This is a genomic window from Halostella limicola (assembly GCF_003675875.1).
GTDB classification, from domain to species: Archaea; Halobacteriota; Halobacteria; order Halobacteriales; family Natronoarchaeaceae; genus Halostella; species Halostella limicola.
In genome coordinates this window covers 839,340-948,316 of sequence record NZ_RCDI01000002.1, presented here as the reverse complement: position 1 = coordinate 948,316, position 108,977 = coordinate 839,340, and the positions used below count along the sequence as shown (strand labels likewise).

120 protein-coding genes and 1 tRNA gene (2 of these 121 cut by a window edge) are annotated in these 108,977 nt (G+C 69.5%); 57 read left to right on the top strand and 64 right to left on the bottom strand.

Going from position 1 to position 108,977, the window contains the following annotated elements:
* The 3 genes from D8670_RS12640 to D8670_RS12630 all read left to right on the top strand — a co-directional run.
* Positions 1-182, top strand: partial view of a NusA-like transcription termination signal-binding factor gene (locus D8670_RS12640; protein WP_121818447.1) — the final stretch only. It extends 241 nt beyond the left edge of the window; 182 of the gene's 423 nt are visible here — the last part of the coding sequence; the start codon falls outside the window, past its left edge; it ends in the stop codon at positions 180-182.
* A 195-nt stretch (positions 183-377) separates the two neighbouring features.
* Complete coding sequence (locus D8670_RS12635; protein WP_121818446.1) at positions 378-806, top strand: 30S ribosomal protein S12; 429 nt, start codon at positions 378-380, stop codon at positions 804-806.
* Between the two features lie 2 nt (positions 807-808).
* Positions 809-1,426: a 30S ribosomal protein S7 gene (locus D8670_RS12630; RefSeq protein WP_121818445.1), complete on the top strand. Its 618-nt coding sequence runs from the start codon at positions 809-811 to the stop codon at positions 1,424-1,426.
* A gap of 43 nt (positions 1,427-1,469) precedes the next feature.
* On the opposite strand, the gene D8670_RS12625 is transcribed toward D8670_RS12630, so the two are convergent.
* Positions 1,470-2,654 (bottom strand): serine hydrolase domain-containing protein, encoded by a 1,185-nt coding sequence (locus D8670_RS12625; RefSeq protein ID WP_162994290.1) that lies wholly within the window; start codon positions 2,652-2,654, stop codon positions 1,470-1,472.
* Positions 2,655-2,919: 265 nt separating this feature from the next.
* Here D8670_RS12625 and D8670_RS12620 point away from each other — a divergent pair, with 265 nt between their 5' ends.
* Positions 2,920-4,152: an MFS transporter gene (locus D8670_RS12620; protein WP_121818443.1), complete on the top strand. Its 1,233-nt coding sequence runs from the start codon at positions 2,920-2,922 to the stop codon at positions 4,150-4,152.
* Positions 4,153-4,226: 74 nt separating this feature from the next.
* On the top strand, positions 4,227-5,561 hold the full coding sequence (locus D8670_RS12615; RefSeq protein WP_121818442.1) for a PQQ-dependent sugar dehydrogenase: 1,335 nt from the start codon (positions 4,227-4,229) through the stop codon (positions 5,559-5,561).
* 50 nt (positions 5,562-5,611) lie between these two features.
* On the opposite strand, the gene D8670_RS12610 is transcribed toward D8670_RS12615, so the two are convergent.
* From D8670_RS12610 to D8670_RS12600, 3 genes are all read right to left on the bottom strand, one after another.
* Positions 5,612-7,144: a TrkH family potassium uptake protein gene (locus D8670_RS12610; protein WP_121818441.1), complete on the bottom strand. Its 1,533-nt coding sequence runs from the start codon at positions 7,142-7,144 to the stop codon at positions 5,612-5,614.
* 63 nt (positions 7,145-7,207) lie between these two features.
* A complete protein-coding gene (locus D8670_RS12605) occupies positions 7,208-7,963 on the bottom strand; it encodes a DUF5781 family protein (protein WP_121818440.1) in 756 nt (251 codons plus the stop codon).
* A gap of 43 nt (positions 7,964-8,006) precedes the next feature.
* The gene (locus D8670_RS12600; RefSeq protein ID WP_121818439.1) at positions 8,007-9,095 is read right to left on the bottom strand and encodes a saccharopine dehydrogenase family protein; all 1,089 of its coding nucleotides are present in this window, start codon (positions 9,093-9,095) and stop codon (positions 8,007-8,009) included.
* A gap of 188 nt (positions 9,096-9,283) precedes the next feature.
* On the opposite strand from D8670_RS12600, the gene D8670_RS12595 reads away from it, so the two are divergent.
* The 9 genes from D8670_RS12595 (at position 9,284) to D8670_RS12555 (ending at position 17,966) form a co-directional block, all read left to right on the top strand.
* Positions 9,284-11,473 (top strand): elongation factor EF-2, encoded by a 2,190-nt coding sequence (locus D8670_RS12595; protein WP_121818438.1) that lies wholly within the window; start codon positions 9,284-9,286, stop codon positions 11,471-11,473.
* A gap of 199 nt (positions 11,474-11,672) precedes the next feature.
* Positions 11,673-12,926, top strand: coding sequence for a CBS domain-containing protein (locus D8670_RS12590; protein WP_121818437.1), 1,254 nt, complete (start codon positions 11,673-11,675; stop codon positions 12,924-12,926).
* Positions 12,927-13,125: 199 nt separating this feature from the next.
* Positions 13,126-13,704 carry an amino acid-binding protein gene (locus tag D8670_RS12585; protein WP_121818614.1) on the top strand — a complete coding sequence of 193 codons (579 nt, stop codon included), beginning with the start codon at positions 13,126-13,128 and terminating at the stop codon, positions 13,702-13,704.
* Positions 13,701-14,648, top strand: coding sequence for a homoserine dehydrogenase (locus tag D8670_RS12580; protein WP_121818436.1), 948 nt, complete (start codon positions 13,701-13,703; stop codon positions 14,646-14,648). Before D8670_RS12585 ends, D8670_RS12580 begins: the two co-directional genes overlap by 4 nt.
* A gap of 183 nt (positions 14,649-14,831) precedes the next feature.
* Positions 14,832-16,100 (top strand): translation elongation factor EF-1 subunit alpha, encoded by a 1,269-nt coding sequence (tuf, locus tag D8670_RS12575; protein ID WP_121818435.1) that lies wholly within the window; start codon positions 14,832-14,834, stop codon positions 16,098-16,100.
* Position 16,101: 1 nt separating this feature from the next.
* Positions 16,102-16,410 (top strand): 30S ribosomal protein S10, encoded by a 309-nt coding sequence (gene rpsJ, locus D8670_RS12570; protein ID WP_121818434.1) that lies wholly within the window; start codon positions 16,102-16,104, stop codon positions 16,408-16,410.
* A 129-nt stretch (positions 16,411-16,539) separates the two neighbouring features.
* The gene (locus D8670_RS12565; RefSeq protein ID WP_121818433.1) at positions 16,540-17,163 is read left to right on the top strand and encodes a rhomboid family intramembrane serine protease; all 624 of its coding nucleotides are present in this window, start codon (positions 16,540-16,542) and stop codon (positions 17,161-17,163) included.
* 24 nt (positions 17,164-17,187) lie between these two features.
* Positions 17,188-17,259 (top strand) — tRNA-Ala (locus D8670_RS12560).
* A gap of 158 nt (positions 17,260-17,417) precedes the next feature.
* The gene (locus tag D8670_RS12555; protein ID WP_121818432.1) at positions 17,418-17,966 is read left to right on the top strand and encodes a DUF8173 domain-containing protein; all 549 of its coding nucleotides are present in this window, start codon (positions 17,418-17,420) and stop codon (positions 17,964-17,966) included.
* 162 nt (positions 17,967-18,128) lie between these two features.
* On the opposite strand, the gene D8670_RS12550 is transcribed toward D8670_RS12555, so the two are convergent.
* From D8670_RS12550 to D8670_RS12530, 5 genes are all read right to left on the bottom strand, one after another.
* Positions 18,129-19,682 carry a sulfatase family protein gene (locus D8670_RS12550; RefSeq protein WP_121818431.1) on the bottom strand — a complete coding sequence of 518 codons (1,554 nt, stop codon included), beginning with the start codon at positions 19,680-19,682 and terminating at the stop codon, positions 18,129-18,131.
* Positions 19,679-19,867: a DUF1450 domain-containing protein gene (locus tag D8670_RS12545; protein ID WP_162994289.1), complete on the bottom strand. Its 189-nt coding sequence runs from the start codon at positions 19,865-19,867 to the stop codon at positions 19,679-19,681. The genes D8670_RS12550 and D8670_RS12545 overlap by 4 nt, the downstream gene beginning before the upstream one ends.
* A gap of 79 nt (positions 19,868-19,946) precedes the next feature.
* Complete coding sequence (locus D8670_RS12540; protein ID WP_121818429.1) at positions 19,947-21,404, bottom strand: sulfatase; 1,458 nt, start codon at positions 21,402-21,404, stop codon at positions 19,947-19,949.
* A gap of 356 nt (positions 21,405-21,760) precedes the next feature.
* Positions 21,761-23,041 carry an RNB domain-containing ribonuclease gene (locus tag D8670_RS12535; RefSeq protein ID WP_121818428.1) on the bottom strand — a complete coding sequence of 427 codons (1,281 nt, stop codon included), beginning with the start codon at positions 23,039-23,041 and terminating at the stop codon, positions 21,761-21,763.
* Between the two features lie 120 nt (positions 23,042-23,161).
* Positions 23,162-23,458, bottom strand: a complete 297-nt coding sequence (locus tag D8670_RS12530) for a DUF7562 family protein (protein WP_121818427.1) — start codon at positions 23,456-23,458, stop codon at positions 23,162-23,164.
* A gap of 108 nt (positions 23,459-23,566) precedes the next feature.
* On the opposite strand from D8670_RS12530, the gene D8670_RS12525 reads away from it, so the two are divergent.
* Complete coding sequence (locus D8670_RS12525; RefSeq protein ID WP_121818426.1) at positions 23,567-24,046, top strand: RNA-binding protein; 480 nt, start codon at positions 23,567-23,569, stop codon at positions 24,044-24,046.
* 167 nt (positions 24,047-24,213) lie between these two features.
* Here D8670_RS12525 and D8670_RS12520 read toward each other — a convergent pair whose 3' ends face one another.
* The 3 genes from D8670_RS12520 to D8670_RS12510 form a co-directional block, all read right to left on the bottom strand.
* The gene (locus tag D8670_RS12520) at positions 24,214-24,939 is read right to left on the bottom strand and encodes a DUF7537 family lipoprotein (RefSeq protein WP_121818425.1); all 726 of its coding nucleotides are present in this window, start codon (positions 24,937-24,939) and stop codon (positions 24,214-24,216) included.
* 43 nt (positions 24,940-24,982) lie between these two features.
* Positions 24,983-25,693: a DUF1028 domain-containing protein gene (locus D8670_RS12515; RefSeq protein ID WP_121818424.1), complete on the bottom strand. Its 711-nt coding sequence runs from the start codon at positions 25,691-25,693 to the stop codon at positions 24,983-24,985.
* Between the two features lie 67 nt (positions 25,694-25,760).
* Complete coding sequence (locus D8670_RS12510; protein ID WP_233752238.1) at positions 25,761-27,368, bottom strand: S8 family peptidase; 1,608 nt, start codon at positions 27,366-27,368, stop codon at positions 25,761-25,763.
* 342 nt (positions 27,369-27,710) lie between these two features.
* Between D8670_RS12510 and D8670_RS12505 the strand changes: the two genes are divergently transcribed.
* A complete protein-coding gene (locus D8670_RS12505) occupies positions 27,711-28,070 on the top strand; it encodes a cell division protein SepF (RefSeq protein ID WP_121818422.1) in 360 nt (119 codons plus the stop codon).
* Positions 28,071-28,115: 45 nt separating this feature from the next.
* Here D8670_RS12505 and D8670_RS12500 read toward each other — a convergent pair whose 3' ends face one another.
* Both D8670_RS12500 and D8670_RS12495 read right to left on the bottom strand, forming a co-directional pair.
* Positions 28,116-28,508, bottom strand: coding sequence for a DUF5611 family protein (locus D8670_RS12500; protein ID WP_121818421.1), 393 nt, complete (start codon positions 28,506-28,508; stop codon positions 28,116-28,118).
* A 40-nt stretch (positions 28,509-28,548) separates the two neighbouring features.
* The gene (locus D8670_RS12495) at positions 28,549-29,481 is read right to left on the bottom strand and encodes a DUF7093 family protein (RefSeq protein WP_121818420.1); all 933 of its coding nucleotides are present in this window, start codon (positions 29,479-29,481) and stop codon (positions 28,549-28,551) included.
* Between the two features lie 90 nt (positions 29,482-29,571).
* On the opposite strand from D8670_RS12495, the gene D8670_RS12490 reads away from it, so the two are divergent.
* Both D8670_RS12490 and ygfZ read left to right on the top strand, forming a co-directional pair.
* Positions 29,572-29,871, top strand: coding sequence for a DUF6432 family protein (locus D8670_RS12490; protein ID WP_121818419.1), 300 nt, complete (start codon positions 29,572-29,574; stop codon positions 29,869-29,871).
* A gap of 71 nt (positions 29,872-29,942) precedes the next feature.
* Positions 29,943-31,028: a CAF17-like 4Fe-4S cluster assembly/insertion protein YgfZ gene (gene ygfZ, locus D8670_RS12485; protein WP_121818418.1), complete on the top strand. Its 1,086-nt coding sequence runs from the start codon at positions 29,943-29,945 to the stop codon at positions 31,026-31,028.
* 133 nt (positions 31,029-31,161) lie between these two features.
* Here the strand turns inward: ygfZ and D8670_RS12480 are convergent, their stop codons facing one another.
* From D8670_RS12480 to uvrA, 3 genes are all read right to left on the bottom strand, one after another.
* Positions 31,162-32,241, bottom strand: coding sequence for a geranylgeranyl reductase family protein (locus D8670_RS12480; protein WP_121818417.1), 1,080 nt, complete (start codon positions 32,239-32,241; stop codon positions 31,162-31,164).
* Between the two features lie 59 nt (positions 32,242-32,300).
* Complete coding sequence (locus tag D8670_RS12475; protein WP_121818416.1) at positions 32,301-33,308, bottom strand: WD40/YVTN/BNR-like repeat-containing protein; 1,008 nt, start codon at positions 33,306-33,308, stop codon at positions 32,301-32,303.
* A gap of 115 nt (positions 33,309-33,423) precedes the next feature.
* Positions 33,424-36,375, bottom strand: coding sequence for an excinuclease ABC subunit UvrA (gene uvrA, locus D8670_RS12470; RefSeq protein WP_121818415.1), 2,952 nt, complete (start codon positions 36,373-36,375; stop codon positions 33,424-33,426).
* 126 nt (positions 36,376-36,501) lie between these two features.
* Between uvrA and D8670_RS12465 the strand changes: the two genes are divergently transcribed.
* Entirely contained in the window at positions 36,502-37,083 is a 582-nt protein-coding gene (locus tag D8670_RS12465) for an LURP-one-related/scramblase family protein (RefSeq protein WP_121818414.1), read from the top strand.
* Between the two features lie 62 nt (positions 37,084-37,145).
* Here D8670_RS12465 and D8670_RS12460 read toward each other — a convergent pair whose 3' ends face one another.
* The gene (locus D8670_RS12460) at positions 37,146-37,886 is read right to left on the bottom strand and encodes an SDR family NAD(P)-dependent oxidoreductase (protein WP_121818413.1); all 741 of its coding nucleotides are present in this window, start codon (positions 37,884-37,886) and stop codon (positions 37,146-37,148) included.
* A 181-nt stretch (positions 37,887-38,067) separates the two neighbouring features.
* On the opposite strand from D8670_RS12460, the gene D8670_RS12455 reads away from it, so the two are divergent.
* Positions 38,068-38,523 carry a universal stress protein gene (locus D8670_RS12455; protein WP_121818412.1) on the top strand — a complete coding sequence of 152 codons (456 nt, stop codon included), beginning with the start codon at positions 38,068-38,070 and terminating at the stop codon, positions 38,521-38,523.
* On the opposite strand, the gene D8670_RS12450 is transcribed toward D8670_RS12455, so the two are convergent.
* Positions 38,520-38,918, bottom strand: coding sequence for a hypothetical protein (locus D8670_RS12450; protein WP_121818411.1), 399 nt, complete (start codon positions 38,916-38,918; stop codon positions 38,520-38,522). The two genes, D8670_RS12455 and D8670_RS12450, sit on opposite strands and share 4 nt — an antisense overlap.
* A gap of 141 nt (positions 38,919-39,059) precedes the next feature.
* Here D8670_RS12450 and D8670_RS12445 point away from each other — a divergent pair, with 141 nt between their 5' ends.
* From D8670_RS12445 to D8670_RS12425, 5 genes are all read left to right on the top strand, one after another.
* Complete coding sequence (locus D8670_RS12445; RefSeq protein WP_121818410.1) at positions 39,060-39,752, top strand: TIGR00266 family protein; 693 nt, start codon at positions 39,060-39,062, stop codon at positions 39,750-39,752.
* Between the two features lie 84 nt (positions 39,753-39,836).
* Positions 39,837-40,814 (top strand): ROK family protein, encoded by a 978-nt coding sequence (locus D8670_RS12440; RefSeq protein WP_121818409.1) that lies wholly within the window; start codon positions 39,837-39,839, stop codon positions 40,812-40,814.
* A 120-nt stretch (positions 40,815-40,934) separates the two neighbouring features.
* A complete protein-coding gene (locus tag D8670_RS12435) occupies positions 40,935-42,395 on the top strand; it encodes an LVIVD repeat-containing protein (RefSeq protein ID WP_121818408.1) in 1,461 nt (486 codons plus the stop codon).
* 67 nt (positions 42,396-42,462) lie between these two features.
* Positions 42,463-43,926 carry an LVIVD repeat-containing protein gene (locus D8670_RS12430; RefSeq protein WP_121818407.1) on the top strand — a complete coding sequence of 488 codons (1,464 nt, stop codon included), beginning with the start codon at positions 42,463-42,465 and terminating at the stop codon, positions 43,924-43,926.
* A 58-nt stretch (positions 43,927-43,984) separates the two neighbouring features.
* Positions 43,985-44,362 carry a NifU family protein gene (locus tag D8670_RS12425; protein ID WP_121818406.1) on the top strand — a complete coding sequence of 126 codons (378 nt, stop codon included), beginning with the start codon at positions 43,985-43,987 and terminating at the stop codon, positions 44,360-44,362.
* An 18-nt stretch (positions 44,363-44,380) separates the two neighbouring features.
* Here the strand turns inward: D8670_RS12425 and D8670_RS12420 are convergent, their stop codons facing one another.
* The 3 genes from D8670_RS12420 to D8670_RS20985 all read right to left on the bottom strand — a co-directional run bounded on the left by D8670_RS12420 (position 44,381) and on the right by D8670_RS20985 (position 46,408).
* Positions 44,381-45,799: a ribonuclease FAU-1 family protein gene (locus tag D8670_RS12420; protein WP_121818405.1), complete on the bottom strand. Its 1,419-nt coding sequence runs from the start codon at positions 45,797-45,799 to the stop codon at positions 44,381-44,383.
* Positions 45,796-46,173 carry a DUF7532 family protein gene (locus D8670_RS12415; protein ID WP_121818404.1) on the bottom strand — a complete coding sequence of 126 codons (378 nt, stop codon included), beginning with the start codon at positions 46,171-46,173 and terminating at the stop codon, positions 45,796-45,798. The genes D8670_RS12420 and D8670_RS12415 overlap by 4 nt, the downstream gene beginning before the upstream one ends.
* Positions 46,174-46,264: 91 nt before the next feature.
* On the bottom strand, positions 46,265-46,408 hold the full coding sequence (locus D8670_RS20985) for a hypothetical protein (protein WP_162994288.1): 144 nt from the start codon (positions 46,406-46,408) through the stop codon (positions 46,265-46,267).
* Between the two features lie 158 nt (positions 46,409-46,566).
* Here D8670_RS20985 and D8670_RS12410 point away from each other — a divergent pair, with 158 nt between their 5' ends.
* On the top strand, positions 46,567-47,556 hold the full coding sequence (locus D8670_RS12410; protein WP_121818403.1) for a PrsW family intramembrane metalloprotease: 990 nt from the start codon (positions 46,567-46,569) through the stop codon (positions 47,554-47,556).
* 21 nt (positions 47,557-47,577) lie between these two features.
* Here the strand turns inward: D8670_RS12410 and D8670_RS12405 are convergent, their stop codons facing one another.
* The gene (locus D8670_RS12405; protein ID WP_121818402.1) at positions 47,578-48,174 is read right to left on the bottom strand and encodes a riboflavin synthase; all 597 of its coding nucleotides are present in this window, start codon (positions 48,172-48,174) and stop codon (positions 47,578-47,580) included.
* Between the two features lie 83 nt (positions 48,175-48,257).
* Between D8670_RS12405 and D8670_RS12400 the strand changes: the two genes are divergently transcribed.
* From D8670_RS12400 to D8670_RS12390, 3 genes are all read left to right on the top strand, one after another.
* A complete protein-coding gene (locus D8670_RS12400) occupies positions 48,258-48,497 on the top strand; it encodes a DUF7533 family protein (RefSeq protein ID WP_121818401.1) in 240 nt (79 codons plus the stop codon).
* A 69-nt stretch (positions 48,498-48,566) separates the two neighbouring features.
* The gene (locus tag D8670_RS12395; RefSeq protein WP_121818400.1) at positions 48,567-49,049 is read left to right on the top strand and encodes a peroxiredoxin family protein; all 483 of its coding nucleotides are present in this window, start codon (positions 48,567-48,569) and stop codon (positions 49,047-49,049) included.
* Positions 49,050-49,148: 99 nt separating this feature from the next.
* Positions 49,149-49,487 (top strand): DsrE family protein, encoded by a 339-nt coding sequence (locus tag D8670_RS12390; RefSeq protein WP_121818399.1) that lies wholly within the window; start codon positions 49,149-49,151, stop codon positions 49,485-49,487.
* A 111-nt stretch (positions 49,488-49,598) separates the two neighbouring features.
* Here D8670_RS12390 and D8670_RS12385 read toward each other — a convergent pair whose 3' ends face one another.
* The 5 genes from D8670_RS12385 to D8670_RS12370 form a co-directional block, all read right to left on the bottom strand.
* Positions 49,599-50,981 carry a dihydrolipoyl dehydrogenase family protein gene (locus D8670_RS12385; protein WP_121818398.1) on the bottom strand — a complete coding sequence of 461 codons (1,383 nt, stop codon included), beginning with the start codon at positions 50,979-50,981 and terminating at the stop codon, positions 49,599-49,601.
* Between the two features lie 82 nt (positions 50,982-51,063).
* Positions 51,064-52,140 carry a M24 family metallopeptidase gene (locus tag D8670_RS12380; RefSeq protein WP_121818397.1) on the bottom strand — a complete coding sequence of 359 codons (1,077 nt, stop codon included), beginning with the start codon at positions 52,138-52,140 and terminating at the stop codon, positions 51,064-51,066.
* 7 nt (positions 52,141-52,147) lie between these two features.
* Positions 52,148-53,986 (bottom strand): UvrD-helicase domain-containing protein, encoded by a 1,839-nt coding sequence (locus tag D8670_RS12375; RefSeq protein ID WP_121818396.1) that lies wholly within the window; start codon positions 53,984-53,986, stop codon positions 52,148-52,150.
* 87 nt (positions 53,987-54,073) lie between these two features.
* Positions 54,074-54,232 (bottom strand): DUF7563 family protein, encoded by a 159-nt coding sequence (locus tag D8670_RS20980; RefSeq protein ID WP_449272253.1) that lies wholly within the window; start codon positions 54,230-54,232, stop codon positions 54,074-54,076.
* Positions 54,233-54,656: 424 nt separating this feature from the next.
* Complete coding sequence (locus D8670_RS12370; protein WP_121818395.1) at positions 54,657-54,842, bottom strand: HVO_0416 family zinc finger protein; 186 nt, start codon at positions 54,840-54,842, stop codon at positions 54,657-54,659.
* 189 nt (positions 54,843-55,031) lie between these two features.
* Here D8670_RS12370 and D8670_RS12365 point away from each other — a divergent pair, with 189 nt between their 5' ends.
* Positions 55,032-55,685, top strand: a complete 654-nt coding sequence (locus D8670_RS12365; RefSeq protein WP_121818394.1) for an alpha/beta hydrolase — start codon at positions 55,032-55,034, stop codon at positions 55,683-55,685.
* 18 nt (positions 55,686-55,703) lie between these two features.
* On the opposite strand, the gene D8670_RS12360 is transcribed toward D8670_RS12365, so the two are convergent.
* Both D8670_RS12360 and D8670_RS12355 read right to left on the bottom strand, forming a co-directional pair.
* Complete coding sequence (locus tag D8670_RS12360; protein ID WP_121818393.1) at positions 55,704-55,952, bottom strand: hypothetical protein; 249 nt, start codon at positions 55,950-55,952, stop codon at positions 55,704-55,706.
* Positions 55,949-56,269, bottom strand: coding sequence for a rhodanese-like domain-containing protein (locus D8670_RS12355; RefSeq protein ID WP_121818392.1), 321 nt, complete (start codon positions 56,267-56,269; stop codon positions 55,949-55,951). The genes D8670_RS12360 and D8670_RS12355 overlap by 4 nt, the downstream gene beginning before the upstream one ends.
* A gap of 152 nt (positions 56,270-56,421) precedes the next feature.
* Here D8670_RS12355 and ubaA point away from each other — a divergent pair, with 152 nt between their 5' ends.
* Together ubaA and D8670_RS12345 are read left to right on the top strand one after the other, a co-directional pair.
* Positions 56,422-57,246 (top strand): SAMP-activating enzyme E1, encoded by an 825-nt coding sequence (gene ubaA, locus D8670_RS12350; RefSeq protein WP_121818391.1) that lies wholly within the window; start codon positions 56,422-56,424, stop codon positions 57,244-57,246.
* 335 nt (positions 57,247-57,581) lie between these two features.
* Positions 57,582-58,334: a mechanosensitive ion channel family protein gene (locus D8670_RS12345; RefSeq protein ID WP_121818390.1), complete on the top strand. Its 753-nt coding sequence runs from the start codon at positions 57,582-57,584 to the stop codon at positions 58,332-58,334.
* 113 nt (positions 58,335-58,447) lie between these two features.
* On the opposite strand, the gene D8670_RS12340 is transcribed toward D8670_RS12345, so the two are convergent.
* The 7 genes from D8670_RS12340 to D8670_RS20975 all read right to left on the bottom strand — a co-directional run bounded on the left by D8670_RS12340 (position 58,448) and on the right by D8670_RS20975 (position 65,861).
* Positions 58,448-59,782 carry a hemolysin family protein gene (locus tag D8670_RS12340; RefSeq protein WP_121818389.1) on the bottom strand — a complete coding sequence of 445 codons (1,335 nt, stop codon included), beginning with the start codon at positions 59,780-59,782 and terminating at the stop codon, positions 58,448-58,450.
* 95 nt (positions 59,783-59,877) lie between these two features.
* Complete coding sequence (locus tag D8670_RS12335; protein WP_121818388.1) at positions 59,878-60,348, bottom strand: desampylase; 471 nt, start codon at positions 60,346-60,348, stop codon at positions 59,878-59,880.
* Positions 60,345-61,268, bottom strand: a complete 924-nt coding sequence (locus D8670_RS12330) for a cobalamin-binding protein (protein WP_121818387.1) — start codon at positions 61,266-61,268, stop codon at positions 60,345-60,347. Before D8670_RS12330 ends, D8670_RS12335 begins: the two co-directional genes overlap by 4 nt.
* Before the next feature lie 93 nt (positions 61,269-61,361).
* Positions 61,362-61,643: a hypothetical protein gene (locus D8670_RS12325; protein WP_121818386.1), complete on the bottom strand. Its 282-nt coding sequence runs from the start codon at positions 61,641-61,643 to the stop codon at positions 61,362-61,364.
* A 204-nt stretch (positions 61,644-61,847) separates the two neighbouring features.
* Positions 61,848-63,365 carry a carboxypeptidase M32 gene (locus D8670_RS12320; protein ID WP_121818385.1) on the bottom strand — a complete coding sequence of 506 codons (1,518 nt, stop codon included), beginning with the start codon at positions 63,363-63,365 and terminating at the stop codon, positions 61,848-61,850.
* A gap of 90 nt (positions 63,366-63,455) precedes the next feature.
* Positions 63,456-64,541 carry a M20 family metallopeptidase gene (locus tag D8670_RS12315; RefSeq protein ID WP_121818384.1) on the bottom strand — a complete coding sequence of 362 codons (1,086 nt, stop codon included), beginning with the start codon at positions 64,539-64,541 and terminating at the stop codon, positions 63,456-63,458.
* A 42-nt stretch (positions 64,542-64,583) separates the two neighbouring features.
* Complete coding sequence (locus D8670_RS20975; RefSeq protein ID WP_162994287.1) at positions 64,584-65,861, bottom strand: M48 family metallopeptidase; 1,278 nt, start codon at positions 65,859-65,861, stop codon at positions 64,584-64,586.
* A gap of 184 nt (positions 65,862-66,045) precedes the next feature.
* Between D8670_RS20975 and D8670_RS12305 the strand changes: the two genes are divergently transcribed.
* Positions 66,046-67,908 (top strand): PINc/VapC family ATPase, encoded by a 1,863-nt coding sequence (locus D8670_RS12305; RefSeq protein ID WP_121818383.1) that lies wholly within the window; start codon positions 66,046-66,048, stop codon positions 67,906-67,908.
* 120 nt (positions 67,909-68,028) lie between these two features.
* On the opposite strand, the gene D8670_RS12300 is transcribed toward D8670_RS12305, so the two are convergent.
* Entirely contained in the window at positions 68,029-68,346 is a 318-nt protein-coding gene (locus D8670_RS12300; RefSeq protein WP_121818382.1) for a MarR family transcriptional regulator, read from the bottom strand.
* 122 nt (positions 68,347-68,468) lie between these two features.
* On the opposite strand from D8670_RS12300, the gene D8670_RS12295 reads away from it, so the two are divergent.
* Positions 68,469-68,798 (top strand): EMC6-like membrane protein, encoded by a 330-nt coding sequence (locus tag D8670_RS12295; RefSeq protein WP_121818381.1) that lies wholly within the window; start codon positions 68,469-68,471, stop codon positions 68,796-68,798.
* Between the two features lies 1 nt (position 68,799).
* Entirely contained in the window at positions 68,800-70,614 is a 1,815-nt protein-coding gene (locus tag D8670_RS12290; protein ID WP_121818380.1) for a ribosome biogenesis/translation initiation ATPase RLI, read from the top strand.
* On the opposite strand, the gene D8670_RS12285 is transcribed toward D8670_RS12290, so the two are convergent.
* Together D8670_RS12285 and D8670_RS12280 are read right to left on the bottom strand one after the other, a co-directional pair.
* Positions 70,602-70,865: a UPF0058 family protein gene (locus tag D8670_RS12285; protein ID WP_121818379.1), complete on the bottom strand. Its 264-nt coding sequence runs from the start codon at positions 70,863-70,865 to the stop codon at positions 70,602-70,604. The genes D8670_RS12290 and D8670_RS12285 overlap by 13 nt on opposite strands.
* A 75-nt stretch (positions 70,866-70,940) precedes the next feature.
* Positions 70,941-71,462 carry an archaemetzincin family Zn-dependent metalloprotease gene (locus D8670_RS12280; RefSeq protein WP_121818378.1) on the bottom strand — a complete coding sequence of 174 codons (522 nt, stop codon included), beginning with the start codon at positions 71,460-71,462 and terminating at the stop codon, positions 70,941-70,943.
* A 39-nt stretch (positions 71,463-71,501) separates the two neighbouring features.
* Here D8670_RS12280 and D8670_RS12275 point away from each other — a divergent pair, with 39 nt between their 5' ends.
* Positions 71,502-71,921, top strand: a complete 420-nt coding sequence (locus D8670_RS12275) for a UPF0146 family protein (RefSeq protein WP_121818377.1) — start codon at positions 71,502-71,504, stop codon at positions 71,919-71,921.
* Between the two features lie 65 nt (positions 71,922-71,986).
* Entirely contained in the window at positions 71,987-72,853 is an 867-nt protein-coding gene (locus D8670_RS12270) for a TIGR01548 family HAD-type hydrolase (protein ID WP_121818376.1), read from the top strand.
* On the opposite strand, the gene D8670_RS12265 is transcribed toward D8670_RS12270, so the two are convergent.
* The gene (locus D8670_RS12265) at positions 72,825-73,247 is read right to left on the bottom strand and encodes a hypothetical protein (RefSeq protein WP_121818375.1); all 423 of its coding nucleotides are present in this window, start codon (positions 73,245-73,247) and stop codon (positions 72,825-72,827) included. The genes D8670_RS12270 and D8670_RS12265 overlap by 29 nt on opposite strands.
* 72 nt (positions 73,248-73,319) lie before the next feature.
* Here D8670_RS12265 and D8670_RS12260 point away from each other — a divergent pair, with 72 nt between their 5' ends.
* From D8670_RS12260 to npdG, 3 genes are all read left to right on the top strand, one after another.
* Positions 73,320-73,622: a hypothetical protein gene (locus tag D8670_RS12260; RefSeq protein ID WP_193569354.1), complete on the top strand. Its 303-nt coding sequence runs from the start codon at positions 73,320-73,322 to the stop codon at positions 73,620-73,622.
* 88 nt (positions 73,623-73,710) lie between these two features.
* On the top strand, positions 73,711-74,091 hold the full coding sequence (locus tag D8670_RS12255; protein WP_121818374.1) for a hypothetical protein: 381 nt from the start codon (positions 73,711-73,713) through the stop codon (positions 74,089-74,091).
* Between the two features lie 184 nt (positions 74,092-74,275).
* Positions 74,276-74,944 carry an NADPH-dependent F420 reductase gene (npdG, locus tag D8670_RS12250; protein ID WP_121818373.1) on the top strand — a complete coding sequence of 223 codons (669 nt, stop codon included), beginning with the start codon at positions 74,276-74,278 and terminating at the stop codon, positions 74,942-74,944.
* Positions 74,945-75,397: 453 nt separating this feature from the next.
* On the opposite strand, the gene D8670_RS12245 is transcribed toward npdG, so the two are convergent.
* On the bottom strand, positions 75,398-75,667 hold the full coding sequence (locus D8670_RS12245) for a thioredoxin family protein (protein WP_121818372.1): 270 nt from the start codon (positions 75,665-75,667) through the stop codon (positions 75,398-75,400).
* Positions 75,668-75,784: 117 nt separating this feature from the next.
* Between D8670_RS12245 and D8670_RS12240 the strand changes: the two genes are divergently transcribed.
* From D8670_RS12240 to hisE, 4 genes are read left to right on the top strand one after another with little or no spacing between them, the layout of a single operon-like run.
* A complete protein-coding gene (locus D8670_RS12240) occupies positions 75,785-75,946 on the top strand; it encodes a preprotein translocase subunit Sec61beta (RefSeq protein WP_121818371.1) in 162 nt (53 codons plus the stop codon).
* 40 nt (positions 75,947-75,986) lie between these two features.
* Positions 75,987-76,583, top strand: coding sequence for a pyridoxal 5'-phosphate synthase glutaminase subunit PdxT (gene pdxT / locus D8670_RS12235; RefSeq protein WP_121818370.1), 597 nt, complete (start codon positions 75,987-75,989; stop codon positions 76,581-76,583).
* A gap of 35 nt (positions 76,584-76,618) precedes the next feature.
* Positions 76,619-77,068, top strand: coding sequence for a bifunctional nuclease family protein (locus tag D8670_RS12230; RefSeq protein WP_121818369.1), 450 nt, complete (start codon positions 76,619-76,621; stop codon positions 77,066-77,068).
* Positions 77,065-77,397 (top strand): phosphoribosyl-ATP diphosphatase, encoded by a 333-nt coding sequence (gene hisE / locus D8670_RS12225; protein WP_121818368.1) that lies wholly within the window; start codon positions 77,065-77,067, stop codon positions 77,395-77,397. Before D8670_RS12230 ends, hisE begins: the two co-directional genes overlap by 4 nt.
* A 22-nt stretch (positions 77,398-77,419) precedes the next feature.
* On the opposite strand, the gene D8670_RS12220 is transcribed toward hisE, so the two are convergent.
* Positions 77,420-77,809 (bottom strand): DUF5518 domain-containing protein, encoded by a 390-nt coding sequence (locus D8670_RS12220; protein WP_121818367.1) that lies wholly within the window; start codon positions 77,807-77,809, stop codon positions 77,420-77,422.
* Between the two features lie 130 nt (positions 77,810-77,939).
* On the opposite strand from D8670_RS12220, the gene D8670_RS12215 reads away from it, so the two are divergent.
* Positions 77,940-78,899 (top strand): NOG1 family protein, encoded by a 960-nt coding sequence (locus D8670_RS12215; protein ID WP_121818366.1) that lies wholly within the window; start codon positions 77,940-77,942, stop codon positions 78,897-78,899.
* Between the two features lie 36 nt (positions 78,900-78,935).
* On the opposite strand, the gene D8670_RS12210 is transcribed toward D8670_RS12215, so the two are convergent.
* The 3 genes from D8670_RS12210 to D8670_RS12200 all read right to left on the bottom strand — a co-directional run bounded on the left by D8670_RS12210 (position 78,936) and on the right by D8670_RS12200 (position 82,604).
* Complete coding sequence (locus tag D8670_RS12210; RefSeq protein WP_121818365.1) at positions 78,936-79,700, bottom strand: SIMPL domain-containing protein; 765 nt, start codon at positions 79,698-79,700, stop codon at positions 78,936-78,938.
* A gap of 61 nt (positions 79,701-79,761) precedes the next feature.
* Positions 79,762-81,135, bottom strand: a complete 1,374-nt coding sequence (locus tag D8670_RS12205) for a DUF389 domain-containing protein (RefSeq protein ID WP_121818364.1) — start codon at positions 81,133-81,135, stop codon at positions 79,762-79,764.
* A 98-nt stretch (positions 81,136-81,233) separates the two neighbouring features.
* Positions 81,234-82,604 carry a TIGR00341 family protein gene (locus D8670_RS12200; RefSeq protein WP_121818363.1) on the bottom strand — a complete coding sequence of 457 codons (1,371 nt, stop codon included), beginning with the start codon at positions 82,602-82,604 and terminating at the stop codon, positions 81,234-81,236.
* Between the two features lie 95 nt (positions 82,605-82,699).
* Between D8670_RS12200 and engB the strand changes: the two genes are divergently transcribed.
* Together engB and D8670_RS12190 are read left to right on the top strand one after the other, a co-directional pair.
* Positions 82,700-83,317, top strand: coding sequence for a GTP-binding protein EngB (gene engB / locus D8670_RS12195; RefSeq protein WP_121818362.1), 618 nt, complete (start codon positions 82,700-82,702; stop codon positions 83,315-83,317).
* 146 nt (positions 83,318-83,463) lie between these two features.
* Positions 83,464-84,378, top strand: coding sequence for a nucleoside hydrolase (locus tag D8670_RS12190; RefSeq protein ID WP_121818361.1), 915 nt, complete (start codon positions 83,464-83,466; stop codon positions 84,376-84,378).
* Between the two features lie 4 nt (positions 84,379-84,382).
* Here the strand turns inward: D8670_RS12190 and ddh are convergent, their stop codons facing one another.
* The 7 genes from ddh to D8670_RS12155 all read right to left on the bottom strand — a co-directional run bounded on the left by ddh (position 84,383) and on the right by D8670_RS12155 (position 92,755).
* Positions 84,383-85,315: a D-2-hydroxyacid dehydrogenase gene (gene ddh, locus D8670_RS12185; RefSeq protein ID WP_121818360.1), complete on the bottom strand. Its 933-nt coding sequence runs from the start codon at positions 85,313-85,315 to the stop codon at positions 84,383-84,385.
* Positions 85,316-85,538: 223 nt separating this feature from the next.
* On the bottom strand, positions 85,539-86,606 hold the full coding sequence (locus D8670_RS12180; RefSeq protein ID WP_121818613.1) for a phosphate signaling complex PhoU family protein: 1,068 nt from the start codon (positions 86,604-86,606) through the stop codon (positions 85,539-85,541).
* 16 nt (positions 86,607-86,622) lie between these two features.
* Positions 86,623-87,528, bottom strand: coding sequence for a phosphate ABC transporter ATP-binding protein PstB (gene pstB / locus D8670_RS12175; RefSeq protein ID WP_121818359.1), 906 nt, complete (start codon positions 87,526-87,528; stop codon positions 86,623-86,625).
* The gene (pstA, locus tag D8670_RS12170) at positions 87,521-89,122 is read right to left on the bottom strand and encodes a phosphate ABC transporter permease PstA (protein WP_121818358.1); all 1,602 of its coding nucleotides are present in this window, start codon (positions 89,120-89,122) and stop codon (positions 87,521-87,523) included. Before pstA ends, pstB begins: the two co-directional genes overlap by 8 nt.
* Positions 89,122-90,201, bottom strand: coding sequence for a phosphate ABC transporter permease subunit PstC (gene pstC / locus D8670_RS12165; protein WP_121818357.1), 1,080 nt, complete (start codon positions 90,199-90,201; stop codon positions 89,122-89,124). The genes pstA and pstC overlap by 1 nt, the downstream gene beginning before the upstream one ends.
* A gap of 30 nt (positions 90,202-90,231) precedes the next feature.
* A complete protein-coding gene (locus D8670_RS12160) occupies positions 90,232-91,311 on the bottom strand; it encodes a PstS family phosphate ABC transporter substrate-binding protein (RefSeq protein ID WP_121818356.1) in 1,080 nt (359 codons plus the stop codon).
* Between the two features lie 142 nt (positions 91,312-91,453).
* Positions 91,454-92,755: an eIF2B alpha/beta/delta subunit family protein gene (locus tag D8670_RS12155; protein WP_121818355.1), complete on the bottom strand. Its 1,302-nt coding sequence runs from the start codon at positions 92,753-92,755 to the stop codon at positions 91,454-91,456.
* Between the two features lie 59 nt (positions 92,756-92,814).
* Here D8670_RS12155 and D8670_RS12150 point away from each other — a divergent pair, with 59 nt between their 5' ends.
* The 3 genes from D8670_RS12150 to D8670_RS12140 all read left to right on the top strand — a co-directional run bounded on the left by D8670_RS12150 (position 92,815) and on the right by D8670_RS12140 (position 95,171).
* Positions 92,815-93,330: a metallophosphoesterase family protein gene (locus D8670_RS12150; protein WP_121818354.1), complete on the top strand. Its 516-nt coding sequence runs from the start codon at positions 92,815-92,817 to the stop codon at positions 93,328-93,330.
* A gap of 82 nt (positions 93,331-93,412) precedes the next feature.
* Positions 93,413-94,171: a coenzyme F420-0:L-glutamate ligase gene (locus D8670_RS12145; RefSeq protein ID WP_121818353.1), complete on the top strand. Its 759-nt coding sequence runs from the start codon at positions 93,413-93,415 to the stop codon at positions 94,169-94,171.
* Positions 94,172-94,190: 19 nt separating this feature from the next.
* A complete protein-coding gene (locus D8670_RS12140; protein WP_121818352.1) occupies positions 94,191-95,171 on the top strand; it encodes a 5,10-methylenetetrahydromethanopterin reductase in 981 nt (326 codons plus the stop codon).
* Here D8670_RS12140 and D8670_RS12135 read toward each other — a convergent pair.
* Positions 95,128-95,334, bottom strand: a complete 207-nt coding sequence (locus D8670_RS12135; protein WP_121818351.1) for a DUF8024 family protein — start codon at positions 95,332-95,334, stop codon at positions 95,128-95,130. The genes D8670_RS12140 and D8670_RS12135 overlap by 44 nt on opposite strands.
* Before the next feature lie 89 nt (positions 95,335-95,423).
* Here D8670_RS12135 and D8670_RS12130 point away from each other — a divergent pair, with 89 nt between their 5' ends.
* The 5 genes from D8670_RS12130 to yciH all read left to right on the top strand — a co-directional run bounded on the left by D8670_RS12130 (position 95,424) and on the right by yciH (position 100,474).
* Positions 95,424-95,705: a DUF7573 domain-containing protein gene (locus tag D8670_RS12130; RefSeq protein WP_121818350.1), complete on the top strand. Its 282-nt coding sequence runs from the start codon at positions 95,424-95,426 to the stop codon at positions 95,703-95,705.
* A gap of 137 nt (positions 95,706-95,842) precedes the next feature.
* Positions 95,843-96,823 carry an AAA family ATPase gene (locus tag D8670_RS12125; protein WP_121818349.1) on the top strand — a complete coding sequence of 327 codons (981 nt, stop codon included), beginning with the start codon at positions 95,843-95,845 and terminating at the stop codon, positions 96,821-96,823.
* Positions 96,823-97,839: a DUF58 domain-containing protein gene (locus D8670_RS12120; protein WP_162994286.1), complete on the top strand. Its 1,017-nt coding sequence runs from the start codon at positions 96,823-96,825 to the stop codon at positions 97,837-97,839. The genes D8670_RS12125 and D8670_RS12120 overlap by 1 nt, the downstream gene beginning before the upstream one ends.
* On the top strand, positions 97,836-100,112 hold the full coding sequence (locus D8670_RS12115) for a transglutaminase TgpA family protein (protein WP_121818347.1): 2,277 nt from the start codon (positions 97,836-97,838) through the stop codon (positions 100,110-100,112). The genes D8670_RS12120 and D8670_RS12115 overlap by 4 nt, the downstream gene beginning before the upstream one ends.
* Positions 100,113-100,180: 68 nt before the next feature.
* Positions 100,181-100,474, top strand: coding sequence for a stress response translation initiation inhibitor YciH (gene yciH / locus D8670_RS12110; protein WP_121818346.1), 294 nt, complete (start codon positions 100,181-100,183; stop codon positions 100,472-100,474).
* Between the two features lie 49 nt (positions 100,475-100,523).
* Here the strand turns inward: yciH and D8670_RS12105 are convergent, their stop codons facing one another.
* Positions 100,524-100,868: a rhodanese-like domain-containing protein gene (locus D8670_RS12105; RefSeq protein ID WP_121818345.1), complete on the bottom strand. Its 345-nt coding sequence runs from the start codon at positions 100,866-100,868 to the stop codon at positions 100,524-100,526.
* A gap of 149 nt (positions 100,869-101,017) precedes the next feature.
* Between D8670_RS12105 and D8670_RS21650 the strand changes: the two genes are divergently transcribed.
* Positions 101,018-101,140, top strand: a complete 123-nt coding sequence (locus tag D8670_RS21650) for a hypothetical protein (RefSeq protein WP_255459006.1) — start codon at positions 101,018-101,020, stop codon at positions 101,138-101,140.
* On the opposite strand, the gene D8670_RS12100 is transcribed toward D8670_RS21650, so the two are convergent.
* The 6 genes from D8670_RS12100 to D8670_RS12075 form a co-directional block, all read right to left on the bottom strand.
* On the bottom strand, positions 101,132-101,713 hold the full coding sequence (locus D8670_RS12100) for an NUDIX hydrolase (protein WP_121818344.1): 582 nt from the start codon (positions 101,711-101,713) through the stop codon (positions 101,132-101,134). The two genes, D8670_RS21650 and D8670_RS12100, sit on opposite strands and share 9 nt — an antisense overlap.
* Before the next feature lie 35 nt (positions 101,714-101,748).
* Positions 101,749-102,162: a DUF5809 family protein gene (locus D8670_RS12095; RefSeq protein ID WP_121818343.1), complete on the bottom strand. Its 414-nt coding sequence runs from the start codon at positions 102,160-102,162 to the stop codon at positions 101,749-101,751.
* Positions 102,163-102,187: 25 nt separating this feature from the next.
* Positions 102,188-102,628 (bottom strand): DUF5810 domain-containing protein, encoded by a 441-nt coding sequence (locus D8670_RS12090; RefSeq protein ID WP_121818342.1) that lies wholly within the window; start codon positions 102,626-102,628, stop codon positions 102,188-102,190.
* 115 nt (positions 102,629-102,743) lie between these two features.
* A complete protein-coding gene (locus D8670_RS12085; RefSeq protein ID WP_121818341.1) occupies positions 102,744-103,247 on the bottom strand; it encodes a GNAT family N-acetyltransferase in 504 nt (167 codons plus the stop codon).
* Between the two features lie 102 nt (positions 103,248-103,349).
* Positions 103,350-104,087 carry a CPBP family intramembrane glutamic endopeptidase gene (locus D8670_RS12080; protein ID WP_121818340.1) on the bottom strand — a complete coding sequence of 246 codons (738 nt, stop codon included), beginning with the start codon at positions 104,085-104,087 and terminating at the stop codon, positions 103,350-103,352.
* 229 nt (positions 104,088-104,316) lie between these two features.
* Positions 104,317-106,290: an aconitate hydratase gene (locus tag D8670_RS12075; protein ID WP_121818339.1), complete on the bottom strand. Its 1,974-nt coding sequence runs from the start codon at positions 106,288-106,290 to the stop codon at positions 104,317-104,319.
* Positions 106,291-106,472: 182 nt separating this feature from the next.
* On the opposite strand from D8670_RS12075, the gene D8670_RS12070 reads away from it, so the two are divergent.
* Entirely contained in the window at positions 106,473-106,934 is a 462-nt protein-coding gene (locus D8670_RS12070) for a deoxyuridine 5'-triphosphate nucleotidohydrolase (protein WP_121818338.1), read from the top strand.
* An 89-nt stretch (positions 106,935-107,023) separates the two neighbouring features.
* Here D8670_RS12070 and D8670_RS12065 read toward each other — a convergent pair whose 3' ends face one another.
* The 3 genes from D8670_RS12065 to D8670_RS12055 form a co-directional block, all read right to left on the bottom strand.
* On the bottom strand, positions 107,024-107,296 hold the full coding sequence (locus D8670_RS12065; protein ID WP_121818337.1) for a hypothetical protein: 273 nt from the start codon (positions 107,294-107,296) through the stop codon (positions 107,024-107,026).
* 100 nt (positions 107,297-107,396) lie between these two features.
* Entirely contained in the window at positions 107,397-108,359 is a 963-nt protein-coding gene (locus D8670_RS12060; protein ID WP_121818336.1) for a sugar ABC transporter permease, read from the bottom strand.
* Positions 108,356-108,977, bottom strand: the 3' portion of a protein-coding gene (locus tag D8670_RS12055; RefSeq protein WP_121818335.1) for a carbohydrate ABC transporter permease. Its footprint extends 470 nt past the window's final position; 622 of the gene's 1,092 nt are visible here — the last part of the coding sequence; its start codon lies beyond the right edge, outside the window; it ends in the stop codon at positions 108,356-108,358. Before D8670_RS12055 ends, D8670_RS12060 begins: the two co-directional genes overlap by 4 nt.

The window sequence follows — 108,977 nt, the reverse complement described above, 5'->3', positions numbered from 1 at the left end:
ACGCGCTGTCGCCGGCCGCGGTCTACAACGTGACGATAAGCGAGGACGACGAGACCATCGCCTACGCCGAGGTCGCCGAGGAGGACACCGGCGCGGCCATCGGCAAGGGCGGCGAGAACATCGAGGCGGCCCGAACGCTCGTCGCGCGCCACTACGACGTCGACGACATCCAGCTGACGTAACCCCCCGCCGTTTTTCGCTTCGTTTCGATCCTCTCAGCCGATCTGCTGACCGCATCCGTCCCGAACGTCGCGCAGAGCTAGTCTGGCGAAACGCGTTCAGATCCCGCTATCGCCCCCGCTCGCGCGCGCTCAGGCCGTAACGCGCCGTCGCAAAAGGGGATGCTTAAGTGGCTCCGTTAGCTACAGGCAGGTACTATGGCAAACGGCAAATACGCCGCGCGCAAACTCAAGCAGGACCGCCAGAAGCGACGGTGGTCCGACACGGAGTACGCCCGCCGTGAGCGGGGTCTCGGTGAGCAGTCCGACCCGCTTGAGGGCGCGCCCCAGGGCCGCGGTATCGTCCTCGAAAAGGTAGGTATCGAAGCGAAACAGCCCAACTCCGCGATCCGGAAGTGCGTCCGGGTTCAGCTCATCAAGAACGGGAAGCAGGTCACGGCGTTCTGCCCCGGCGACGGCGCCATCTCGTTCATCGACGAGCACGACGAGGTCACCATCGCCGGCATCGGCGGCGCGAAGGGCCGCGCGATGGGCGACCTCTCCGGCGTGAACTACAAGGTCGAGAAGGTCAACGGCGTGAGCCTGATCGAACTCGTCCGCGGGAACGCGGAGAAGCCGGTCCGATAACCATGTCCGCAGAAGACCAACCCGAACCGGAGAAGCCCGCGGGCACGGACGAGGAGGACGGACTCGGCGCGAAGCTGTTCGGCGAGTACGAGGTCACCGGCATCGAGTACGCCGACCCCTCGACCGAGCGCTACATCACCGTCACGCCCGTCGCGCACACGATGGGCCGTCACGCGCAGAAGCAGTTCCAGAAGTCCGAGATCTCCATCGTCGAGCGGCTGATCAACCGCCTGATGCAGACCGAGGAGAACACGGGCAAGAAGCAGCAGGCGCTGCACATCGTCCGCGACGCGTTCGAGACCATCGAGAACCGCACCGACGAGAACCCTGTGCAGGTGCTCGTCACCGCCGTCGAGAACGCCGCGCCCCGCGAGGAGACCGTCCGCCTGAAGTACGGTGGCATCTCCGTCCCGAAGGCCGTCGACGTCGCGCCCCAGCGCCGCGTCGACCAGGCGCTGAAGTTCATCGCGGAGGGCGTCTACCAGGACTCCTTCAAGAGCGCGACCGACGTCGAGGACGCGCTCGCCGACCAGCTGCTCGGCGCCGCCAACTACGACGTCCAGACGTACGCGATCAACCAGAAGGAAGAGAAAGAGCGCGTCGCCGCCGCCGCGCGGTAACTTTCCCTTCTCTCGTCTTCTCGCCGCCCAGCGGTGCCGCCGGTCACGGCCACTCGTCGACCGCGTCTATCGCCGCGTCGACGTCCTCTTCGAGCGACGCGAACGACGTGGGCATCGCGCCGCGGCGGTTCAGGAGGACGGCGACGTCGACGCCGTCCGACCGTTGTTTGAGCATCGTGAAGGTGCCGTAGATCGAGCCGAAGTAGACGTACGGCCCGCCGTCGCCGGCGCGGGGCTCGCCGGTGATCCAGTAGTCGCCGGCGAACCCGAGCAGGGTGCGTGTGGAGCTGACGAGCGACCCGGCGGCGCCGGTTCCCTGCAGGTGGAAGCCGCCGTCGGCACAGGGGACCATGTCGTCGCGGTCGAGCGCCATCACGTTCGAACACCGGCCGTTGCTGCGGTAGTGGACCTCGCGGTCCGGGCGGTTCTCAGGCAGCGACGCGCCCCGGTAGAGGCGGTCGGCGTCGACGCCGCCGAGGACCGACTCGCGGACGTGTTCGGGGAACGACGCGCCCGCGACGCGCTCGACGAGCAGACCGAGCAGGAGGTAGCCGAAGTTGGAGTACACCTGTCGCTTGCCGGGGTCGAACTGGAGCGGACGGCCGAGCATGAAGCGGGCGGTCTCGCGCGGGCCGGGCGGTTCCGAGAGGTCCATCCGGTCGGCGATGGCGAAGTCGTGGAACACGGGATCGAACGTCGCCCGCTGGTCCCACCCGCCGGCGTGGTTGAGGAGGTGCTGGACGGTTATCTCGTCGAGGCGGTCGTCCGGCTCGTCGCCTGGGAGCGGGTCGAGGTCGAGCATCGGGAAGACGCGCGTGTCCGGCGAGAGCGCCCCGTCGTCGAACAGGCCGTGCACGGCCGCGTTCGTCAGCGCCTTCGTGACGCTCGCCAGGCGAAAGGGGGTGTCCGGCGGCACGGGGTCGGTCCGGTCGGCGTCGCGCCAGCCGTACCCCCGCTCGTGGACGACCTCGCCGTCCCTCGCGACGGCCGCGGCGGCAGCCGGCACGCCGTTCTCGGACGCGAACCCGAGGACGGCGTCGTCCACGGGCGCGAGTTCGGGGACCGCCTCGCCCGTGACCGGGCGATCCTGGCCGTCGTTCGAAGCGGCGGTCCCGGTCGTCGTTCCCGTCTCAGTGGTCGTTCCGGTCGTGGTCGATTCCCCGCCGCTCGACAGTTCAGAGCAGCCGGCGAGGCCGACTCCGGACGCCAGTGCGACGGATCGAAGCACTCGGCGTCGGGTGCGGTCGGAGGGCATGTGCCCGTTCTTTTCAATGCCATCACGTGTGAGTATTTCGGTGTCGGGGTGAGTGGGCGCCGGCGTCGGGGAGAAACATACGTGATGATACAAAAATGCCGTTCAGCGAACGCTTTTCTCGGTCCCGCGAGTGGTCCCGGCCGAATGACGGAGATCGCGCGCGCCGCAGTCAGGTCCCGCGCCACAGCGTTCGCGGGGACCGGCCGGCCGGTCCGATCGACGACCGGGGGCGGCCAGAATGTGGCGTGACGAGTCACCGCCGGTGAGGCGGTACTTCCTGTATCAGGCCACCGCCTCAGTGGGCTTCATCACGCCGATCTTCACGCTGTTCATGCTCGCCCGCGGCCTCTCCTACAGCGAGATCGCGACGCTGTCGGCGGTCGTCGCCGTGCTGGTGACCGCGGGGGAGATCCCGACGGGATACGTCGGCGACCGCGTCGGCCGGCGAAACAGCCTCGTCATCAGCGCGGCGCTGCTCGTGTCGTCGCTCGTCGGCTTCGTGTGGGCGCGGTCGTTCGCCGCGTTCGTCGCCCTGTACGCGCTCTGGGCGCTCGGCCTGACGTTCCGGTCGGGAAGCGACAGCGCGTGGCTGTACGACACGCTCCGGGCCCGCGGGGACGAGGACCGGTTCACGCGCGTCCGCGGGCGCGGCGAATCGCTCAAGCGGGGGGCGAGCGTCGTCACGATGGTCGCCGGCGGGCTGCTGTACGTCGTCGAGCCGACGGTGCCGTTCGTCGCCGCGGCCGCCGTCAACGTCGCGGGGATCCCCGTCCTCCTCTCGATGCCGCGAAACGAGGGCTACGCGGGCGACGCCGACGACCACCTCACCGCGCGGGAGGCCGCCGGCGTGGTCCGGACGGCGCTCGCGAGGCCGGACCTCCGGACGTTCGTGCTCTACGTCGGCCTCTTCTTCGGCACGGTGTCCGCGTCGAACACGTACGTCCAGCCGATCACCGTCGTGGTGCTTGAGCGCGACGCCGCGTGGCTCGGCGTTCCGGAGGCGTCGACGCTGGGCGTGCTCTACGCGGGCTTCACCGGGGTCGCCGCGGTGGCGAGCTACCACGCCGGAACCGTCGAGTCGGCGCTGGGGCTCCGGACCGCGGTGCTGCTCGTCCCTGTCGGCATCGGCCTGGCGCTCGTCTCACCCTGGGCCGCGCCGGCGCTCGCCGTCCCGGTGTTTCTCGCGATGCGGGCGGGCGACGCCCTCCTCCGGCCCGTCGCCGGGCGGTACCTCAACGACCGGATCGACGCCGCTGGGCGGGCGACAGTGCTGTCGGCGGCGTCGATGGCGTACGCGCTCCTCCGCGTCCCGCTGATCCTCGCCGGCGGCGTCGTCGCCGACGCCGCGGGGCCGCTCGTCGCCGTCGCCGGGTTCGGCGGCGTCTTCCTCGCCGCGGCCGTCGTCCTGGTGCTGTTCGCGACGCCCGTTGCGCCCGACACTGCCCCCGCGGGCGTCGCCGACCGGTCCTGATGCCGAGTATTGTCCGAAACTTACCTCTCCATAAGATGGAAAGTATTTAGGCTGACCTAAACTACGGGGCGGATATGAGTGAACGCTGGTCCCGGCGTCGCTTCCTTGCCCTCGCGGGCGCGACCGGCCTCGCCGGTTGCGTCTCGGCGGGGTCGCCGGGAAGCGACCGAACGACTGCCGAACAACCGAACTACGACCTCTCCGCCCCCCACGACCTGGCGTCGTGGGACCGCTACGACCCCGACTGGAGTTCGCCGACCGCCTCGCCCGTCGAGGCGGCCGTGGAGACCGAGGTGCTCGTCGAGAACCTGGAGATCCCGTGGGACCTCTCGTTCGCCCCGAGCGGCGAGCTGTTCATCACGGAGCGGATCGGCCGCATCAAGGTGTTCGACGGCGACGACGTCAGGGAGGTGACTCGGCCCGCAGACGCCATCGACGCCGGGTCGCTCGACCCCGGTTCCGACGAGAGCAGCTGGTGGGTGGAGGGCGGCGAGGGCGGTACCCTCGGCGTCGCGGTTCACCCCGCGTACCCCGACCCGCCGGTGGTGTACGTCTACTACACGTACGAGGACGGCGACGAGCGGTACAACAGGGTCGCGTACGTCGACGTGAGCGCGGACGACCCAGAGGCGACGGAGACGACGATCGTCGACGGGATCCCGGCGGACAGCTATCACAACGGCGGTCGCCTCACGTTCGGCCCGGAGAACTACCTCTGGATCACGACGGGCGACGCCGGCGAGGAGCCGCTCGCTGCGGACCCGGAGTCGGTCGCGGGAGCGGTGCTTCGCGTGACGCCGGACGGTAACCCCGCGCCGGGGAACCCCGGCGTCGGCGATCCGCGCGTGTACACGTATGGCCACCGGAACCCGCAGGGCGTCACGTTCCTCCCCGACGGGACGCCGGTCGTCGACGAGCACGGGCCCGGCGGCAACGACGAGGTGAATGTGCTCGTCCCCGGGCACGACTACGGGTGGCCCGACGCCCGTGAGGTCGACGAGTACCCCGCCGACGGGGTACACCCGCCGGTCGCCAACACCGGCAACGCCACCTGGGCGCCGTCCGGCTCCGTGTTCTACACCGGTGATGCCCTCCCGCAGTGGCGAAACCGGCTGGTGATCGGCGCGCTCGGCGGCCAGCACGTGAACGTCGTCACGCTCTCGCAGCCGGACCGCGACCTGCCCCCCGCGGACGGGGGTCGGCGGTTCGACGACGAGTTCTACGACGACCGCTACACAGCGACTTCACACACGACGTTCGAGGACGAACTCGGCCGCGTCCGGCACGTGGAACAGGGGCCGGACGACGCGCTGTACGGCGTCACCTGCAACCGCGACGGCCGGGCCGGCGACGGCTTCCCGACGGAGCGCGACGACGTGCTCGTGCGGTTCACGCCCGGGGAGGAGTAGGCGACGGCACGGCCGTCGGCCTGCCCGTCGTGCCAGCGGTCGCGAGGTCATCAGCTCTGCCAGTACGACGGCGTCAGTACCACCAGCACCGAGAGGATCTCCAGGCGGCCGATCCACATCAGGACGACCATGTACAGCTTCGCTGCGTTCGAGAACGGCAGGAAGCTGTCCATCGGCCCGACGATTCCGAACCCCGGTCCGATGTTGCCGAGCGTCGCGATCGCGACGCTCACGGCCTCGATCGCGGAGAGGTCGAGACCGGTGCGGTGGGCGTCCACGAAGATCAGGACGGTCGAGACCGCGAATATCGAGACGAAGACCAGTATGAACACCGCGACGCCGCGCAGCGTCTCCTCGTCGATGATGCCGTCGGACATGCGGATCGGGCGGATCGCCTCGGGGTGAATAGTCGTGAACAGCTCCCGGCGGCTCGCCTTCGCGATCGTCAGCCAGCGGACGATCTTGATGGACCCGGCCGCGGACCCGGCCGACCCGCCGAGAAACATCGCGAACAGCAACACGACCTGTGCGGAGGCGCTCCACGTGTTGAAGTCCATGCTGGCGTACCCCGTCGTCGTCACGATGGCGAGCGCCTGGAACAGGGCCTGCCGGAGCGCCGGTTCGACGCTCCCCGGTATCGTCGCGACGTTCTCCGGCACCTCCGCCAGACCGTGGCCGGTGTACAGCAGCGCCGTCACGAGACCGCCCACGACGCCAATCGCGAGCAGGTACGTGCGGAACTCGGTGTTCCGCGTCAACCGTTCCGGATTGCCGCGCGCGACGTGCCAGAACAGCGCGAAGTTGGTCCCGGCGACGACCATGAACAGCATGACAGCCCACTGGACGGCCGGACTGAACGCCTCGACGCTCCGGGCCTCGGGCGAGAACCCGCCCGTGGGAAGCGTCGTGAGCGCGTGCGCGACGGCGTTGTAGAGGTCCATGTTCGGCGCGAGACCCGCCAGATGCAACCCGTAGTAGAGGGCGGCCGCGGCGACGGTGAACGCGAAGTAGATCAGCCACAGCGCGCGGGCGGTCTCCTGGATCCGAGGCGTCAGCTTCTCCAGATTGAGGCCCGGGGCCTCCTCGCTGATGATCTGTGCGCCGCCGACCGACAGTTCTGAGAGGATCGCCACCATGAGCACGACGATCCCCATTCCGCCGAGCCACTGGGTCAGCTGTCGCCACAGCAGGACCGACCGGGAGTGGCGCTCGAAGGAGATCTCACCGAGCACGGTCGATCCGGTCGTCGTGAAGCCGCTCATGCTCTCGAACATCGCGTTGACCGGGTGAGCGATCGTCCCGTTCCCCGCGACGAGGTACGGGACCGTCCCCACGAGCGGCACGACCAGCCACGTGAGCGACACCATGAGGAACGCGGACCGGTGTCTGAGCTCCGGGTCCGGGTCGAGCCGTTCGAGCGAGAACCCGAGGGCGGCGGCGACGCCGATACCGACGAGAAACGGCAGTGGCGACTCGCCGTAGTAGAGCGCGACGAGGAGCGGAAACCCCATCGGAACCGCGATGTACTTGCAGACGGTCCCGACCAGACTACAACTAGTGCGCCAGTCGACGCGTACCTGCATGCTACCGATCCGAAGAACGGGAGTTTCCTTAAGCGGGCGCGTTTCGGGTATCGCGCTCGTCCGTCAGTCCGCCGCCCGCTCGCCCCCAGCGGCATACTCGCGGGTGGCGTCGACCAGCGCCTTCCGGTACTCGCTCTCGTCGGGGTCCCGGGAGAGCGAGCGGAACTGCCGGCGGAATCGGTCGACACTGACGTTCGGCGCGTCGTTGGCCGCGGCGTCGGCGAGGTCGTAGATCCGGTGGTCCCGGTCGACGAGGTCGTGGCGCTCGACCAGCGCCAGCGCGAACGCCGCGTTGACCGCGGTGATCTCCGGGTCGGCCGCGGGGTTCTGCGGGTGCGAGACGTTCCGCGGCGGCCGCCCGGGCGCGTCGACGAGCGCGCTCGCGAGGCTCGATTCGAGGAAGTCGACGAGCTTGTCGGGCGAGCCGACTTCGAGCGTGATGTCGTCGGCGTAGATGTCTTTCATGTGATTCGCGATCTGGTAGCAGTGCGTGAGCCGCCGCCGCTCGACGCTCTTGCCGGCGAGCGCGAGGTACAGCGCCTCCTCCGTCGACTGGGTGTGTGAGGGGTGGCCGCTCTCGTGGCGGCGCATGTGGGCGTACTCGTGAAGCGCCAGATCCCGCGCCATCGCGCTGGTCGCGGCCTGTCGCGAGATGTTGAGAACGTGCTTCTCCGCGTCGTGACCGGTCCAGGTCCGCTCGTCGGGGTCCTCGCGGACGCGGACGTGGACCGGCAGGTCGAGGTCGTACTCGGTCTCGAAGCGGTCCTGTGCGCTGAGAAACGGCGCGGTCGGCCCCGGCCCCTGCACGCGAACGTCCATGCGTACCTCTAACAGGAGTCGGAGCGGTATGACTCTTACCCCGTCACCGACCCGTCCCTGCGGCGGGGGCCCGCTTCGCATCGACGACGGTCCGACCGACGCCGGCGATATCGAGGGCGAAGTCCGCCCCGAACGCCGAGGCGGGCGTCTGGAAGCCGGCCGGCGCGTCGTCTTCGAGCACGCGCGTGGCGGCGTCGACGGCGCTGGCCGTCGCGAAGTCGTAGGTGTCCGGCGTCTCCAGCCGCGCCGCCACGCTGTTCCCCTCGTCGTCGGTGACTTCGCCCCACACGCGGGTCGAGCTCCGGGACCGTTTCTCCGCGCTCGGCCCCGACACCGTCGCGTCTATCAGCGCCTTCAGGGCGGTCTTCACCGGGCCGCTGCCGAGCAGCGGCATCAGACTCCGGGATCGCCGCATCGGCCCGATGGCGTACTCCGGGACGGTGGCGTACACCTCGATGTTCGGGATGCCCGTGGTGTAGTACGCCGAGGAGACGTCGCCCCACGGGACGGTGACGGCCGTCTTCGACCCGCGCCCGAAGTCGAACTCCCGGGTCTTCCACGCCGCCGGCCTGGTCCGGACGGCCCCGTTCTCCCGGACTGCCCCGGCCTTCGGCAGGTCGTCGACGATGGACTTCAGCGTCCCCGGCGAGAACGTCCCGAGGCCGTCGAGCGCCAGCGTCAGGTCGGTCGCCGACCGCAGTTGCGACTCCAGGAACCCGGCCAGGCAGTCGGTCGCCGCCACGTCGAAGCCGACGCCCGGGACGAGCGACACGTCCGCCTTCTCCGCCTCGCGGTCCCGCGCCGCGACCCACTCCAGGACGTCGATCTCGCCGGCGAGGTCGAGGTAGTCCGTCCCGACCGCCATGCAGGCCGACGCCAGGCGGCCGGTCGTCGACGAGAACGGGCCGGCGCAGTTGAGCACCGCGTCCGCCTCGGCGACGCGGTTCTCGACGACGCGCTGGTGTTTCAGGCTGAACGCGCGGTGGTCGACGCCGAGGTCGGTCGCCTGCCGTTCCACCAGCTCCGGGTCCCGGCCGGCGATCGTCGGGTCCAGCCCGCTGTCGACGGCGCGCCGCGCGATCAGGCGTCCCGCGTAGCCGTACGATCCGTAGATCAGAAGGTCCCCCACCATGCGTCGGGGTACGACGCGCTCCCTCAAAACTGTGGGTCGGACCGCCCGCCGTTTCGGGTCGTTCCTGCCCCGTCGCGTCGGGATGTTCGTACCCCGTCATTTCGCCGGGTTCGGACCGTGCTTCACCCTCTCACACCCCGACAACGAAACACTACCCTTTTCACCCCGCTGGCGATTATGGGGTACTAATGGGCCGACGTAAGAAGATCGTCGAACAGTGCGAACGGCTGATGGACGAACCGGAGCAGATCCGGAACATCGCCATCGCCGCGCACGTCGACCACGGCAAGACGACGCTGACGGACAACCTGCTCGCCGGTGCGGGCATGATCTCCGACGAGACCGCGGGCGAACAGCTCGCCATGGACACGGAGGAGGACGAGCAGGAACGCGGCATCACGATCGACGCCGCGAACGTCTCCATGACGCACGAGTACGAGGACACCGACTACCTCATCAACCTCATCGACACGCCGGGCCACGTCGACTTCGGCGGCGACGTGACCCGCGCGATGCGCGCCGTCGACGGCGCGCTCGTCGTGGTCGACGCCGTCGAGGGCGCGATGCCCCAGACGGAGACGGTGCTGCGCCAGGCGCTCCGCGAGGGCGTCAAGCCGACCCTGTTCATCAACAAGGTCGACCGCCTCATCTCCGAGCTCCAGGAGGGGCCCGAGGAGATGCAGAACCGCCTCCTCTCGGTCATCCGCGAGGTCAACGACCTCATCCGCGGCATGACCGAGGAGATGGACGACATCGACGAGGACTGGACCGTCTCCGTCGAGGGCGGCACGGTCGGCTTCGGCTCCGCGCTCTACAAGTGGGGGGTCTCCTTCCCGTCGATGCAGCGCACCGGGATGGACTTCGCCGACATCATGGAGCTCGAGCGCAACGACAAGCGCCAGGAGCTCCACGAGCGGACGCCGCTGTCCGACGTCGTGCTCGACATGGTCTGTGAGCACTTCCCGAACCCCGTCGACGCGCAGCCCCGCCGTATCCCGCGGATCTGGCGCGGCGACGCCGACTCCGAGCTCGCGGACACGATGCGGCTAGTCGACGAGGACGGCGAGGTCGTCCTGATGGTCACCGACATCGGCGTCGACCCCCACGCGGGGGAGATCGCCGCGGGCCGCGTCTTCTCCGGCACGCTGGAGAAGGGCCAGGAGCTGTACGTCTCCGGGACCGCCGGCAAGAACCGCATCCAGAGCGTCGGGATCTACATGGGCGGCGAGCGCGAGGAGGTCGACCGCGTCCCCGCCGGCAACATCGCCGCCGTCACGGGCCTCAAGGACGCCATCGCCGGTTCCACCGTCTCCAGCGTTGAGATGACGCCGTTCGAGTCCATCGAGCACATCTCGGAGCCGGTCATCACGAAGTCCGTCGAGGCGAAGAACATGGACGACCTGCCGAAGCTCATCGAGACGCTCCGGCAAGTCTCCAAGGAGGACCCGACGATCCAGATCGAGATCAACGAGGAGACCGGTGAGCACCTCATCTCCGGACAGGGCGAGCTCCACCTGGAGGTCATCACTCAGCGCATCGAGCGCAATCAGGGCATCCCGGTCAACACCGGTGAGCCGATCGTCGTCTTCCGCGAGGCCCCCCAGCAGCCGACCCAGGAGGTCGAGGGCATCTCGCCGAACCGCCACAACCGTTTCTACATCTCGCTCCAGCCGCTCGACGAGGAGATCGTCGACAAGATCCAGCTCGGCGACGTCTCCATGAACATGCCCGAGCAGGAGCGCCGCGAGGCGCTTCAGGAAGCGGGCATGGACAAGGACACGTCCCAGAACGTCGAGCACATCCACGGGACGAACATCCTCATCGACGACACGAAGGGTATCCAGCACCTCAACGAGACGATGGAGCTCGTCATCGAGGGCCTCGAAGAGGCACTCAACGACGGTCCGCTGGCCGCCGAGCCCGTCCAGGGCTCGCTGCTGCGCCTGCACGACGCGAAGCTCCACGAGGACACCATCCACCGCGGTCCCGCGCAGGTCATCCCGGCCGTCCGCGACGCCGTCCACCGCGCGCTCATCCGCGGCGAGGTTCGCCTGCTCGAACCGATCCAGGACGTCCGCATCGACGTCCCCAACGAGTACATGGGCTCGGCCTCCGGCGAGATCCAGGGTCGCCGCGGCCGCGTCGACGACATGTACCAGGAAGGCGACCTGATGGTCGTCGAGGGCGTCGCGCCCGTCGAGGAGATGATCGGCTTCTCCAGCGACATCCGCTCCGCGACCGAGGGCCGCGCCTCCTGGAACACGGAGAACGCCGGCTTCCAGGTCATGGCCGACAACCTCCAGCGCGACCAGATCATGGAGATCCGCGAGCGCAAGGGGATGAAGCTCGAACTCCCCGAGTCGATCGACTACATCTAACGGCTCCTCTCCTTCCCGTTCTTTCCGGCCGCGTAGCGACGCTTACCGGGCCGGTGGGCCGCGCTTATCGCCGGCAAACGTGGCCTTAACCCCCGTTTCGAACCGTGTAAGCCGTAACTGTCGTCGGGGTTTATTCGCCGCAGTGTCGTGGCCCCGCGTGTCGCCGTGACACTCGGACGCGGAAACAGCGGTGATATTCATGAGAGACCGTAACACATCCGACCGACGACGGACCGACGAACAGCACCGGCAAGGACAGCAGGGCGGTCGCTCTCAGGGGCGCGGCGGCTCGCAGTCTCCCCCGGGGTCCGGCGGTTCCCAGCAGGGACAGCAGGGACAGCGCGGACAACAGGGACCGCACGAGGGACGGCAGGGCGGTCAACCGCCGCAGCGCGGCACGGGGTACACCCCGCCGGGCCAGCAGTCGCACCACCAGTCCGGCGGCCAGTCGCAGCGACGCCAGGGGTCCGGCGGCCGCCGCGGGCAGCCGTCGCCCCAGCAGCAACACCAGCAGAGCGGTGCCCGGTCCGGCGGTTCCCAGCACGCCGGCGGAACCCACCCCTCGGGTGGTTCCCAGTTCGGCGGGGAGAGCGGCGGGCAGATGCGCCAGCAGGGCCACTCAGGTGCAGGGCAGCAGTCCGGGCAGATGGGCCATCAGTCCGGGCAGATGGGTCACCGCGGGACGGGACAGCAGTCGCACCAGACCGGGCAGGGTTCGGGCCAGCCCTCCCGAGCCGAGACGACGGGAACGAGCCACCAGCCCGGTAACGCTCAGGTAGGTCGACAGTCCGAGCCGAGCCACGGTGGACAGCAGGCCGGCACGAGTCACGCGGGTCAGCACGCAGGCACGAGCCATCAAGGCGGAACCGGTCAGACCGGGCAGCAGGCCGGACAGATGGGCGCTCAGGCGGGTCAGTCCGGGACGACGCAGCAGGGCGGCCAGATGCAGAGCGGGCAGGCACAGGGCGGCCAGATGCGGGGCGGTCAGATGCAGCAGTACCGCCAGCGGGCGCAGTCGATCCCCGTAGAGCCGGTCGGGATGGACCGGCTCGCCCGCGACGAGGTCGTCACCGCCGACCGCGACACGCCCATCGCCACCATCGTCGCGATGATGTCCGAGCAGGACGTCGGGACGGTCGTGATCACCGAGGACGACCGCCCCGTCGGCATCATCACCGACCGGAAGATCACGCTCGCGATGGAGGAGACGCCCGACCTCACCGACAGCGCGGTCGAGGATCTCATGACCGAGGACCCGGTGACCGTCGACGAGGACGAGGAGATGTTCGACGTCCTCCAGACGCTCGCGGAAAACGACATCCGCCGGGTGCCGGTCGTCGACGACGAGGGCGAACTGACGGGTATCCTCTCTATCGACGACGTGCTGGTCATCCTCGCGGGCGAACTGAGCGCCGTGTCCGACGTCGTTCAGGCCCAGTCGCCGCGGTTCTGAGACGGGCCGCGAGTCCGACGCCGGCCGCCGTCGCTTCGACATCGCTTTCTTTCGACCCTGCGGCTCCCGCGGCGGGGCCGCGACCGGGGATCGCGCTATTTCACCGACGTCGGAGAGATTTGCGAATGGGTGAACTCTTTAGCGGGCGGGGGAGAGAGGAAAGACATGAACATGACGCGCGCTGTGCGAGGTGGTCCCGTTGCCGGGTGACGCCGAGGCCGGCGGGGACGAGGCCGGCGACGAGGTCGCAGACGGCAGCGGGGTACGGTCCTACACCGTCCGCCTGGAACTCGTCGACGAGCCCGGCGAGTTGCTCCGCGCCCTCGAACCGATCGCCGAGAGCGGCGGCAACCTCCTCTCGATCTTCCACGAGCGGGGGAACCTCACGCCGCGAGGACACATCCCCGTCGAGGTCGACATCGAGTGCCCGCCGGACCGGTTCGACGACATCGTCGCCGCGCTCCGCGACGCCGGCGTCAACGTCATCCAGGCCGGCGCGGAGCGCTACAGCGAGGAGGTGACGGTCCTGCTCGCGGGCCACATCATCGACACCGACCTCTCGGACTCGCTGAACCGGATCGAGGAGTGCTCGGGCGCGTCGGTCGTCGACCTCTCGCTTTCGTCGCCGGAGGGCACCGACGACGTCTCCTCCGCGCGGATCCGCCTCGCCGTCGAGTCGGGGCGGACCGACGAGGCGCTGTCGACGGTTCGGACGCTCGCGGACGAGAAGGACCTCCGCGTCGTCGAGCCGCTCACGAACGGCGGTGAGACGGCGTGAAAATCGCCGTCCTCGGCGCGGGCGCCGTCGGGCGCTCCGTCGCCGAACTCGCCGGCGAGTACGGACACGAGGTCACCGCCGTCGCCGACTCCCGCGGGGCCGTCGCCGACGCCGACGGCGTCGACGTCGCGGCCGCGTTCGACCGGAAGGACGAAGCCGGCAGCGTCGGCGACGCCGACCCCGACGACGCGCTCGCCGCGGAGTACGACGTCCTCGTCGAGGCGACGCCGACCACCCTCGGCGACGCCGAACCCGGGTTCGGGCACGCCCGCGCGGCGCTCGAACGCGATCGCCACGTCGTGCTGGCGAACAAGGGACCGGTCGCCGAGCGCTACGGCGACCTGCGCGCGCTGGAGCGCGACAGCGCCGGCGACGTCCTCTTCGAGGCGACGGTCGGCGGGGCCATCCCGGTGCTGTCGACCATCGCCGACTTCGGGCCGTCGAAGGTGACCGCGGCGCGGGGCGTCCTCAACGGCACCGCGAACTTCATCCTCTCGCGGATGGCCGCGGAGGGGATCGATTACGAGCACGTCCTCGCCGAGGCGCAGGACCTCGGCGTCGCCGAGGCCGACCCCGCGTTCGACGTGGACGGGACGGACGCGGCGCTGAAGTGCGTCATCCTCGCGAACGTGCTCAGCGACGGCGACGCGGAGTTCTCGCTCGACGACGCCGAGGTCGACGGCATCCGGGACGTCCCCGGCAGCGCCCTCGAACTCGCGGCCGAGGACGGCCGCACCGTCCGGCTCATCGGCGAGGCGTCCCCGGACGGCGTCCGCGTCGGCCCCCGGCTCGTCCCGGCGAACGGCACGCTCGCCGTCACGGGCACGCGAAACATCGTCCAGCTGGAGACCCGCCACGCCGGTCGCCTGAACGTCAGCGGGCGCGGCGCCGGCGGCCCGGAGACGGCGACGGCCGTGCTCGCGGACGTCGGCCGGCTGGAGTGACTCGCTCTCGGTACCGTTGCGCCGCCGAGGGGTGCTCTCCCGCCCGGAACCGCTCCCGCTGATCCGTGCCACGGGTCACCAAACCGCCCGACGGAGGCGGGATGGGTGACGTACCGTATCGAAATGGTTTTAACTGCTTCCGCCGAAAGACTCCGATATAGCGCCTCTGCGCGTGAGATACCAATGAGCGAAGACAAACCCCACCAGAACCTGGCCATCATCGGCCACGTCGACCACGGCAAGAGCACGCTCGTGGGCCGACTCCTCTACGAGACGGGGAGCGTTCCCGAGCACGTCATCGAACAGCACAAGGAAGAAGCGGAGCAGAAGGGCAAGGGCGGCTTCGAGTTCGCCTACGTGATGGACAACCTCGCCGAGGAGCGCGAGCGCGGCGTCACCATCGACATCGCCCACCAGGAGTTCGACACCGACGATTACTACTTCACCATCGTCGACTGTCCGGGCCACCGCGACTTCGTCAAGAACATGATCACGGGCGCGTCCCAGGCCGACAACGCCGTCCTCGTCGTCGCCGCTGACGACGGCGTCGCGCCCCAGACCCAGGAGCACGTCTTCCTGGCCCGCACGCTCGGCATCAACGAACTGATCGTCGGCGTGAACAAGATGGACCTCGTCGACTACAACGAGTCCGACTACAACCAGGTCGTCGAGGAAGTCAAGGACCTGTTCAAGCAGGTTCAGTTCAACACCGAGGACGCCAGCTTCATCCCGATCTCCGCCTTCGAGGGCGACAACATCGCCGAAGAGAGCGACAACACGCCCTGGTACGACGGCGAGATCCTGCTCGACGCCCTGAACGGCCTCGAGGAGCCGGAGCCGCCGACGGACGCGCCGCTCCGCCTCCCGATCCAGGACGTCTACACGATCGACGGCATCGGTACGGTGCCCGTCGGCCGCGTCGAGACCGGTATGCTCAACGTCGGCGACAACGTCTCCTTCCAGCCCAGCGACGAGGGCGGCGAGGTCAAGACGATCGAGATGCACCACGAAGAGGTGCCCGAGGCCGGCCCCGGCGACAACGTCGGATTCAACGTCCGCGGCATCGGCAAGGACGACATCCGCCGCGGTGACGTCTGCGGCCCCGCCGACGACCCGCCGTCGGTCGCCGAGACGTTCCAGGCCCAGTTGATCGTCATGCAGCACCCGAGCGTGATCACGGCCGGTTACACCCCGGTCTTCCACGCCCACACCGCACAGGTCGCCTGTACGATCGAGTCCATCGACAAGAAGATGGACCCGTCCAGCGGTGAGGTCGCCGAGGAGAACCCCGACTTCATCCAGAGCGGCGACGCCGCCGTCGTCACGGTGCGCCCGCAGAAGCCGCTCAGCATCGAGTCTTCCCAAGAGATCCCGGAACTCGGCTCCTTCGCCGTCCGCGACATGGGTCAGACCATCGCCGCCGGCAAGGTGCTGAGCGTCAACGAGAGCTAAGATGCAACAGGCACGCGTCCGCCTCGCCGGGACCAACCCCGAGGATCTGGACGACATCACCGACGACGTCCGGGAGATCGCGAACAAGACCGGCGTCTCGATGTCCGGTCCGATCCCGCTCCCGACGAAGACGCTCGAGGTTCCCACCCGCAAGTCCCCCGACGGCGAGGGGACGGCGACCTGGGAGCACTGGGAGATGCGCGTCCACAAGCGTCTCATCGACCTCGACGCGGACGAGCGCGCGCTCCGCCAGCTCATGCGCATCCAGGTCCCGAACGACGTCAGCATCGAGATCGTCCTCGAAGACTAACCGTCGACGATCTCGCGTCGAGCGGACCCACCACTGACGCCGCGGACCGTTCTCGTCCCCGGCGCTCTCGCGCAGACGAGCCAGTGGCATCGCTCACCATTTTATATCGTCCCGTCGTCAGATAGACGTATGCGGAAGTTCCTGGCGAAGAGCCCGACCGTCGACACCCTGCTCGTCTTCGTCGCCGTGTTTCTCGCCCAGCAGTTGCTCGAACTCCTCGTCCCGACCGCCGTCGGCCTGTTCGCGCTGGCCCCGCCGCTGTCGGTCCGGCCGTGGACGATGGTGACCAGCGTCTACGCCCACAGCGACCTCTCACATCTGCTCGCCAACAGCGTGGCGCTGGTCATCATCGGCTTCCCGGTCGAGCGAACCACCACCCCGTTTCGCTTCCACGTCTTCTTCATCGCCACCGGCGCCACCGCCGGCGTCGTCCAGATCGTGATGAAGGGGCTGATACAGGACCCCGTCCCCGTGCTCGGAGCCAGCGGCGCGGTCTTCGCGCTCCTGGGGTACGCCCTCACCGGCAACCGCCTCGCCAGCGGCCTCCTCTCGCGGCTCGACCTCGGGCCCGGCGCGCAGCTGGTCGGGTTCACCGTCATCGCGGCGGTCGTCACCGTCGCCACCGGCTCTCCCGGCGTCGCGCTCATCGCTCACTTCACCGGCTTCCTCGTCGGACTCATCGCGGGCCGGCTCTCCATTCTCGACTCCGGTCCCCGGCGCGACCGGCGACCGGAAAACACAACCTACAAATAACCGCGGCGGGTTACGTTTGGGTGCGGGCTCGTAGATCAGTGGCAGATCGACACCTTCGCAAGGTGTAGGCCCCGGGTTCAAATCCCGGCGAGTCCATTCCTTCCTTCACGTTGTTGCGCTCGTTCAGTCAGTCGTTCTCTTACCGACCCTCGCGAACGCTCTGTGTTCGCTCGGTCCCGGCCAGACTACACTTCTCGCGACGCCGCTACGCGCTCGGTTGCCGGGCCTTTCTCATAGCGGTGACGCCCGAACGGATGCTTTTTCTCCTCTCCTTTCGACGCGGAAGTGTCACACCTATCGCGGCACTCTCCGGCGCGCTCCTCCAGTCCCCACCGATCGCCGATCCGTCCGGTCTCGACGTCTCGATCACCCTGGGCGGCGGCGCGACGGGGACGTTCCTGACGACGTTGCTCGTGGGCGCGGTCATGGTCGCGCTCGTGCCGGACTACACCGAGCGGATGATGGCCGAGGTTCTGGACGACCCCGTCGGTACGTTCGGCTACGGCATCGTCTCGCTGCTGGTCGTTGCGCTTCTCGCCGTCCTGCTGGTCGTCAGCGTCGTCGGCCTTCTCGTCGTCATACCGTTCGTGGTGCTCGCGTACGTCGTCTGGGCGTTCGGCGCAGCCGTTGCCTTTCTCGCCATCGCCGACCGCCTCGTGGGCCACGAAGACGGATGGCTCGTCCCGCTGATCGTCGCCGCGGCGATCAACGGCGGTCTGACGCTGACCGGGGTCGGCGGGCTGGTCGCGCTCTGCGTCGGCGCGGCGGGGTTCGGTGCGGTTCTGCGCGACTGGCTCGGGTGAGTTTCGCAGCCTTCGGAGCCAGCGCTCACGCCCGCGTCGTCCGGAGGATCGCGACGCCGCCGGCGAGCCACAGCGCGCTCACGAGTACCCAGTGTGGGCCCAAGCGGCCGGTGCCGTGGACGACGCGGTGAGCGAGATCACGGAGTGGTCGACGACCGCCCGTCAGTCGAGGCCGAGGCGCTCGTACTGCTTCTCGGGCGCATCGAGGGCGTCGAGCGCCTCGACGAGCAGGTCGCGCATGCGGTCGGCCTCGGCGCTCGCGTCCCCCTCGTCGCCCGCGAGGTTCGCCCGCTGCTCGGGGTCGTCCGCTGTGTCGAACAGCAGCGGCTCCTCGTTCTGCTGCGTCGACGGTGCGGAGAAGCGCCACACCGGCGAGTCGGTGTACGGGAGGAAGTCGCCGGCCTCTGCGTCCGTCTTCGGCCGGTTCGGCACGGAGAACTGCCGGGCGTTCATCATCGTCGTCGAGTAACAGTCCGTCTCCACGTCGGGGTCGCACGGGCGGAGGTAGGTGTACCGCCCGTCGGTGACGTTGACCGACGAGCCCCAGTAGCCGTACAGCGCCCAGTCGCGGTGGTCGGCGGCGTCGCCATCCAGCAGCGGGAGGAGGCTCCGACTGTGGACGGTCTCTGGCACCTCGGCGTCGAGCGCCTCCAGTATCGTGGCGTAGAGGTCGACAGCGGAAGTGAGCGCGTCCACGCGCTCGCCGTTGCGCACGCCGTCTGGGTGCCAGACGAGCAGCGGCGTCTTCGCGAGCACGTCGTAGCAGGGCGACTCGTTCTTGCCGACCCAGCCGTGCTCCCCGAGGAGGAAGCCGTGGTCGCTCGTGACGACGACCATCGTCTCGTCCCAGAGGTCGTGTTCGTCCAGGGCGTCCAGCACGCGGCCGAACCAGCGGTCGACCATCGTCACCTTGCCCGCGAACTGCGAGCGGACGAAGTCGAGTTCGCGCTCGGAGAGCGCGCTCTGGCCCTCGTCGACCCGGCCGTAGTAGGGCCAGAACGGGAGGTCCGGGTCCGTCGGGTCCTCGTCGGTGTACATCGACGCGTACGGCTCCGGGCAGTGGAACGGCTCGTGGACGTCGAAGCTGTCGACGTAGCAGAACCACTGGTCCCAGTCTGTGTGGTCGCCGAGCCACTCCGCCGTCCGGGAGAGGACGCGGGGGCCGAAGAAGTTCTCCTCGTCGGCGTCGGGGTCGTCGATCCCGAGCGCCTCGGCGTTGCGCGCGTACACCGAGCGGTTGACGTAGCCCAGATCGTGGGGGTGGTCCGTCTCGTAGTCCGCGGACTGCTCGAAGATCCGCTCGTCGGGGTCCCGCGGCGCGGTGCGCCACTTGTCGTACTCGTGGCCCCGCAGGAAGTCGAAGCCGTGGTAGTTCTCGTAGTAGCCGTGGCTGCCGTGCTCGAAGTAGTGGAAGTGGTCGGTGATCAGGTGCGTCAGCACCTCGGCCCGACGGGCCTGCTCCGGCAGGGGGTCGTCGTACGCCTCCATCGGCCCCCACGGCCGCCAGAGGAACTCCTGCACCCCGCCCATCCACTCCCGGCGCGCGGGCATGCAGGGGAGGCTCCCCGCGTAGTGGCTGTCGAACGTCGCCGCCTTCTCCGCGAAACGGTCGAGGTTGTCCGTCTCCACCTCGTAGTCGAGCGGGATCGGCCGGTCGCGGTACGCCGAGAGGAAGTCCCGCCGCAGGCTGTCGAGCGAAAGCAGGAGAACGTTCATTCGTCGAGGTCGTCCAGAACGGCCGCGTGGCTCGGTCCCGACCGGACGGTTCCGTCGACGACGAGGAACGCCTCACGGTGACAGCGCCCGCACTGTTCGAGGCAGGCCGCTTCCCGACTGTCCTCGCGCGCGGCGAGCCGACGCCGCGTCTCCGCGTCGACGTTGCTCAGGCAGTACTCGATCACGGCAGAGTCGTCGGCCGCCGCCCGCAAAAGGGTACCTACCAACTCGCTACGGCGGGCGTCGCGGGCCGCGGACGAGGGGTCACTGCAGGTAGCCCAGCTGTTCGAGCTGCGCTTTCCGGTCCCCCTCGATAGCGACCTCGCCCGCCGCGTCCGCGGCGTCGAACGAGTCGAGCCAGTCGTCGAGGACCGTGGACAGGTCCCTGACGGTCCCCGGCCGTCGGTCGGCGAGGTCCGTCGCCTCGTCGGGGTCCTCGGCGACGTGGTACAGCTCCCGGGAGCCGTCGGAGCCGCGGACGAGCTTGTACTCCGTCGAGCGCACCGCCCGGAGCGAGCGGTCGTACTCGTAGACGTGCTCCGGCACCGTCTCGACGTGCTCCTCCAGTGCGCGCATCGACGGCTGGGGCTCGGCGTACTCCGCGAAGACGTAGTCGTGCGGGTCGGCGTCGGCTTCGGGGTGGAACGACCGCCCCTGGAACTCCGCTCGCGCCGACGGTGCAGACACCCCAGCGGCGTCCAGCAGCGACGGCGCGACGTCGACGAGGCTGACCAGCCGGTCGTCCTCCCCGCGGCCCTCGAACGCGCCGCCGTGGACGACCATCGGCACGTGGAGGAGCGTGTCGTAGAGGCAGTACTGGTGGTCCATCAGGCCGTGGTCTCCGATGTTCTCCCCGTGGTCGCCGACGAGGACGAAGACGGTGTCCTCCCACTCGCCGGCCGCTTCGAGCGCGTCGCGGAGCCTCGCCACGTGCTCGTCGAGGTAGGCGATCTCCGCGCGGTAGAGCGCCCGCAGTACCTCGAAGTCGCGGTCGGTCATCTCCAGATTCCCGGCGAGGTACTCCCACGGCTCCTGCGGGACCTCCATCGCCTCCGCGTAGGAGACGCCGTCGGGCAGGAACCGCTCCGCGAGGCGCTCGGGCGGCCGGTAGTCCAGGTGCGGTTCGAGGTAGTTGGCGAACAGGAAGAAGGGGTCGTCGCTCTCCCGGTCGTCCAGCCAGCCTTCGATCCAGTTCGTCGCCCGCTCGGCCCCGTCGTCGCCGCGCTCGCGGACGACGGTCCGGTAGAGCGCGTTCGCGGCGTTCGCGAGCGGGTTCCCCTCGAAGATCTTCCGGCCGACCGCTCGGATCCGGCTCTCCTCGGTCACCTCCACCAGTTCGCCCATCGCCGTGTCGGACTGGACGTACTGCCACGTCTGGTGGAAGTCGTCGAAGCCGCGGGCGAAGCCGCCCTCCTTGCTGATCCAGGTGTTGCCCGAGACGGCCGCGGTGTCGTAGCCCGCGTCGTCGAACAGCTCCGTGAGCGTCACCTCCCGGTCGTTGAGGCGCTCGTGCCCGGCGTGAGCGCCGTGTTTCGACGGATAGGTCCCGGTGAAAAGCGAGCCGTGGGACGGCAGCGTCCACGGCGCGGGGGCGAACGCCCGCGAGAACGTCGTCCCCGCCGCCCCCAGTTCCGAGATGGTCGGTGCTACCTCCGGCCTCAGTGCGTCGTCGTACCTCGTCGTGTCCGCGACGATTAGCACTACGTTCGTCCCCTCACCCATGTCGTCTCTCCGTACGACGATCTCACGGTTAATATTTTTGCCACGTGCCAGATATCGGTAACGACGGGTGTGATTTTCGCATAGTAATAATTCTGATATGGGTGCCGTGAGGTGGTTTTCGACCCGTTGAACTCTCCGCGTCGACCGCTGAAACATTTCGGCCAGGTGGTACTACCCGGATCGAGATGATTAACGGGTCGAAATCCGCCGTCTCCTCGCGGTTTCGTGTCACGTCATCGGACCGGTCACCACGGATAGTGTCAGGTTAACTAACAGTTCGGCGAAAAGATCTCGTAACGGTCGGTTGCCCGCAGGTGCGACGAGGGACCGGTTCGTCTCGACGGCGAGGCGGTGAACTACTCGTCCTCTTCGACCACTTCTATCCCCCGACTGTTGACGGCGTCGGGGTCGAGGCCGACCTCCTGGAGGAAGTTCTTGTACTCGCGCTCGCAGGACTCGGCCTCCTTCTGCCGGTCGGACGCGCGGTCACAGAGCGCGACGAGGTCCTCGGGCACGTCGTTCGTGTAGACGATCCAGTGGTTGATCAGATCGGAGAGCCGGCGAATGGGGCTGGTGAAGTGGCCGTAGATCTCGAAGTTCAGCGCGTGGTGGCCGCCGAACGGGTCGTTCATGTACTTCGCCCGGGGCATCACCTTCATCACGGCCCACTGGATCTTGTCGAGCTGGCGGTCCGGTGCTTCCTCCAGCGTGGCGTTGACGGCGACGCGCGGGTCGTCCCACGCCTCGCCCGGGATCGAGACGCCGTCTAAGTCCTGGATCTCCCGCAGCGCCTCGTCCCACTCGTCGGGGCTCGGCTGGGGGTGGACGCGGTACATCGCCTCGACGCCGCGGTCCCACATGAGCTCGTGCGTGACGGCCTTGTTCGCCTTCAGCATGCACTCCTCGATGATGGTATGGGCGCGGTCCCGACGCGGATTCAGGACGAGGCTGCCGTCCTCCTTGCGCTGCTCGTGCATGCGGTCCGCCAGTTCGAACACGAGCGAGATCTCGTCGTGCAGGTGCGAGCCGGGGTCGTCGAGGCGCTGCTCGGCCTCCGTGTACGTGAGCCGCTCGTCGCTCCGAATGACGGACTTGTAGATGTCGATGGTCTCGTAGGAGAGGGTCTCCTTGTCGAGGTGCATCTCGACCGTGTGGGCGAGGCGGTCCTCGTTCGGCACGAGCGAGCAGACCGTCTCCGCGAGCACCGGCGGGAGCATGTGGACCGTGTACCCCGGCAGGTAGACGGTGTTGCCCCGCTCGACGGCCTCGTCCCACATCGCCGTCTCCGGGTTGACGTAGTGGGTCACGTCCGCGATGTGGACCCAGACGACGTACTCGTCGTCGCGCTCCTCGACGCTGATCGCGTCGTCGAAGTCCTGCGCGTCGATGGGGTCGATCGTCCACGCGGCCATGTCGCGCAGGTCCTCGCGCTCGTCGACCTCGTCCTCGATCTGCTGTTCGATCCCCTCGGTGCGTTCCTCTGCTTCCTCTAGCACTTCCGGCGGGAACTCGTCGCGGATCTCGAACTTCTCGAAGAGCTCCTCCCGCTTGTTCTCCAGGTGGCGGGCCATCTCCTCGTCGATCTCCAGGGGTCCCTGCGCCTCGGCGGTCCCCGCCTCGGCTTGCGAGTCGCTCATGCCCTTGGCTACGGGGGTCGCACAGTTAACGTGTCGGGTCCTCGTCCGGCCGGCGGATCGGCGGCCGTCGAGGGCGTCGACGGCGAAAAAAGCCCGTCGCGAGTCGAGTCTCAGTCGCGCTTACTGTTCCTCTTCGAGCGTCCCGTACCGGTCCTCGATCGTCGCGCTGTACCACTGCAGGAACTCGTCCCGGTCGCGCTCCCCCGCCTCTACCTCGACCAGGAGCCCCTCGAGTTCGTCTCGCGGCTGGTGACAGAGTTCCCGGTAACAGGGCTTGCAGAGGTACTCGAACTCCTTTCCCTCTCTGTCCCAGCGGTCGCCGTACTTGTCGTATTCCCGCGCGTCTGACCGGCGGATCGAGTCCCCACAGGCGATGCAGGTCTCCATCTCGTCCCGGTCTCTCCGGGAGGACCACATACTCCAACCGTAGGCCGGGGTTTACTTAGCCCTTTTCGAGCGTGTCAGACCGCAGAGACGCCGATGCGGAACGGGCGATTTATGCGCGCCGCGGTACTTGCCCCGTCCATGCAGGTCAAGTCCCGGCACCACCTCCGGAGCGACGAGATCGCCGAGATCGAGGACCACGTCGCCGCGCAACTCGACGTGGCGATCGACGGCGACCAGTACGAACTCGTCGAGTTCGAGGACAACGACTACGAGCTCGTCCTCGTCGACGGGGAACCGGCAGTCGTGTACATCGACGACGAGCCCTTCCTCACCGTCCGCGGCGCGAACGAGTACCCGCCCGAGAACCGCGTCGTCACCGTCGACGCGGGCGCGGTCTCGTTCGTCAGCGACGGCGCCGACGTGATGCGGCCGGGCATCGTCGAGGCGGACGACGACATCGAACCGGACGATCTCGTCACCATCGCGGAGGAGTCCCACGGCAAGGTGCTGGCGGTCGGCCGCGCGAAGACCGACGGCGGCGACATGGTCGGCGACAGCGGCAAGGTCGTCGAGTCGATCCACCACGTCGGGGACGACCTGTACGAGTTCTCCGTCTGAGCGACGACTCTCTTCTCGTCCCCTGTCCTCGCCGCCGGCCAGTCGACGATCGGAGCAGGCGTCGGGCGACGCTCGGCGCGGCACTGGACGGTCGGTAGCGACGGCACCGCGAGACGTTCGAGCCCCGGTACGCGGTCGTCGGACCGATCACGCGCTCTCGTCTCTCGTCACCGCTCTTCCATCCAGTCCGGGGCCTCGACGGTCGTCTCGCCGTACGACTCCACCTCGTACGTGCCGGCGTACGTCCGGCTCTCGCCGTCCTCGTCGATCGTTATCCGATACTCGAACCGGTGAACGGCGCCCGCCTCGTCGACGACGAGTTCCCCGGACACCGACTCGACGTCGTCGGCAACGTCGACGACTCTCCTGTCGACTTCCGTCACCTCGTAGCGGACGGCGGGCGTCCCGTCGACGACCGTGGTCCCCGCCGCCGAGAAGTTGAGCGCGTCGACGGTGCGCAGCGGGCCGACCTGCGCGCGGTCGTTCGCCTCTTCGTACGTGACGTCGCTGGTGCGAACGTGGTCGTCGTAGTGGCGGTACAGCGTTCCGTCCCGGTAGAACGCCTCCCGCTGGATCTCGTCGTCCCGATGCTGGCGACTGTAGATCCGTTCCCGCTCGGCGTCGATGCGGAGGGTGCTCGCGGTGCCCCCGTCCTCGCCGAACGACCGCGTGGCGTTGACGACGCCGCCGGTCGCGGCGAGCCGTTCCCGGTGCGTTTCGAGCGCTGCCGTCGCGTTCGGGATCCCCTCTTCCTGGTACCCGTCGGGGTACTCGAACTCCGCGAGCGAGGGCGCACCGGCGTTCAGCCCCTCGCCGCCGTCGAGGGGCGCGCCGCTACAGCCGGCGATCAGGAGCAGGAGCGCGGTCGCGAGGACACGTCGGTGGAGGGACATTCCTCCCCCACGATAGGGAGACGGACGGTTTGTAACTTTCCCGTCACTCCGACTCGTCCAGGCTGTCCTCGTCGTAGGCGTCCTCATAGCGCTCCATCGCCATTTCGTACCCCTCGACGGCGTGCTCGTACGTCTCGCGGAGGTCCGCGATCGGGGTCTCCGTCGCGTCGACCCGGAGGTCGTTGAAGTACGGGTCGACCACCGGGTCGGCGGTCGACTCGACGAGCAGCGCCGCACTCTGGACGTGTAACTCCTCGCGCTTGTCGCCGCCCTCCGCGTGGCCCGCGGCCAGCGCGTCGATCAGGCGTTCGGCGAGCGGTCGGTCCTCGCCGCGGCTCGCCTCGTACGCGGCCGCGGTCGCGTCGACGACCTCCTCTCCGGTGAGCAGGTTGCCCGCGACGGTGTAGTTCTCGCCCTCGACGTGGCCGAACCAGCCCTTGCACTCCTCGCCGGAGAACGCGAAGGTGCCGTCCGCGTCCACACCGTGTAACTGGCGCTGGGGCGCGCCGTCGTCGGCGTTGAGCAGCGCTTCGAGCGCGTCCTCGACGGACAACCCGTCGTCGAGGTACTCGACGCCCCTCTTGCCCAGCTCGACGTTGACGAGGCTCTGGGTCGCCACCGCGCCGTTCTCGCTGGCGAACGGACAGAGCGTCCCGACGCCCGGCAGTCGCGTCGTGACCGCGACGCCGAAGCGCGTCTGCTCCTCGCCTTCGTCGTCCTCGAACGACTCCCGAACGCAGATGCTGAAAGTCATGTGCGGTCCGAGGCGCGGACCGGTCAAAAAACTCCGTTCCGGCGAGGGTCTTACCGCTACGCGGCGCTCACTCGGAGACGGTCCGCGTCGCCGACGCGCGCAGGTCGGTCGCGTCCGTCACGGTCAGCGTCACGTCGAACGTCCCGCCGCGGGCGTGCTTGACGGAGAACTGATCCGTGCCGCTCGCGCTCCCGCCGCTCACGTCCGTCGAGGCGGCGTCGACGCGCGACCCGCCCGCGTCGAACACCTCGACGACGACGGTGGCGAGGTCGCCGTCGGCGTCCGACACGGTCCAGTCGGCCGTGATCTCCGCGTGCGGGTTGGGCGACCCGGCCTCCGTGACCCGGTAGCTGTCGACGACCGGTGCGGTACCGCTCCCGCCGCTCCCGTCGCTGGTCGTGAACGTCAGCGCGCTCCCCGCGTCCGCGTCGCCGTCGCTCGCCTCGGCGACGGCGCGGTACTCGTACTCCGTGCCGCTGTCGAGACCAGTCGCGTCGGCGCTGAACGAGCCCGTCGCCGACAGCGTCTGCGCGCTCGTCGCGTTCGAGAGGCTGCCGCCGGTCGGGCCGTACTCGAAGTAGACGTCCGCCGACTCCGCGCCGCCGAGGTCGGTCAGGTCGCCGGAGAGCGTCGCCGACGTCTCGCCGACGTTTGTCGCGTCGCCCGTCGAGACGGCGACGGAGGTGTCGCCGCCACTGCCGTCGTCGGAGCTCCCCACCGCGGCCTCGACGTCGAGCAGGCCGCTCCCCTGGTCGTCGCTGGAGAGGCCGACGTCCTGGGCGGTGTCGCGGAGCCGCTGCCGCGCCTCGGTGTTCGAGTAGCCGTTCGCCATCAACTGGCCCGCGGCCCCGCTGACGTGCGGGCAGGCCATCGACGTGCCGGAGAACGTGGCGTAGCCGTCGACGACCGTCGAGTAGATGCTCCCGCCGGGCGCCGCGAGTTCGACCTCCGGCCCGGTCGATGAGAAGGAGGACAGCGAATCGTCGCTGTCCGTCGAACTGACCGCGACGACCTCCGGGTACGCGGCCGGGTAGGCGACGCAGTCCGAGCAGGGGCCGCTGTTGCCCGCCGCCGCGACGAGCAGGACGCCCTTCTCCGCGGCGTACTGACACGCGTCCGCCAGCGTCTGCGACCCGGAACTCGCGCCGATGCTCAGGCTACCGACGTCGTACCCCTGGTCGGCGACCCATCGGATGCCGTCGGCGACGCCGGAGAACGTCCCGGACCCGTCGCCGTCGAGTACCTTCACCGCGTGCAGCGTCGCCTCGGTGCTGACGCCGACGACGCCCTCGCTGTCGTCGACCGCGCCGGCGATACCCGCACAGTGGGTGCCGTGGTCGTTGTCGTCGTCCCACGCGTAGTTGCAGTCGCCGCTCGAACAGGTCTCGACCGCGTACCCATCGCCGAGGTTCGCCTGCAGGTCCGGGTGATCGCTGTCGATACCGGTGTCGATGACGGCGACGTCCGCGCCGTTCCCCGTCTCGCCGGCGTCGTGGGCCGCGTCGGCGTCCACGCGGTCGACGCCCCACGGCAGCGTCTGCGCGAGCGCCCGCACCGCGCCGTCTCGCTCGACGTACCGCACGTCCGGCCGGCTCCGCAGCGCCTCGACCGCGGGCTCGGGGAACCGCCCCGCGACCGCTCGACCGATGCGGCCGAAGTCGAGTTCCCGGGTCACCTCGTCGGCGCGGCGTCTCGCCGCGTCCGCTCCCCGCCCCGATCTCGTTCCAATTACGTACCTGTCATTTCCGGCCCCCGAGGCCGTTCCCACTAACGCCGTTCCCCCTACGCCGGCACCGACGTTCCGAAGAACGCCGCGCCGGGTTATCTCTTTGTCTGTCATTCGACGTGTCTCTTTCTGTGATAGGATGCATAAATGCCTTTCCCGTGTTATTACTGCCCCAACAATTCGCACGCGCTGACGTGTTCCGGCGACGACGGCGGCGCGGCCGGCGGGAACCGCCGCACGCGGTCCCGTCTGACGTAAGAACTATACTCGCTCCGCTGGAGGGATTCCCCTATGGGACTCATGAGTAAGATCCTCGGCGACCGCGGCGCTCGCTCGACCGGGGACTACGTCGAACTCGATCCTGACGATTTCGACGCCGCCTCCGGCGACGCGGCGATGGAGGTCCACGTCGCCGAGATATCGGGCAAGGAGAACGTGATCGACATCAAGGACGCGGTGTACGACGGCGACCTCGTCATCGCCGACATCACCCGCCTCCGCACGGAGGACCCGACGGTCGAACACATCACCGACGAGCTCCGGCAGGTCGCCGAGGAGGTCGGCGGCGACATCGTCCAGAAGGGCGACGACCAGATCATCGTCACGCCGACCGGCGTCCGCATCAGCCGCGAGAAGCTCGGCGGGCGGTAGCGCCGCCGCTCGTCGCCGGCGAGAGAAAGCGGATAAGCGATCGGCTCAGGCGTCGACGTCGTGATCGGGGTCGTCCTCGACCTCGCGCTTCATCGACTCGCGGCGGGCCTTGGCGTCCCGGCCCGTGGCTTCGAGCAGGAACTCGTTTTTGGCGTCCACCGCGTCAGCGGCCGCGTCGGCGTTCCCTTCGGCGATGACGTCCTCGGCGTCGCGCTCCTCGAAGTGGACCGCGAGCTTGTCCTTTTTGCTGCCGTACGCCGCCGTGCCGGCGACGATCCGGTCGAAGACGGGGTTGTCGGGGTCCTCGACGACGTAGAGGTCGTTGCCCTTGTACTCCTCGGTGTCGGTGACCTCGCCGAAGTACTCCTCGACGGTGGCTTCCATGTCCGGGATCCGTTCTTCGAGGTATTCGCCGCGACGCATCTTGTACTCCTTCATGCGTGATGAGATGAACAGGGGGAGGTTTACCCTTTTCGCGTTACCGCTCCCGTTCGGTTATGTATCCGTGCTGGCACTCGGGGCAGATGTCGCCGGCGCGCAGCGAGGACCGGTCCGCCGCCGCCGCGTAGCCGCACTCGGGGCAGAAAAACTCCGTGGCGACGCTCTCCGTGTCCGCCGGCGCGTCCGGCGAAGGCGCCGCGCTCGCGCTGGTGATGCCGGTGTCTTCGACGGGCTCCCCGCCGACCGTCTCGTCGCCCTCGACGTCGACGTCTGCGGGCTCCGGGGTCAACCCGCCCCCGAACTCCACGTCGGCCTCCTCGTCGTCCAGCCGCGCGTCGTACCCCTCGTCCTCGCCCTCCTGCTCGGGCCAGGCCGACGGCTCCGGGGCGGCGTCGTCTCGGCCGCCGGTGTCCTCGGCGTCCGGCCACTCGCCGTGCTGGCGGTCCCGGTCGGGCTCCGCGTCCTCGTCGTCGAGGATGACCGCGTCGTCCTCCACGGGGTCCGGCTCGCCCTCGGCGTCGGTGACGACGTCCTCGGCGGTGTCCGTCCGGGCCTCCTCGGCGGCGGGGGACTCCACGTCCGCGGTCTCGTCGATGATCTCCGCGTCGGTCGCGTCGGGGTCGATCTCCTCGGCGTCGTCGATCGCCGCACCGGCGTCCTCCGACGCCGCACCGGCGTCGTCCGCGCCAGCGTTCGCGGGATCGGGGCTCGCCGGGTCGGCGCTCTCACCGGCGTCGGCAGACGGGCCGCCGGACCCGAACGCCTCGTCGACCGACGGGCCGTCGCGGTCGTCGACCGCGCCGAGCGTCGTGACGTTCTTGTTCTCGCTGATGAGCTTCGTCTTCCCGCAGCGGCCGCACGTCTCCACCTCGCGGACCGTCTCGACCACCTCGTTTCCGTCCTCCTCGCGCTCGCGCTCGACCTCGGGGTCGCCGAAGTCGTGCCCGAGCAACGAACACCTGATAGCCATTGTGACTCCCTATCCAACCGGGACTCAAAAGGCTACTGCTTACCCGAACCAGGGGTTAATGGTAAATCCCACCCACGCGAACTATGGCCCATGAGAGCAAAGCGGGAGTACCGTGACCGGGACTCGGTGGAGGTCTCGGTACTCGACGCCCTCGTCGACCGGAGCGACGAGGGGATGACGGTCTTCGAGATCAGGTCCCACGTCGAGGCGGACATCGACGACCTGGAGGGGGCGCTGGCGACGCTGAAAGACGACGGGCTCATCACCGTCGAGGAGAACGGCGACCGGACGGTGATCAAGCCCGACGACAGCGTCGTCCCCGACCCCGGCGAACCGCAGGACCCGGACGAGAGCATCCTCGACCGGGTCCGCGACCGCCTGCCGTTCTGACCGAGGCCCGACTCGCCGTTCGCGCCCCCGGGATAGGGAGGTTTTTCCGCCGCTGACGCCATCACACGAGTATGACGGTCATCGAGTCGGTCCACGAGGACCACGGCGCGACGTTCGACGAGCGCGGCGGGCGGCGGGTCGCTCTGGAGTACGGCCGCCCCGACCGGGCCCACCGGGCCGTCCGGAAGGTCGTGGGCCTCACCGAGATGCACTACGGCGTCGTCGTCGTCACCGGGGACGACCGCGTCGACTACGTCGACAACGCCGTCTCGAACCGCGTCCCCGACGAGGACGGCGAGGGCGTCTACGCGCTCCTGCTCGACCCGCAGGGCGGCATCGAGACGGACATGTACGTCTACAACGCGAACGACCGCCTCCTGCTTTTCACGCCGCCCGGCCGGGCCGGTCCGCTGGCGGAGGAGTGGTCGGAGAAGATCTTCATCGAGGACGTCGAGGTGAGCGTCGCCACCGACGAGTTCGCCGTCTTCGGCGTCCACGGCCCCAAGGCGACCGAGAAGATAGCGAGCGTGCTCAACGGCGCGGCGTCGCCGGACGGGCGGCTCACGTTCGTCCGCGGGTCCATGGGCGACGAGGGCGTCACGGTCGTCCGCACGGACGCGCTCGCGGGCGAGGAGGGGTACGAGGTCATCTGTGCCGCAGACGACGCGGCGGACGTCTTCGACACGCTGGAGAACCACGGCCTGAACGCCGCGCCCTTCGGCCTCCAGACGTGGGAGGCGCTCACGCTCGAAGCCGGCACGCCGCTGTTCGAGACGGAACTGGAAGGGAACATCCCGAACGTCGTCGGCCTCCGGAACGCGCTCGACTTCGACAAGGGCTGTTACGTCGGGCAGGAGGTCGTCTCCCGCGTCGAGAACCGCGGCCGGCCGAGCAAGCGCGTCGTCGGCCTCCGCCCCGAGCGCCTGCCCGACGGCGGCGCCGCCGTCTTCGCTGGCGACGAGGCGGTCGGCGAGGTGACCCGCGCCGCCGAGAGCCCGATGCTCGACGCTCCGATCGCGCTGGCCGTCGCCGACTTCGACGCGCCAGAAGGGGGCCTCACCGTCCGCGTCGGCGGGGAGGAAGTCCCGGCGCAGCGCACGGCGCTGCCGTTCGTGGACGGGAGCGACGACTCCGCGCGACTGCCGACGTACCAATAAGGATCCGTTTCGTCCGCACCTTTTTCACCGAGTCCGCGGCCATCGCCGCCGTGACCTGACCACGACCGCAGGGCGGCCCGCGGGTGCGCGACGCCCCGCCCTGCGCCGCGTTCGCCCCCGCGTCGCCTGTTCGCTACGAGAAGACCTTCCGCAGGTGCTCTCGCGAGAACATCGACGTCGGCCGGTCCATGTGGACCCCGATCTCGCCGGAGAGCGCCCGCAGTCCCGCGCGCTGGACGGGTTCCGGCAGGGAGTACGCTCGGCGGAGCCAGTGGCCGAGTCGGATCTCCTGCGAGAGGTCGCCGCGCCACGCGCGCTCGTACCCCTGCAGGCTCCCCGGGCTGTCGGGGTCGATCGCCTCGACCGCGTGGTCCGCGCTGGTCATCCCGTAGAGGATCCCCCCGCCGGTGAACGGCTTCGTCTGCGCCGCGGCGTCGCCCAGCAGGAACCCGCGCGTGCTGGTGACGCGCTCCGGCGGGCCGATCGGGATCGCGCCCGAGCAGCGGCGGTGACAGTCGACGCCGTACGCGTCGACCAGATCCTCGAAGCGCCGCCCGACGTCGTCGCCCGGCGGCGCGGCGAGGCCGTACTCCACGCCCGCGTCGCCCCGCGGGATGCGCCACGCGAAAAACCGCGGCGCGGTCAGGTGGACGTCGACGAAGTTCTCCGCGTCGGCGTCCGCGTCGAACCCGAGCACGCCGTGGAGGAGTTCGCCCGGCTCGGGCAAACCGAGTTCGTCCCGCACGCGCGACCGCGGACCGTCGCAGCCCGCGACCATCCGTGCTTCGAACGTCTCGGTGCCGTCGGGTCCCCGTGCCGTCACCTCGACGCGGTCGTGGTACTCGTCGACAGCGGTGACGGTGTGGTGCTCGCGCAGGTCCGCGCCAGCGTCGCGGGCGAGGTCGGCGAGGTGTCGGTCGAGCCCGACGCGGTCGATGACGTTCGACACGACCTCGCGTTTGTAGAAGGGATAGGCGCCGCTCCCCGGCCCGCCGACGTGGAAGCGCGCGCCGAGGATCTCGTTCTGGAGGAGGTCGGCCCGGGCGTCCGGGCCCGCGTACTCCCAGACGTCCGTGCTGACGTGACCGGAGCAGGCGAGCGGGTCACCCACCTCGCCCTGTTCGAGCGCGAGCACGTCGTACCCCTCCTCGGCGGCGCGGCGGGCGAACCGCGAGCCGGCGGGGCCGGCACCGACGACGGCGAAGTCGTACATCGGCCGTGGGTACAGTGTCGGCGGTCAAATATCTCGCGGTCGGGACCGGCGCTCCCGGCCTACACGACCGCCAGCCCCTGGCACGTGTGCTCCTCGAACCGTTCCCACGGAACCGGGACGCGCTCCCAGTGGTCGCCGGCGTCCGCGGTGCGGAACAGCCCTCGATTCGTCGCCGCGTAGCACTCACCGGCCTCGTTACCGACCGCGAGCACCGCACGAACGACGCCCTCGTCGGCGGGGAAGTTCGTCAACCGGAACCACTCGCTTTCGCTCTCGCTCTCCCCGCCACGCTTACGGTAGAGGTACGACTCCGCGCGGTCCGCGTCGTGCGCCGAGTACGCCCCGCTCGCGGCGGACATGAGCACGGTGTCCGGGTCCGCGGGATCCACGGCGAGGCTCCAGCAGTAGCGGTGATCGAGACCGTCCTCCGGACGCTCCCACGTCTCGCCGCCGTCGCGCGTCTCGGCGTAGCCGTCACCCGCCGCGCTCCACGCGCGGTCCGGCGCGTCGGGGTGGGTGGTCAGCGTGTGGTTGTCCCGGCGCGATCCCGGCGGGCGCTCGCGCCACGTGTCGCCGCCGTCCTCGGTCAGTAGCAGCGCGCCGGCCTCGATGCCGACGTACAGCCGATCGGGGTCGTGCGGGTCCGGTTCGATCCACCGGACGTGGTGCGTGTCCGGCCGCGGCGGGAACGACCACTCGTCCGCCGACGGCAGGTCGGTCAGCCCGCCGACCTGCGTCCACGTGTCGCCGCTGTCCGTCGATCGGTACAGCCGCGACGGTTCCGTGCCGGCGTACACCACGTCGGGGTCGTGCGGCGAGACGGCGACCGACAGCACGGCGTCCTGCTCGATGGACGCCGCGCCGATGCGCTCGAACGTCTCGCCCCCGTCGGTCGTCCGCTGGAGGCCGGATTCGAACGTTCCGACGAACGCCCGTTCCGACCGGTCGGACGAGGCCGCGACGCACTCCAGGGAGCGGCCGTCGAGGCGGTGGTCGTAGGACCAGTCCGCGCCCTCGCGGTCGGCGACCACGAGCGCGTCTCGCATCGCCGCATAGGCAGTCGTCATACCCGATCCTACGGGCGACTCGGGGAAAGGTGTATCCTGAACTGGGATACGGTAAGAAAAGCGACGTTTGGATCCGGAACGTCTCAGTCGTCGCTCTGTCCGAGCGAGACTGCGGTCAGTCGTCGCTGGCGGCTTTGACGGGCTGTTTCCGCTCTCCGCGCGGCCCTTCGAGGTCGACGTCGGGCAGCAGGTCCCGGAGGTAGCGCCCGGTGTGGGAGTCGTCGTTCCGGGCCACTTCCTCGGGCGTCCCGGTGGCGACGACGTCGCCGCCGTTCTCGCCGCCCTCGGGACCGAGGTCGACGATGTTGTCGGCGTTCTTCACGAGGTCGAGCTCGTGTTCGACCACGACGACCGTGTTGCCGTTGTCGACGAGGCGCTGGAGCACGTCGATGAGCTTCCGCTCGTCGGCGGAGTGCAGGCCAGTGGTCGGCTCGTCGAGCAGGTACAGCGTGTCGCCGGTCTGTTTCTTGCCGAGTTCCTCGGCGAGCTTGATGCGCTGGGCCTCGCCGCCGGACAGCGTCGTCGAGGGCTGACCGAGTTTCATGTAGTCGAGCCCGACGTCCTTCAGGAGCTGGAGCCGCCGCGAGAGGCGGGTGTCGGCCTCGAAGAAGTCGTACGCCTCCTCGACGCTCATCTCCAGTACGTCCGCGATGGTCTTGCCCTTGTACGTCACGTCGAGGGTCTCGTCGTTGTAGCGCGCGCCGTCGCACTCCTCGCAGGGGACGTACACGTCCGAGAGGAAGTTCATCTCGATCTTGACGGTGCCCTGCCCGCCGCACTCCTCGCAGCGGCCGCCTTTCACGTTGAACGAGAAGCGACCCTTCTCGTAACCGCGCTGCTTGGCGAGTTTCGTCTCCGCGAACAGCTCGCGGATGTAGTCGAAGACGTTCGTGTACGTCGCCGGGTTCGACCGCGGCGTGCGGCCGATCGGGCTCTGGTCGATGAGCCGCACCGTCTCTATCTCGTCGATCCCCTCGATGGCGTCGTAGTCGCCGGGGTCGACGCTGGTGTTGTCGTTCATCTCCCGAGCGAGGCCCTTGTAGAGGATCTCGTGCATCAGCGTCGACTTGCCGGAGCCGGAGACGCCGGTGATGGCGGTGAAACAGCCGACCGGAATGTCGACGTCGAGGTCCCGGAGGTTGTGCTGGCGCGCACCGCGGATGGTGAGCGTCCCCTGGGACTCGCGTCGGTTCTCGGGCACGGGGATCTGCTTGCGACCGGCGAGGTAGTCGCCGGTGATGGAGCCATCGCACTCCATGATCTCGTCGGTGGTGCCCTGCGCGACGACCTCGCCGCCGCGCTTGCCGGGGCCGGGGCCCATGTCGACGACGTTGTCGGCGCGACGCATCGTCTCCTCGTCGTGCTCGACGACGAGCAGGGTGTTACCGAGGTCGCGAAGCTCCTCCAGGGTGTTCAGCAGGCGGTCGTTGTCGCGCTGGTGCAGGCCGATCGAGGGCTCGTCGAGCACGTAGAGGACGCCGACGAGCCCCGACCCGATCTGGGTCGCGAGGCGGATGCGCTGGCTCTCGCCGCCGGACAGCGTGGCGGCCTCGCGGTTCAGCGTCAGGTACTCCAGCCCGACCTCGGTCATGAAGCCGAGCCGGGCGCGGATCTCCTTGAGGATCTCCTCGGCGATGGTCAGGTCGCGGTCGGACATGCCCTCCTCCATCCCCTCGAAGTGGTCGAGGGCGTCGCCGATGCTCATCTGGTTGACCTCCGTGATCGAGGTCCCGTCGACGAGGACGGCCCGGGAGGCGGGCTTGAGGCGGGTGCCCTCGCAGGCAGGGCACTCCGTGACGGTCATGTAGTCCTCGATGTGGTCGCGCGTGCTGTCGCTGTCCGTCTCGACGTGGCGGCGTTCGAGGTTCGGGATGACGCCCTCGAAGCGCTTGGTCTTGCGCCGCGTACCGTTGCTCGTCTGGCGCTTGAACAGCACCTCGTCGCTGGTGCCGTAGAGGAACGCCTGTTGCACGTCCTCGTCTAGCTCCTCGAACGGCGTGGTCACGCTGACGCCGAAGTGGTCCGCGACGGCGTCGATCCGGGTGCGGTAGTACGAGCGGTTGTAGCTCCAGGCCTCGAACACGTCCTTCAGCGGCTTTGAGGTGTCCTGGACGACGAGGTCCTCGGAGACCTCCTTCGTCTCGCCGATCCCCTCGCACTCGGGGCAGGCCCCGTGCGGGCTGTTGAACGAGAACGAGCGCGTCTCGATCTCGGGGAGGTCGATGCCGCAGTGCGTGCAGGCCAGGTCCTCGGAGAACTCGACGACGAGGCGGTCGTCCTCGTCGCCGGCGAGGTCGCCCGTCGACCGGGCTTTGGTCCCGCCGAGTTCGGTGTCTTCGGGCGGGTCGGGCAGGATGACCTTCAGGACTCCGTCGGCCTCCTCTAGCGCGGTCTCGACGCTGTCCGCGATGCGGGAGCGCGCCTCGGGGGAGACCTTCACGCGGTCGACGACGACGTCGATCGTGTGGTCGTAGTTCTCGTCCAGGTCAGGGCGGTCCATCGTCAGGTCGTAGGACTCGCCGTCGACCTCGACGCGGCTGTACCCCTCGCTCACGAGTTCGTCGAACCGGTCCTCGAACGCGCCCTTCTGGTCGCGGACGACCGGCGCGGCGAGCTTCGCGCGCGTCCCCTCTGGGAGTTCGAGCAGGCGGGTCACCATCTGCTGGGCGCTCTGCTCGCCGACCTCGCGGCCGCACTCGGGACAGTGCGGCGTGCCGACGCGGGCGTACAGCAGGCGGAGGTAGTCGTGGAGTTCGGTGACCGTGCCGACGGTCGATCGGGGGTTGTTCGCGGCGTTCTTCTGGTCGATGGAGATGGCGGGCGAGAGCCCCTCGACCGTCTCCACCTGCGGCTTGTCCATCTGCCCGAGGAAGTTCCGGGCGTAGGCGGACAGCGACTCGATGTAGCGGCGCTGTCCCTCGGCGTAGATCGTCTCGAAGGCCAGGGAGGACTTCCCCGACCCAGACAGGCCGGTGACGACGTTGAACTTCTCGCGGGGGATTTCGATGTCGAGGTCCTTGAGGTTGTTCTCCTCGGCCCCTCGCACCTCGATGTAATCCTTACTCATCTATCCGCGTTCAGGGACGGGGAGGGTGAAACCCTGTCGGTTCGGGCCCGTTTACGGCGTTTATCAGAACAATAGAAGGGACACAATATAGAAAGTTTCATGCGTCGACGACCTGAGGGATACCCCATGAGCGACGCTCGCGATTACGACATCTCCGGCATCGATCTCTCCGACGACAGGTACGTCGTCGAGCAGTCGCTGGTCCGGAACAAGTACAAGGCGCTCGACGCGGCGGGCAACACCGTCCTCAAGGGGAAACAGAAGATGCTGAAGATGAAAGAGGAGTTCCCCTTCACCGGCGCGAACGGCGACGAGGTGTTCACCGTGAAGGCCGGCGGGATCATCGACGTCGCGGGCAACTACGTCCTCTCCGACGCCCGGACCGGCGAGGACCTGGTCATCCTCGACAACGACTACTCCCTGTTCCAGGACACCTGGAAGATCCGGGACGCCAGAACCGAGGCGAAGATCGCGGAGATCAACTCCCGCGGCGCGCTCGTGACGCTGGCCCGCCACTACGTCCCGTTCGGCGGCTGGATCCCTCACAAGTACGAGATCACGGACCTCGACGGCAACCACGTCGGCAACATCTCGGGGCAGTTCTCGCTGCGCGACCGGTACGAGATCACCATCGACGACGCCAGCACGGTCCCGAAGGAACCCGTGATCGCGGCCGCGATGGTCATCGACGCGATCCAGGGCAACTAACCGACCGTTTTCGCGTCGGGTCGCGCGTGGCCCGACCGTACCCAGGCCGGCGAAACAGCGATCTACACCGTCTCCGGCAGCCACCCGCCGTCGACCTCCACGTTCTCGCCGCTGACATAGCCGCTGTCCTCGTCGAGGAAGAAGAGGGCGGCCTGCGCGACGTCCTCGAACGCGGCGGGGCGGCCGCGGGGGAGGTCGTCGGGGAACTCGTCGGAGTTCTCCACGACGTACGGCGAGACGGCGTTGACGGTGATCCCGTCGTCCTGCGTGTCGTTGGCGAGCATCCGCGTGAACATCAGCACGCCCGCCTTCGCGATGAAGTACGGCGCGTTCTTCGGCGAGACGAGGCCCTTCTCGCTGCTGGCGTAGCCGACGTTGACGATGCGGCCCCACCCCTGATCGCGCATCGCGGGGAGCGCGCGCTTCGAGCAGAGGTACGTGCCGTTGAGGTTCGTCTCCAGCACGGTGTTCCACGTCTCGAAGTCCATCTCCTCCCAGTGGACGGGGGCGAACGCGCCCACGTTGTTGACCAGCGCGTCGACCGTCCCGAGGTCGGACTCCACGGCGTCGAAGATCCGGTCCACGCCGTCGGGATCGGTCACGTCGCCCTGTGCGGTCGTGACCGCCGGCGCGCCGCGGTCCAGGGCCGTCGCGGCGACCTCCTCGGCCGCGTCCTCGCTGGTGCGGTAGTGGACGGCGACGCTCGCGCCCCGCTCGGCGGCCGCGTAGAGCAGTTCCCTGCCGACGCCTTTCGCGCTGCCGGTCACGAGGACGACGCGGTCGGAGAGGTCCGGGTCGAGCATACCGGCCGTACGCGAACCACGCTCAAAGAGACCCCGGTCGGCGACCGCCGGCCACTACCCGCTAACCGTTCGTCCCTACGGGACGGCGTCGAGGGATTCCTTCGACATGACCGAGAGGAAATTAACTGTCGTCCGAGTCAACCGGCAGTACGTTTTTGTCGACGGCTTGAGTAGCGAGTGTATGGCCATCGAGACGATTCTCCTCGCAGTAGGAGCGAAAGACGAAGACAGAGCGGAGCGGCTGGCGAACGCGGTCATCGACGTCGCCGGCCCGACCGGCGCGAAGGTCGTCCTGGCGCACGTGTTCACCCAGGACGAGTACGACACGGTGCTCGACCAACTGGACTTCGACCGGACGGCGAGCGAGGTGACGGTCGACGAGGTCACCAACCGCCACGCGACGATCCGGGAGATCGGGAAACTGCTGGACGGCGCGGCCGTTCAGTACGAGACGCGCGGCGCTGTCGGCGAGCACGGCGAGACGATCGTGAACCTGGCGAAGGAGGTCAACGCCGACCGCGTCGTCGTCGGCGGTCGCCGCCGCTCGCCGACCGGCAAGGCCGTCTTCGGGAGCGTCGCGCAGGAAGTGATGCTCTCCTCGCCGTGTCCGGTCACGTTCGTCCGCGACGAGGCCTAGCGACGGGCGCGGTCCTTCCACTCGGATTCCTGACGACGCTCCTTGACGTGGCGGACGCCGTCGGCTATCTCCTCGCGGACCTCGGCCTCGAACGCCTCGTACGGCGAGAGGAAGTCGTCCTCGTACTCCTCCAGCAGGTCGTACGTCCAGCGGTCCTCGAACACGCCGCGGGGCAGGTGTTCGTCGCGGATCTCGTCGGCGAACTCCTCGTAGCCCTGCTCCCGGAGCGCCGACTCCGCGTCGTCGAGGTGGTCCAGCGCGTGACCCGTCGTGTGGTGCAACTCGACGAACTTGCCGTGCGCCCGGCGGAGCCACTCCAGCGCGAGCTCGACCTCGTGGAGCGCCGCCGCTTCAGCCTCGCTGACGTCGTCGGAGTCGGGGGCGTCGTCTCCCATAGGCGGTAGTACGACCGCGGGACAGTTAGCCGCCGGGGCCCGGTGAGCGTTCGCGATCCGCGCCGTCGTCCGGTGACCGGTCCGCGGTCAGCGCGCCAATCCGCCGTCCACAGTTAAGCTCGCCGGTGACGTCGGTGCATCATGGACCACGATATCCGCCACAGGCCGTCGTTCGCGCTCCTCGACGTCTCGCTCGACCGGGACGAGTCAGTCGTCGCCGAAGCGGGGGCGATGGTGTCGCACGGCGCGGGCGTCGAGGTGACTACGGACCGGGGCAGCGGAAGTCTCCTCCAGTCCGTCAAGCGCTCCGTGCTCGGCGGCGAGTCCTTCTTCCGGAACACGTTCACCGCGTCCGAGCGGACCTCGGTGACGCTTGCCCCGCCGCTGCCCGGCGATATCGTCCACCGGGAACTCCGCGACGAGACGCTGTACGTCCAGTCGGGCTCGTACCTCGCGGCGGACCCGGCGATGGACCTGGACGCGAAGTTCGGGGGGTCGCGGGCCTTCTTCGGCGGCGAGGGCCTGTTCCTGCTGTCGCTCTCGGGCTCCGGCGACGCCTTCCTGTCGAGCTACGGGGCCGTCGAGCCGGTGTCGCTGTCGATCGGCGAGGAGTACGTCGTCGACACCGGCCACGTCGTCGCCTTCGAGGAGAACGTCTCGTTCGGCGTTCGGCGGGTCGGCGGCCTGAAGTCGACGCTGTTCAGCGGCGAGGGACTAGTCTGCGAGTTCGAGGGGCCCGGCACCGTCTGGGTGCAGTCGCGCAGTCAGGACGCGTTCGTCCGGTGGCTCGTCCCGCAACTGCCGCACGACAGCGAGGATATCGACGGAGTGTAGTTTTCGCGGTTCGGTGATGGAACTTAACTCGCCCGCGAGTGAATCTGTGCAATTAAGTGGCGGCGCGTTCGTTCCTTCACCAGAATGGCCAACTACGCGGGCGTCGACCTGGGCGCGACGAACATCCGAGCGGCCGTCGCCGACGACGAGGGAACGATCCTCGGAACGCACCGACGGAGCACGCCACGCGGGCCGACGGGGATCGCGGTCACGGAGGCCGTCCTCTCGTCGCTCCGCGAGGCGTGTGCGACGGCCGGCGTCGATCCCACGAGCATCCGCGCTGCGGGGATCGGTTCGATCGGGCCGCTCGACCTCGCCGAAGGGGCGATCGACGGGCCGGCGAACCTCCCGGACAGCGTCGAGCGCATCCCGCTCACCGGGCCGGTGGGCAACCTGATCGACGGCGACGAGGTGTTCCTCCACAACGACACCATCGCCGGCGTCATCGGCGAGCGGTTCCACAGCGACCGCAACCCCGACGACATGGCGTACGTCACCATCTCCAGCGGCATCGGCGCGGGCGTCGCCGTCGACGGCAACGTCCTCTCGGGCTGGGACGGCAACGCCGGCGAGGTCGGCCACATGATCGTCGACCCGCGGGGCCGGCGCACCTGCGGGTGCGGCCACGACGGCCACTGGGAGGCGTACTGCTCGGGGAACAACATCCCGGAGTACGCCGAGATGCTGTACGAGGACGCGGGCGACGTCGACACCGCGCTCGACTTCGAGGATCCGGAGTTCTCCGCCGTCGACGTGTTCGAGCACGCCGGCGCGGACGAGTTCGCCGACCACGTCGTCGACCAGCTCGCCCACTGGAACACGGTCGGCGTCACGAACCTCGTCCAGGCGTACGCCCCCATCGTCATCTACATCGGCGGGGCCGTCGCGCTGAACAACGAGGAGCTCGTCGTCGACCCGATCCGCGAGCGCATCCAGGACACCGTCTTCAACAACGTCCCCGACGTCCAGCTGACGAACCTGGGCGACGACGTCGTGCTTCAGGGGGCGGTCGCGAGCGCGTTGACCGGCGGGACGGGCGATCGGTCGCGAATGCGTCGGTGAGCGGCTGCGCCTGTCGCGTCGCAGGCGGGACGGGCGATCGGTCGCGAATGCGTCGGTGAGGTGCCACCGCTCTCGTCACCGACCAAACGGTTTATTTTCAACAAGTCCATCGGGAGAAACATGGACGCTCCCCGCAGTTCGGCCCTCCGTCGAGACGTGCTCAAAGCGAGCGGCGCGGCGCTGGCCCTCCCCACCGTCGGCCGCGTCACGGCGGCGCAGGAGGACGGGTACGCGCCGCTCGGGTCCGCGGAACTCCCGGGCGCGAAGGAACTCGTCGTAAGCGACGACGGGCGGACGGCCTACGTCGCGCTGACCGACGGGTACGCGACCGTCGACCTCTCGACGCCCTCGTCGCCGGAGCCGATGGCGGTCGAGCGGAACCTCGTCCCGGAGGGGGAGACGGACCCGCTCCGGCAGATCTACGACGTGAAGCAGGACGGCGACCGCCTGATCGTTGCCGGGCCAGCGAACGGCACCGGCCGGGGAACGAGCGGCTTCTTCGCCGTCGACGTGAGCGATCCGAGCGACCCCGCCGTCGACGGGTTCTACCCGACCGACTTCGCCATCCACAACTGCTTTCTCCGCGATGGCTACGCCTACCTGACCGGCAACGACGGCCGGGGGAACCCGGTGGTCGTCGTCGACGTCGAGTCGCGGTCGGAGGTCGCCCGCTGGTCGCCGCTCTCGCGCGACGAGGCGTGGGGCAAGGTCCCGGCCGGCCGACGGACGCTCCACGACCTCTACGTGCAGGACGACCGGGCGTACCTGGTCTACTGGGACGCCGGAACGTGGATCCTCGACGTCTCCGACCCGGCGGACCCGGGCTACGTCACGCGCTTCGGCGACTACTCGTTGGAGGACCTGCTCGAATCCTCGCCGCGGGCCGCCGGCATGGAGCCGCCGGGCAACGCCCACTACGTCCAGCCGTCCGACGACGGGAGCGTGGTCGCCGTCGGCGGGGAGTCCTGGGACGTCGGCGACAGCGGCTCCGGCGGCCCCAGCGGCATCCACCTCTGGGACCTGTCTGACCCCGCCTCGCCCGAGCGGGTCTCCACCATCGACCCGGAGCCGGCGGCGACGAACTCCTACGGCGGCGACACGTGGACGACCTCGCACAACTTCGACTTCGCCGGCGACCGGCTCTACGCCTCCTGGTACAACGCCGGCGTGAAGCTGTACGACGTGAGCGATCCCGCGAACCCCGAGGAGCTCGCCTGGTGGCTGCGGCCCGACGAGACGAGCTTCTGGACCGCCTGTCGGGGCGTCGCAGGCGAATTCTTCGTCGCCAGCAGCCTCGGCCCTTCCCTGCGCGAGACGGACCAGGCGGGCGTGTTCACGTTCCCCGACGAATCGGGCGAGCAGGCGGACCGTCCGTCGCTGACCGAGGCGTCGTCGAGCGGGACGACCGCCGCGACCGAGACCGACGCGACGACCGCCGCCCCCGAGGACGGTAACGGGAGCGACGGGGGCGGCGGCAGCGACGGGGACGGCGACAGCGACGGCGGCGGGATGCCCGGGTTCGGCGTCGGCGCTGCGCTCGCGGGCCTCGGCCTCGGCCTGCGTCGATACGGGCGGGACTGACGCCGCCTCGTTTATTGTCACGTCGAAACCCCGTGGATTTATGAGACCGATCTCCGTCGGGTAACACATGCGTCGAAGAGACGTGCTGCGCGCCGGGGCCGGCGCTGTCGCGCTGTCGGCCGTCGGCGACGCTGCCGCCCTGAACGGTCCAGTTTCCCGTAGCCTCCAACCATACGCGAGTATCGACGTCGAACGCTCGATGGAAGCGGTCGTGAACGACGACGGGTCGGCCGCGTTCGTCGCCGCGGACTCCGGGTTCGCCACGGTCGACGTCTCCTCCCCGGAGGACCCGCAGGTGCTCGCGGAGGAGCGAGAACTCCTCCCCGACCGCGAGAACGGGCCACTCCCGAACATCCAGGACGTGAAGGTCTCCGGCGACACGCTCGCCGTCGCGGGGCCGGCCTACCCGGTCACCTCGGAAAACGCCGATCGGGAGCTGTCGGGCGTCCTGATCTACGACGTGAGCGACCCGGCCAGCCCCGAGCAGCGGGGCTTCTTCGAGACGGAGACCGGCGTTCACAACTGCTGCCTCGACGGCGACACGCTCTACGCGACCGGGACCGACTTCCAGGAGGAAGCGCTCGTCGTCGCGGACGTGAGCGGCGACAACCCCGAGGAGATCGGCCGGTGGTCGCTCCCGCAGCACGACGAGCAGTGGGGGCAGGTCAACGGCTTCCTCCGCAGCCACCACGACCTGTGGGTGCAGGACGACACCGCGTACCTCGCCCAGTGGGACGCCGGGACGGTGATACTCGACGTCTCGGACCCCGCGTCGCCGGAGTTCGTCGCCCGCGTCGGCGGCCGCGACCCGGCGGAGCTCGCCGAGTTCGAGGGGCAGGCGGAGGTGTACGGCGAGGGGTACCAGCCGCCGGGCAACGCCCACTACGTCCGGCCGTCGGAGGACGGATCGACCCTGTTCGTCGGCGCCGAGGCGTGGAACTTCTCGGGCTACGACGTGGAGGGCGGCCCCGGCGGGATCGACATCTGGGACGTCTCCGACCCGACGGCGGCCGAGCAGGTGGGCCGGATCGACCCGCCAGAGGCCGAGAACCCGAACGTGAGCGGCGGGACGTGGACGACCTCCCACAACTTCGACCTGTCCGGCGACGTTCTCTACACGTCCTGGTACGACGGCGGAGTCCGGGTCCACGACGTGAGCGATCCCGCGAACCCCGAGGAGCTCGCCGCCTGGGAGGACCGCGAGACGGCGAGCTTCTGGACGGCCCAGGTCGGCGTCGCCGGCGAGTTCTTCGTGGGGACGACCTACCCCCGCGCCGAGGGCTTCGAGTCCGGCCTGTACACCTTCCCCGACGAGTGGGGCGGCGGGGCGGACGGCGACGAGGGCGGTTCCGACGGCGGCAGCGACGAGACCACGCAGCAGAGCGACGGGAACGGTAGCGACGGGAACGACAGCGACGGGAACGACGACGGGAGCGGCGGCGTCGAGATGCCGGGCTTCGGTATCGGCGCGGCGCTCGCCGGTGCCGGCCTCGGCGCGCTCCGCTACCTGCGGAACGATAACGAACGATAACGCGGGTCTCCCGGCCGAACCCGAACACTTCCGTAGCTGGAGTCCCTAGCCCTCCCCAATGACCATCGGTTCACCCCAGGACCCCGACTCCGAGGAGCCGCTCGCCGAGCGCGTCGAGACGTGGCTGGTGAAGCAGATGCCGATCATCCAGATGCACGGCGGCACGAGTTCGGTGCGGAAGGCCGACCCCGAGGACGGCGAGGTCGTCGTCGAGCTCGGCGGCGGCTGCTCGGGCTGCGACGTGAGCGAGGTCACCGCCGGCAACATCGAGGCGGACCTGCTCAAGTGGCCGGAGATCGAGGAGGTCACGGTCCGCGTCCCAGAGGGCGGCGAGAACCTCGGCGTCGACCAGGCCGAGAGCATCATGGGGATCGACCGCACCGAGGGCGGCCGCGGCGACTGGGGCTCGTCGAACCCCGGCAAGGACCATCTGTAGGGTCCGGACCGCGCCCCGCTATAGCGCCTTCTCGACCGCTTTCGCGACGCTTCTCGCCTTTTCAGCGAGTGCCTCGGAGACGTTGCCGGCCTCGACGGCCGCGTCGAGTTCGTCCAGGTCCACCACCTCGACGCTCCCGTCCGGGCGCTTGATGACGTCGACGTGCAGGTCGACGTACCGGACGCCGTCCGGGAATATCTCGACCGGCGTGCAGACGTTGACGTAGGTCCCCTTGCGCTCGCCGTCTTCGCCGCGGTAGACCGTGGGGTACCACCACCGACCCTCGGTCAGTTTGGTGATGGCGGCGTCGCCGCGCTCGCGTTCCGTTCCGAGCGCGTCGTACGTGCCGCTGCCCCGCATCGTCCGCCGGACCGTGATCTTCCCGTCGGGGTCGTAGTCGGTCACGTCGCCAGTGCCGAGCGCGTAGCACCGCCCGTCCGGTTTCCCGTGGACGATCGCCACCTCGTCGCCCTCCAGCGGTCCGTACTGTTCGGTCACGGCCTCGAAGGGGAACTCGCGCCCGTCGAGGTCGCCGTCCTCCACGACTGCCTCCACGAAGTCGACGGCGGAACTGGCCGAGCGGTGGGCCGCCTTCGCGCGGTGGTGGCCCGGCATCGTCGTCTCGACGGCGCGGCGGGCCTCGTCCAGCGCGAACCGGCACTCGCGGCCGAACCAGCACCACGTCGTGGCGTAGGGCGCGGCGATGCGGGTCGGCGCGTCGTCGCCGGGATCGGGCGCGTCGCCCAGATCGTCTTCCAGGGCGGTCGCGCGGTCGGCCGCGGCGTCCAGCGCGTCGCCGAGCGCCCCCATCTCGGCGTCGACGGCCGCGCGCTGCCAGCGGACGCCCCAGTCCTCGGGCGCGTCGGCGGGCAGTATCTCCGTCGATCGGACGAGTTCGGTCGCGCGCTCGTCCGGCGCGTCGGCGGAGACACCGTCGCGGTCCCGCGAGAGGTCGACGAGGCCGCCCGGCACCGCCAGACCCGCGCCGAGCAGGGGCCGGTCGTCGCTCCACGGCGGTTTCGGCTCGCGCACCTGCACGCGGACGCGGTTGCCGTCGTCGACGTAGCCGTCGACGGCGCGGAAGGGGAGAAAGCCCTCGCGCTCGCCGTTCAGGTCGACGACCGCGCCGCTGCCGAGCGTCTCCGTCACGCGGCCGTTGAACACCGCGCCGAGCGCCGCGTCGTCGTCCCAGACGAACGCGTCGCGTCCGACGTCCGCGAGGTCCCCAGCCACGCGCTCGACGGCGTCGGGGTCGCCCGAGACGGCGACGCCCTGCCGGTCGTCGGTGGTGTCGACGCGGACGTCCGCCGGCGCGGCGTCGAACTCGGCGTCGAATCGCCGGCGGATGGGCGGCGACGCCTGCACCACGTCGAACGCCTCGCGCAGTCGCTCGGTGAGCGCGGTCGTGTAGATGCCGCGGACGCGAACGCTCGTCATTCCAGTCGCTCGCGGGCGTCGGCGAACAGCACCCGGTCGTGGATCGTCGGGCCGAGCGTCAGTTCGACGAGGTCGTCGTCCAGCACGCGCCCGTCCTCGACGTACGCGCCCCACGTGTCGAAGCGGAGCCACCCGCGCATCTCGTCGGCGTGGGTCGTCAGGTCGAGGTAGTCGACGGAGTGCTCGGGGTAGTCGCTGGCCGAGTGGGCCATGTCCATGTCGGAGTAGACGGCGTCGCGCTCCTCGAAGAAGTCGACGAGGTCGGCGGCGGTCTCCTCGGTGGCCTCGACGACGGCCTCCGAGGCGGCCTGCAGGTCGTCCGCGTCCAAGCCGACCTCCCGGAGTGCCGACTGCGTTCGCTGGTCGAAGTGCATGTGGGCCGCTTCGCGGGCCAGGGATTTGAACGGAGCGAAAGAGCGGTCGCTACCGGGGCGTCGGAAACTCGGCTATCGCCGGATAGAAAACTCAGTCGTCCGCGGCGAGCTCGCCCGCCCAGTTGGCGTCGGCCTCGGTGACGGTCGTCTCGGCGACGTCCGGTTCCGCGGGTTCCTCCGCGTTCGTTTCTTTCTCTTCGGCGTTTTCCTCCGCTGTGGGCGGGGACGAGTACATGATCCCTCGACTGTTACTGAACATCGTTACCCGAACTGGCGGATCGTCCCTGATAAGCGCCACCCTATAACACGTTATGGTATATAATGACATACAAAGATACGGCGCCACAAAAGCTAGGCCCAAACATTACCCCCCGAGATACTGTATACGCGGGTATGTCATCGGGTCGCGATCCCGTGGACCGCGCGGCGGACGGTTCGCGGGACCTCTACGACGTTAGCGACTGGGAGCCTCGCTCGGCCGTCGACCGCCTCGCCGTCGCGGTCCACGGCAGCATCCGGCCGATCCTGCGGTGGATCCTCATCCTGCTCGGCGTGGTCATCCTCGTCGCGCTGTTCGCGCTCGGGAGCCTCGGCGCGGTGCTCGACCCGTACGTCGGCGCGTTCGTGCTGCTGTCGGCCGTTCCGGCGCTGCTGCTCGCCCTGTACGTCTGGAAGGCCGACGTGACGAGCGGCGAGCCGCTCGACCTGCTCGTCGCGACGTTCGTCCTGGCCGTGCTGTTCGCCGGGTTCGCGGGCGTCCTGAACGACTTCGGGAGCGTGCTCCAGATGATCGACTTCGGGGTCGTCGGCCTCGGCTCGATACTGTTTTTCTACCTCGTCGTCGGGCCCGTCGAGGAGATCGTCAAGATGCTGGCGGTTCGGTTGTGGGCCTACCGGAGCCCCCGATTCGACTCCGTGCTCGACGGCGCGGTGTACGGCGCGGTCGCCGGCCTCGGTTTCGCGACCATCGAGAACGCGCTGTACATCACCCGGTTCATGGAGGACGGCGGCGTGTTCAGCATCGCCTTCGTCCGTGCGCTGGCGGGGCCGGGCCACGTCGTCTACTCCGGCATCGCCGGCTACTACCTCGGCCTCGCGAAGTTCAATCAGGAGAACGCCGGCCCCATCGCCGTCAAGGGGATCCTCGTCGCTGCGTTCGTCCACGCCACCTACAACGTCACCGTCGGCATCGTGCCGCCGCTCGTCGCCGACGCCACGGCACTCGGCCAGGGCGCGGCATTCGTCGGGTACATCGTCCTCTACGTCACGCTCGCCGGGCTCTACCTCTTCCGGAAGATCTCCCGGTACAAGTCCGTGTACAACTCCGTCAACGCCGAGCGCGACCACCAGCCCGCGCCGGAGCGTACGGAGTTCGAGAGCTAACGCCCGTCGACTGGTCGAGGGCTAGTACCCCTCGACGAGCTGCTCGGCGTACTTTGCGATCACGTCCACCTCCACGTGGACGGGGTCGCCCGGCTCCTTCTCCGAGAGCGTCGTCAGGTCGTGCGTCGTCGGGATGACGGCGACGGTGAACGTCTCCTCGCCGCGGTCGGCGACCGTCAGGCTGATCCCGTCCAGCGCCACCGAGCCCTTGTCGACGACGTAGCGGGCGTGGTCTTCGGGGAGCGCGAACTCGAACTCCCAGTCGTCGCCGACCCGCCGAACGTCGACGACCTCCGTCGTCGCGTCGACGTGGCCCTGCACGAAGTGGCCGTCGAGGCGGTCGTCCGCCCGGAGCGCGCGTTCGAGGTTGACCCGGTCGCCCTCGCCGACGTTCCCGAGGTACGTCTTCGCTCGCGTCTCCTCCGCGAGGAACACCTCGAACCACTGGCCGTCCGCGCCGTCGCCGAACGCCTCGACCGTGAGGCAGGCTCCGCTGACGCTGATGCTCTGACCGTGGGCCAGTCCGTCGTACCCGCTCGCGATGCGCAGGCGCAGGACGCCCTCCGCCTCGTCCGCGGAGAGCACCTCGCCGGTCTCCTCGACAATGCCGGTGAACATGTACCACGCTCGGACCCGCCGGGGCAAAACCCTCCCGACTCGGACGGACGGACTTTTCTACCCCGCCGGCCTACCCCGCGGCAATGAGTCGCGGCATCATCGGCACGATCCAACTGGGGGCGACGCTCGTCTTCGCCATCCCCGTCGCGTACGTCGGCGTTGACTTCCTCGTCTCCGGCCGGACGCTCGTCGGCGCGGGCTTTCTCGTCGTCGCGGCCCTGATGGTGGCCGCCGAGGAGTACCTGACGACGCCGGGCGACCTGCCCGGCGAGGCCGCGGAGAAGGTCGTCGGGGCGGTGGCGAAAGACGAAGAGGAGAACTGAGCCGTCTCGCGTTCTCGACACCGCCTCCGGTGCGCCAAGGCTTTTCCGCGGGTTCGGCCTAACGCGCCCATGTCGCTCGAAGGCGAATCCGCGCCCGAGTTCACGCTCGAAAGCACCGCCGGCGAATCGGTCGCGCTCTCGGACACGCTGGACGAGGGCGCCACCGTAGTCCTGATCAACCGCGGGCACTGGTGCAGCTTCTGCGCCGAGCAGCTCCAGACGTTCAGCGAGGTCTCCTACGACCTCTGGTTCAACGAGGACGTGGACGTGCTCCCCGTCGTGACAGACACGCTGCCGAAACTGCGGGAGATGCGCGACCGGTTCGACTTCGACTTCCAGTTGCTCGCCGACCCCGAGGGCGAAGTGGCCGAACAGTACAGCGGTACCGAGCAGACGAGCCACGGACTCACGGGCGTCGCGGCGACGTACGTGATCGACGAGGAGGGGACGGTCCGCTACGAGCAGGTCGCCGACCACCCGGCCGACCGCACCTACGGGAACTGGGTCCGCTACTTCGTCCGGAATGGCTACGAGGCCCCGTTCGGCGAGTAACCCGGCCGCGAGGACCGCCCCGAAGGCTTCCATTTTCCGGCGGACACGTCGTCTCCCCTCCACAATCACTATTGATAACTGGTCCGTGGAAACTGTGGCATGCAAACTGTGTTCCACCTCATCACGGGTGACGCGGAGGAACAGGAGACGGCGCTGACCATCGCGGAGAACCTCACGAAGGACGACTCCGTCGACGTGACCGACGTCGCGGTCGTCGCGCAGTCAGAGGGCATCGAACCGCTCCGGGCCGACGGCGAGGGGAGCGACATAGTGCGGGACCTCCTCGAACAGGGGATCGAGTTCCGGGCCTGCAGCAACACGCTCGACATGCTCGACATCGCGGAGGCGGACCTCGTCGACGGCGTCGAGACCGTCCCGTCGGGCGCGGGGGAACTGACGCGCTTACAGGATCAGGGGTACAGCTACATCCGCCCGTAGCGACGCGACCGCCACCGCGCCGACCCGGTTCATAGGGACTGTTGTAACTCATTTCGGTATTTCGCCGACGCGGGGTCGGCGAATACCGGTAAACAGTTACATCACTCCCTATCACAACCCGTTCGGCGCGACGTCCCTGACGTCGCGGAACGCGCCCTGCACGACCTCCGAGAGCGCCGGGTGGACGTGGATCGTCTCGGCGATCCGCTCGGCGTCCGCGCCCGCCGCGACCGCGGTGGCGACCTCGTGGACCAGTATTGACGCGTGCGGGCCGACGACGTGGAAGCCGAGGATCTCGCCGTCCGGCGCGACGACCGCCTTCGCGAAGTCGCCGTCCTCGGCCACCACCGTTCCGAGCGCCGTCTCGCCGTACGCGAACGTGCCGACCTCGCACTCGCCGTCGACCGCCGACTCCGCTTTCCCGAGGCTGCCGACCTCCGGCGAGCCGAAGATGGCGTGGGCCATGCCGGGGTACTCGACCGCCTCGCGCTCGCCGTCGACGGCGTTCGCGACGACGCACTCGGCCTCCTTGTCGCCGGAGTGCTTGAACATGTAGTTGCCCGCGATGTCGCCGATCGCCCACACGCCGTCGACGGAGGTCTCGAGATGCTCGTCCGTCTCGACGAACCCCTTCTCGTCGGTGTCGATCCCCGCGGCGTCGACGTTCCAGCTATCGGAGTTCGGTCGCCGCCCCGCGGCGAGCAGGACCTCGTCGCCCCTGACCCGTATCTCCTCGCCGTCGTCGTCCTCGGCCGTCACGACCGTCGCCTCGCCGTCCTCGGTGAACGCGCTCGCCTCGTACCCCAGTCGGAGGTCGAAGCGCTCGCGGTAGGCCGCCGTCAGGCGATCTGCGACGTCGCGGTCCTCGCGACCGGCGAGCACGTCGCTGCGCCCGACGATAGTCACGTCGGCCCCCATCGCGCCGAAGAAGTGGGCCATCTCGACGGCGACGTACCCGCCGCCGACGATCACGAGGTGGTCGGGCAGCGCCTCCAGACGGAGGGCGTCGGCGCTGGTCAGGAAGTCGACCTCGTCCGTCCCGTCGATGCTCTCGGGGACCATCGGCCGCGACCCGCCCGCGAGGACGACGTCGTCGCCCGTTATCCGCTCGCCGCCGTCGACGGCGACCTCGACCGCGCGCTCGTCGACGAACTCCCCTTCGGCCTGGTACAGCGTGATCCGGTCGTTCGCCCGCGCTCGCTCGGCCTTCGCCTCGGCTTCCTCGGTCACCGCCGCCGTGACCTCGGCGACGACGTCCTCGTACGCGATCCCGTCGAGCGACGCGTCGACGCCGTAGCCCTCGGCGCCGCGGACGGTCTCGACGACGTTGGCGCGGTGGATCAGCTGTTTCGACGGGTTGCACCCGCGGTTGAGGCAGGTCCCGCCGAGGCGGTCGCGCTCGACGAGCGCGACGCCCTTCCCGCGGTCCGCCGCCGCGGCCGCTACCAGGTTCCCGGTACCGCCCCCGAGCACGACGAGGTCGTAGTCGGACATGGCCGTACTACGCCGAGAGCGGCAAAGAAAGCGGGGTTGCCCCGGCGCCGCGCGACGACCGTGGGCCCGACAGCGCGGCGGGCTACGGCCGCAGCGACCGGTCGGTCGTCCCCAGCGACTCGTAGCCGTCCTCGGTGACCGCGACGAGGTCCGTCAGGGCCACCGCGCCGCCGTCCGGGTCGGTGACGGCCGGGGTTATCGCCAGCACCGTCCCGGCCGGCAGGGGGTCGTCGCTCCGCAGGTCCGGCCGTTCGCGGACGGCGAGACCGACGCCGTGCCCCGCCGTCTCCGGGAGCGCGTCGTCGGCGAAGCCGTACGCGCCGCACTCGACGAGGACCTCCTCGCGGATCGTCGAGGCGGCGACCCCCGCTTCGAGCTCGCGGTAGACGGAGTCCATCGCCCGCTCGACGGCGAGCTGGGCGCGGCGCTCCCAGCCGCCCTCGCCCTCGACGACGAACGTCCGGGCGAGCGCGCCGCGGTAGCCGCCGGGCTCGCGCGGCGCGACCCGGACGACGACCGTCTCGCCGGCCGCGATCGGCGCGTCGGGAGCCCGCTCGCCGGAACCGACGGTCACGCCGGTGTCGTTCGCGGGGCTCGCGCCGTTCGACCGCACGGCGGCGTCGACGGCCTCGCGGAGCGCCCGCGCCGTCAGCGGGTCGCCGTCGCGGCGGAGTTCGCCGTCGGCGACGCTCGCCGCGCGCAGCGCCTCGCGGGCCCGCTCGACGCCGGCGACCGCGGCACCCTGCGCGTCGGCGATCCGCTCGCGCTCGGCGGCGGACTTGACCGCCCGCGCCCGCTCGACGGCGGCGGTCGAGGCCAGTTCGAACCCCGCGTTCTCGGCGTAGAGGGCGGCGTCATGCGGGACGTTCCGGGGGGTCAGCACCGTCCCGTCGACGCCCAGTTCGTCGAGGACGGCGACGGCCGCCTTGCCGACGGGCGCGTCGATCGCGCGGGCGTTCGCGCCGGCCGCGGCTTCCAATTCGGTCGGGACGCAGAGTGTCGCGCGGCCGTCGGCGTAGACGACCGCCGCCTCCCCGTCCGGGAGCGGGCCGGCGCAGTACCGCAGCGTCGGCTCGTCGGTGCGGCCGGCGTGGAGGAAAGCGGCGGCGTCGCGCTCGGCGAGGGCGGCGTCTATCGCGTCGGACGGGAACGCTGGCATCCCGCGGTCACTTGGCCTCGAGGGGCTCTTTCGCCTCGTCGATGAGCTCCTCGATGTCCGTCTCCGTCGGCTCGTTGTGGAGGAGCACGTCGATAGGCAGGGTCGGCGCGCCGTCGACGAGGTTCTCCAGCAGGACGAGCCGCTCCCGGGCGCGGCTCATGCCGACGTAGAAGACGCGGCGCTCGTTGTCGGTCAGCGTCGGCACGGGGCTGGTCGTCTTGGTGAACTCCTCGCAGCCGGGCACGTCAGTCGGGTCCTCGACGGTGGCGGCCATCTGCTCGACGACCTTCTCAGTCAGGTCGGTCGCGACGAACACGTGGTCGGCCTCGCGGCCCTTCGCGCTGTGGATGGTGCCGACGCGGAAGCGGTCGCGGTCCATGTCGTCGTACTCGCCGGACGCGAAGTACGCCCGCATGCTCTTCTTCTGGAAGCTGGTGACCTTCCGTACCATGTCGGCCGCGGAGGCCGGACCGGGCATGAACGGGGCGTGGTCGTTGACGACCTCGGAGTCGATCCAGATCTCGGTGAGGTCGTCCGTGTCGGCCTCCTCCTCGCGCTCGTCGATGTAGTCGAACAGCTCGTCGCGCTCGTTGGTGCCGAACGCGGAGTCCTGCAGCATGTCCGCGAGGCGGCGGGCCTGCAGCCCCGTCACGTCCTTCCCCTCGTCGACTCGCTCGACGGCGGTGACGTACTGGTCGAGGCGGTCGGTCCACATCCGTTGGTCGGTGAGACACTGGAACGGGATGCCCTCGGTGATGAACTCGTCGATGAACCGGAACATCTGGTAGCGCGCCCGGAACAGGATCATGATCGAGCCGTCGTCGGTGTCGACGGTTCGCCGGACGTTCCGGACCAGATCGAGCATCGACGGGCTCTCGACGGCCTCGACGACGCCGCCCTCCGTCCGGGGCGAGAGGTTCTTCTCCTGGCGCTCGTCGATGTGGCCGATCTCCTGTTGCACCGTGTGGAGGATGCGCGAGGGCAGGCGGTAGGAGGTGTCGAGGATGACGTCCTCGCCGCCCTCCTCCAGGAGGAGCTGCGGGTCGGCCCCCTGCCAGGCGTACACGACCTGGTCGTCGTCGCCGGCGATGAGCGCCTTCTTCAGGTGGGGCTTCCACTCCTCGTACACCTCGTACTGGAGCTGGGTGATGTCCTGGAACTCGTCGATGATCAGGTAGTCGACGTTCGGCTGGAGCGAGCGCTGCTTGACGCGCTTGAGCATGTCGGCGAAGCCGACGAGGTCGTGCTCGCCCTTGTAGTTGCGCCAGCCGCGGATCGCCTCGGGAACGTCGATGCGGTCGTCGTCGCTCGACCAGGTGGGGGTGTACTTGTTCCCCTCCTGGGCGCGGTCGTCGATCTCCGGCGGCAGGCGGACCGTCTCCTCGTCCCACTGGAAGGGGACGTCGTACCAGTCGGCGACCTCCCGGTTCGTCCGCTGGAGCCACTGGCTCGTGGCGATGATCTTGTTGCCGATCGTCGTCGACCGGGCGGTGCGGCGGCCGGCGCCGCCGTGTTCGTCCTCGAACTCGATCCCGTACTCCTCGCAGAACTCCTCCTTGTCGCCCTCGCCTACGACGTCGTTACGGGAGAGATCGAGCAGTTCGTACGCCTTCGCGTGCATCGTGCAGACGTTGCCCTTCAGCGATCGCGGGTTGGCGTCGAGGCGCTCGGCGAGGCGCTCGCGGACCTCCGCGGCGGCGGCGCGCGTGTAGGAGACGACGAGCACGTCGCGCATCTCGACGTCGTCGTCGTCCAGGATACCCTCGACACGGTCGAGGAGGGCAGTCGTCTTCCCGCTCCCCGGACCGCCGAACAGCCGGGTCACGGCCGTGTCGGACTGATTCATTGTCACACTCCAAGCCCCCGACGATAATAAGCCTCGTGGGATCGGTCCGACGCTGTCGGACGGTTGAGAACTTCCGGAAGACGCCGTTCAGTTGTTCCGCGGGGAGCGGGCCTTGCGGACGTCGCTCCCGTCGCGGATCTTGTCCTTGCAGTCCGGGCAGACGCGCGGGTCGTCGACGCCACGCGGCGTGAATACTCGTGCGTACGCATCCGTGACGAACGACCCGCAGTTCTGGCACTCCGGCATTTGTATCTCCATCGCTACCTGAGGAAATAATATGTTATAATTTTATCGCTGACAGACATGCTTCCAGAGATACGTGTCACCACACCACGTGGATCGGGCCGAGCGGGGCGACGTCTCACCGTCAGATCGGAGTGATAGATAGTGCGAGAAGGCCGATACGTTCTCCCGGAAATCCGGGACGATATCGCGAAGGGGGTAGAGTCCGGGATCTGACTCGGCACCGCCTCCGATGCCCGATTCGCCGTCGCGGCGGTCGGTTCGGTCCGGTCCGTTCGCGAGCAAAAGCGAGTCCGAGGGGTTCGTCGGTCGCTCCTCCGGCGCTCGCGGAAGCCGTCGACGCCGCGCTCGTGGCGTTTGACGCCGGGCTGTTGCGGCGCGACGTCACCGGACGAAATACTGAGTCAGAATAACTGAGGGGCGTCTCTCACTCGGCCGGACCCCAACCGCAGACCGAACACTCCGTCGCCGAGGTGTCGTGAATCCCGCCGCACTCCGGACACTGCTTCTTGTTATACGTCGTCTCCCAGTCTACTCGCTCCGTTTCGTGACCGTGCTGCGAGAGGAACTGGTCGAAAACGTCGTCGCCGGAGTCGTCGGGTGCTGATGCCATACATGGTAGGGTATGACACACCACTACATAAATCGTGAGGGTGTGACAGCACCTGCCGTTTCACCGAACTCCGACAGAACAGTCGTCGTTTGACTGATATCCGACAACCCCCGGCCATCGCGCCGACGGCGGGCGTGCGCGGAGCCGCACGACCGACAGTATAACTCGCTGGAGTCGGAACGAACGGGCATGTCCGAGGAGTCGTTACCCCTCACCCACGTCAGTCAGCCGCCGGAGGCGGGCGACGGTCCGGCCCCCGCGGTCGTCGTCCTGCACGGCCGCGGGACGAACGAGCGGGACCTGCTGCCCATCGCCGACGAACTTCCGGGCGAACTCCACGTCCTGAGCGTTCGCGCGCCGGACCGGCTTCAGGGCGGGTACACCTGGTACGACCTCGACCTCTCGGAGGGCGGCCTCCACGCCAGCCAGCCCGACCCCGAGGGGTTCGAGCGGAGCCTCAGACTGGTCCACGAGTTCGTCGACGCGGCCGTCGACGAGTACGGCCTCGACGCCGACCGGGTCGGCCTGCTCGGGTTCAGTCAGGGGGCGATCACCGGCCTCTCGGCGCTCGTCGAGCGGCCCGGCGCCTACGACTGGGCGGTCGCGCTCAACGGCTATCTCGCGGCGGCACACGAGGACGACGCGGACGCGGCCGCCGGGAAACCCGTCTTCGTCGGCGCGGGGCAGATGGACCAGGTCATCCCCGTCGAGCGGGCAGAGCGGGCGGCGGAGCTGCTTGATGAGGCTGGTGCTGACGTCACCTTTCAGAAGTACCCCGTCGGCCACGGGACGACGCCGCAGGAGGTCCGCGACGTGGCCGCCTGGGTGGACGAGCGGCTGTAGCCGGGTCGCCGGCAGCCGTTACTCTTTCACGTCGCCGACGGCGTAGTCGCCCGGCCCGTCCTCGACGCGGACCAGCGCGTCTGGGGCGTCGAAGTCCCCGCGCGTCGGCGCACAGCCCATGTGGCCGACGGTGCCCCACCCGCAGGTCTCGCAGACCGCTTCGTCGCGCCGGAGCGTCCCGCCGTCCGCGGGGACGTAGCCGCCCTCGATCGTCTCGCCGCACTCGGCACAGGAGAGGGAGTCGGCGAGGCCCTCGAACTCGCTCATGCCTCCTCCAGGTCCCCGTCCCACTCGTCGTAGCCGCCGGCGAGCGAGGCGACCGTCGTCTCCGGCCCCACGTTCTCGTGCGATTCGAGCAGGCGTCCCGCCTGCACGGAGCTCTGTCCGATCGGACAGGCGACCACGACGTCGTCGCCCCAGTCGCGCTCCTCGACCGCCGACGTGAACTCGGGGAACGGGACGTTCTCCGCGCCGGGGATGTGCCCCTCCTCGAAGGCCGCCGCGGGGCGGATGTCGACGACCTGCACGTCGTCGCCGTCGGCCAGTCGCTCCTGCAGTTCCGCTGGCGTGATCTCCTCGACCATCTCGCTCGCCACTTCGTCGTCGCCGCGCTAAACCCCTTCGCACGCGGACGGCGGTAGCAGGCCAGTCACGCGCCCGCCCGCTCGACCGTCGAGTCCCGGCGTCGTCGGCCGACGGCGGACGGTTTAAGCCCGTTCCCCCGCAATCCGGAGGTATGAGCGACCTGAACCTCGACGGGACGCAACTCGACCGCTACTCCCGGCACATCATCATGGACGAGGTCGGCCCGGAGGGGCAACAGCGCCTCCTCGACGCCTCGGTCCTCGTCGTCGGCGCCGGCGGCCTCGGGTCGCCCGTCATCCAGTACCTCGCGGCGGCGGGCGTGGGCCGTCTGGGCATCGCGGACGACGACGTCGTCGAGCGCAGCAACCTCCAGCGCCAGATCGTCCACGGCGACGGCGACGTGGGCCGTCCGAAGGCGGAAAGCGCGGTCGACTACGTCGAGCAACTGAACCCGGACGTCGACGCCGTCCCGCACGAGACGCGGGTGACCAGCGACACCGTCGCCGACCTCGTCGACGGCTACGACTTCGTGGTCGACGCCAGCGACAACTTCCAGACGCGCTACCTCGTCAACGACTACTGCACGCTCGAAGGCGTACCCTTCTCCCACGGCGCCATCTTCCGGTTCGAGGGGCAGGTGACGACGTTCCCCGGCGACGACGACTCGCCCTGTTACCGCTGCCTGTTCCCCGAGGCCCCGCCGGAGGGAACCGTGCCCGACTGCGCGACGACCGGGGTGCTCGGGGTCCTCCCCGGCACGGTCGGCTGCATCCAGGCGACCGAACTCGTGAAGCTCGTCATCGGGAAGGGCGAGACGCTCGACGGCCGCGTGCTGATGTACGACGCGATGGACATGACCTTCGACGAGGTGCCGCTCAGGAAGAACCCGGACTGCCCGGTCTGCGGCGACGACCCCGCCATCGAGTCCGTCAGCGACGTGGAGTACGCCGAGACCTGCTCTATCGCCGCGGACTGACGGGATCCGGCGAGGCGGTCGACACCCGGGACGAGACACACCCTCCTCGGCGGTGATAGAACTCGGCGCTTACCACGACGAGCGAACGGCACCCACGCCTAATCGCACGTCTGCACGGTAGCGGGGCGTCGTTGCCGCGCGCCCGGCGGCGCCGTTCAGAGCAGGTTTCTCTGGTCGGTAGGGTGATCTCCCCGTGCTATCAGTTCGACTGGATGAATGAACTGTGGATTTACCCGCGCATCGGCCAACAAATATAATCAAAATATCTAACGAAAATTTATTTCTTAGATATTCTCCGTTTAACAAAACCCGTCAAGCCCCTCCGTCCGAACGCAATGTACAGTCAACTGCTCGTCCAAGAAACGGCCGTCCTGCAGCTGCGGTCCATCCCCGGATTCCTGCAGGACGTGATCGCACAGATACTGGCGTTCCTCCCGCGACTCGTCGCCGCGGTCGTCATCCTCCTGATCGGGTGGATCGTCGGCCGCCTGCTCGGGGGAGTGGTGCGGCGCGCAACGGACGCCGCCGGCGTCGACGAACAGGCGCGCGGAACGCCGCTCGGCCGCATCGCCGGCGACTCGACCGACCCGGTGTCGTCGTTCCTCGGAACGATCACTGCCTGGTTCGTGTACGCTCTGGCACTGCTCGCCGCGGCGGACGCGCTGGCCATCCCGCTGCTGTCGCGGTGGCTCACGACCGCGGTGTCGTACCTGCCCGCGCTGGTGGGCGGTCTCCTCGTCATCGTGCTCGGCTTCATCATCGCCGACTTCATCGGCGACGCGATAGAGCGCACCCGCGCGGCGACGCACACGGCGTACACGAAGTGGTTCGCCACGGGAACGCGGCTGTTCCTCTACTTCACCGCCGTCGTCATCGGCCTCAGCACGATGGGGATCGACGTCTCCATCCTGTTCATCTTCGCCAGAGCGCTGGCGTACGGTCTCGCGGCGGCACTCGCCATCGGCGGCGGCGTCGCCCTCGGCTGGGGCGGTAAGGACTTCGTCGCGCAGAACATCGACCGCTGGGCCGGCCAGGCGAAGCGGCAGACGCCCGAACCGGGGCCCGAGAGCAGTCCGAGCGACGACTGACTGCCCGTTGGGGCCCGTAAACCGGCTCTACACGCCGTTTACCCGTTTTTTCTCCGACGCGCGTTGCGCCCGACGAGCGCCGCGGCCCGCTCCATCCCGGCTGAGCAACGGCGTCACTGCTCCCCCTCTTCCTCCGCGCTCGGCGTTCCGTCCGTTCCCGCCGATTCCGGCTTCGTCACCCGCAGGGTCCGGACCCGCGCGTTGTCCATCCGCTCGACCTCGATGCGGACCCCCTCGTGCTCGACCGCGTCGCCCTCGTCGGGCACCCGGCCGAGGCGACCGTAGACGAACCCCGCGATAGTCTCGAACTCCTCGCCCTCGGGTATCGACACGTCGAGTTCCTCGTTGATCTCGTGGACGTTCACGTCGCCCCGGACGCGCGCGGTCCGGTCGTCGATCATCTCGATCGCCGGGCGTTCAGCCTCCTCCAGCATCTCGCCGACGATCTCCTCGACGATGTCCGCTAGCGTGACGATCCCCTGGGTCGTGCCGAACTCGTCTATCACGATCGCCACGCGCCGGCGGTCCTCGCGCATCTCCACCAGCAGTTCGTCCACGTCCTTCGTCTCGGGGACGTGCAGCGCCGGTTCGGCGATCTCACCCGCTGTCGCCGCCGTCCCGTCTCGGTGCGCGCGGATCAGGTCCGGAAGCTCGACGACGCCGACGACGCTGTCGAGCGTGCCCTCGTACACCGGGAGCCTGTCGTGGCCCTCGTCGACGCAGACGTCGATGGCCTCGGCGACGCTCGCCTCGGCCTCGACGGCGGTCACGTCCAGCCGGGAGCGCATCACCTCCTTGGCGATGCGGTTCCGGAACTGGAAGATCCCGAGCAGGAGCTCCCGCTCCTGCTCCTCGATGACGCCCTCGCGCTCGCCCGTCTCGATCAGCCGCTGTAGCTCGGTGCGGGTGACGTACGGCGTCTCGATCGCGGCCGTGGAGCCGGTCAGCCGGTTGACGACCCGCGTGAGGCGGTCGAAGAGAACGATCAGCGGGTACATCGCGTACTCCGCGAGCTTCAGCGGCCGCGCGACCCGCCGCGACCACGTGTCCGTGTGCTCGACGGCGTAGGACTTCGGGGCGCTCTCGCCGAACAGCAGGACGAGCGCGGTGATCCCGAACGTGGAGATCAGCACGGACTCCGCCGGCGGGAAGTGCAGCGCGAGGACCGTCGTCGAGATGGAGGCCATCGCGATGTTGACGACGTTGTTGCCGACGAGGATCGTCACGAGCAGGCGGTGCGGGTCGGCCTTCAGGTCGCGGACGAGGGCGGCGTTGGGGAGCCCCTCGGCCACCATCGCCTCGACCTTGTGGTCCGCGAGCGAGAACATGGCGATCTCCGTGGAGGAGAAGAAGCCGGAGAGGGCGATGAGGACCGCCACGGCCGCGCTCCCGCCGATCGTTATCGTTCGCGTCGTGACCTCGACTCCGAACTGCAGCGGGACGGTCATGCCGGGTGCTACGTGGGTCAGCCCCGTAAGCGGTGGTAGTTACGACCGAGACCGGTGACCGCCGAGATCGGTCGTCGCCGGCGAGAATCGGCGCGTCAGTCGCGCTCCACGCGAACCGCCTCCTCCCTGAACGCCTCGCCGGTCCAGCGCCACGCCCCGACGCGCTCGTCGCGCAGGTCGACGATGACGTACGACGCGCCCGGCCACGTCGCCTGCGCGCGGTCGGTCGCGGACGGTCCCGCCGGCCCCGTCGGGTGCGAGTGGTAGAAGCCGACTACCTCGCCGCCCCCGTCCTCTATCGCCTCGATCCGCTCCAGTTGCTCGGCCGGGTCGAGTTCGTACCGCGTCCGCGGTCTGTCGGCGACGTTCTCGACCGGGAGCGCGGTCTCGACGCGGCGCTCGCCGGCGTCGCTTTCGCCTCCCGAACCGCCCGTCGTTCCGCCCAGCACGCCACAGATCTCCAGAGGCGCGCCGTCGCGGGCGTGGTCGAGCACCCGGTCGTACGCGCCGCCCGAGAAAACGAGGTCGTCGGTCGCGTCGCCGGACGCCGCCCAGTCGTCGGTCATCGCCGGGTCGCTGTCGCCGAGGGGAACGCCGTCGCGACGCTCTCCGGCGGCGCGTCGAACAGGTCCGGATGGACCAGTCCGGCGAGGTGTTCAAGCGAGTCGACCAGCCGCGGCCCCGGCCGGTTCATGTAGTGGTGGCCGTCCATCGCGTACGCCCGGCCGTCCCGCACCGCCGTCAGGTCGTCCCACCCGTCTCTGTCGGTGAGTTCGCCGGCGTTCGCTATCGTCCGGTCCAGTCCGAACCCGCAGGGGGCGGCCACCAGCACCTCGGGGTCGTACTCGCGGACCTCGGCGAACTCGCGGGGGCGCGACCGGTCACCGGGGTCGGCCATGCCGTACTCCCCGCCGGCGATCTCGACCAGTTCGGGGACCCAGTGGCCCGCCACCATCACGGGATCGGTCCAGTCGAGCACCGCGACCCGTGGGGTCGATTCGGCCTCGCTCGCGCGCTCCTCGACGGCGCGGACGCGCGCCTGCAGGTCGGTCACGAGTTCCGCGGCGCGCTCCTCGCGCCCGGTCGCCGCGCCGATCCGGCGGACGTCGTCGTAGAGGTCGGCTAAACTGTGCGGGTCGCTGGTGAGTATCTCCGGGTCGGCGTCGATCCGGTCGACCGCGCGCTCCACGAGCACCTCGTCGACGGCGCAGACGTCGCAGATCCCCTGCGTGACGACGAGGTCGGGGTCGGCGGCGTCGAGCGCCTCGACGTCGATCTCGTAGACGCCGCCGTGGTCGCGCTCCGCCTCGACCACCTGCTCGTTGATCGCCTCGCTGCTGGCCTCGGGGTCGACCCGCGAGCGGTTCATCGCCGGCTTCTCGGCCGCGTCGGGCGGGTAGTCGCACTCGTGGGAGACGCCGACCGGCTCGATCCCGAGCGCGTACGCGATCTCGGTCGCCGAGGGGAGGAGCGTGACGACGTTCATGCGGGACCGTTGGGAGCGAACCCGGTTAAACGCCGCGTCCGCCGGCGGCGCGGGCGGCGTTCGTTCCCCGCTGACCCGTCGTACAGACCGGCGTCACCGCTTGACGCCATCGCGGGGCCGTTCGAGCCACACCAGATACAGCACCGCCGTCCCGAGGAAGGCGAGTCCCACCTCCGGGAGGAGCAGGTACTCCACGCCCCCGCCGCCGCCCGGAACCAGCGCGGCGGCGCTCGACGCGGCCTGGGCCTTTCGCACCGCGCTCACGATCCCGATCCCGACGACGCCGACCCCCAGGAGCGTCGCGAGAAACAGCGCGGTCACTTTCGTCCTGGTCGACCAGACGCGGATGACTGTGCGGACTTCGTTGGTGCCCATACTCGCCGTGACACCGTTTCCCGGGTTTGTTATGCGCCGTTTTCCGGACCGCTCTCGCCGGCACCGATCGCGTGAGATCTCGTCGCCGTAAGTCGTTTCTAGAAACACTCTGACGGAATAAAAACGCGACCGGACTCGCGCCCGGTCGCACGCGGTTGCGACCGCCCCGCGACGACGAAAGTCCGGTCGACAGCCGGGGCCGGCCTACAGCTCGTACAGCTCGTCGTACTTCTCGGTGACGTAGTCGAGGAAGTAGTCGGCGGTGAACGCCTCGCCGGTGGCCTCCTCGATGAGGTCCGGCGTCGTGTACTTCGCGCCGTGGCGGTGGACGTTCTCGGTCAGCCACTCGTGCAGCGGCTCGAACTCGCCGTCGCGGATCTTCCCCTCCAGGTCGTCGATGTCCTCCTCGGCGTGGGCGTACAGCTGCGCGGCGAGGACGCTGCCCAGCGAGTACGTCGGGAAGTAGCCGAAGCTCCCGTGGCTCCAGTGGATGTCCTGCAGACAGCCCTCGGCGTCGGTCCCCGGGCGGATGCCGAGGTACTCCTCGTACTTGTCATTCCACCGCTCGGGCACGTCCTCGACGTCGAGGTCGCCCTCGATGAGCTCGCGCTCGATCTCGAAGCGGACGACGATGTGCATGTGGTAGGTGAGCTCGTCCGCCTCGACGCGGATCAGGTTGTCCTCGTACACCTGGTTGGCGGCCTCGTAGGCCTCTGCCGGCGTCACGTCGTCGATCTGCGGGAAGCGCTCCTTCATCGCGGGGAGGAACCGCTCCCAGAACGCCTCGGATCGGCCGACGTGGTTCTCCCAGAGCCGGGACTGCGACTCGTGGACGGAGAGGTCGCGGGACTCGCCCAGCGGCGTGCCGTAGTGGTCGTCCGGCAGGCCGAGGGTGTAGGTGGCGTGCCCGAACTCGTGGATCGTGGAGGTAAGCGCCCCGAGCGGGTCCGCCTCGTCGAAGCGCGTCGTGACGCGCGCGTCGAACTGCGTCCCGGTCGAGAACGGGTGCGGCGCGGTGTCGAGGCGGCCGCGGTCCCAGTCGTAGCCGAGCTCGTCGAGCACGTCGCGGGCCAGCTCCTCCTGCGTGTCGACGTCGAACTCGCCGGAGAAGGCGTCGAGCGCGAGGTCCGCGTCGGACTCGCGGATGTCGTCGATCAGCGGGACGAGCTCCTCGCGGAGCCGGGTCAGCGTCTCCTCCGCGGTTTCGAGGTCGAGGTACGGCTCGTACTCGGCGAAGAGGACGGCGTACGGGTCGGCGTCGGGGTCGATGTGCTCGGCGTACTCCCGCTTCAGCTCGACCAGATCTTCGAGCACCGGTGCGAAGACCGAGAAGTCGTCCTCCTCCTTCGCCTGCTCCCACTTCGGCAGGGCCTCGGAGGTAGTGCGGGAGATCTCCTCGACCAGTTCGGTCGGCACCTTCGTCGCGCGGTCGTACTTCCGGCGGACCTCGCGGACGACGGCGGCCTGCTCCTCGTCCAGGTCGGCGTCCTCCAGTTCGTCCAGGTACTCGCCCATCTCGTCGTCGGTGAGCAGCTCGTGGCTCACGGCGGAGAGCGCGGAGAGCTGCTGCGACCGGGCCGGCGTGCCGTCCTCGGGCATCATCACTTCCTGGTCCCAGTTGAGGACGCCCTGGGCGTTGCCGATGTTCGTGATCCGCTGTACCTCCGCGAGGAACTGCTCGTACGTGTCGGAGACGTCGTCGGCGGCTGCTTCGGTAGCCATCGTTACGAATCGAAGGGGATCGTGGATTATCAATCCCGTGTTTTACCGCCCCTCGGAGCGGCTGTTTCCCCTCAGTCGGCTACCCCGCGGTCACCGCGGCCCGCGCTCCGCGCTCCCTCGGTAGATCCGGTAACACCGCTCCAGCACGTCGACTCCGACGCTCTCGTCGGCGGTGTGCGCCTCGCCGGGTTCCGCCGGGCCGCAGACGACGCACTCGACGCCCGCCTCGGAGAGCCAGCCCGCGTCGGTCGCGTGGGGCTTGACGACGCGTTCCGGGTCGCCGTCCTGCGCCTCGCGCGCGGCCGCGACGACCGCCGCGGCGAACGCCTCGTCGCCGCAGCGCATCGGCGGGAGGTCCTGGTCGACGGTCCACTCGACGCCCGCGACCGACTCGACGCGTTCGAGGGGCGCGCGCTCGCCCGGCACGGTCCGCTCGTCGACGGTCGCCTCGCAGGACTCAGGCACCACGTTCCACGCCGACCCGCCGTCGATCTCGGTGACGACCACGCTCCCCTCGACGCGTTCGCCGGCGATCTCGACCGCCGGTGCGTCCGTTTCCCGGACTACCTCGACGGCGTCGCAGGCGCGGTAGACGGCGTTTACTCCCGCCTCCGCCTCGCTGGCGTGGGCCGCCTCGCCCCGGGCAGCGATCGTGGATCCCCGGCGGCCCTTGTGCGCGACGGCCACGTCGGTCACGCCCGGCGCGGAGTAGCCCGTCGACCCCTCGCCGACGACGGCGTAGTCCGGGGCGAACCCCGCGTCGATAGCGTGCCGAGCGCCCTCGCCGCCGACCTCCTCGCCGACGAAGCTGGCGAAGACGAGTTCGAGACCGTCTGCCGGGGTCGCGTCCCGGAAGGCGCACATCGCGGCGGCGACCGCCCCCTTCATGTCCGCTGCACCGCGGCCGTAGATCCGGCCGTCGCGCTCCTCGACGACGTACGACTCGTCCGACGCCACCTGCACCTCGTCCGGCGGCACGACGTCGTGGTGGCCGACGAGCGCCAGCGACGCGTCGCCGCTCCCCTTTCGGGCGGTCACGTTACCGGCGTCGTCGCGGCGCACGTCGGCGTCCGTCTCGGCACGGAGCCAGTCCTCGACGGCGTCGCCCGCGGCCGCCTCGCTTTCGTGAGACGGGATCGAAACGAGCTCGCGCGTGAGGTCGGTGACCTCGTCCATGGCCGTGTACTCGTTCGGTCGCGGAATGAGGGCTTCGCTCCCCTACGCCGCTTGCTCCCTCGCCAGCGCGCGCAGGCGTTCGACCCGCTCGTCCGTCTCCGGATGCGCGACCGCGCCGACGGGGATCGCGCGAAGCAGCCGCTCCAGTCGCGGCAGTTCCTCGGCGACGTACGCGCGGATCGGTCCGACCTCGGCCTCGTCGCCGATCCCGCCCGGGAGCAGGCATAGCTCCCCGACCGCGCCCGCGCGGCGGTAGTCCTCGTCCGGCCGGTCGTCGGGCGAGAGGGTCGCGAGCGCGCTCGCGAGCGCCGCGGGGTCGCCGGTGATCCGCGCCGCAGCGCGGTCCGCCGCGAACTCCCGGTACCGCGCGAGGAGTCGCGGGACCGGCCCAAGAGCGACGTAGTAAACGGCGACCGCCGCGAGCGGCGGAACGGCGAAGACCGCGAACAGGAGGAGGACGGCGCCGACGTTGACGATGCCGTCGAACGTAGTAGCGGCGACGGTCCTCGCTCCCGCGACGACGGGGTCCGCGACCGCCGCCGGCAGGACGGGACCGGGACCGACCACCGGGAGGACGCCGACGACGGCGTCGTAGACAGTTGTGGCCGCTCGATAGATCAGGAGTCCCAGGGTACCGATCGTCACGAGGACCGTACCGAACATCCCCACGGCGTAGCAGGTCGCGCCCGTCCAGTAGACCGTCCGGTCGAGGGAAGTTCCGGCGGCCCGCGCGAGGCGCACCGGGGCGACGGCCATCGTCATCACCGTCGCGTCCCGGTTGGTCACGTGGGCGAGTTCGTGCGCCAGCACCGCGTCGAGTTCGTCGTCGTCGAGCGCGTCGAGCAGCGGGCGTGTGACGACGACGGTCGCGTTCCCCTTCCGGCCGACAGCGTAGCTGTTCGGCCGGGGCTTGTCCGCGACGAGTACCTCCGGGGCCGGCGTCCCGACCTGCTTGACGAGGCGCGTGAGCCGCGTCTGCGAGTCGCGGTCGTCCGCCGCCGCCCGGGTGGCCGCCGGCGTTCCGAGCGGTCGACGGCTGACGTACTCGTACTGCGCGAGCATGAATGCCGCCGTCAGCGGGACGACCGCGGGCGACCGCCAGAACGCCGTCTCGCGCAGGAACGCCGCGAACCCGATGACGTCGTTACCGACGCTCGTCCAGTCGGGAACGACGAGCAGTTCGACGACCACCATCTCCAGGAAGAACGCGACGAGTTCGAGCGCGAGCATCACGAACGCGAGGTTCGCGACGCAGACGAGGACGGCGGCGACGGCCGTCCGCGCCCGCAGACCGTGAGTCCCCCGAAACGGTCGTCGCATACGTCATCAGTTCGAGGGGAACGGGATAAAAACTCCCCCGGAAGCTGTGCGAGACGAACGTCTCCCGTTCCTCGGCGATGGTCGCCGCCGTGCCCTCGGCCGAACGCGGCCCCGCGGAGCGGCCCGGGACGCCGGGCGGGGCGGGTCCGTGCCCTTATGAACGACGGCGACCGTATTTGTTCCCATGAACGTTGTTCCGGACACGAGCGTGGTCATCGACGGCCGCGTGTCCGAGCGAGTGGAAGACGGCGACTTCGCGGGGGCGACGATCCAGGTCCCCGAAGCGGTCGTCGCGGAGCTGGAAGCGCAGGCAAACGACGGCATCGACAGCGGGTGGGACGGCCTCTCCGAGCTCCAGCGTCTGGCCGAACTGGCCGACGACGGCGAGATCGACCTGGAGTACATCGGCACCCGCCCCGACGCCGTCGAGCGCGGCCACGCCTCCGAGGGGGAGATCGACGCGCTCATCCGCGAGCTCGCGGCCGAGCACGACGCCACGTTCGTCACCAGCGACGTCGTCCAGAGCGAGGTGGCGGGGGCGAAGGGGCTGGACGTGGAGTACATCACGCCCCGGACCCGCGACGTCGGTACCCTCTCCATCGAGGAGATGGTCGACGACCAGACGATGAGCCTCCACCTCCGCTCCGGCGCGGTCCCGATGGCGAAACGCGGCGAGATCGGCGAGATGCGGTTCGAGGAGATCGGCGACGAGCCGACCTCCGAGGAGCAGATGAAGGAGTACTCCCAGGAGATAATCGAGAGCGCGAAGCAGTCCAACGAGGGGTTCGTCGAGCTCTCGGACGAGGGCATGACGATCGTCCAGTTCCGCGACTACCGGATCGCGGTCGCGCAGCCGCCGTTCGCCGACGGCTACGAGATCACCGCCGTCCGGCCCATCGTCAAGACCGACATCGAGGACTACGAGTTCGCGGACGAGCTCAAGGAGCGCCTGCTGGAGTCGAAACGCGGCGTCCTCATCTCCGGCGCGCCCGGCGCGGGGAAATCGACGTTCGCGCAGGCGGTCGCCGAGTACATCGCCGACCACGACTTCGCGGTGAAGACGATGGAGAAGCCCCGCGACCTGCAGGTCGGCCCAGAGATCACCCAGTACACGGAACTGGGCGGGGAGATGGAGAACACTGCCGACTCGCTGCTGATGGTCCGTCCGGACTACACCATCTACGACGAGGTGCGCAAGACCGACGACTTCGAGGTGTTCGCCGACATGCGCCTCGCCGGCGTCGGCATGATCGGCGTCGTCCACGCCACCCGCGCCATCGACGCGCTCCAGCGACTGGTCGGCCGCGTCGAACTCGGCATGATCCCGCAGGTCGTCGACACCGTCGTCTACATCGAGGCCGGCGAGGTCGCGAAGGTGTACGACGTCACCACCGAGGTGAAGGTGCCCGAGGGCCTCACCGAGGAGGACCTCACCCGCCCGGTGATCATGATCCGCGACTTCGAGACGGGCCAGCCGGAGTACGAGATCTACACGTTCAACCGGCAGGTCGTCACCGTCCCCATCGGCGAGGGCGAGAGCGACGAGGGCGGCGTCGACCGCATCGCGCGTCAGGAGATCGAACGCGAGATCCGCTCTATCGCCCGCGGACACGTGGACGTCGACCTCAAGGGACAGAACACCGCCGTCGTCTACGTCGAGGAGGACGACATCTCCACCGTCATCGGCAAGGGCGGCGGCCGGATCACCGACGTGGAGAACCGCCTCGGCATCGACATCGACGTGCGCACGCACGACGAGAAGCCCGGCGGTCGCTCGGTGAACGGCGGAGCGGGCGGTGGCGGCGGCAACAGCCCCGCCGGCCGCAGCGGCGATGTCGTCGAACCCGAGGTCACGTCGCGCCACATCGTCATCCCGGTCGACGGTCACGCCGGCGAGACCGTCGAGGTGCAGGCCGACGGCGAGTACCTCTTCACCGCCACGGTCGGCCGCGGCGGGGACGTGCAGGTCACCCGCGGCAGCGCCATCGCCGAGGAGTTAGAGCGGGCGATCGACGACCGGCGGACGATAAGCGTCGCGTCGCAGTAAGCGGCGCAGCGGGGATGCCGCACAGCGCAGGACGCAGCGCAGTGCGGCGGCGACGCCGCGCCGGTCGCCGCCCGCGGTCGGAGAAAGAGAGGAGATCAGCTCAGCGGCCGGACGACGCGGTCACTCGGCGCAGCGGCAGGGCTCGGCTTCCTCGCCCTCGGAACCGTTCGGTTCGGGACCGCCGTCGGCCTCGACGGACTGTTCTTGCTCCTGTTCCGTGAGTTCGTAGAGGCTCTGTCGGGCGTCGGCGAAGTAGACGTCCTCGTCGACCCGGCCGATCTCCTGGAGGCGTTCGAGCGCGTAGCGCACGGTCCGCGCCGAGAGCATCGACTCCTGGACGATCTGCTTCTGCGTGAGCGGCCCGTCGTATTCGAGTACTTTGAAAACCAACTTCGCGCTCGGCGGAAGGTCCTCGAGCTCCTCGTCTGATCCAGCCATCGTTACGAATCGAAAGCCGCCAGCGGCATAAAGATTGCCGCCGAGCGTGCTAAACTCAGTGTCGACGGCGGCGAGCGCCGCCAAGCGAACTGTTTTTCACCGCGGGTCCCCGACCGTCCCGTATGGCGACCGAACAAGCCGAAGTCGAGGGGATGGACTCCCATCTCCGATCTATCACGGTCACGTCGCTCGCGTCCATCGGCGGGATCGCAGCGGCGCTGCTCTCGTCCGTGATGACGTCGGGCATGTCGCCGGCAGCGGCCGCGACCCACCAGCCGGCCCAGCTCGTCGTTCTCGCGGTCGTTCTCGTACAGATCCCCCTCTACAGGGTTCTGGGCGTGTACGGAGAGGACGGTCCCGGCACGAAGGACTACCTCTTCATCGCGTTCATGACCTTCTCGCTCTGGTTCGTGACGTGGGGCATCATGCTCGAAACCGGTTTCCAGGTCTAAGATGGCCCAGGACAGCATCGCGGTCGTGGACCTCGATCGGTGTCAGCCCGACCGCTGTAACTACGAGTGCAAGAACTACTGCCCGCCGAACCGGACCGGCAAGGAGTGCATCACGCTCCGCGGCGAGGAGGCGGACGAGGGCGAGCCCGACCAGATCCGCATCAGCGAGGAGATCTGTCTGGGCGAGACCTGCGGCATCTGCGTCGAGAAGTGCCCGTTCGACGCCATCGAGATCATCAACCTGCCCCAGGAGCTCCAGGACGACCCGGCCCACCGCTACGGCGAGAACGCCTTCTCGCTGTACGGGCTTCCCGTCCCGCAGGAGGGACAGGTCACCGGTATCCTCGGTCCGAACGGCATCGGGAAGACGACCGCCGTCCGCATCCTCGCGGGCGAGATGGTCCCGAACCTCGGCCAGCACGAGGCCGAGGTCGACTGGGACGACGCCCTCGACGCCTACCGGGGCACGGAGCTACAGGACTACATCGAGGCCGTCAAGGACGGCGACGTGACGGTCGCCCGCAAGCCGCAGTACGTCGACCAGATCCCCGGTCAGTTCGACGGCAACACCCGGCAGCTGCTGGAGCGGACCGACGAGCGCGGCGACCTCGATTACCTCGTCGAGCGCCTCTCGATCGGCCCCGTGATGGACCAGGACATCGACAACCTCTCCGGGGGCGAGCTCCAGCGGGTCGCCATCGCGGCGTGTCTCGCCCGGGAGGCCGACTTCTACTTCCTCGACGAGATCACGCCCTACCTCGACATCGGCCAGCGCGTCACCGTCGCCCGCCTCATCCGCGAGCTCGCGGAGGAGGGCGACAAGTCGATGCTCGTCGTCGAGCACGACCTCGCGATCCTCGACCTCCTCGCGGACAACCTCCACGTGACGTACGGCGAACCCGGCGCGTACGGCGTCGTCACCTCGCCGAAGTCCGTCCGCAACGGGATCAACGAGTACCTCGCGGGCTACCTCGACAACGAGAATATGCGCATCCGGCCGGAGGCCATCGAGTTCGAGCAGCACGCGCCCCGCCCGGTCTCGACCTCCGAGACGCTCGTCGAGTACCCCGACCTCTCGCACAGCTACGGCGAGGGCGAGTTCTCGCTCGACGTGGAAGGCGGCGAGATCCGCGAGAACGAGGTGCTCGGCATCGTCGGCCCGAACGGCATCGGGAAGTCGACGTTCGCCCAGCTGCTCACCGGCGACCTCGAACCCGACGAGGGCGAGGTCGACTTCTCGCTGGACATCTCCTACAAACCCCAGTACATCGAGATCGACCAGCACATGCGGGTCGACGCCTTCCTCTCCTCGATCACCGACCAGTTCGGCAGCTCGTACTGGAACACGGAGATCGCCCAGCCGCTCCAGCTGGAGCGGATCATGGAGCAGAACCTGAACGACCTCTCCGGCGGCGAGCGCCAGCGCGTCGCCATCGCGGCGTGTCTCTCCGAGGACGCCGACATCTACCTGCTCGACGAACCGAGCGCGCACTTAGACGTCGAACAGCGGGTGCAGGCGACCCGCGCGATCCGGCGCTACGCCGAGAGCCAGGACGCGACGGTGCTGGTCATCGACCACGACATCTACATGATCGACCTGCTGTCGGACCGCCTGATGGTGTTCGACGGCGAACCCGCAGAGCGCGGTCACGCGGGCCAACCGCAGGACATGCGCTCCGGGATGAACGACTTCCTCGCGAACCTGGAGATCACCTTCCGGCGCGACGAGCGCGTCGGCCGGCCGCGAATCAACAAGCCCGGCAGCCAGCTCGACCGCGAGCAGCGCTCCGAGGGCGAGTACTACTACGCGCCCTGACCGTCCGCCGTCGCGGCTCCCGCGGCGTCGTCCTGACCGCTGTACTTTCCGTGTTTCGACAGCTCGTCGGCGAGCTGCGCCGACAGCGCGAGCACCGCCTCCTCGTGTGCGCCCTTCGACCGGTGGGCGTGCGTCGGGTCGATGCTCAGGGCGTCGTAGTCGGCGAACGCGGCGTCGTCGGCGTCGTCGGCGTACCGTTCGCGGAGGAGACGGAGAAGCGAGTGGAGGTGGACGAGTTCGTTCTTGCGCATCGTGTGATCTCGTAGGTGTTCGAGGTAGAAAACGAGCGGGGAGGGCTGCTAGCACCGAACGGGGCTATCGCGCCGTTAGAGGACCTGACGCTGGCAGGTGCCACAGAGCGTCTCCTCTTTCACGTCGACCTCGCGCACGGTCGGGGAGAAGTTCATGACGCAGCGCTTGTTGTCGCAGTGTTCCAGCCCGAGGGTGTGGCCGATCTCGTGGACGATCTCTTTGCGAACCCGGTCGCCGAAGATCTCTCCGGCGTCCTTGTTCGAGAAACCGCCGTCGCTGGAGGTCTGCAGCCGGTACGTCGAGACAACGCTCCCGTTGCCGTCGAGGTAGGCGAGCCCGAACACGTAGTTACGCCGCCGGTAGAAGAGGTCCTTGGTGGTGACGGCGATGTTTTTCTCGCCGCGGCCGACGCGGCTCGCGAGCTTGATGAACTCCTCCGCACCGTACTGGTTCCGGTTGCTGTCGTACGCGCCGCTGGGGATGGACTGAGACTCCTGAACGGTGACTTCGCAGTCGTAGACGCTGCGAAGGCCGGACGATGCCTGCCGTTTGACCCTGGCGGGCACTTCCCCGACCGGCACGATGTCAACGAGCATGGACAGCCATTAGGTCGCGCGAGCAATAAACATCCCGCCGTGTCCCGGCCGTCCACCGACGCCCTCGCCGAACGACTCGCCAGTTACGCCGCCGCGGTCGAGGTCGGAATCGGTCGTCGAACCGACGTCGCCGCGGCGCTCGCCGAGCGCGGCGTCGACGTCACTGCGACCGACGTTCACGAGCGGTTCGTCCCGGACGGCGTCGCCTTCGTCGTCGACGACGTGACCGATCCCGATCCGGCGGTGTACTCCGGGGCCGACGTCGTCTACGCGCTGAACGCGCCGCCCGAACTCCACCGCCCGCTCCGCGACGCCGCCCGCGATGCGGGTGCCGACCTGCTGTTCACCACGCTCGGCGGCGACCCGCCGGCGGTCCCGGTCGAGCGCGAGACGCTCCCCGACGAGACGCTGTTTCGCGCCGCGGACGGGCCGGGGTCGGGACGGGATCGGAGACCGTAACCGCCGATACCAACCCCGCGCCTCGCAACGACACGCCCTTATCCCCGCACTGCCTGTCTCCCGACATGAACGCCGACGCAGTCGTGCTGGACGTCGACGGCGTCCTCGTCGACGTCGAGAACTCGTACCGCCGGGCGATCGTCGAGTCGATAGAGCGCGTCTACGACCGGACGATCCGCAAGGACGACGTCCAGCGGTTCAAGGACGCCGGCGGGTTCAACAACGACTGGGAGCTCACCCACGCCGCCGCGCTGTACGTGCTCGCGACCGCGGAGGGGTACGACCAGAGCATCGCGGCCTACACCGGCGCGATCGCCGGCCGCGGCGGCGGTCTCGACGCCGCGGAAGCCGTCATCACCGACGCGCTGGGCGCCAACGCGACCGAGCGCGTCCGCGAGCGCTGGGACCGCGAGCGCCTGCGCGACGTGTTCCAGCAGCTGTACCTCGGGACCGACCTCTACCGCGCCATCGAGGGGGGCGACCCCGACATCGAGTCGGAAGGGTTCATCCACGACGAACCGGTCATCGCGGAGGCGTCGACGCTCACCGCGCTCCGAGAGCGCTACGACGTGGGCGTGCTCACCGGCCGTCCCGCGAAGGAGGCGAGCATCGCGCTGGAGCGCGTCGGCCTCGACGTACCGGCCGAGCACCGCTTCACGATGGACGACTGGGAGGCGGGCAAGCCCGACCCGCACGCCCTCGTGACGCTCGCCGAGCGCTTCGATGCCGACTCGGTCGTCTTCGTCGGCGACACCCTGGACGACGTACGGACCGCAGTCAACGCCGCCGAGGACGACCCGTCGCGCGAGTACCGCGGCGTCGGCGTCCTCACTGGCGGCCTCACCGGCGAGGCGGGCCGCGCGAAGTACGAGGAAGCCGGTGCGGCCGCCGTCCTCGACTCCGTCAACGATCTTCCGGCCCGTCTCGAATGAGGACGCCGAGGACGAGGCCGTAGATCAGGTGATGGAGTAACGTCTCCAGCGACGCTTTCCGCGACAGGTCGCGGCCGAACGGCCCCCATCCGACGAACGGGAAGAAGATCACCTGCTGAATCACCCACAGGAACGCGCCCCACGTCGCGCCGCGTGCGGCCCCACCCCGCGGCCACAGGAGCGCGAAGACGGCACCCATCGTCCCGCCGTAGCCGAGGTGAGCGACCGCAGCGGTCGGATACCGGACTGACCTCGGCGCCTCCGCGCCGACGACGCGCTCTATCAGCGCCAGCGGGAACGGCGACGGGAGCGCGGTCAGGCCCTGCCGTCGTCCGGTGATCGCGGCGGCTGTCTTCCAGACGGTCGCGACGGCACCCGCGAGGAATCCTTCCATGAACGCCGTACCACGCCCGGGTTGAAACGCGTGGGGGGAGCGCTTTTGGCGCTCGGCGTACCACGGTCGCCCGTGACCGACTCCGACACCGGCCGCGACGACGACGCGGGCGAGGTCGCTCCCGACCCCGACGCCGTCCGCGATGCGCTCGACCGCGCGACGGAAGCGGACCGCGAGGAAGCGGCCCGCCTGCTCGCCGACGCCAGTCAGGCGGTCGAGCGCCTGCGCGCCGCCGACGACGCGGACTACGACCGCGCAGAGACGCTCGCCGCCGAGGTCGACCAGCGCCTCCGCGAGCTCTCGGAGCGCGACGCGTACGGCGGCGGCGCGCCGGAGGGCGCGGCGATGAACCCCGAGGACGAGGACGCGCCCTGACGTTTCCCGTGCCGTCCAGTGCTCCGCAGCGGAACGCGCGCGAAGCGACAGTCGTCAGTACTATTCCCCGGGGGGATCGAAGGCCGGTATGGACCGCAGCACGCTCGAACGCCGCGCCTGGACGGTCGGCCTCTCTCTCCTGGTCGGGGTCGTCGTCGGGGCGGCGGTGTCGGCGGACGTCGCGTCGTTCCTCCTCGTCGCCGCCGTCGCCACCGTCGTCGCGGCCCCCATCGTGTCTCGCCTGCTCGCCCGATCGATCGGCCCGGACGGCGACCGCGCGGGTCGCACGACGATCTTCTGGGCGACCATCCTCCTCAGCACGCCGCTGCTGTGGGCGATCGAGTCCGTCGCGCCGGACGAGACCATTGGCCTCACCCTCCGCGGCATCGCGTTCGCCGGGATCTTCCTGCTGGCGACCTGGCTCGCGTACTACGGCGGCTACGACCGGCTCCGCGACGCCGCGACCTGACGCTCGACGTTTCCGGTTCGTCGCCGCCGCTGGCGCCGCCGGTCCGAGCGGCGAGTCCCACCGATCTCCCAACGCTATACTGTCGGACGTAACTACGTGAAGATATTCGCCACCCGGAGGTGGCGAAATCGTTGAAGGGCTTACGTCCGACAGTATTAATCCCCGAGCGTCCGACCCTCCCCGTATGCGACTCGCACTACTCGGCGGTACGGGCGACATCGGGCAGGGACTCGCGCTCCGCTGGGCGTACGACACGTCTCACGAGGTCCTGATCGGCTCCCGCGACCCCGAGAAGGCTCGCAACAAGGCCGAGGAGTACGAGACGGAACTCGACAGTCGCGGCGTCGACTGCGAGATAAAGGGGTTCGAGAACGCGATGGCCGCCGACCGCGCGGACGTCGTCGTGATCGCGGTCCCGCCGTACCACGTCTCCGACACCGTCGAGGCCGTCGCCGACCGACTGGACGACGACGACGTCCTCGTCTCGCCCGCCGTCGGCATGAAAAGCGACGAGGAGGGGCTCCACTACCACCGCCCCGGCGCGGGGAGCGTCACCGCCGTCGCCGCCTCGGCGGCCCCCGACGACGTGCCCGTCGTCGGCGCGTTCCACAACCTCGCGGCGGACCGCCTCGCGAACCTCGACGCCGACCTCGACGTCGACACGCTCGTGGTCGGGAACGACGGGGACGCGAAGGAGACGGTGACGATGCTCGCCGAGCAGATCCGCGGGCTGCGCGCGCTCGACGCCGGCCCGATCGCGAACGCGGCCGAGGTCGAGAGCCTGACGCCCCTCCTGATCAACCTCGCGCGCTACAACGAGGGGATGCACGACGTGGGGATCCGCTTCCACTAAAGAAAGCCCTTGCTCGGGCCTGGCGGCCCTCGCTGCGCCCTTTCAATGTCCACCGCGAGAACTGCGGAGCAGTTCTCGCTAAGGCTCGCCAGTTTGCGCGAGCTACCGTGAGGCCGAAGGCCTCACGAGCCTTCACTCGCTTCGCTCGTGAAGACGCCGGCGGTCGCCGGCGCACGCTCGGAGTGCCTGCCCTCCCCCGTGCGTCTCGCGGCTATGCCGCGAGGCTCGTGACGCGTAGCGTCACGGTGCTCGGCATAAACGCCGAGCGCGGCCGCTGGGGGAAGTCTACGGAGAGCGGTGAGTGGTAGATTGACGGCCGCTAACTGCCCGCGAGCGAAGCGAGCGGTTCACCGCGGCCTCTTCGGCGGAGCTTTATCGGGAGGGGGCCGGTAACGGACCGTCGATCCGCAGGCCACCCGTCCGCGAAAAAGACCGTCGGAAAACGGTCGTCGCTTACGCCCCGGCCTGCTCCAGCGCGTCCTCCAGGTCGTCGCGCTGGGTGACGCCGACGAACCGCTCGACGATGCCGTCGTCGTTCTCGATGATGAGCGTCGGAAGCGAGCGGACCTGGTACTCGTTGGCCACGTCCTGCTCCTCGTCGACGTTGATCTTCTCGACCTCGAATCGGTCCTCCCAGTCCTCCTCGAGCTCCTCGAGGATGGGGTCCTGCGTCTTGCAGGGGCCACACCAGTCCGCATAGAAATCCTTGAGTGTTACAGTCATGCTGCGCTCGCAGAGAATTGCCACGCTTGGCGCATAAGGGTTTCCCACTCGTGGCTCGGCCGCACACGCCCGCTGTGGTGCGAAAGGTTTACCCGGTGCGGGGGTAGATGGTCGCACATGAGCAGCGGCCAGAACAGCGGCGGGCTGATGTCCAGCGCGGGCCTCGTCCGCTACTTCGAGGCGGAAGACCGGAACGCGATCACCATGGACCCGAAGACCGTCATCGCCTTCGGCGTGCTCTTCGGCGTCATGATCCAGGTGCTGTCGATCGTCGGCTAGTCCGAGCGGGTTTTTTACTCTCGGCGCGTAGCGACGCGCAATGACGTTCACTGCCGGAGTCGTCGCCGTTCAGGGCGACGTCAGCGAGCACGCCGAGGCCATCGAACGCGCCGCCGAGCGCCGCGGCCGGTCGGCCGACGTGGTCGAGGTCCGCGACGCCGGGGTCGTCCCCGACTGCGACGCGCTCCTGATGCCGGGCGGGGAGTCGACGACCATCTCCCGCCTGCTCCACGACGACGGGATCGCCGGGGAGATCGTCGACCATGTCGCGGCCGGGAAACCGGTGCTCGCGACCTGCGCCGGCCTCATCGTCGCCGCGCGGGACGCGGGCGACGACCGCGTGGAGACGCTCGACCTGGTCGACGTGACGGTCGAACGCAACGCCTTCGGCCGCCAGAAGGACAGCTTCGAGGCGCCGCTCGACGTCGACGGGCTCGACGACCCGTTCCCTGGCGTGTTCATCCGCGCGCCGGTCATCAGCGAGGTCGGCGACGTGGACGTGCTGGCGGAGTGGGACGGGCGGGCGGTCGCCGTCCGCGACGGCCCCGTGATCGGCACCTCGTTCCACCCGGAACTGACCGACGACGACCGGATCCACGAACTCGCGTTCTTCGCCGAGACGCCCGCGACGCAGTAGGGTGGACTTTTCTTGCTGGGGGCCTCAGTTCGGGTATGGACGCGACAATCGACGCCGTGCGCGTCGCCGGAACGCCGGACGGCCCGGTGCCCGTCGCCGTCCTCGCCGTCGAGGACGAGAGCGACGTTCTCCCCATCTTCATCGGCTTCGACGAGGCGGCGAGCATCGCGCGCGGCCTCGACGCCGAGGACATCGGCCGACCGCTGACCCACGACCTGCTGCTCGACGTCATCGAGGAACTCGGCGGGCGCGTCGACGGCGTCGTCGTCAGTGCCGTCGAGGACGGCACCTACATCGCCGACCTCCACGTGCAGACCCCCCGCGGCGAGGCCGAGATCGACGCTCGTCCCAGCGACTCGCTGGCGCTCGCCGCCCGGACGAACGCCTCCGTCGAGGTCGACGAATCGGTGTTCGAGAGCGGCCGCCAGCCCCGCGAGGAGTTCGACGAACTCGACGACATCAGGGAGGTGGCAGAGCTCACATGACGGGCGAGGACCGGTCCCCCGCGGCGGACGCCGCGGACGAGTTCGACGCGGACGTGCTCGACGAGGTGTTCGCCGTCATCGAGGACCGCAAGGAGACGCTTCCGGAGGGCTCCTACACCGCGTCGCTGTTCACCAGCGAGAAGGGGGAAAACGAGGTGTTAGAGAAGCTTGGCGAGGAGGCGACGGAGCTGATCCTGGCCGCGAAGGACGACGACCGCGAGGAGATGGCCCACGAGAGCGCCGACATCGTCTATCACCTGCTCGTGCTCCTGTCGATGAAGGGGATGGATCTGGACGACCTGCGGGCGGAACTCGCGGAGCGGCGATAGGCGGCGACGCTGCCGAACGCTTCTACCGATACCGGCCCGGATTCTGCGGCCCGGAGTCCCCGAGTATCCCGCCGAGCGCACCCGCCAGCGCGCTGTCGAGCGCCATCAGGACGGCGATGGCGAGCGCGACGAAGAAGACGGCGCCGCCGAGGAACGGCCCGAGCGGGCCGAGACCGACCGTCCCGATCAGTGTCGTGCCGAGGCCGAAGGCGGCGGCGAGGACGAGTCCGCCGAGCGACCCGGCGACCAGCCCGTGCCACGCGCCGCTGACGAGGCCGCCGCCGGCTATGTAGCCGGCGACGAACCCGCCGATCAGCCCGGCGACGGCGTGGCCCACGCCGGGCATCGCCAGCGCGAACAGTCCCGCGACGATCTCCACCAGGAAGCCGGTGACGACTGCGCGCCAGTTCATACGGGACGGTAGTACCGGAGCGGATATATGTCTTCCCGGGACCGTCGGGCGCGCTCGGGGGCGGACGGGACGATATCGGCCGAATCGCCGAATCCGCGCGCTTTTAGGCGCCGGCGACCTACGTTCGCGCATGATTTTCGAGGACCTCCCGACGACGCCCACGTCGGAGGAACTTATCGACAAGGCGTTCTCGCGGGCGGCGCGGGCGGGCCGGGCCAAGAGCGGCTTCGAGGCCCAGCAGTCGATGCTCCAGACGGCGTCGAACATCCTCTCGGACAACCTGCAGAACGTCGTCACGTCTTGGCCAGACTTCGGCGAGATCGACCCCTTCTACTACGAACTCGCCGACGCGCTGGTCGACGTGGACGAACTCCGCCAGAGCCTCTCGGAGGTGCAGTGGGCGAGCCGCAAGACCGCCGACATCCGCGAGGAGTACCAGGGCCGCCTGCGCGGCGACGCCGACACCGCGCGGAAGATCCGCAAGCAGGCGTTCGCCCGCCTCGCGGACGTGGTCGAGGAGGTCGAGGACGACCTAGCGCGCATCAGCGAGGCGCGCGACGAACTGCGCACGCTGCCCGAGATCGACCCCGACGACCCGACCATCGTCGTCGCGGGCTACCCGAACGTCGGCAAGTCGTCGTTCATCAACGACGTGACCAACGCCCGCGGCGAGACGGCGTCGTACCCGTTCACGACGCGGGGGATCGGCCTCGGGCACTTCGAGCGCGACCACATCCGCTATCAGATCGTCGACACCCCCGGGATGCTCGACCGGCCGCCGGAGGAGCGCAACGACATCGAGTCACAGGCCGTCAGCGCGCTGGAACACCTCGCCGACTGCGTGCTCTTTCTGGTCGACGCGAGTCTCGACTGCGGCTACCCGATCGACGTGCAACTCGAACTCCGCGATGCGGTCGAGGAGCAGTTCGAGGACGTCCCCGTGCTCACGGTGTGTAACAAGGCGGACCGCTCGCGGGACGTCGAGGCCGACTACTACATGAGCGTGAAAGAGGACGAGAACGTCGACGCCGTCCTCGACGCCGCGGTCGACGCGATCGGGTACGAACCCGAACTCCCGTTCGACGAATAAGCGGCCGTCGGTCGCCGCTGCCGATCGCAAGCCGCGTCAGTTCTCGGTCGCGTTGAACGTCACCTGCACCTGCGCGGTGACGCTGACGGGGCCAGACTCGATGTTCGTCCCGGCGTCGCCGGCCGCGGCGGTCTGGGCCTCGGCGCGGTACGGCCGCACGCTGACGTGGCCCGTCGAGACGGACGAGACGCCCGTGACCGTCAGGTTCGTGTTCGTCGCCAGCACCTCGGCGTCGGCCCGCGCGTTGTCGACGGCCTCGGCGAGCGCGTCCTCGCGGAGGTCCTCGCGGGCGTCCTCCGAGAGCGTGAACCGGACGCTCCCGACGTTCGTCGCGCCGTTGTCCACCGCCGTCTCGACGACGGCGCCGACGGAGTCGACGTCGTCGACTTCGACCTCGAAGGCGTGGATGCCCCTGTAGCTGGTGACGTCCGGGTTCTCCCGCGACTCGCGGTTCTGACGGATGACGTAGTGCTGGGTCGTTATCTGGTCCTCGCCGATCCCCATCTCTTCGAGGGCCGACCGCATCCGCGAGGCGTTCTCCGCGAGGCGCTGTCGCACCGTCTCGGGGTCGTCGTCGGTCGCCTCGACCGCGACGTCGAGCACCGCGCGGTCGGGGTCGGCGGTCACCTCCCCGCTCGCCGAGACGCTCACTGTTCGGTCCGGCTGTCCCTGCTGTGCGGCCGCGTTGTTCGCGCCGCCGTCGTTCGCCGCGTCTCCGGTGCTGCCGATCCCCCCGGCGCAGCCCGCGGTGACGAGCATAACCGCCGCGAGGAGCGTCGCGATGAGTCGCTTTCGTGTCATACGGGTCGAACGACGATACACCCGACAAAGTAGTTCACGTAGGGTCAAACGCCCGTTTGAGTCACGCCGCCGGCGCGCGTACGGCGGCCGGCCGTCGCGCCGGCGCCGGGACCGAGGCGTTACCCTCGTCGCTCGCGTTCGCCGCCCGGGCGGCGCTCTCGGGCGTCGACGTCTGGTAGGTCTGGTACGTGACGCTGACAGTGACGTTCTCGCCCGTTTCGGACGCGATGGCCCTCGCGAAGGCGTTCGCCAGATCGGGGTACTCCTCTCCCTGCGCGCGGCTAACGGCGATAGTGACGTTCTCCGGGGCGCTGAACGGCTTGATGCCGGTGTACTCCGTTCGAACCGAGACGACGTTCACGCCCGCGTACTCGGACGACTCGACGACGTCCTGGGCCGCCGTGGACGCCGAGCGCTGGAAGGTGATCTGCTGTCCCGAGCCGTAGGCGACGACGCCGACCAGCGCGAGGACCACCACGAGGGTCACGAGCAGGGTCGCCGTCTGCCTCGTCGGACCCGAGAGGAGGAACTTCCACTCCCCGGAGCGGTAGCCGAGAACCCGCAGCGTCACGAACACGCCGACGTTGATGGCGATCAGCGTGGCGATCAGCAGGAAGAGCGTCCCGACCGCGATGACCGGGTACCCCCAGACGAGGGCGATCCCCGTCGTCGCCGCCGTCGGGATGAGCGCCGCGGCGATCATCACGCCGATGAGCGAGGTCGGTCCCTTCGTCGTCAGGCCGAACGCGGCGGCGGCGCCCGACGCCAGGCCGACGACCAGTGAGAAGACGCTCGGCGAGATGCGGAGCGCGATGGGCTGGATGGCGGCGATGTCGAGGTCGGCCGGGACGAACCCGCCGGTCCGCAACGCCGATGCGAACAGCCACGCGCCGCCGACCGCGACGACGATGCCGCCCAACTGCAGCCAGAGGCTGTCCCGGAACATCTGCGTGTCGCCGGTGGCGGCGCCGACGCCAGTCGTCAGCACCGGGCCGACGATGGGCGCGATCACCATCGACCCCACGACGACCGCGGGCGAGCCGACGAGCAGGCCCGCCGTGGCGATGACGGCCGAGAAGAAGATCATCGCCACGAACGACGTGGGGTCCTGGCTCATGTCCTGGGACTTGGACTTGAGCTCCGGCCGCGTCAGCGGGTCGAAGTCGGCCGCGAACTGGTTCTGCAGTTCCTCCGAGTGCGGCGTCGTCGCCGTCTCCGCGCTGCCGAGAACCGTGTAGCCGTCCTCCGGGAACCCGGCCTCCTCCAGCCTGTCGCGGATCGTACCGACGGCGTCCGTCGGGAGGGGGAACTCGATCACCCACCCGCCCTCCTCGGCCTCGTTTCGCATCGCGACGAAGTCGACGTTCTCCGACTCCAGTGCGTCCGTCACCGCGTCGCGCCGTTCGTCGGAAACCAGAATCTGGATGAGACGCACAGCAGTGCCACGCAGTCCGCGCGAAAAAGGGTGGATGGTCGTTACCGTCGCAACGGTGGCCGAAGAACCCGGTTACTCAGCGCCCTCTCGACCTAGGGTCACGTTACGGGCCGCGCGCGGGCGGCGTGCGGTCGCGGCGGGTCAGCCCCGGGGGCCGTGAGCCGCTGGGAGCTGCCGTCCGCGTTCTGGACGGCGACGAACTGCACCTGTACGCTGACGTTCGTCCCCGTCGAGTTTCTGACGCTCTCGCGGATCTTCCCGGCCAAGCCGGGGTGTTGCTCGTCGGTCGGGTGGCCGATCGTCACCAGCACCTGGTCGGGTTGCGACCCGAAAGTGCTGCCAGTTCGCTGTATCTGTACTTCGATGAGCGTGAGGTTCTGGTACTCCTCCTCGCTCAGGACCGAGTTCACCTGGTCGCGGATCGCCTGGTCGCTGGTCGCGGTCTGGTACGAGGTGAGCGTGACGCCTGCGAGAAACCCCGAGAGGAGCAGCAGGCCGACGACGAGCGTCCCGATGCGTCGCAGCGTCTTGGCCCGGGCCTCGTCTTCCTCGTACCACTGCTCGGGGCGATAGCCCATGTACCAGAGCACCACGAGCGCGGCGAGATTGATGGAGAACAGGTTCACGAGCACCAGCACGCCGGCCCCGATCACGACGTCCAGGAGCGCCCACGCGATCCCGATCCCGACGGCCGCCACCGGGGGGATCAGCGCCGCGGCGATCATCACGCCGACCAGCGCCGCCGAGATGCCGCCGGAGAGGCTCATCGCGCCCGCTATCCCGCCGCCCAGCGCGACGGCGAGCGAGAGGAGGTCGGGCGAGAGGCGGCCCTGGACCTGATTCAGTTCCAGCACGTCGATCCCGGGCGGCACCAGATACAGCGACTTCACCAGTACCGCGAACGCCGTCGCGGCGATGATCGCGCCGGAGAACCCGATGATCTGGTACTTCACGCCCTTCTTGAACAGATCGGTGTCGTTGATCACGCTGCCGACGCTGGTCGCCATCGCCGGCCCCAGCACCGGCGCGATCACCATCGACCCGACCACGACCGCCGGCGAGTCGAGCAGCAGGCCCGCCGTCGCGACGACGGCGCTCACGATCGAGAGCGTGATGTACGTCCGGAAGTTCGGCACGAGGTCGGACGCCCCGGCCCGGATCTCCTCGCGGGAGATCCGCTGTTCGGACTCCTCGCTCTCGCCGTACCGCTCCTGAAGCTTCTCGAAGTGCTCCGAGATGACGGTCTCGGCGTCGAGGACGATCGTGTAACTGCTATCGTCGATCCCTACCTCGCGGAGCCGATCGAGTATCGGCTCGACGGCGTTTCGCGGCAGGGGGAACGAGACGACCGCTGTGTACTCGCGGCCGCTCGTCTCGTCCGCCACCGCGTAGTCGATCCCCTCGTCGTCCAGCGTGTCGAGGACGGCTTCCCGCTTTCCAGCGGGTATCATCACCTGTACGAGGCGCACGTCCCGCGGTTGGATCCCCGGGGAGAAATAAACACGGGACGCGCGGATGCGGTCGAGACGGCATCCTTAACCCCCGCCGCCCGCTACTCGCCGCCATGTTCGAGGACCGCCCGGACCGCGACGCCGAAGTGGCTTTCGTCGGCCGGTCCAACGTCGGGAAGTCGACGCTGATGCGAGAACTGACCGGCCACTCGTTCGACACCGGCCAGAAGCCGGGGGTCACCCGCTCGCCGAACCACTACGACTGGGCGCCCGAGGACTTCATGCTCACGGACCTGCCCGGGTTCGGCTTCATGTCCGGCGTCCCCGAGGACCACCGCGAGCAGATCAAAGACGACATCGTCCACTACCTGGAGGAGTACGCCGACAACGTCCTCGTCGCGGTCATCGTGCTCGACGGCAAGAGCGCCGTCGACATCATCGACCGCCACTCCGACGAGGACGAGGTCCCATACGTGCTCGACATGTACTACTTCCTGCAGGACCTCGGAGTCCCGACCGTGATCGCCGTCAACAAGATGGACAAGGTCGACGACCGCGACGAGCGCCTCGACGAGATCTGCGACCGCTTCGGCCTCTACCCGCCGTGGCAGCAGTGGCGGGAGACGGTCGCGCCCGTCACCGCGAAGCGCGGCGACCTCGACGCCCTGAAGGAGGCGGTCCGCCACCACCTCCACGAGCAGGAGCGCGACGACCTGTTCAAGTTCTTCTGAGGGACCGCTCTCCGAACCGCCTCGCCGTTCGTCGGCGTCCTTATCCGGACACGCTCCGCGCCGCGGAGCAGTTCGGCCGAGCCGTCTCCGGGAATGTTGCCGGTCCTCCTCATACTTTTAAGTATGGGTCCGTTCAACGTCTGAAAATGGCGAAGAAGGTTCTTCTCGATGTAGACCCGGGTACGGACGACGCGTTGCTGCTGGCGATGCTGCTCGCCCACGACGACTGGGAGGTCGTCGGCGTCACGACCGTCGCGGGCAACACGACGGTCGAGAACACGACGCGGAACGCGCTCTCGGTGCTGGAGTTTCTGGACCGGTCGGACGTGCCGGTCGCTCGCGGCGCGGACGGCCCGCTGACGGGCGAACTGGAGCGTGCAGAGTGGGTTCACGGCCCCGACGGCATCAGGGGCGACCTGCCGGAGCCGACCGCCGAACCGGTGGAGATGGACGCGAGCCAGTTCATGCTGGACCGCGCCCGCGAGTACGGCGACGACCTCACCGTCGCGGCCGTGGGGCCGCTGACGAACGTCGCCGTCACGACGGTGCGGGACCCGGCGTTCGCCGAGACGATCGGCGACCTCTACTTCATGGGCGGGGCGGCGCTGACAAGCGGCAACGCCACGCCGGCGGCGGAGTTCAACGCGTACGCCGACCCCGAGGCCGCGTACCGCGTCGTCCGGGATACCGACCCCCACATGGTCGGACTGGGCGTCACCGAACCCGCCGTGCTGCCGACCGAGCTCGTCGAGCGGTGGTGCGCGGCCGACGACCCGCTGTCGACCGTCGGCGAGTGGTGTAACTACCCCGACCAACTCCGCCACGACGGCGGCTACTCGGTGCCCGACGCGGTCGTCGGCGCGGACCTGATCGCCGACGTGCTGGAGTACGAGCGCCTCCCGCTCGCGGTCGACACGTCTGAGGGCCCGTCCCGCGGCGCGACCATCGCGGACACGCGGGCCGAAGCCGACGAGAAGGGGACCCCGAACGCCTCGGTGGCGACGGACGTCGACGTCGAGACGTTCCGCGAGGTTGTGGTCGACCTCGTCGAGTCGCTGTAGGCGGCTACACGACCCGATTGTACAGCTCCTCGTCCGACTGTATGCGGTCGACGTTCTCCCGGACGAGGTCGGCGATGTCCCGGTAGTAGTCTCGCGTCTGCGCGGCGGCGTGGGGCGTGACGATCACTTCGTCCATCTCCCACAGCGGCGAGCGATCGGGGAGCGGCTCCTCCTCGAACACGTCGAGCGCGGCGCCCGCGAGGTCGCCGCGTTCGAGCGCCCGGACGAGTTCCTGCTGCCGCACGACGGGGCCGCGGGCGACGTTGATCAGGTAGGCGTCGTCTCGCAGGGCGTCGAACTCGTCCTTCCCGATCAGCCCCTCGGTCTCGTCGGTCAGCGGCACCGCGAGCGCGACGAACTTCGCGTCCGCGACGGCCTCCCGGAGTTCGTCCCCCGGGTACACCGTCGAGACGCCCGGCACGTCCTCCGGCGTACGCTTGACGCCGGTCACCTCCATCCCGAGGGCGTCCGCCCGCTCCGCGATGCCGCGGCCGAGCGTCCCGAGACCGACGACGCAGAGCGACTCGCCGGCGAGGGTGAAGGGGGCGTCCCACTCGGCGTGCGCCCACTCCTTGCGCGCCTGCTTGCGGGCGTACTCGTGGTGCCGGCGGGCGATCATGAGCATGTAGCCGGCGACGAACTCGCCGACGGTGTCGTCGTGGATGCCCGTGCTGTTCGTCAGCGCGATGTCGCGGGCCTCGAACTCCTCGACGGGGAAGCGGTCGACCCCCGCCTGGATCGAGTGGACCCAGTCGACCGTGTCGAGGTAGGACTCGCGGTGCGCGAACGTGACGACGCCGTCGCACTCCGCGAGGTCCCCGCGGTCGTCGCCGACGACGGCGACCTCGACGGGGAGGTCGGCGAGTGCCGATTCGAGGCGGTCCGGCGGAAACACAGCGCTGACGGAGTCGTTGATGCCCAGCCGACGGAGTTGCATACGGAGCTATTCGCGGAAACTCGGGTTCAATCTTGCGCCGAAGCGCCGCTCCGCGTCAGTAGAGTGGTGGCTCGGGAGAGGTCCTCGTCACACGGGGCTCGGTGGGGGTAACTGTCTTCATCGCCACCGTCGCCGGCTACGGCCCCCAGCGTGAAGAATCCACCTTTCGCCGTCGGCGGGCGCGAAACGCGCCCGACGAGGCGACGCCGGCTCCGTCGCTCCATCACTCGTCGGTTTCCGCCGGCGCGCGCGGCGCTGAGCGGTCGTCGCACGCCGCCGCTTCGTCGGGATCGGCACCGGGCCGCTCGCCCCGGCGGAGCGCGGCCCGGAGGCCCAGTTCGGCCACGTTGCCGCCGTGCTCGGCGGTCCGGAGGAGGCTGTCGGCCGCGCGCGTCAGTCGGTAGTCGGCGTCGGCCGCCTCGAACAGGCGGCGGTCGAGGGCCGACGCCAGCTCGCGGACCTCGTCCCGGTCGACCAGAGCGCGGTGCGCGGCGTCGAGCCCGGCGTCGCCGAGGACGGCGCTCACCGCGGTCTCGACGACCTCCCGCGACCGCTCGCCGAGGGTCTCGAGGTCGTCCGCCGCGTCCGCCGGCACCTCGTCGACCGCGCCCGCGACGGACGCGACGCGCTCGGCGTGGTCGGCGACGCGCTCCAGCTCGCGCGCCGTCGACCGAAGCTCGAACAGCTCCGGCCGGGTCAGTCCGAGCGCGTCGACCTCGTCCAGTCGCGACAGGCCGCGCGCGAAGTGGCGGTCGACGAGCCGGAACAGCCGGTCGGCCTCGTCGTCGCGGTCGGCCGGCGGCGGCGCGACCCCGTCGCTCGTCAGGGCGGCGGTGGCCCCTCGGTGCATCGACAGCGCGACGAACTGCAGCTGTCGCACCGACTGGCCGACCGACACCTCGTCGGCGTCGAGCAGCGTCCGGACCGTCAGCCGCCCCGCGGACTCGTCGGCGAGCGTCAGCCCGACGAGCGACCCCGCAACGTCGTCGACAGCCCGCCGCTGCTCGCGGGCGAACCCGTCCGGCGAGCGGAGCGCGACCTCCTCGAAGCCGCCTCCGTACGTCGCCCGCAGCGTCCGTTCGAGCCGGTCCGGATCGTCGTGGTCGACCCGGACCGTCGCCCGTCGAGTGCCGTCCCCGCGGGACCCCGGCTCGATCACGAGCAGGCCGTCGATGTGCGCGTGGAGGTCCACCTCCGTCCCGCCGGCGACGCCGTTCGACTCGGCCCACTCCTTCGGGAGCGAGACGGTGTACGTCCCGCCGCCGACCGTCTGGATCTTGCGGGTCTCCATCGTGCTCACCCCGCGGTCACCCGAACTTGCCGGTGATGTAGTCCTCGACGCGGTCGCTCCGCGGGTCCTCGAACACCTGGTCGGTGTCGCCGTACTCCACGAGCCGCCCCCCGGTGAGGAAGACGGCCGTCTGGTCGGAGACGCGGGCCGCCTGCTGCATGTTGTGGGTGACGACGACGACCGTGTAGCTCTCGGCGAGTTCCTCGATGAGCTGCTCGATCTTCGCCGTCGCGATGGGGTCGAGCGCCGACGCGGGCTCGTCCATCAGGATGACGTCCGGGTCGACGGCCAGGCAGCGCGCGATGCAGAGGCGCTGCTGCTGCCCGCCGGAGAGGCCGAGCGCGTTGTCGTCGAGCCGGTCTTTCACCTCGTCCCAGAGGGCGGCGCGCTCCAGCGCCTCCCGGACGAGGTCGTCAACGGCCGCGGAGTCGTCGCGGCCGAGCAGCCGCGACACCAGCCCCGTCTCGACGTCGCCGTGCTTCCGAGGTCCGTACGAGACGTTGTCGCGGATCGACTTCGGGAACGGGTTCGGCGCCTGAAACACCATCCCGATCCGCTTCCGGAGCTCGACGAGGTTCACGCCGTCCTGGTAGATCTCCTCCCCGTCGAACGCGACCGACCCCTCGACGCGGGCGGCGTCGATGCGGTCGTTCATCCGGTTGAGCGAACGCAGGAACGTCGACTTCCCGCAGCCCGACGGGCCGATGAGGGCCGTCACGCTCTCCGCGGGGACGTCCATCGAGACGCTCCGGAGCGCCCGCTCCCCGCCGTAGTACACGTCGAGGTCGGACACCGAGAGCGCCGTCTCCCCGTCGAAGTCGTACTCCGTCCACTCCTCGCGCAGCCGCTCGTCGGTCTCTCCGGTCGTCGTCACTCGCTGTTCGTCGCGGTCGCTTCCGTGTCGTAGTTCGGTGTTACTCATTGCGTAGCTTCCTCCTGAAGTACAGTCTGCTTCCGACCCCGACGGCGTACAGCCCGATCACGACGAGCAACAGCACGAGCGCGGTCCCCCAGCCGAACTCGGTCGTGGTGAAGGTCTCCTTCGGGAACGTCCCGGCCGTGATCGCCGAGTACAGCTGGTACGGCAGGGCGCTCGCCGGCGACAGCAACGCCTCGTTCGTGACGAACGGCGGCTGCGCCGTCACCCGGAAGGAGCCGAGGACGTTCGGCGTCGAACTCGGGTACGGCTGGCCGCCGAAGACGAGCAACAGCGGCGCGGTCTCGCCGGCGATCCGGCCGACGCCGAGGATGGCTCCCGTGATGACGCCGGGCATCGCCGCCGGGAGGACGACGCTTCGGATCGTCTCCCACCGGCTCACCCCCAGCGCGGCGCTCGCGTCGCGGTACTCGTCGGGGACCGCCTTGATCGCCTCGCGGCTGGTGATGAGCACTAACGGCAAGAGCATGAACCCGAGGACGAGCTGTCCGACGAGTATCGAGTTACCGCCGCTGATCCGCGGGACGAGAAACGCCAGACCGAACAGGCCGAACACGATGCTCGGCGTGCTCCAGAGCCCGTTCGTCGCGACTTCCACGACCTGAACGAACCGCCCCTGCTCCGCGTACTCGGTCAGGAACACCGCCGCGCCGATCCCCAGCGGGAGCGCGAACGCGACGGCGCCGACGACGAGCCACAGCGTGCCGAGGATGGCCGGCAGGACGCCGGGAACGGCGACGTACAGGCCGCCGGTCGGGTTGGTGACGAACGGGAGTTCGGGCCAGGGGAGGGACGCGCCGAACGGGAGCGCGAGCCGTCCCCCCGCGAGGCTCGCCCCGGTCAGCATCGCGTCGAACCCGCGGACGACGATGAAGCCGACGAGCAGCCCCAACACGGCCAGCACGCTGAACACGCCCGTGCCGATGAGGACGAACGCGCCGCTCTGCCGGCCCTCCGTGCCGAACCCCTCCTTCGCCTTGGCCCCGCTCCAGAGGCCGAGCAGCGACCCGACGACCGCGATCACCGGGACGAGTTCGCTGCCGGGGAACACCGCCGAGGACCAGGCCGACTCCCACGTCCAGTCGGCGTCGAGGTACCCGCCGGCGATCGCCGCGCCGGTCAGCGCCAGCAGTGCGGCGGCCGGGAGCGTCGACCCGACGTCCTCTCGGGGTACCGTCCCCGCCGCAGTGCCGAGGCCGCCGCAGGCGAGCGCCGCGGCCCACGCTGCCGCCCCGCCGCCGACCCAGTGCGCGGCGGCGAGGCCGCCGGCGACTCCCCACAGGAGGCCGAACGCGAGGCCGACCGCGGCGCCCGCGGACGACGAGGGCGTTGACTCCACGTAGCCGAAGCGCGATCCGATCCCCGCCGCGGTCAGGCCGACCGCGACGGCGAGCAGCGCGCCGCCGAACAGGTCGAACAGCCCCGCGCCGGCGAGCGCGGCGGTCTCGTCGACCCACTGGAGGAGCGTCGCCCAGGCGCCGACGTATCCGAGGGCGGCGACGGCGAGGACGCCGTGCGCGAGGCGCCGACCGGCGGACGACTCGCCGCCCACGATCTCGGTGCGCTCGACGTTGCTCATTACCGCTCACCCCCGAGCTTCTCGTGCATTCGCCACTCGATCCACTGCGAGGCGACGCTCAACAGCATCACCATCGCGAACAGGACGACGCCGCCGGCGAACAGGGCGCTCATGTGGAGGCCGCTCGCGTTGCCCCCCTCGAACGCGATGACCGTGGTCAGCGTCTCGCCGTAGCCGCCGAACACGTCGTAGAAGGGGTTCGGGAACCCCTTGGTGTGCGACAGCATCACCGTCGCCGCCATCGTCTCCCCCATCGCTCGGCCGACGCCGAGCAACACGCCGGCGGAGACGCCCGACAGCGCGGCCGGCAGCGTCACGCTCTTCGTGGTCTGCCAGCGGGTCGACCCCACCGCGGCCGACCCGTCTTTCATCGACTCGGGGACGGTCGACAGGGCGTCTTCGGCCACCGTGACGACCGTCGGCAGCGCCATGACCCCGATCATCAGACCGGCCGAGAAGTAGTTCCCGATGGCCGGGGTCCGGAGCTCGTGATAGAGGTACTGGTTGACGATCGTGAGCCCGACGAACCCGTACGTGATAGAGGGGATGCCGGCCATCAGTTCGATGCCGGGCTTGACGACCTCGCGCACGCTCCCCGGCGCGATCTCGCTGACGAACACCGCGCCGGCGATCCCGACGGGCGCGGCGACGGCCGTCGCGATGACCGTCGTGATCGCCGTGCCGACCATCATCGGCGTCAGCGCGTACACGCCGCCGTCCCCGGACGTCCACAGCGGGGGATCGGTGCGCACCAGGAGGCCGAGCCCCATGTGTCGGACGGCCTCGACCGACCGGATCAGGAGGAAGACGACTATCAGCGCGAGCACGGCGACCGTCGCGACCGTCGCGAGAAACGTCGTGCCTTTCGCCGCCGCCGCCGGGTGGCGCGCCCACCCGACGGCCGCGAGGAGGACGAAGGCGCTCAGCGGGAGGACCGTCCACCGAGACCCGATCCAGAACAGCAGGAAGGTCGCCAGTATCGCGAGCGAGCAGAGGGCGTACAGCCGAACGGCGCCGTCGCCGTGGCGCGACCGGTAGTCGCGGGCGCGGACGATGACGTCGGAGAGTTCTGGTTCCATGAGAGTTGGTTCGCCGGGGCGTCGACCGTGTTACTCGTAGCTGTCCGCGCTGACCTTCTCGCGCTGGGACTGGAGGCGGTCCTCGGGGAGCTTGAAGTAGTTGTTCCCGGCGACGAACATCTCCTGCCCGAAGTCGCTGAGACAGAAGTTGAGGAACGCGGCCTCCTTCTTCGAGGTGTCCTCCCACGTGTAGGCGTGCAGGTCCCGGGAGAGCGGGTACTCCTGCGAGCCGAGGTTCTCGCCGTACTCGTACACCGTCCCGTCGATCTCCAGGCCGATCGCGGGCGTGTCCTCGCTCACGAACGCCAGCGCGATGTACGCGATGGCGTTGTCGGCCTGCGAGATGGCCTGCTGGAGCTGCTGGTTCTGGCCGAACCGCTGGTCCGGCTCGATCGGGTGCTCCGGGTCGCCGAACACGTTCGACCGGAACGCCGTGTCGGTGCCGGAGCCCTCGGCGCGTCCGAGCGCGAGGATGTCGCGGTCCGGCCCGCCGATCTCGCTCCAGTTGGAGATATCGCCCTCGTAGATCCCCTTCAGCTCGTCGAGGGTGATCTGCTCGATGCCCGCGTCGGCGATCTCCGTGCTGACGACGATGGGCTGGCCGTCGACGCCGACGACGTGGTCGACGAAGTTGTCGAGCGTGTCCTGGTCGGCGTCGGAGAGTTCGTCCTCGGCCGGGGCGCTGGAGTCGCCGATGTCGACGCGGCCCTCCATGACGCCCTCGATGCCCGTCCCGGAGTGGCTCAGGGCGACGCTCACGCGGAACGGCGGGTTGGAGCGCTCCTCCGTGGCATCGTAGCCGTACTTCTCGGCGAAGAAGTCGGCCAGCCGCATGTCGGTCCCGTACTCGCCCTCCGCCCAGTCGGTCGGCCAGTAGTCCTCGTCGCCGGCCTCCGGGTTCGAGTTCCAGTAACTCGCCGCGGTGTTCGTGATGGGGAACACCGTCGAGGACCCGTCCGCCGTCAGGGTGCTCGCGCCGCCTCCGCTCGCGTTGCCGGTGTTCGCGAGACCCGAACAGCCCGCCGCCGCTGCGGCGCCCGCCGCCCCGGCCGCCGCGATGAACTTCCGGCGCGATACCCCGTCGGACCGCCGCTTCTGGTCACGTGTCATCACGAGTAAGCGCTCGGGGAACTATTAAACTCGTTTATAATAGCCGTATTTTGGAGTATGACGGGCCGGTACCGGTATTTTCCGCCCGTACCGTTAGTGAGTACTATATAGCGGTATCGAGCGTGCGACGGGAGCGTCGGAACTACCGGGAGTTCGGCGACGCCCGGTCGGCCAGACGGCGGAGTTCGGCGGCCACGTCGCCCACCTCGTCGGGCGACAGCGCGCCGCGCTCGGTGACGACGGCGTCGACGAGGTCCGGCGGCGTCACGTCGAAGGTCGGGTTGCGGACGTCCAGCGGGGCGTCGCCGTCGTACACCGCCGCCCGGTCGCCGGACTCGAGCGGCACCGACTCGTCGGTCGCCACCTTGTCGCTGGCGGCGACGGCGTAGAACGGCACGCCCTCGCGCTCGGCCGCCAGCGCGGCGGCCCGCGTCCCCGTCTTGTTGACCACGCTCCCGTCCGGCAGCACCGTGTCCGCGCCGACGAGGACGGCGTCGACGTCGGCCTCGCGCAGGACGTGCGCGACCGCGGCGTCGGTGTGCAGCGTCACCGCGTGATCCCCGGCGAGCGCCTCGGCGACGCCGACGCCCTCGTTGCCGGGGCGGGACTCCGCGACGAACAGTTCCCGGGGGACGGCCTCGCGGAGCGCCGACAGCGCCGTCCCGGAGCGTGAGAGCGTCAGCACCCCGCCGCCGGCGACGCGCTCGGCGGCCTCGCTCGCGGCGTCCGCGTCCGCGGAGAGCGCGCGCTCGATCCCCTTTCGGGCGGCCCGCTCGACGCCCGCGGGCGTTCCGTCGCTCTCGGCGACGGCCCGGTTCACGCGGTTGTGCAGGGCCGCCATGCTCGGCCGGGCGCGACGGAGGCGGGCCGCGAGGTCGAACAGTTCGTCGGCCGCCGCCTCGCCCGCGCCCGCGTCGTCCTCTTCGTCCCGGACGACGGCGGCGCGGTCGCGCAGCACCTCCAGCGCCCGCACGGAGAGGTAGGCGGAGCCGTGCTCATCGTCCGCCGCGACGGAGCGGACCGTCGGCGCGACGCTCTCGTAGGCGCGCCACCGCCCTGGCGGCGTCTCGCGGCGGCGCAGTTCGGTCGGCGGGACCCACTCCGTCTCGGCGAACGCCTCGTCGAGAGTCGTCTCCGAGAGCGGTCCGGTCACGTCGAACAGGAACGGGCGGAGCGCGGCGCCGTCCGGGTAGACCGGCCCGCCGGCGCGGACGAGGGCGGCGTCGTCCGCGATCCGGTCGACGGCGTCGACCGCGGCCGCCTCCGGGTCCTCGTCGACTTCGGCCCGAACCACGTCCCGGACGCCGGCCCCGTCGGTGTCGCTCGCGCTCTCCGCGCTCCCGTCCGCGTCGTTCGCAGCCTCGTCGGCCGCGCCCTCGCCGCGGCGTCGCCCGAGGAGTACCTCGCCGTCCGTTCGCAGGAAACACGCGACGCTGTCGCTCATGTCGCCGCGTTCTCGTTCCAGCGGGAACTTCTTTCGGAGTTCGGGTCGAACGCGACCGTATGGAGGTCGCCATACTCAGCGACACACACGTGCCGACGCGCGCGGACGAGGTACCGCGGTGGGTCAGCGAGCGGGTCCGCGCGGCCGACCACGTCGTCCACGCGGGCGACTTCGACTCGGCCGAGGCGTACGACGAGGTGGCGGAGCTGGCCGCGGACCTCACCGCCGTCAAGGGGAACATGGACCCCGTCGCGCTCGAACTGCCGGAGACGGCGACCGTCGAGTTGGGCGGCGCGACGTTCGTCGTCACCCACGGCACCGGCGCGGTGCGGAACTACGAGGAGCGCGTCGCCGGCATCGTCGCGGAGAAGCGCGACGACGTCGGTGCGCCCGTCGTCGGCGTCGCGGGCCACACCCACCGGGTGTTCGACGGGGAGGCGGCGTCGGCCGGCGGCGAGTCGGTCCGACTGCTCAACCCCGGGAGCGCGACCGGGGCGGACCCCGCCGACGAGGCGACGATGATGACCGTCGAGGCGGTCGACGGCGAGGTGGACGTGACGGTGCGGCGGGGGTGACGGCCCCCGCGACCCGTCGCCGACAGCGGGGGAACCTGCCAACATCGGCGCGCTTTTTACCGCATCGCGCCGACTCCCGGGCATGGACGTGTTCGCCGTTCCGGGACTGCCGGAGGTGCGCCGCGGCGACGACCTCGCCGCGCTGATAGAGGAGCGAACGGACCTCCGGGACGACGACGTCGTGCTGGTCGCGAGCACGGTCGTCTCGAAGGCGGAGGGCCGCGCCGTCGACCTCGACGACTTCTCGCCGAGCGAGCGGGCGGAGTCGATCGCCGCCCGGATCGAGGAGCTGACCGGCGAGGAGAAGGACCCGCGGTTCGCGCAGGCCGTGATCGAGGAGAGCGAGGCGCTGCTCACGGAGGAGCCGTTCCTCCTCACGAAGACGCGCTTCGGGCACGTCGGGGTCAACGCCGGCATCGACCGGTCGAACGTGCCCGACGCCGACCTGCTGCTCCTGCCCGAGGACCCGACGGCGAGCGCCGAGCGCATCCGGGAGAACCTCTCGGTCGACGCGCCGGTCGTCGTCACGGACACGAGCGGGCGGCCGTTCCGCCACGGCCAGCGCGGCGTCGCCATCGGCTGGGCCGGGATGCCCGCGAGCCGGGACTGGCGCGGCGAGACCGACCGCGACGGCCACGAACTGGAAGTCACGGTCGAGAGCGTCGTCGACGAGCTCGCCGCCGCGGCCAACCTCGTCACCGGCGAGGGCGGCGGCGGCACGCCGGTCGCGGTCGTCCGCGACTGGGCGTTCGGCGACCACGACGGCAGCGACAACCTGTTCCGGGAGCGCGAGAGCGATCTCGTGCGGCAGGCGCTAGAGGAGTGGGAGTACGAGCCGTGACGCGGACGGAGGACGACGCATGAAAGGGATAGAACTCACGCCGGAGCACCCGGTCGACCGCATCGTCGACCTCGCGGAGCGCGCAGAGGCCGCCGGCTTCGACGCCGCGCTCGCGAGCTGTCACTACAACAACCGCGACCCGTTTCTCACGCTCGGACGGGTCGCCGCGGCCACGGACGACATCGCGGTCGGCCCGGCGGCGGCGAACCCGTACGACACGCACCCGGTCAAACTCGCCTCACAGCTCGCGACGCTGAACGAGGTCAGCGGCGGGCGCGCACTCTGCAGCGTCGCCGCGGGCGACCGCTCGACCATCGCCAACCTGGGGTACGACCACGACGACGCGCTGCGGCGCGTGCTGGAGTCGTTCAAGGTAGCGAAGCGGCTCTGGGCGGGCGAGTCCGTCGACCACGAGGGGACGTTCACCGCCCGGGACGCCTCGCTCAACTACGACGCCGGGACGATGCCGGTGTACGTCGGCGCGCAGGGGCCGCACATGATCCGAATGAGCGCGAAACACGCCGACGGCGTGCTGCTGAACGCCTCTCACCCGGCCGACTTCGAGTGGGCGGCCGAGCGCGTCGAGGAGGGGCTGGCGGAGCGGCCCGACGAGCGCGGCGAGTTCGACTTCGCCGCCCACGTCAGCCTCAGCGTCGCCGAGGACGCCGCCGCGGCGCGCGAGGCGGCCCGGCCGCCGGTCGCGTTCATCGTCGGCGGGGCGGCCCCGCCGGTGCTCGACCGGCACGGGATCGACCGCGACGCGGCCGCGGCGATCGGCGGACGCATCGAGGCCGGCGAGTTCTCCGAGGCCTTCGAGGCCGTGACGCCCGCCATGATAGATGCCTTCGCCGTCGCCGGCACCGAGGAGACGGCGGCCGACCGGCTGGGGGAGATAGCGGACTACGCGGACAGCATCGTCGCGAGCGCCCCGCTGGGGCCGGATCTCGAGTCCGCGGTCAGCCTTGCTGGAGCGGCGATCGACCGAGCGAGTCCGGAATGACGAGGTCGACGAGCCCGCCGACCGCGAGGTAGCCGAACAGCGCGCTCGGGGCGATGACGAAGAACGCGCCCAGAGCCAGCAGGACCGCCGACAGCGGCCCGGACGTCGCGACGTTACCGAAGAGGTCGACCATCTCTACGATGTTCTCGATAATCGAAACCATAGCGGAGGGTTCGGAGCGCTGGTACTTGTGTGGTTCGTCTCCTCGTGGCAGGCCGGAGATATAAGACCCGGCCGCTCCTACGACGACGCGTGACGGACGACGCGTCCCTCTTCGATTTCGACGAGGGGACGAGCGACGCCGAGGACGACGGTGGGCGGAGCGCGGACGCCGATACCGGCGGAGAGGATCCCGCAGGCGACTCCGACCCGGCCGCCGAGAGCGACGGCGATCCCGCGGCCGACGCCGACCCCGCGACCGCGACGTACCGGTGGTCTCCGGACCCGGCCGCCTGTCCCGACTGCGGAACCGACGTGCGGCGGCGCTGGCGCGACGGCGACGCGTTCGTCTGCGCCGACTGCAAGGATTGGTAACGGTCGATGATCCGACACGGCAACGTTACAAGCGTTGGCCCGTTAGAACGGCCAAAGCGGCGCGGGCGGTCGTCGGACGGGTCCCGGACGAACCGGGGCACCGGACCCGACGCGCCCGCGTCACTCTCTCACCAGGCATGACCGACGCACACCGAACGGACGCGGCGAACGGTTCCGGCGGGGACGTCGACCCGCTCTCGGTCGACGAGGCCGCGCGGACCGGCAACGCAGTCATCGACAACGTCGAGGAGGTGATCGTGGGCCACCACGACGAGATCGAGCACGTCCTCACCGCCCTGCTCGCGGACGGGCACGTTCTCGTGGAGGACGTGCCCGGCGTCGGGAAGACGATGCTCGCCCGGGCGGTCTCCCGCTCGATCGACTGCTCGTTCAACCGGGTGCAGTTCACGCCCGACCTGCTGCCCTCGGACATCACGGGCGTCAACGTGTTCAACCAGAAGACCCGCGAGTTCGAGTTCCAGCGCGGACCGGTGTTCGCGAACCTCGTGCTCGGAGACGAGATAAACCGCGCGCCGCCGAAGACCCAGAGCGCGCTGCTCGAAGCGATGGAGGAGCGACAGGTGACCGTCGACGGCGAGACGCGGGACCTCCCTGACCCGTTCACCGTCGTCGCGACCCAGAACACGGTCGAGGGGAACCGCACGTACGAACTCCCGCTCGCGGAGATCGACCGCTTCATGAAGAAGATACGGCTCGGCTACCCGAACCACGAGGAGGAGACGCGGATGCTCGACCGGGTCGTCGGCGGGCACCCGATCGAGGACCTCGCGCCGGTGACGAACGTGGAGACGATCCGCCGGGCGCGGGCGACGGTGACGAACGTCACGGTCAACGAGCCGATCCGCGCGTACGCGAGCCGACTGGCCGGCTACACCCGCGAGAACGCGGCGCTCGGCGTGAGCCCGCGCGGGACCATCGCCCTGCTCCGCGCCGCGCAGGCCCGCGCCGTGCTCGACGGGCGGGACTACGTGATCCCCGACGACGTGCAGGCCGAAGCGCCGACGGTGCTCTCTCACCGGGTACGCGCCGAGAGCGGCACCGCCGCGGACGGCGGAGGGATCGTCTCGCAGGCGCTCGACGCCGTGCCGGTGGAATGATGCTCACGCGACGCGGCTGGGCGCTGGCCGGGGTGACTGCCTTCAGCTTCGTCATGGCGACGGGGTACGGGGCGCGCTCGCTCAACGCCGTCATGGTGCCGGCCCTGCTCGCGCTCGTCGCGGCGGTCGTCCAGGTCCGCCGGGCGGACCGCCCGAGCGTCTCTCGCCGCGTCCCCGCTGACGGGTTCGTCGGCGAGACGCGGACGGTCGCGCTCGATGCGGAGACCCGGACCGCCATCGCGGCCGTCGTCACCGACCGGACCGCCGCCGCGCTGGGGGCCGGCGTCGTCCGGCGCGAGACGACGCTCGGCGGCACGGTCACCTACGAGGTCACGCTCGGACGGCGCGGCGAGCACGAGCTCGGCCCCGCGACGGTGACCGTCACGGACGTGCTTGGGCTGGCCGAGCGCAGCTTCGAGTACCGCGGCACCGACACCCTCCTCGCGTACCCGGAGGTGCGCGACCTGACCGCCGGCGGCGTGCTGGCGCTCGGCGTCGACGCGTTCGCGGACGACCGCGAGGAGTTCGACACGCTCCGGGAGTACGTCCGCGGCGACTCGCTCCGGGACGTTCACTGGAAGTCGAGCGCCGGCACTCCCGGGGCCGACCTGCTCGTCCGGGAGTACGAGAGCGACGAGGAGCCGGACGCGTTCGACATCGTCGCCGAGGCCGACCGAGGCCGGGCGGACGAGATGGCCACGGCTGCGGCGAGCGTCGCCCTCGCGCTGCTCGACGCCGACGTCCCGGTGCGGGTCGCCGCGCCGAACGGCACCGTCGACGCGGGCCGCGGCGAGGGCCAGCGGACGGCCGTCCTCGCCCTGCTCGCCCGCGCCGGGGCCGGTTCCGTCCCGTCGGAGCGCCGCGGCGCGGCGGACGTGCACGTCCGCGCGACCGGCGACGAGGGCGCGACCGTCGAGTTCCAGGACCGCCGCGTCGCCTTCGACGACCTCGCTCGCGACGCCGCGCCGCGGGACGGCGGCCGGGCGGCGCCCGCCGGGACGGGGGTGGTGCCGTGAGCACGCGGTCGGTCGGCGAGGGCGTCGCCGGCGTCGCGGACGGCGTCGACCTCTATCACCTGCTCGCCCTCGGGGGCGTGCTGACGCTCACCGCGTCGTACGTCGCCGTCCTGCACGACCTGGCGACGGTCGTGGGCGACAGCAGCATGCTCCTCCCGGTCGTGGCGGCGTCGGCGCTCGTCGCGGTCGCGCTCTCCCGGACCATCGGCGAGCGGACGGCGCTCGGACTCGGCGTCGCCATCGCCGCGCTGGGCTACGCCTACTACCTCCTCGTGACGCCGGGGGGCCTCGCCGTCCTGATAACGGCGACCGACCGGATCATCTCCGACGCGGTGGCGCTGCTGACGGGGTACTCCGTCCTCCGGATGACGAAGGCGCACGTCTGGTCGCTCGGGTTCGCCCCCGCGCCAGTGTTTCTCTCGTGGTACCTCGCTTTCCGGCGGCGGTGGGCGCTCTCGGTCGCGGCGGGCGGCGTCGCCCTCCTCGTCCTCGTGCTGACCGGCGACGCGGGGGTCGAGATCACGCTGATCGGCGTCGTCGGCGCGGTCGCGGCGGTCGGGTTCGGCGAGCTCTCGCGCCGCGGCGGGTCGCTGCTTGAAGCCGACGTCCTCATCGTGCTCGTGGTCCTGATGGCCGTCGTCTCGCTGTGGGCCCCCGCGGTCGGAGGCGACAGCGCCAACCCCCTGTTCCTGGTGCCCGGCGGCGGCGCGAGCGGGTCCGGCGGGCTCGCAGAGTCGACCGACCGCATGACGATCCAGGGGGAGACGGAGCTGTCGCCGAAGGTGCGGTTCACCGTCGAGAGCGACCGCGCCGAGTACTGGCGGGTCGCCACGTACGACCGGTTCACCGGCCGGGAGTGGATCCGGTCCGGCACGACCACCGACTACGCGGGCCAGCTCACCGGGCCGCCCGGCCCCGCCGAGACGGTCGAACAGCGCGTGACGGTCGAGACGCCGATGCGGGCGATGCCCGCCGCGGCCGACCCGGTCGAAGTCGAGGGCGACGCGGCGTCGGCGGCCGTGGTCACCGACCACGGGGGCCTGGCGGCCGGCGAGCGGCTGTCGAGCGGGGCGACGTACACCGTCCGGAGCGAGGTCGTCACCGCCTCGCCCGGGGAGCTTCGCGGCGCTGGGACGGACTACCCCGACTACGTCGCTCAGCGCGACTACACCCAGCTCCCGGACGACACGCCCGACCGCGTCGGCGAGCGGACCGCCGAGGTCGTCGAGGGGGCGGACAACCCCTATGACAAGGCCGTCGCGATCGAGCAGTGGCTGGAGCGAAACAAGGAGTACTCGCTGGACGTCCAGCGGCCGGACGGCAACGTCGCCGACGCCTTCCTCTTCGAGATGGAGCGGGGCTACTGCACCTACTACGCGACGACGATGACCGTGATGCTCCGCGAGGAGGGGATCCCTGCCCGCATGGTGACCGGGTACACGCCCGGTCAGCAGGTGGGCGAGGACGAGTACGTCGTCCGCGGCCTCGACGCCCACGCCTGGGTCGAGGTGTACTTCCCCGACTACGGGTGGGTTCGCTTCGACCCCACGCCCGGCGACGAGCGCACCGAGGCCGAGCGCTCGACCGTCGAGCAGGCGCGGCAGGACGGGATCGGCGGCGTCGACACCGATACCAGCGAGGGCGAGCCGCTGACGACGACCGAGACGACCACTCCCCGGAGCTCGCCCGTCGACCGCCCCGGGTTCAACGGCACCGTGAACACGACCCAGTCGGAAGACCTGCCGCAGCTCGGCGACCTCGACAGGTCCGCGGAGAGTGGTAACGCGACCGCCGACGCGCCGTCAGAGTCGACCACGACGACAGCCGGCGGCGGCGACGGAGCGACCGGCGACGGCCGGTCGCTGCCCGACCCGCCCTCGCCGGAGACGGTCGGCTGGAGCCTGCTCGTGGGCATCGGTCTCGCCGCGGGCGCGCACCGGACGGGGATCACCGAGCGGACATACGGCTTCGTCCGACTCCACTGGCAGGGCGCCAGCGGGTCCCCCGCGACGGACGTCGAGCGGGCGGCCGAGCGCCTCGACGCCCTGCTCGCGAAGCAGTACCGCGAGCGCCGCGCCGGCGAGACGCGCCGGCAGTACGTGAACGCCCTCTCGCTCGCCGGCCTCGACGACCGCGCCGAGCGGGTCGCCCGCCTCCACGAGAAGGCGCGGTACGGCGGCGGGGTCTCCCGGGAGGAGGCCGACGAGGCCGTGCGGCTCGTCGACGAACTCGTCGCGGAGCGGACGCCCGTGGTCGGGACCCCCCGGCGGTAAAAACGACCGCAGGACGGGGGCGCGGTCCCGACAGTGTTTAATAGGGCGATTTCGTAGAAGTCAACGTAATGTCGGAAGTCTGCTCGACGTGCGGGCTGCCTGAGGAGCTCTGCGTCTGCGAGGACGTGGCCAAAGAGTCTCAGCAGATCTCCATCCGCATTGACGAGCGCAGATACGGTAAGGAGGTAACGATCATCGAAGGGTTCGATCCCAAAGACGTGGACCTGGACAGTCTGTCGTCAGACCTGAAATCGAAGTTCGCGTGCGGTGGAACGGTCGAAGACGGCCAGATCGAGCTCCAGGGCAACCACTCGGGCCGCGTCGAGGATTTCCTCCGCGACCGCGGATTCAACGTCGCCTAAGCCCGCCGTCGACCCGGCCGCGCTCGCCTCTCCCGAGAGCGGGGTGAGGCTAAAACGGCGCGTCCGGCCCCTCGTTCGCTTTCCCTTCTTCCGTACGTCTCCACGCTTCGAGCCCGCCGGCCATGCTCTCGACGGTCGCGTCGACCGCCTCGGCCGACGCGATGAGCCGCGCGGCGCGAACGCTCGATTTCCCGTGGGGACAGACCGTCACGATCTGGTCCGCGTCCGCGAACCGCTCGACCTCGGCCGTGAGCCGCGGGAAAGGGACGTTGACGCTCCCGTCGATGCCGTCGCGCCGGAACGCCGCGGGCGACCGGATGTCGACGACGCGGACGTCTTCGTTCGCCGATTCGAGGAGGTCGCGCACTTCCGCCGGCGTGGTCTCGCCGTCCATGGGAGTCGGTCGGCGGTCGTCGGGAATAAGACTGCGGATGTCCGACCGCGTTGCCGCCTCGAGCGCGGTTCCGGTCCCGAGCGGGGCCGTGTGAGAGGATCCCCCTCACGCAACGCACATGTAGGGCTCGTCGGCTAGTCTCGAATACAATGTCCGAACGCACCGAAGACCCGCGCGCAGCGCTGATGCGCCCGCGACCGTCGGTCGACACCGACGGGAGCGGCGAATCGCGAGCCGTCCCCTTCGTCCACTGGCCGACGCGGTCAGAGTAACCCGTCTTCCTTCGCGAGCAGCAACCCTTCTAGCGTCGCGTCGTTCGTCGGAAGCTCGCGAGCCGTCGCGACCGCCTCCTCGACCGGAACGCGCTCGACGGTGAGGAACTCGTTCTCGTCGAGTTCGCGCCCCGTCTCGGTGAGCCCGGCGGCCGCGACGAACCCTCGCTCGTGACGCATCGCGCCGGTCGCCACGTCGCAGGTCTGGAGTAGCGTCGTCTCGTCGGGGTCGTACCCCGTCTCCTCGCGGAGTTCGCGGGCGGCGGCGCTCTCGTAGCTCTCGCCCGACTCCCGCGGGACGGTTCCCTCGGCGTGAGCGTCGCCCTCGGTGTGGTCCTCGACGATGCCGGCCGGCAGTTCGAGCTGTGTCTCCCGGACGGTGGGGCGGTACTGCTCGACGAACACCACGTCGCCGTCGACGACGGGGACGACGACGACCGCGGGCGGCAGTTCCGCCCAGTAGTAGCGCTTCGTCGTCCCGTCCGGCTGCTCGACCAGGTCGTACCCCCCGTCGTACCAGCCGGTCTCGTACTCCGTCGCCGACTCGATTACGGGCCAGTCGTGGTCCGACATGGTCGCACCGTCGGCCGGCACGGGAAAAGAGGTTACTACAGGTGGTCCTGATAGATCCGGCCGAACGCCTGTCGCCGGAGCGTGGCGACCGCGGCCTGCTCCTCGTCCTGGAACGTCGCGGCGACCGCCGTGTCCGCGAACTCGGCGGCGTGCCAGGCGACGTGGTCGACGTTCTCGCTGCCCGTCTCGACGACCTCGCCGTCGAACCCGTCGGCCCACTCCTCGAACTCCTCGCGCGTCCCCACCTGAACCTCCAGTAGCGACGCGAACAGGGCGTCGCGCGCGGTGAGGACGACGTCGGAGGTCACTCGCTCGTCGTACTCCTCCTTGTCGAACTCCATCGCCTTCGCTGTCTCCTTGACGAGCACCTGCGCGGTCGGTCCGAGCACGTCCGACAGCGCGGCGACCTCGTCCTCGCTCTCCGGCGAGAGGAACCCGGTTGATTGCATACGGTCGACTCTCTCGGGGTGGTAGTTACGCTTTTTCTTCCGGGTCGGACTCGCCGGCGTCGGAACCCTCGTCGTCCCCGTCGGCGTCCTCCTCGTCGAGCATCCGCTCGGTCATCTCGCGGGCCTCGGCGAGGACCTGCTCCGCGTCGCCGGTCAGGTTCCCCCGCCCCGCGCCCCGTCGGCCGCGACCGCCGCCGACCTGCTGCTCCAGTTGCTGCTCGAACGGCATCTCCCGGCCGTGGTCGTGGGTCGTGTCCTCGAACACTTCCTCGTACTCCGTCTCCGCGGCGTGTTCCGCGACGCGCGGCCCCAGCGTGTCGGGGTCCTGCTCCGACCAGCCGGGCGCGTGCTCGTCCAGCCAGGACTCGTGGTCCTCGCGCCCGAGCATGGCGGTGAAGGCGAGGTGGTTCGCGAGGTGCTCGGCGTCGGCCTGGGGCGTCGAACAGACCGGACAGGCGTATCCCATGCGCGAACGGAGCGCCTCCAGCGTGAAAACGGTTTCATACGAATTGTTGTAACGATTTGCCGGTCATCGCCGACCCGCACCGGCGATGACCGGTAAAGGACTACAACAGTTCGTATCAGGACAGGTCCCGCACCAGGATGAGCGCGTCCTCGCCGTCGTCGTAGTACCGCGGCACGCGCCGGAGCGGTTCGAAGCCGAACGCCTCGTACAGCGAGCGCGCGCGGTCGTTGCTCTCGCGCACCTCCAGCTTGACCGTCCGGGCCGACTGGGCGGCGAGCTTCGACAGTGCCGCCTCCAGCAGGGTCGCGCCGAGCCCCTCCCCGCGCCGGTCGGGATGTACCGCGAGGTCCTTCACGTGGCCCAGCCCGCGGCCGTGGTTGGGCACGAAATCGGCGACGACGTAGCCGACGACGTTCTGCGTGTCGATCGCGTCCTCGTCGTCCCTCTCGTCCTCGTCGACGGCGACGAGAAAGCCCGGGGCGTCGAGGTAGCGCTCGAACGCGTCGTACGGCCACGGCTGGGGGAACGACGCCCGTTCGATCCGCACGACGGCGAGGAGGTCTGCCGCCTCCGCCTCCCGGATCCGGACGTCGCTCCGGGCGTCTGGTGCGGTCGTCACGCCACGGTGTACGAGGGCGTCCGTAATCAGTCCCCCGGCGAGGGGCGGACGACAGTCTCGTCGGACCGCCGCGGTCGCATCGCGGCGCCCCGGACGGCGGTCTCAGACGTAGTTCAGCGCGTACACGGTGGCGTTGAACAGTCCGTGGACGACTGCCGGGATCACGAGGTTGCCGGTGTACTCGTAGACCGCCCCGAGGGCGACGCCGATGAGCGTCACGAGGGCGATGCTCGTCAGCGCGCCGTCGCCCGTGTAGGCCCCGAGCAGGTGCGGCACGGCGAAGCAGACGCCCGCCGCGACGACCGCGACCGGCGCGGAGAAGTTCTCGCGGAGCCGCGACTGCACCACCCCGCGGAACAGCAGCTCCTCGCCCGGGCCGACGAACAGCAGCGCGAGCGGGATGCCGACGAGGAACAGCGAGGGGTTCTCCCGGCCCTCCTCGATGCCCGAACTCGTCGCCGTCTCCGCGCCGAGGACGTTCGTGACGACCGAGAAGGCGATCAGCGCGGCGAACACCAGCGCGAAGCCGCCGATGACCCACCCCGCGTCCCGCAGCGTCGGGCGTCGGACCCGGAGGTAGCGGGCGACGAACGACGGGTCGAATCCCCGCCGCCGGAGGACCAGATACCCCAGCGAGACGCCGCCGAACCCGAGGGCGTTCTGCCCCACCTGCGTGACGATCCGCTCGATTGCGGGCGCCTCCGCTGAGACGCCCAGCGCGCCGGCGACCGAGAGGGCGACGTACGCGCCGAGCACGCCGCCGATCACGCCGACGAGACTGATCAGCACCCCGACGGCGACCGCGCGGAGTCGCCCGCCGGTGAGGTTCGGGACTCGCACGGTTACCTCGGCGGCGGGCGACGGAATAGTCGTTTCGGAGACGGGTGCGACGTGTGGCTATCGGACGCGGAAAAGAAAGAAAAGGTCGGCGCGGTAGAGCAGTCGTTCAGTCGTCCGCCGGTGTCCGGCGGACGCTCACGGCGCTCGCACGCGGCTCGCGCTGTTTAATCGTCCGCCGATGTCCTGCCGCGACCACGGTTTCTCGGCCCCTACGGGCACTCGAAACCGTTTAGTCGTCGGCAGGAGCCGCACCGCTGCCGCCTTCGGCCTGCTCCTTCGTCCAGGCGAGCTTGCCGCCGGCCGCGAGGATGTCGCGCTCGCGCTCGGAGGCGTCGAGGTGGGCGGTCGCTTCCCAGTCGTCGTTCACGCGGATGGTGAACTCCTCCTGGCCGCTGTCGACGGCCTCGCGGACGTCGTCGACGATCTCGATGTCGTCGCCCTGCTCGATCTGCTCGTAGGTGTCCTCGTCGATCTCGAGCGGGATGAGACCGAAGTTGAAGAGGTTCGCCTTGTGGATGCGGGCGAAGCTCTGGGCGAGGACGCCCTCGACGCCGAGGTACATCGGGCACAGGGCCGCGTGCTCGCGGGAGGAACCCTGGCCGTAGTTCTCGCCGGCGACGAGGAAGCCGCCGTCGGCCTCCAGCGCGCGGTCGGCGAACGTCTCGTCGACGCGGCTGAGGGTGTACTCCGAGAGCTTCGGCACGTTCGAGCGGAACTTGAGGATGTCCGACGTGGCCGGGATGATGTGGTCCGTCGTGATGTTGTCCTCCATCTTCAGGAGGGTCTCACCCTTGAGCTCCTCGCTGAGCGGGTCCTTCAGCGGCACGTCGCCGATGTTCGGGCCCTTGATGAGCTCGTCGTCGATGGCCTCCTCGGGGCTGATGAGGTCGGCGTCGCGCTTGCCGTACTTGTCGCCCATCTGGAAGCCGGGGTCCTCGAGGTCGCCGAGTTCGTCGGCGAGGTCCCGCGGGTCGACGATCTCGCCTTTGAGAGCCGCGGCGGTGGCGACCTCGGGCGAGCAGAGGTAGACGGAGTCGTCCTCGATACCGGAGCGACCCTCGAAGTTGCGGTTGAATGTCCGCAGCGAGACGGAGTCGCTGGCCGGCACGTGGCCGATGCCGATACAGGCGCCGCAGGTCGCCTCGGAGAAGTTGACGCCGGCGGCCATCATCTCGGCCGTCCAGCCCTCGCGGGCGAGCATCTCGGAGGCCTGCTTGCTGCCGGGCGCGACGATCATCTCGGTGTGCTTTGCGACCTCGCGGCCCTCCAGCATCTTCGCGGACGGGAGGATGTCCTCGTAGCCGCCGTTCGTACAGGAGCCGATGATGACCTGCTCGACCTCCTCGCCCTCGACCTCGCTGACCGGGACGACGTTGTCCGGCATCGACGGCTTGGCGATGAGCGGCTCGATCTCCGAGAGGTCGACGACGATCTCGTCGGCGTACTCGGCGTCCTCGTCGGGGCCGATCTCGACGTACTCGTCCTCGCGGCCGAGCGTCTCGAGGAAGTCCTCGGTGCGCTCGTCCGTCGGGAAGATCGAGGTGGTCGCGCCGAGCTCCGTCCCCATGTTGGTGATCGTCGTCCGCTCCGGAACCGAGAGCGTCTCGACGCCGGGGCCGGTGTACTCGAGCACCTTGCCGACGCCGCCCTTCACGGAGAGGCGACGGAGGAGCTCGAGGATGACGTCCTTCGCGGTGGCCCACTCGGGAAGCTCACCTTCGAGGCGGACGTTGACGACCTCGGGCATCTCGATGTAGTAGGGCGCGCCGCCCATCGCGACGGCGACGTCGATGCCGCCGCTGCCGATGGCGAGCTCGCCCAGACCGCCGGGCGTCGGCGTGTGGGAGTCGCTGCCGAGCATCGTCTTGCCGGGCGCGGCGAAGTTCTCCTTGTGGACCTGGTGGCAGATGCCGTTGCCGGGCCGGGAGAAGTGAGCGCCGTACTTGCCGGCGGCGGAGCGCAGGAAGCGGTGGTCGTCCGTGTTCTTGAAGTCGAACTGGTACGTCTGGTGGTCGCAGTACTGCGCGGCGATCTCGGTCTGGACCTCGTCCAGCCCCATCGCCTCGAACTGCAGCCACACCATCGTCCCCGTGGTGTCCTGCGTCAGGACCTGATCGATCTCGATGCCGATCTCCTCGCCGGGCGTGAGCTCGCCCTCGACGAGGTGGTCATCGAGAATTTTCTCTGTAAGGGTTTGTCCCATAGCGGCCGGATATCGTCTTTCCACGGATATAAATCCCGCGAGTTTCCGTGCATACTTCCGTGTACTTTCGGCCCCCGTGGTGGCAATTTTCGCGTCGAGACCCGAGGATATCTTTCGAATGATCAGTTCCCGCCCGCGGAAAAACGTGACTGTTTTGTATCTGCTGGGCGCGTGTGGTGCCTATGTTCCGGTCCGGAGCCTTCGTCGCCGAGCACCTCGACCCGACGACCGCCGAACAGGTCCAGCCCAACGGCGTCGACCTCACCGTCGAGGCCGTCTTCGAACAGGTCGAGCGCGGCCGCATCGGCCGCGACGGGAAGACCGTCGGCGAGCGGTCGGCGGTCGAGCCGGACGACGGCGCGTACGCGCTCGACCCGGGCGCGTACGTCGTCCGCTACGGCGAGACGGTCCGCATCCCCGACGGCCACGTCGGGTTCATCTATCCGCGGTCGTCGCTGCTGCGGAACTCATGTATGCTGAACACGGCCGTCTGGGACGCCGGCTACGAGGGCCGCGGCGAGGGGCTCCTCCAGGTTCACCGGGCGATCGAGATCGAGCGGGGCGCGCGGGTCGCCCAGATGGTGTTCGCCGAGGCGAACCACGACGGGACGTACGACGGGTCCTACCAGGGCGAGAACCGCTGACCGACGCGGCGGCTCGTGCCGTCGGATGGGACTTCTGGGGATAGTCGACGCTCCGGGGTGACGAACCACCTCCTGGCTCTCCGACGGTGTCAGTCGTCGGCCGGCCGCTCCCCGAGGTCGACGCCCTGCCGCTCCGCGACGGTCCGCAGAAGCGCTTCGGCCCGCTCCTCGCTCACGTCGTCGAGCAGGCACCCGACGAACCCGTCGAGGAGCTCCGGTCGGATCCGGAGGTCGACGTACTCGACCTGTCCGCCGACGACCACGGCGTCGACGTCCCACTCCGATTCCTGCGGGTCCGACATCCGCACGTCGACCCACTCCTCGTCGGGATCGTCCGGCTCCGTGAACACGTTGTCTGGCATAGATCGTATAGTTCACGTCGCGAGGACGTATAAACCCGCGTCCGATGCGGGCAAAACAGCGGGCGAAAGGGGCGGAAACGGAGATCCGGGGGTCGCGCGGCTACCCTTCCATCCCGCCGAACGACAGGCCGCCCTCGATGTAGCGCTGCGCGAACAGGTAGATGAACGCGATGGGCGACGCGAACATGAGCGCGTACGCCGCGAACTGCGACCACGGGATGGAGTACCGGCCGACCAGCGCGTACAGCCCGACGGGCAGCGTGTAGTTGCCCGCCCGGAGCAGCTGCTGGGCGATGACGAACTCCGTCCACCCGGCGAGGAAGGCGAAGATGAACACCGTCGCCAGCCCCGCCTTCGACAGCGGCAGGATGACCTCCAGCACGACGCGCCACGGCGGCGCGCCGTCGACGACGGCCGCCTCCTCGTAGGAGACGGGGATGCCGTCCATGTAGGTCTTCAGCAGCCACGTGTTGAACGGCACCGCGGTCGCGGCGTAGTAGCACGCGAGGATGAACTTGTTGTCGGTGAGGCCGGCGTTCGACAGCATCGCGTACAGCGCGATGAGCGTCGCGATGCCGAGGCCGCCGCCGATCTGGGTCAACAGCACGTAGCCGTACAGGATCTTCTTGCGGAGGAGGAACTCCCGCCGCGAGAGCGCGTACGCCGCCGGCACGATGACGGACATCGACAGCAGGACCGTGAACGTGGCGACGTACATGCTGTTGTACATGTAGTCGAAGAACGACGACTCCTGGATCACCCAGACGAACGGCTCGATCGTCGGGTCCGAGGGGATCAGCCTGACGCCGTTCGTGCTCTGGAGCGTCTGGCTCCCCGTGAACGCCGCCGTCGTGACGTAGTACACCGGGAACAGGAGCACCGCCATCATCGCCGTCGCGCCGAGCGTCGCCGCGGCGCTCCGGGCGACGTCGCGCTTCCGGACCGTCCCGTTCCGAAGGCCCCGGACCACGTACTTCCCGTGGCGGTACCCCCGAACGGGCGCGGTCGCGACGTTGACGACGTCCTCCTTCAGGCTCCGCGCGACGTTACCGAGGAGGCTCATTGCGAGTCCACCCCCTCGGCGAGCTTCCCTTTCTTCACGTTGATCCACATGAACACGCCGATGGTCAGGATGACGGTCAGCATGATCGCGGCCCCCTCGCCGTAGAAGTCCTTGCTAAACGCCTGCCGGTAGCCGTAGACGATGAGCAGTTCGTTCTTCCGGCCGGGACCCCCCTCGTTGAAGACGAACGGGATGAGGAACTGCTGGAACGACGCCGCCGCGGTCAGGATCGACGCGAACATCACCGGGCGCTTGATCGACGGCAGCGTCACGTGGACGAAGCGGGTCAGAAAGCCCGCGCCGTCGACTTTCGCCGCCTCGTGGAGCTCCTTCGGCACGTCCTGGAGCGCGCTCACCGTGATGATGACGATGAACGGGTACGCGAGCCACGCCTCCGTGACGTTGTACGCGACGAACGCCATCCAGCGGTCGGTCAGCCATGACACCTCCTGCACCGCCAGCTTCCCGACTTCGACGCCGACGACGCCGAACACGGCGTTGACCGCGCCGATGACCGCGTTGATCTTCTCGGCGCTGTAGGTGATGAACTGGTTCGCCAGCCCGTAGTTGGCCGTGCTGAAGATCCCTCGCCACACCGTGATGGTGAAGATGTTGGGG

Coding starts and splice junctions, on each gene's coding strand:
- D8670_RS12635 (WP_121818446.1), top strand. CDS start 378: ATGGCAAACGGCAAATACGCCGCGCGCAAACTCAAGCAGGACCGCCAG.
- D8670_RS12630 (WP_121818445.1), top strand. CDS start 809: ATGTCCGCAGAAGACCAACCCGAACCGGAGAAGCCCGCGGGCACGGAC.
- D8670_RS12620 (WP_121818443.1), top strand. CDS start 2,920: ATGTGGCGTGACGAGTCACCGCCGGTGAGGCGGTACTTCCTGTATCAG.
- D8670_RS12615 (WP_121818442.1), top strand. CDS start 4,227: ATGAGTGAACGCTGGTCCCGGCGTCGCTTCCTTGCCCTCGCGGGCGCG.
- D8670_RS12610 (WP_121818441.1), bottom strand. CDS start 7,144: ATGCAGGTACGCGTCGACTGGCGCACTAGTTGTAGTCTGGTCGGGACC.
- D8670_RS12605 (WP_121818440.1), bottom strand. CDS start 7,963: ATGGACGTTCGCGTGCAGGGGCCGGGGCCGACCGCGCCGTTTCTCAGC.
- D8670_RS12600 (WP_121818439.1), bottom strand. CDS start 9,095: ATGGTGGGGGACCTTCTGATCTACGGATCGTACGGCTACGCGGGACGC.
- D8670_RS12595 (WP_121818438.1), top strand. CDS start 9,284: ATGGGCCGACGTAAGAAGATCGTCGAACAGTGCGAACGGCTGATGGAC.
- D8670_RS12590 (WP_121818437.1), top strand. CDS start 11,673: ATGAGAGACCGTAACACATCCGACCGACGACGGACCGACGAACAGCAC.
- tuf (WP_121818435.1), top strand. CDS start 14,832: ATGAGCGAAGACAAACCCCACCAGAACCTGGCCATCATCGGCCACGTC.
- rpsJ (WP_121818434.1), top strand. CDS start 16,102: ATGCAACAGGCACGCGTCCGCCTCGCCGGGACCAACCCCGAGGATCTG.
- D8670_RS12565 (WP_121818433.1), top strand. CDS start 16,540: ATGCGGAAGTTCCTGGCGAAGAGCCCGACCGTCGACACCCTGCTCGTC.
- D8670_RS12555 (WP_121818432.1), top strand. CDS start 17,418: ATGCTTTTTCTCCTCTCCTTTCGACGCGGAAGTGTCACACCTATCGCG.
- D8670_RS12550 (WP_121818431.1), bottom strand. CDS start 19,682: ATGAACGTTCTCCTGCTTTCGCTCGACAGCCTGCGGCGGGACTTCCTC.
- D8670_RS12540 (WP_121818429.1), bottom strand. CDS start 21,404: ATGGGTGAGGGGACGAACGTAGTGCTAATCGTCGCGGACACGACGAGG.
- D8670_RS12535 (WP_121818428.1), bottom strand. CDS start 23,041: ATGAGCGACTCGCAAGCCGAGGCGGGGACCGCCGAGGCGCAGGGACCC.
- D8670_RS12530 (WP_121818427.1), bottom strand. CDS start 23,458: ATGTGGTCCTCCCGGAGAGACCGGGACGAGATGGAGACCTGCATCGCC.
- D8670_RS12525 (WP_121818426.1), top strand. CDS start 23,567: ATGCAGGTCAAGTCCCGGCACCACCTCCGGAGCGACGAGATCGCCGAG.
- D8670_RS12520 (WP_121818425.1), bottom strand. CDS start 24,939: ATGTCCCTCCACCGACGTGTCCTCGCGACCGCGCTCCTGCTCCTGATC.
- D8670_RS12515 (WP_121818424.1), bottom strand. CDS start 25,693: ATGACTTTCAGCATCTGCGTTCGGGAGTCGTTCGAGGACGACGAAGGC.
- D8670_RS12505 (WP_121818422.1), top strand. CDS start 27,711: ATGGGACTCATGAGTAAGATCCTCGGCGACCGCGGCGCTCGCTCGACC.
- D8670_RS12500 (WP_121818421.1), bottom strand. CDS start 28,508: ATGAAGGAGTACAAGATGCGTCGCGGCGAATACCTCGAAGAACGGATC.
- D8670_RS12495 (WP_121818420.1), bottom strand. CDS start 29,481: ATGGCTATCAGGTGTTCGTTGCTCGGGCACGACTTCGGCGACCCCGAG.
- D8670_RS12490 (WP_121818419.1), top strand. CDS start 29,572: ATGAGAGCAAAGCGGGAGTACCGTGACCGGGACTCGGTGGAGGTCTCG.
- ygfZ (WP_121818418.1), top strand. CDS start 29,943: ATGACGGTCATCGAGTCGGTCCACGAGGACCACGGCGCGACGTTCGAC.
- D8670_RS12480 (WP_121818417.1), bottom strand. CDS start 32,241: ATGTACGACTTCGCCGTCGTCGGTGCCGGCCCCGCCGGCTCGCGGTTC.
- D8670_RS12475 (WP_121818416.1), bottom strand. CDS start 33,308: ATGACGACTGCCTATGCGGCGATGCGAGACGCGCTCGTGGTCGCCGAC.
- uvrA (WP_121818415.1), bottom strand. CDS start 36,375: ATGAGTAAGGATTACATCGAGGTGCGAGGGGCCGAGGAGAACAACCTC.
- D8670_RS12465 (WP_121818414.1), top strand. CDS start 36,502: ATGAGCGACGCTCGCGATTACGACATCTCCGGCATCGATCTCTCCGAC.
- D8670_RS12460 (WP_121818413.1), bottom strand. CDS start 37,886: ATGCTCGACCCGGACCTCTCCGACCGCGTCGTCCTCGTGACCGGCAGC.
- D8670_RS12455 (WP_121818412.1), top strand. CDS start 38,068: ATGGCCATCGAGACGATTCTCCTCGCAGTAGGAGCGAAAGACGAAGAC.
- D8670_RS12450 (WP_121818411.1), bottom strand. CDS start 38,918: ATGGGAGACGACGCCCCCGACTCCGACGACGTCAGCGAGGCTGAAGCG.
- D8670_RS12445 (WP_121818410.1), top strand. CDS start 39,060: ATGGACCACGATATCCGCCACAGGCCGTCGTTCGCGCTCCTCGACGTC.
- D8670_RS12440 (WP_121818409.1), top strand. CDS start 39,837: ATGGCCAACTACGCGGGCGTCGACCTGGGCGCGACGAACATCCGAGCG.
- D8670_RS12435 (WP_121818408.1), top strand. CDS start 40,935: ATGGACGCTCCCCGCAGTTCGGCCCTCCGTCGAGACGTGCTCAAAGCG.
- D8670_RS12430 (WP_121818407.1), top strand. CDS start 42,463: ATGCGTCGAAGAGACGTGCTGCGCGCCGGGGCCGGCGCTGTCGCGCTG.
- D8670_RS12425 (WP_121818406.1), top strand. CDS start 43,985: ATGACCATCGGTTCACCCCAGGACCCCGACTCCGAGGAGCCGCTCGCC.
- D8670_RS12420 (WP_121818405.1), bottom strand. CDS start 45,799: ATGACGAGCGTTCGCGTCCGCGGCATCTACACGACCGCGCTCACCGAG.
- D8670_RS12415 (WP_121818404.1), bottom strand. CDS start 46,173: ATGCACTTCGACCAGCGAACGCAGTCGGCACTCCGGGAGGTCGGCTTG.
- D8670_RS20985 (WP_162994288.1), bottom strand. CDS start 46,408: ATGTACTCGTCCCCGCCCACAGCGGAGGAAAACGCCGAAGAGAAAGAA.
- D8670_RS12410 (WP_121818403.1), top strand. CDS start 46,567: ATGTCATCGGGTCGCGATCCCGTGGACCGCGCGGCGGACGGTTCGCGG.
- D8670_RS12405 (WP_121818402.1), bottom strand. CDS start 48,174: ATGTTCACCGGCATTGTCGAGGAGACCGGCGAGGTGCTCTCCGCGGAC.
- D8670_RS12400 (WP_121818401.1), top strand. CDS start 48,258: ATGAGTCGCGGCATCATCGGCACGATCCAACTGGGGGCGACGCTCGTC.
- D8670_RS12395 (WP_121818400.1), top strand. CDS start 48,567: ATGTCGCTCGAAGGCGAATCCGCGCCCGAGTTCACGCTCGAAAGCACC.
- D8670_RS12390 (WP_121818399.1), top strand. CDS start 49,149: ATGCAAACTGTGTTCCACCTCATCACGGGTGACGCGGAGGAACAGGAG.
- D8670_RS12385 (WP_121818398.1), bottom strand. CDS start 50,981: ATGTCCGACTACGACCTCGTCGTGCTCGGGGGCGGTACCGGGAACCTG.
- D8670_RS12380 (WP_121818397.1), bottom strand. CDS start 52,140: ATGCCAGCGTTCCCGTCCGACGCGATAGACGCCGCCCTCGCCGAGCGC.
- D8670_RS12375 (WP_121818396.1), bottom strand. CDS start 53,986: ATGAATCAGTCCGACACGGCCGTGACCCGGCTGTTCGGCGGTCCGGGG.
- D8670_RS20980 (WP_449272253.1), bottom strand. CDS start 54,232: ATGCCGGAGTGCCAGAACTGCGGGTCGTTCGTCACGGATGCGTACGCA.
- D8670_RS12370 (WP_121818395.1), bottom strand. CDS start 54,842: ATGGCATCAGCACCCGACGACTCCGGCGACGACGTTTTCGACCAGTTC.
- D8670_RS12365 (WP_121818394.1), top strand. CDS start 55,032: ATGTCCGAGGAGTCGTTACCCCTCACCCACGTCAGTCAGCCGCCGGAG.
- D8670_RS12360 (WP_121818393.1), bottom strand. CDS start 55,952: ATGAGCGAGTTCGAGGGCCTCGCCGACTCCCTCTCCTGTGCCGAGTGC.
- D8670_RS12355 (WP_121818392.1), bottom strand. CDS start 56,269: ATGGTCGAGGAGATCACGCCAGCGGAACTGCAGGAGCGACTGGCCGAC.
- ubaA (WP_121818391.1), top strand. CDS start 56,422: ATGAGCGACCTGAACCTCGACGGGACGCAACTCGACCGCTACTCCCGG.
- D8670_RS12345 (WP_121818390.1), top strand. CDS start 57,582: ATGTACAGTCAACTGCTCGTCCAAGAAACGGCCGTCCTGCAGCTGCGG.
- D8670_RS12340 (WP_121818389.1), bottom strand. CDS start 59,782: ATGACCGTCCCGCTGCAGTTCGGAGTCGAGGTCACGACGCGAACGATA.
- D8670_RS12335 (WP_121818388.1), bottom strand. CDS start 60,348: ATGACCGACGACTGGGCGGCGTCCGGCGACGCGACCGACGACCTCGTT.
- D8670_RS12330 (WP_121818387.1), bottom strand. CDS start 61,268: ATGAACGTCGTCACGCTCCTCCCCTCGGCGACCGAGATCGCGTACGCG.
- D8670_RS12325 (WP_121818386.1), bottom strand. CDS start 61,643: ATGGGCACCAACGAAGTCCGCACAGTCATCCGCGTCTGGTCGACCAGG.
- D8670_RS12320 (WP_121818385.1), bottom strand. CDS start 63,365: ATGGCTACCGAAGCAGCCGCCGACGACGTCTCCGACACGTACGAGCAG.
- D8670_RS12315 (WP_121818384.1), bottom strand. CDS start 64,541: ATGGACGAGGTCACCGACCTCACGCGCGAGCTCGTTTCGATCCCGTCT.
- D8670_RS20975 (WP_162994287.1), bottom strand. CDS start 65,861: ATGCGACGACCGTTTCGGGGGACTCACGGTCTGCGGGCGCGGACGGCC.
- D8670_RS12305 (WP_121818383.1), top strand. CDS start 66,046: ATGAACGTTGTTCCGGACACGAGCGTGGTCATCGACGGCCGCGTGTCC.
- D8670_RS12300 (WP_121818382.1), bottom strand. CDS start 68,346: ATGGCTGGATCAGACGAGGAGCTCGAGGACCTTCCGCCGAGCGCGAAG.
- D8670_RS12295 (WP_121818381.1), top strand. CDS start 68,469: ATGGCGACCGAACAAGCCGAAGTCGAGGGGATGGACTCCCATCTCCGA.
- D8670_RS12290 (WP_121818380.1), top strand. CDS start 68,800: ATGGCCCAGGACAGCATCGCGGTCGTGGACCTCGATCGGTGTCAGCCC.
- D8670_RS12285 (WP_121818379.1), bottom strand. CDS start 70,865: ATGCGCAAGAACGAACTCGTCCACCTCCACTCGCTTCTCCGTCTCCTC.
- D8670_RS12280 (WP_121818378.1), bottom strand. CDS start 71,462: ATGCTCGTTGACATCGTGCCGGTCGGGGAAGTGCCCGCCAGGGTCAAA.
- D8670_RS12270 (WP_121818376.1), top strand. CDS start 71,987: ATGAACGCCGACGCAGTCGTGCTGGACGTCGACGGCGTCCTCGTCGAC.
- D8670_RS12265 (WP_121818375.1), bottom strand. CDS start 73,247: ATGGAAGGATTCCTCGCGGGTGCCGTCGCGACCGTCTGGAAGACAGCC.
- D8670_RS12255 (WP_121818374.1), top strand. CDS start 73,711: ATGGACCGCAGCACGCTCGAACGCCGCGCCTGGACGGTCGGCCTCTCT.
- npdG (WP_121818373.1), top strand. CDS start 74,276: ATGCGACTCGCACTACTCGGCGGTACGGGCGACATCGGGCAGGGACTC.
- D8670_RS12245 (WP_121818372.1), bottom strand. CDS start 75,667: ATGACTGTAACACTCAAGGATTTCTATGCGGACTGGTGTGGCCCCTGC.
- D8670_RS12240 (WP_121818371.1), top strand. CDS start 75,785: ATGAGCAGCGGCCAGAACAGCGGCGGGCTGATGTCCAGCGCGGGCCTC.
- pdxT (WP_121818370.1), top strand. CDS start 75,987: ATGACGTTCACTGCCGGAGTCGTCGCCGTTCAGGGCGACGTCAGCGAG.
- D8670_RS12230 (WP_121818369.1), top strand. CDS start 76,619: ATGGACGCGACAATCGACGCCGTGCGCGTCGCCGGAACGCCGGACGGC.
- hisE (WP_121818368.1), top strand. CDS start 77,065: ATGACGGGCGAGGACCGGTCCCCCGCGGCGGACGCCGCGGACGAGTTC.
- D8670_RS12220 (WP_121818367.1), bottom strand. CDS start 77,809: ATGAACTGGCGCGCAGTCGTCACCGGCTTCCTGGTGGAGATCGTCGCG.
- D8670_RS12215 (WP_121818366.1), top strand. CDS start 77,940: ATGATTTTCGAGGACCTCCCGACGACGCCCACGTCGGAGGAACTTATC.
- D8670_RS12210 (WP_121818365.1), bottom strand. CDS start 79,700: ATGACACGAAAGCGACTCATCGCGACGCTCCTCGCGGCGGTTATGCTC.
- engB (WP_121818362.1), top strand. CDS start 82,700: ATGTTCGAGGACCGCCCGGACCGCGACGCCGAAGTGGCTTTCGTCGGC.
- D8670_RS12190 (WP_121818361.1), top strand. CDS start 83,464: ATGGCGAAGAAGGTTCTTCTCGATGTAGACCCGGGTACGGACGACGCG.
- ddh (WP_121818360.1), bottom strand. CDS start 85,315: ATGCAACTCCGTCGGCTGGGCATCAACGACTCCGTCAGCGCTGTGTTT.
- D8670_RS12180 (WP_121818613.1), bottom strand. CDS start 86,606: ATGGAGACCCGCAAGATCCAGACGGTCGGCGGCGGGACGTACACCGTC.
- pstB (WP_121818359.1), bottom strand. CDS start 87,528: ATGAGTAACACCGAACTACGACACGGAAGCGACCGCGACGAACAGCGA.
- pstA (WP_121818358.1), bottom strand. CDS start 89,122: ATGAGCAACGTCGAGCGCACCGAGATCGTGGGCGGCGAGTCGTCCGCC.
- pstC (WP_121818357.1), bottom strand. CDS start 90,201: ATGGAACCAGAACTCTCCGACGTCATCGTCCGCGCCCGCGACTACCGG.
- D8670_RS12160 (WP_121818356.1), bottom strand. CDS start 91,311: ATGACACGTGACCAGAAGCGGCGGTCCGACGGGGTATCGCGCCGGAAG.
- D8670_RS12155 (WP_121818355.1), bottom strand. CDS start 92,755: ATGAGCGACAGCGTCGCGTGTTTCCTGCGAACGGACGGCGAGGTACTC.
- D8670_RS12150 (WP_121818354.1), top strand. CDS start 92,815: ATGGAGGTCGCCATACTCAGCGACACACACGTGCCGACGCGCGCGGAC.
- D8670_RS12145 (WP_121818353.1), top strand. CDS start 93,413: ATGGACGTGTTCGCCGTTCCGGGACTGCCGGAGGTGCGCCGCGGCGAC.
- D8670_RS12140 (WP_121818352.1), top strand. CDS start 94,191: ATGAAAGGGATAGAACTCACGCCGGAGCACCCGGTCGACCGCATCGTC.
- D8670_RS12135 (WP_121818351.1), bottom strand. CDS start 95,334: ATGGTTTCGATTATCGAGAACATCGTAGAGATGGTCGACCTCTTCGGT.
- D8670_RS12125 (WP_121818349.1), top strand. CDS start 95,843: ATGACCGACGCACACCGAACGGACGCGGCGAACGGTTCCGGCGGGGAC.
- D8670_RS12120 (WP_162994286.1), top strand. CDS start 96,823: ATGCTCACGCGACGCGGCTGGGCGCTGGCCGGGGTGACTGCCTTCAGC.
- yciH (WP_121818346.1), top strand. CDS start 100,181: ATGTCGGAAGTCTGCTCGACGTGCGGGCTGCCTGAGGAGCTCTGCGTC.
- D8670_RS12105 (WP_121818345.1), bottom strand. CDS start 100,868: ATGGACGGCGAGACCACGCCGGCGGAAGTGCGCGACCTCCTCGAATCG.
- D8670_RS21650 (WP_255459006.1), top strand. CDS start 101,018: ATGTCCGAACGCACCGAAGACCCGCGCGCAGCGCTGATGCGCCCGCGA.
- D8670_RS12100 (WP_121818344.1), bottom strand. CDS start 101,713: ATGTCGGACCACGACTGGCCCGTAATCGAGTCGGCGACGGAGTACGAG.
- D8670_RS12095 (WP_121818343.1), bottom strand. CDS start 102,162: ATGCAATCAACCGGGTTCCTCTCGCCGGAGAGCGAGGACGAGGTCGCC.
- D8670_RS12090 (WP_121818342.1), bottom strand. CDS start 102,628: ATGGGATACGCCTGTCCGGTCTGTTCGACGCCCCAGGCCGACGCCGAG.
- D8670_RS12075 (WP_121818339.1), bottom strand. CDS start 106,290: ATGGGACAAACCCTTACAGAGAAAATTCTCGATGACCACCTCGTCGAG.
- D8670_RS12070 (WP_121818338.1), top strand. CDS start 106,473: ATGTTCCGGTCCGGAGCCTTCGTCGCCGAGCACCTCGACCCGACGACC.
- D8670_RS12065 (WP_121818337.1), bottom strand. CDS start 107,296: ATGCCAGACAACGTGTTCACGGAGCCGGACGATCCCGACGAGGAGTGG.
- D8670_RS12060 (WP_121818336.1), bottom strand. CDS start 108,359: ATGAGCCTCCTCGGTAACGTCGCGCGGAGCCTGAAGGAGGACGTCGTC.